This window comes from Tsukamurella asaccharolytica (assembly GCF_007858435.1).
In the GTDB taxonomy this organism is placed as follows: Bacteria; Actinomycetota; Actinomycetes; order Mycobacteriales; family Mycobacteriaceae; genus Tsukamurella; species Tsukamurella asaccharolytica.
Genome location: NZ_VIGW01000007.1, coordinates 1 through 114440, shown reverse-complemented (window position 1 = coordinate 114440; position 114440 = coordinate 1). Strand labels below are relative to the sequence as shown.

General features: G+C 69.0%; 109 protein-coding genes, 1 tRNA gene and 1 pseudogene (1 of these 111 running past the window's edge). 72 read left to right on the top strand and 39 right to left on the bottom strand.

Annotated features, from left to right (window positions below):
* Positions 1-39: the beginning of an acyltransferase gene (locus FK529_RS14265; RefSeq protein ID WP_146562304.1), read on the bottom strand. It extends 1155 nt beyond the left edge of the window; only the first 39 of its 1194 coding nucleotides appear in the window; its start codon is at positions 37-39; the stop codon falls past the left edge of the window.
* Positions 40-154: 115 nt separating this feature from the next.
* The gene (locus FK529_RS14260) at positions 155-1285 is read right to left on the bottom strand and encodes an alkaline phosphatase family protein (protein WP_146562302.1); all 1131 of its coding nucleotides are present in this window, start codon (positions 1283-1285) and stop codon (positions 155-157) included.
* Positions 1286-1392: 107 nt separating this feature from the next.
* Between FK529_RS14260 and FK529_RS14255 the strand changes: the two genes are divergently transcribed.
* Genes FK529_RS14255 through FK529_RS14245 form a run of 3 tightly spaced genes read left to right on the top strand, consistent with a single transcriptional unit; the run spans position 1393 to position 4102 of the window.
* Entirely contained in the window at positions 1393-2226 is an 834-nt protein-coding gene (locus tag FK529_RS14255; protein ID WP_146562300.1) for an ABC transporter permease, read from the top strand.
* A gap of 9 nt (positions 2227-2235) precedes the next feature.
* Positions 2236-2988 (top strand): ABC transporter ATP-binding protein, encoded by a 753-nt coding sequence (locus FK529_RS14250; RefSeq protein ID WP_146562298.1) that lies wholly within the window; start codon positions 2236-2238, stop codon positions 2986-2988.
* Between the two features lie 55 nt (positions 2989-3043).
* Positions 3044-4102 (top strand): ABC transporter substrate-binding protein, encoded by a 1059-nt coding sequence (locus FK529_RS14245; protein ID WP_146562403.1) that lies wholly within the window; start codon positions 3044-3046, stop codon positions 4100-4102.
* Between the two features lie 9 nt (positions 4103-4111).
* Here the strand turns inward: FK529_RS14245 and FK529_RS14240 are convergent, their stop codons facing one another.
* Positions 4112-4768 (bottom strand): Type 1 glutamine amidotransferase-like domain-containing protein, encoded by a 657-nt coding sequence (locus FK529_RS14240; RefSeq protein WP_231703086.1) that lies wholly within the window; start codon positions 4766-4768, stop codon positions 4112-4114.
* Between the two features lie 36 nt (positions 4769-4804).
* On the opposite strand from FK529_RS14240, the gene FK529_RS14235 reads away from it, so the two are divergent.
* The 4 genes from FK529_RS14235 to FK529_RS20060 all read left to right on the top strand — a co-directional run bounded on the left by FK529_RS14235 (position 4805) and on the right by FK529_RS20060 (position 8280).
* Complete coding sequence (locus tag FK529_RS14235) at positions 4805-5734, top strand: ABC transporter substrate-binding protein (protein WP_146562296.1); 930 nt, start codon at positions 4805-4807, stop codon at positions 5732-5734.
* 62 nt (positions 5735-5796) lie between these two features.
* On the top strand, positions 5797-6795 hold the full coding sequence (locus tag FK529_RS14230) for a FecCD family ABC transporter permease (RefSeq protein ID WP_146562400.1): 999 nt from the start codon (positions 5797-5799) through the stop codon (positions 6793-6795).
* Positions 6792-7559, top strand: a complete 768-nt coding sequence (locus FK529_RS14225) for an ABC transporter ATP-binding protein (protein WP_146562294.1) — start codon at positions 6792-6794, stop codon at positions 7557-7559. Before FK529_RS14230 ends, FK529_RS14225 begins: the two co-directional genes overlap by 4 nt.
* Before the next feature lie 127 nt (positions 7560-7686).
* Positions 7687-8280: a hypothetical protein gene (locus tag FK529_RS20060; RefSeq protein ID WP_158635122.1), complete on the top strand. Its 594-nt coding sequence runs from the start codon at positions 7687-7689 to the stop codon at positions 8278-8280.
* Here the strand turns inward: FK529_RS20060 and FK529_RS14215 are convergent.
* On the bottom strand, positions 8277-8789 hold the full coding sequence (locus FK529_RS14215; protein ID WP_146562292.1) for a helix-turn-helix domain-containing protein: 513 nt from the start codon (positions 8787-8789) through the stop codon (positions 8277-8279). The two genes, FK529_RS20060 and FK529_RS14215, sit on opposite strands and share 4 nt — an antisense overlap.
* Positions 8790-8811: 22 nt before the next feature.
* Here FK529_RS14215 and FK529_RS14210 point away from each other — a divergent pair, with 22 nt between their 5' ends.
* From FK529_RS14210 to FK529_RS14200, 3 genes are all read left to right on the top strand, one after another.
* A complete protein-coding gene (locus FK529_RS14210) occupies positions 8812-9996 on the top strand; it encodes a benzoate/H(+) symporter BenE family transporter (RefSeq protein WP_231703085.1) in 1185 nt (394 codons plus the stop codon).
* 151 nt (positions 9997-10147) lie between these two features.
* Complete coding sequence (locus FK529_RS14205; protein ID WP_146562398.1) at positions 10148-10639, top strand: Hsp20/alpha crystallin family protein; 492 nt, start codon at positions 10148-10150, stop codon at positions 10637-10639.
* A 140-nt stretch (positions 10640-10779) separates the two neighbouring features.
* Positions 10780-11118 carry a hypothetical protein gene (locus tag FK529_RS14200; RefSeq protein WP_146562288.1) on the top strand — a complete coding sequence of 113 codons (339 nt, stop codon included), beginning with the start codon at positions 10780-10782 and terminating at the stop codon, positions 11116-11118.
* 97 nt (positions 11119-11215) lie between these two features.
* Here the strand turns inward: FK529_RS14200 and FK529_RS14195 are convergent.
* A tRNA-Pro gene (locus tag FK529_RS14195) sits at positions 11216-11289 on the bottom strand.
* 155 nt (positions 11290-11444) lie between these two features.
* Between FK529_RS14195 and FK529_RS14190 the strand changes: the two genes are divergently transcribed.
* On the top strand, positions 11445-11981 hold the full coding sequence (locus FK529_RS14190) for a GNAT family N-acetyltransferase (protein WP_146562286.1): 537 nt from the start codon (positions 11445-11447) through the stop codon (positions 11979-11981).
* A gap of 194 nt (positions 11982-12175) precedes the next feature.
* Here the strand turns inward: FK529_RS14190 and FK529_RS14185 are convergent, their stop codons facing one another.
* The 3 genes from FK529_RS14185 to speG all read right to left on the bottom strand — a co-directional run bounded on the left by FK529_RS14185 (position 12176) and on the right by speG (position 14990).
* Entirely contained in the window at positions 12176-13531 is a 1356-nt protein-coding gene (locus tag FK529_RS14185) for an MFS transporter (protein ID WP_146562284.1), read from the bottom strand.
* 79 nt (positions 13532-13610) lie between these two features.
* Positions 13611-14366: a YoaK family protein gene (locus tag FK529_RS14180; RefSeq protein ID WP_146562282.1), complete on the bottom strand. Its 756-nt coding sequence runs from the start codon at positions 14364-14366 to the stop codon at positions 13611-13613.
* Between the two features lie 102 nt (positions 14367-14468).
* On the bottom strand, positions 14469-14990 hold the full coding sequence (gene speG / locus FK529_RS14175; RefSeq protein ID WP_146562280.1) for a spermidine N1-acetyltransferase: 522 nt from the start codon (positions 14988-14990) through the stop codon (positions 14469-14471).
* 187 nt (positions 14991-15177) lie between these two features.
* On the opposite strand from speG, the gene tig reads away from it, so the two are divergent.
* The 13 genes from tig (at position 15178) to proB (ending at position 31420) form a co-directional block, all read left to right on the top strand.
* On the top strand, positions 15178-16590 hold the full coding sequence (gene tig, locus FK529_RS14170) for a trigger factor (protein WP_146562278.1): 1413 nt from the start codon (positions 15178-15180) through the stop codon (positions 16588-16590).
* Positions 16591-16726: 136 nt separating this feature from the next.
* A complete protein-coding gene (locus FK529_RS14165) occupies positions 16727-17320 on the top strand; it encodes an ATP-dependent Clp protease proteolytic subunit (protein ID WP_146562276.1) in 594 nt (197 codons plus the stop codon).
* A gap of 43 nt (positions 17321-17363) precedes the next feature.
* Entirely contained in the window at positions 17364-18005 is a 642-nt protein-coding gene (locus tag FK529_RS14160; RefSeq protein ID WP_068525836.1) for an ATP-dependent Clp protease proteolytic subunit, read from the top strand.
* Positions 18006-18187: 182 nt separating this feature from the next.
* The gene (clpX, locus tag FK529_RS14155; RefSeq protein ID WP_146562274.1) at positions 18188-19462 is read left to right on the top strand and encodes an ATP-dependent Clp protease ATP-binding subunit ClpX; all 1275 of its coding nucleotides are present in this window, start codon (positions 18188-18190) and stop codon (positions 19460-19462) included.
* 144 nt (positions 19463-19606) lie between these two features.
* Positions 19607-22294, top strand: a complete 2688-nt coding sequence (locus tag FK529_RS14150; RefSeq protein ID WP_146562273.1) for a valine--tRNA ligase — start codon at positions 19607-19609, stop codon at positions 22292-22294.
* Positions 22291-23709: a bifunctional tetrahydrofolate synthase/dihydrofolate synthase gene (gene folC, locus FK529_RS14145; RefSeq protein WP_146562271.1), complete on the top strand. Its 1419-nt coding sequence runs from the start codon at positions 22291-22293 to the stop codon at positions 23707-23709. Before FK529_RS14150 ends, folC begins: the two co-directional genes overlap by 4 nt.
* Complete coding sequence (locus tag FK529_RS14140) at positions 23706-24119, top strand: DUF4233 domain-containing protein (protein WP_146562269.1); 414 nt, start codon at positions 23706-23708, stop codon at positions 24117-24119. Before folC ends, FK529_RS14140 begins: the two co-directional genes overlap by 4 nt.
* Positions 24120-24138: 19 nt before the next feature.
* On the top strand, positions 24139-24552 hold the full coding sequence (ndk, locus tag FK529_RS14135) for a nucleoside-diphosphate kinase (protein ID WP_146562266.1): 414 nt from the start codon (positions 24139-24141) through the stop codon (positions 24550-24552).
* A 320-nt stretch (positions 24553-24872) separates the two neighbouring features.
* Entirely contained in the window at positions 24873-27932 is a 3060-nt protein-coding gene (locus FK529_RS14130) for a translation initiation factor IF-2 N-terminal domain-containing protein (protein WP_146562264.1), read from the top strand.
* A 147-nt stretch (positions 27933-28079) separates the two neighbouring features.
* Complete coding sequence (gene rplU, locus FK529_RS14125; protein ID WP_146562262.1) at positions 28080-28391, top strand: 50S ribosomal protein L21; 312 nt, start codon at positions 28080-28082, stop codon at positions 28389-28391.
* A gap of 44 nt (positions 28392-28435) precedes the next feature.
* A complete protein-coding gene (gene rpmA, locus FK529_RS14120) occupies positions 28436-28699 on the top strand; it encodes a 50S ribosomal protein L27 (RefSeq protein WP_146562259.1) in 264 nt (87 codons plus the stop codon).
* A 127-nt stretch (positions 28700-28826) separates the two neighbouring features.
* Complete coding sequence (gene obgE / locus FK529_RS14115) at positions 28827-30287, top strand: GTPase ObgE (protein WP_146562257.1); 1461 nt, start codon at positions 28827-28829, stop codon at positions 30285-30287.
* Positions 30284-31420 (top strand): glutamate 5-kinase, encoded by a 1137-nt coding sequence (gene proB, locus FK529_RS14110; RefSeq protein ID WP_146562255.1) that lies wholly within the window; start codon positions 30284-30286, stop codon positions 31418-31420. Before obgE ends, proB begins: the two co-directional genes overlap by 4 nt.
* A gap of 21 nt (positions 31421-31441) precedes the next feature.
* On the opposite strand, the gene FK529_RS14105 is transcribed toward proB, so the two are convergent.
* A complete protein-coding gene (locus FK529_RS14105) occupies positions 31442-31888 on the bottom strand; it encodes an SRPBCC family protein (protein ID WP_146562253.1) in 447 nt (148 codons plus the stop codon).
* A gap of 169 nt (positions 31889-32057) precedes the next feature.
* On the opposite strand from FK529_RS14105, the gene FK529_RS14100 reads away from it, so the two are divergent.
* Positions 32058-33065: an AurF N-oxygenase family protein gene (locus FK529_RS14100; RefSeq protein WP_146562251.1), complete on the top strand. Its 1008-nt coding sequence runs from the start codon at positions 32058-32060 to the stop codon at positions 33063-33065.
* Here the strand turns inward: FK529_RS14100 and FK529_RS21045 are convergent.
* From FK529_RS21045 to FK529_RS14090, 3 genes are all read right to left on the bottom strand, one after another.
* Positions 33050-33181: a hypothetical protein gene (locus FK529_RS21045; protein WP_438947203.1), complete on the bottom strand. Its 132-nt coding sequence runs from the start codon at positions 33179-33181 to the stop codon at positions 33050-33052. The two genes, FK529_RS14100 and FK529_RS21045, sit on opposite strands and share 16 nt — an antisense overlap.
* 98 nt (positions 33182-33279) lie before the next feature.
* A complete protein-coding gene (locus FK529_RS14095; protein WP_438947202.1) occupies positions 33280-34146 on the bottom strand; it encodes a Sir2 family NAD-dependent protein deacetylase in 867 nt (288 codons plus the stop codon).
* Between the two features lie 23 nt (positions 34147-34169).
* Positions 34170-35186: a magnesium and cobalt transport protein CorA gene (locus FK529_RS14090; protein WP_146562249.1), complete on the bottom strand. Its 1017-nt coding sequence runs from the start codon at positions 35184-35186 to the stop codon at positions 34170-34172.
* Between the two features lie 114 nt (positions 35187-35300).
* Here FK529_RS14090 and FK529_RS14085 point away from each other — a divergent pair, with 114 nt between their 5' ends.
* A complete protein-coding gene (locus FK529_RS14085; protein ID WP_146562247.1) occupies positions 35301-36671 on the top strand; it encodes an MFS transporter in 1371 nt (456 codons plus the stop codon).
* Positions 36672-36700: 29 nt separating this feature from the next.
* Here FK529_RS14085 and FK529_RS14080 read toward each other — a convergent pair whose 3' ends face one another.
* The 6 genes from FK529_RS14080 to FK529_RS14055 form a co-directional block, all read right to left on the bottom strand.
* The gene (locus tag FK529_RS14080) at positions 36701-37423 is read right to left on the bottom strand and encodes an SIMPL domain-containing protein (RefSeq protein ID WP_146562245.1); all 723 of its coding nucleotides are present in this window, start codon (positions 37421-37423) and stop codon (positions 36701-36703) included.
* Between the two features lie 54 nt (positions 37424-37477).
* Complete coding sequence (locus tag FK529_RS14075; RefSeq protein WP_146562243.1) at positions 37478-38230, bottom strand: isocitrate lyase/PEP mutase family protein; 753 nt, start codon at positions 38228-38230, stop codon at positions 37478-37480.
* Positions 38231-38277: 47 nt separating this feature from the next.
* Positions 38278-38667 (bottom strand): ectoine synthase, encoded by a 390-nt coding sequence (locus tag FK529_RS14070; RefSeq protein WP_146562241.1) that lies wholly within the window; start codon positions 38665-38667, stop codon positions 38278-38280.
* 3 nt (positions 38668-38670) lie between these two features.
* Positions 38671-39963: a diaminobutyrate--2-oxoglutarate transaminase gene (ectB, locus tag FK529_RS14065; RefSeq protein ID WP_146562239.1), complete on the bottom strand. Its 1293-nt coding sequence runs from the start codon at positions 39961-39963 to the stop codon at positions 38671-38673.
* Positions 39964-39999: 36 nt separating this feature from the next.
* Positions 40000-40530, bottom strand: a complete 531-nt coding sequence (gene ectA / locus FK529_RS14060) for a diaminobutyrate acetyltransferase (RefSeq protein WP_146562237.1) — start codon at positions 40528-40530, stop codon at positions 40000-40002.
* 178 nt (positions 40531-40708) lie between these two features.
* Positions 40709-41572, bottom strand: coding sequence for a ribokinase (locus tag FK529_RS14055; protein WP_146562236.1), 864 nt, complete (start codon positions 41570-41572; stop codon positions 40709-40711).
* 40 nt (positions 41573-41612) lie between these two features.
* Here FK529_RS14055 and FK529_RS14050 point away from each other — a divergent pair, with 40 nt between their 5' ends.
* Both FK529_RS14050 and FK529_RS14045 read left to right on the top strand, forming a co-directional pair.
* A complete protein-coding gene (locus tag FK529_RS14050; protein WP_146562233.1) occupies positions 41613-41993 on the top strand; it encodes a VOC family protein in 381 nt (126 codons plus the stop codon).
* A gap of 100 nt (positions 41994-42093) precedes the next feature.
* Positions 42094-43515 carry an LLM class flavin-dependent oxidoreductase gene (locus FK529_RS14045; RefSeq protein WP_146562231.1) on the top strand — a complete coding sequence of 474 codons (1422 nt, stop codon included), beginning with the start codon at positions 42094-42096 and terminating at the stop codon, positions 43513-43515.
* On the opposite strand, the gene FK529_RS14040 is transcribed toward FK529_RS14045, so the two are convergent.
* Positions 43488-45092: an alkaline phosphatase D family protein gene (locus tag FK529_RS14040; protein WP_146562230.1), complete on the bottom strand. Its 1605-nt coding sequence runs from the start codon at positions 45090-45092 to the stop codon at positions 43488-43490. The two genes, FK529_RS14045 and FK529_RS14040, sit on opposite strands and share 28 nt — an antisense overlap.
* A gap of 217 nt (positions 45093-45309) precedes the next feature.
* Here FK529_RS14040 and FK529_RS14035 point away from each other — a divergent pair, with 217 nt between their 5' ends.
* The 7 genes from FK529_RS14035 to mutM all read left to right on the top strand — a co-directional run bounded on the left by FK529_RS14035 (position 45310) and on the right by mutM (position 50992).
* Entirely contained in the window at positions 45310-46719 is a 1410-nt protein-coding gene (locus FK529_RS14035; protein WP_146562228.1) for an MFS transporter, read from the top strand.
* A gap of 23 nt (positions 46720-46742) precedes the next feature.
* Positions 46743-47303 carry a 16S rRNA (guanine(966)-N(2))-methyltransferase RsmD gene (gene rsmD / locus FK529_RS14030; RefSeq protein ID WP_146562225.1) on the top strand — a complete coding sequence of 187 codons (561 nt, stop codon included), beginning with the start codon at positions 46743-46745 and terminating at the stop codon, positions 47301-47303.
* Complete coding sequence (gene coaD / locus FK529_RS14025; protein ID WP_146562223.1) at positions 47300-47773, top strand: pantetheine-phosphate adenylyltransferase; 474 nt, start codon at positions 47300-47302, stop codon at positions 47771-47773. Before rsmD ends, coaD begins: the two co-directional genes overlap by 4 nt.
* A gap of 131 nt (positions 47774-47904) precedes the next feature.
* The gene (locus tag FK529_RS14020; protein ID WP_146562221.1) at positions 47905-48696 is read left to right on the top strand and encodes a DivIVA domain-containing protein; all 792 of its coding nucleotides are present in this window, start codon (positions 47905-47907) and stop codon (positions 48694-48696) included.
* Between the two features lie 57 nt (positions 48697-48753).
* The gene (locus FK529_RS14015) at positions 48754-49332 is read left to right on the top strand and encodes a YceD family protein (RefSeq protein ID WP_146562219.1); all 579 of its coding nucleotides are present in this window, start codon (positions 48754-48756) and stop codon (positions 49330-49332) included.
* Positions 49329-50105 carry a ribonuclease III gene (gene rnc / locus FK529_RS14010; protein ID WP_146562217.1) on the top strand — a complete coding sequence of 259 codons (777 nt, stop codon included), beginning with the start codon at positions 49329-49331 and terminating at the stop codon, positions 50103-50105. Before FK529_RS14015 ends, rnc begins: the two co-directional genes overlap by 4 nt.
* Positions 50105-50992 (top strand): bifunctional DNA-formamidopyrimidine glycosylase/DNA-(apurinic or apyrimidinic site) lyase, encoded by an 888-nt coding sequence (gene mutM / locus FK529_RS14005; protein WP_146562215.1) that lies wholly within the window; start codon positions 50105-50107, stop codon positions 50990-50992. The genes rnc and mutM overlap by 1 nt, the downstream gene beginning before the upstream one ends.
* A 98-nt stretch (positions 50993-51090) precedes the next feature.
* Here mutM and FK529_RS14000 read toward each other — a convergent pair whose 3' ends face one another.
* The 7 genes from FK529_RS14000 to FK529_RS13970 all read right to left on the bottom strand — a co-directional run bounded on the left by FK529_RS14000 (position 51091) and on the right by FK529_RS13970 (position 57283).
* On the bottom strand, positions 51091-51840 hold the full coding sequence (locus FK529_RS14000) for an ABC transporter permease (protein WP_146562213.1): 750 nt from the start codon (positions 51838-51840) through the stop codon (positions 51091-51093).
* A 1-nt stretch (position 51841) separates the two neighbouring features.
* The gene (locus FK529_RS13995; protein WP_146562211.1) at positions 51842-52591 is read right to left on the bottom strand and encodes an ABC transporter permease; all 750 of its coding nucleotides are present in this window, start codon (positions 52589-52591) and stop codon (positions 51842-51844) included.
* A complete protein-coding gene (locus FK529_RS13990; RefSeq protein ID WP_146562209.1) occupies positions 52588-53496 on the bottom strand; it encodes an ABC transporter ATP-binding protein in 909 nt (302 codons plus the stop codon). The genes FK529_RS13995 and FK529_RS13990 overlap by 4 nt, the downstream gene beginning before the upstream one ends.
* Before the next feature lie 104 nt (positions 53497-53600).
* The gene (locus FK529_RS13985; protein ID WP_146562207.1) at positions 53601-54269 is read right to left on the bottom strand and encodes a response regulator; all 669 of its coding nucleotides are present in this window, start codon (positions 54267-54269) and stop codon (positions 53601-53603) included.
* Positions 54266-55498 carry a sensor histidine kinase gene (locus FK529_RS13980; RefSeq protein ID WP_205124395.1) on the bottom strand — a complete coding sequence of 411 codons (1233 nt, stop codon included), beginning with the start codon at positions 55496-55498 and terminating at the stop codon, positions 54266-54268. The genes FK529_RS13985 and FK529_RS13980 overlap by 4 nt, the downstream gene beginning before the upstream one ends.
* A gap of 812 nt (positions 55499-56310) precedes the next feature.
* Positions 56311-56733 (bottom strand): NAD(+)--rifampin ADP-ribosyltransferase, encoded by a 423-nt coding sequence (gene arr, locus FK529_RS13975; protein WP_146562205.1) that lies wholly within the window; start codon positions 56731-56733, stop codon positions 56311-56313.
* A 10-nt stretch (positions 56734-56743) separates the two neighbouring features.
* Positions 56744-57283 (bottom strand): DUF1648 domain-containing protein, encoded by a 540-nt coding sequence (locus FK529_RS13970; protein ID WP_158635121.1) that lies wholly within the window; start codon positions 57281-57283, stop codon positions 56744-56746.
* A gap of 91 nt (positions 57284-57374) precedes the next feature.
* On the opposite strand from FK529_RS13970, the gene FK529_RS13965 reads away from it, so the two are divergent.
* The 7 genes from FK529_RS13965 to FK529_RS13935 all read left to right on the top strand — a co-directional run bounded on the left by FK529_RS13965 (position 57375) and on the right by FK529_RS13935 (position 65246).
* Positions 57375-57812, top strand: coding sequence for an OsmC family protein (locus FK529_RS13965; RefSeq protein ID WP_146562201.1), 438 nt, complete (start codon positions 57375-57377; stop codon positions 57810-57812).
* 2 nt (positions 57813-57814) lie between these two features.
* Positions 57815-58096 (top strand): acylphosphatase, encoded by a 282-nt coding sequence (locus FK529_RS13960; RefSeq protein WP_269432095.1) that lies wholly within the window; start codon positions 57815-57817, stop codon positions 58094-58096.
* A gap of 3 nt (positions 58097-58099) precedes the next feature.
* Positions 58100-58924: a hypothetical protein gene (locus FK529_RS20295; RefSeq protein ID WP_193559706.1), complete on the top strand. Its 825-nt coding sequence runs from the start codon at positions 58100-58102 to the stop codon at positions 58922-58924.
* A complete protein-coding gene (locus tag FK529_RS13950) occupies positions 58924-60129 on the top strand; it encodes a glutathionylspermidine synthase family protein (RefSeq protein ID WP_146562199.1) in 1206 nt (401 codons plus the stop codon). The genes FK529_RS20295 and FK529_RS13950 overlap by 1 nt, the downstream gene beginning before the upstream one ends.
* Positions 60126-60584: a DUF350 domain-containing protein gene (locus tag FK529_RS13945; RefSeq protein WP_146562197.1), complete on the top strand. Its 459-nt coding sequence runs from the start codon at positions 60126-60128 to the stop codon at positions 60582-60584. Before FK529_RS13950 ends, FK529_RS13945 begins: the two co-directional genes overlap by 4 nt.
* Before the next feature lie 25 nt (positions 60585-60609).
* A complete protein-coding gene (smc, locus tag FK529_RS13940) occupies positions 60610-64194 on the top strand; it encodes a chromosome segregation protein SMC (RefSeq protein WP_146562195.1) in 3585 nt (1194 codons plus the stop codon).
* A gap of 302 nt (positions 64195-64496) precedes the next feature.
* Entirely contained in the window at positions 64497-65246 is a 750-nt protein-coding gene (locus FK529_RS13935) for a hypothetical protein (protein WP_146562193.1), read from the top strand.
* 257 nt (positions 65247-65503) lie between these two features.
* Here the strand turns inward: FK529_RS13935 and FK529_RS13930 are convergent, their stop codons facing one another.
* The gene (locus FK529_RS13930) at positions 65504-65935 is read right to left on the bottom strand and encodes a (deoxy)nucleoside triphosphate pyrophosphohydrolase (RefSeq protein WP_146562191.1); all 432 of its coding nucleotides are present in this window, start codon (positions 65933-65935) and stop codon (positions 65504-65506) included.
* 59 nt (positions 65936-65994) lie between these two features.
* On the opposite strand from FK529_RS13930, the gene FK529_RS13925 reads away from it, so the two are divergent.
* The 4 genes from FK529_RS13925 to FK529_RS13910 all read left to right on the top strand — a co-directional run bounded on the left by FK529_RS13925 (position 65995) and on the right by FK529_RS13910 (position 71788).
* Positions 65995-69078 carry a DEAD/DEAH box helicase gene (locus FK529_RS13925; RefSeq protein WP_146562189.1) on the top strand — a complete coding sequence of 1028 codons (3084 nt, stop codon included), beginning with the start codon at positions 65995-65997 and terminating at the stop codon, positions 69076-69078.
* 165 nt (positions 69079-69243) lie between these two features.
* On the top strand, positions 69244-70686 hold the full coding sequence (gene gnd / locus FK529_RS13920; protein WP_146562187.1) for an NADP-dependent phosphogluconate dehydrogenase: 1443 nt from the start codon (positions 69244-69246) through the stop codon (positions 70684-70686).
* 140 nt (positions 70687-70826) lie between these two features.
* The gene (locus FK529_RS13915; protein ID WP_146562185.1) at positions 70827-71204 is read left to right on the top strand and encodes a hypothetical protein; all 378 of its coding nucleotides are present in this window, start codon (positions 70827-70829) and stop codon (positions 71202-71204) included.
* Positions 71204-71788 (top strand): DUF3558 family protein, encoded by a 585-nt coding sequence (locus FK529_RS13910; RefSeq protein ID WP_146562183.1) that lies wholly within the window; start codon positions 71204-71206, stop codon positions 71786-71788. Before FK529_RS13915 ends, FK529_RS13910 begins: the two co-directional genes overlap by 1 nt.
* Positions 71789-71792: 4 nt before the next feature.
* On the opposite strand, the gene FK529_RS13905 is transcribed toward FK529_RS13910, so the two are convergent.
* A complete protein-coding gene (locus tag FK529_RS13905) occupies positions 71793-72455 on the bottom strand; it encodes a TetR/AcrR family transcriptional regulator (RefSeq protein WP_146562181.1) in 663 nt (220 codons plus the stop codon).
* A gap of 134 nt (positions 72456-72589) precedes the next feature.
* Between FK529_RS13905 and FK529_RS13900 the strand changes: the two genes are divergently transcribed.
* From FK529_RS13900 to nicT, 17 genes are all read left to right on the top strand, one after another.
* Positions 72590-74134 (top strand): amino acid permease, encoded by a 1545-nt coding sequence (locus FK529_RS13900; protein ID WP_146562180.1) that lies wholly within the window; start codon positions 72590-72592, stop codon positions 74132-74134.
* 1 nt (position 74135) lies between these two features.
* Entirely contained in the window at positions 74136-74978 is an 843-nt protein-coding gene (locus FK529_RS13895; protein WP_146562177.1) for an urea amidolyase associated protein UAAP1, read from the top strand.
* A 28-nt stretch (positions 74979-75006) separates the two neighbouring features.
* Positions 75007-75606 (top strand): urea amidolyase associated protein UAAP2, encoded by a 600-nt coding sequence (locus tag FK529_RS13890; protein WP_146562175.1) that lies wholly within the window; start codon positions 75007-75009, stop codon positions 75604-75606.
* A complete protein-coding gene (locus tag FK529_RS13885) occupies positions 75603-77594 on the top strand; it encodes a 5-oxoprolinase/urea amidolyase family protein (protein ID WP_146562173.1) in 1992 nt (663 codons plus the stop codon). The genes FK529_RS13890 and FK529_RS13885 overlap by 4 nt, the downstream gene beginning before the upstream one ends.
* Positions 77591-79237 carry an allophanate hydrolase gene (atzF, locus tag FK529_RS13880; protein ID WP_146562169.1) on the top strand — a complete coding sequence of 549 codons (1647 nt, stop codon included), beginning with the start codon at positions 77591-77593 and terminating at the stop codon, positions 79235-79237. The genes FK529_RS13885 and atzF overlap by 4 nt, the downstream gene beginning before the upstream one ends.
* 153 nt (positions 79238-79390) lie before the next feature.
* The gene (locus tag FK529_RS13875; RefSeq protein WP_205124394.1) at positions 79391-80416 is read left to right on the top strand and encodes a Bug family tripartite tricarboxylate transporter substrate binding protein; all 1026 of its coding nucleotides are present in this window, start codon (positions 79391-79393) and stop codon (positions 80414-80416) included.
* Entirely contained in the window at positions 80413-80925 is a 513-nt protein-coding gene (locus FK529_RS13870; protein WP_146562165.1) for a tripartite tricarboxylate transporter TctB family protein, read from the top strand. The genes FK529_RS13875 and FK529_RS13870 overlap by 4 nt, the downstream gene beginning before the upstream one ends.
* 2 nt (positions 80926-80927) lie before the next feature.
* Positions 80928-82436: a tripartite tricarboxylate transporter permease gene (locus FK529_RS13865; protein ID WP_146562160.1), complete on the top strand. Its 1509-nt coding sequence runs from the start codon at positions 80928-80930 to the stop codon at positions 82434-82436.
* A gap of 1 nt (position 82437) precedes the next feature.
* The gene (locus FK529_RS13860) at positions 82438-82800 is read left to right on the top strand and encodes a universal stress protein (protein WP_146562156.1); all 363 of its coding nucleotides are present in this window, start codon (positions 82438-82440) and stop codon (positions 82798-82800) included.
* A 93-nt stretch (positions 82801-82893) separates the two neighbouring features.
* The gene (locus FK529_RS13855) at positions 82894-83196 is read left to right on the top strand and encodes an urease subunit gamma (protein WP_146562152.1); all 303 of its coding nucleotides are present in this window, start codon (positions 82894-82896) and stop codon (positions 83194-83196) included.
* Positions 83197-83205: 9 nt separating this feature from the next.
* Positions 83206-83547: an urease subunit beta gene (locus FK529_RS13850; RefSeq protein ID WP_146562149.1), complete on the top strand. Its 342-nt coding sequence runs from the start codon at positions 83206-83208 to the stop codon at positions 83545-83547.
* The gene (gene ureC, locus FK529_RS13845) at positions 83544-85256 is read left to right on the top strand and encodes an urease subunit alpha (RefSeq protein WP_146562147.1); all 1713 of its coding nucleotides are present in this window, start codon (positions 83544-83546) and stop codon (positions 85254-85256) included. The genes FK529_RS13850 and ureC overlap by 4 nt, the downstream gene beginning before the upstream one ends.
* Before the next feature lie 10 nt (positions 85257-85266).
* The gene (gene ureE / locus FK529_RS13840; protein ID WP_146562145.1) at positions 85267-85752 is read left to right on the top strand and encodes an urease accessory protein UreE; all 486 of its coding nucleotides are present in this window, start codon (positions 85267-85269) and stop codon (positions 85750-85752) included.
* A gap of 146 nt (positions 85753-85898) precedes the next feature.
* Positions 85899-86507 (top strand): urease accessory protein UreF, encoded by a 609-nt coding sequence (locus FK529_RS13835; protein WP_146562143.1) that lies wholly within the window; start codon positions 85899-85901, stop codon positions 86505-86507.
* A gap of 11 nt (positions 86508-86518) precedes the next feature.
* Positions 86519-87130, top strand: coding sequence for an urease accessory protein UreG (gene ureG, locus FK529_RS13830; RefSeq protein ID WP_146562141.1), 612 nt, complete (start codon positions 86519-86521; stop codon positions 87128-87130).
* Positions 87127-87963 (top strand): urease accessory protein UreD, encoded by an 837-nt coding sequence (locus FK529_RS13825; protein ID WP_231703084.1) that lies wholly within the window; start codon positions 87127-87129, stop codon positions 87961-87963. The genes ureG and FK529_RS13825 overlap by 4 nt, the downstream gene beginning before the upstream one ends.
* Positions 87964-87980: 17 nt before the next feature.
* Positions 87981-89111: a Nickel transporter NicT gene (nicT, locus tag FK529_RS13820; protein WP_146562138.1), complete on the top strand. Its 1131-nt coding sequence runs from the start codon at positions 87981-87983 to the stop codon at positions 89109-89111.
* Positions 89112-89163: 52 nt separating this feature from the next.
* Here nicT and FK529_RS13815 read toward each other — a convergent pair whose 3' ends face one another.
* From FK529_RS13815 to FK529_RS13775, 9 genes and pseudogenes are all read right to left on the bottom strand, one after another.
* Positions 89164-89640, bottom strand: coding sequence for an RpiB/LacA/LacB family sugar-phosphate isomerase (locus FK529_RS13815; protein ID WP_231703083.1), 477 nt, complete (start codon positions 89638-89640; stop codon positions 89164-89166).
* The gene (locus tag FK529_RS13810) at positions 89637-91379 is read right to left on the bottom strand and encodes a dihydroxyacetone kinase family protein (RefSeq protein ID WP_146562135.1); all 1743 of its coding nucleotides are present in this window, start codon (positions 91377-91379) and stop codon (positions 89637-89639) included. Before FK529_RS13810 ends, FK529_RS13815 begins: the two co-directional genes overlap by 4 nt.
* Positions 91380-91382: 3 nt before the next feature.
* Positions 91383-92243 (bottom strand): DeoR/GlpR family DNA-binding transcription regulator, encoded by an 861-nt coding sequence (locus FK529_RS13805; protein ID WP_146562133.1) that lies wholly within the window; start codon positions 92241-92243, stop codon positions 91383-91385.
* A gap of 56 nt (positions 92244-92299) precedes the next feature.
* Positions 92300-93298, bottom strand: coding sequence for a substrate-binding domain-containing protein (locus tag FK529_RS13800; protein ID WP_146562128.1), 999 nt, complete (start codon positions 93296-93298; stop codon positions 92300-92302).
* A gap of 70 nt (positions 93299-93368) precedes the next feature.
* Positions 93369-94484 (bottom strand): ABC transporter permease, encoded by a 1116-nt coding sequence (locus tag FK529_RS13795; protein ID WP_146562126.1) that lies wholly within the window; start codon positions 94482-94484, stop codon positions 93369-93371.
* Positions 94481-96028 carry a sugar ABC transporter ATP-binding protein gene (locus FK529_RS13790; RefSeq protein ID WP_146562123.1) on the bottom strand — a complete coding sequence of 516 codons (1548 nt, stop codon included), beginning with the start codon at positions 96026-96028 and terminating at the stop codon, positions 94481-94483. Before FK529_RS13790 ends, FK529_RS13795 begins: the two co-directional genes overlap by 4 nt.
* Positions 96025-96633: a DUF2291 family protein gene (locus tag FK529_RS13785; RefSeq protein WP_158635120.1), complete on the bottom strand. Its 609-nt coding sequence runs from the start codon at positions 96631-96633 to the stop codon at positions 96025-96027. Before FK529_RS13785 ends, FK529_RS13790 begins: the two co-directional genes overlap by 4 nt.
* 99 nt (positions 96634-96732) lie before the next feature.
* Positions 96733-97524 carry a triose-phosphate isomerase gene (locus FK529_RS13780; protein ID WP_205124393.1) on the bottom strand — a complete coding sequence of 264 codons (792 nt, stop codon included), beginning with the start codon at positions 97522-97524 and terminating at the stop codon, positions 96733-96735.
* Positions 97521-98345: pseudogene (locus FK529_RS13775) on the bottom strand (zinc-binding dehydrogenase); the annotation flags it as partial. The gene FK529_RS13780 and the pseudogene FK529_RS13775, both read right to left, overlap by 4 nt.
* On the opposite strand from FK529_RS13775, the gene FK529_RS13770 reads away from it, so the two are divergent.
* The 4 genes from FK529_RS13770 (at position 98323) to FK529_RS13755 (ending at position 101344) form a co-directional block, all read left to right on the top strand.
* Positions 98323-98817, top strand: a complete 495-nt coding sequence (locus tag FK529_RS13770) for an LGFP repeat-containing protein (RefSeq protein ID WP_231703090.1) — start codon at positions 98323-98325, stop codon at positions 98815-98817. The pseudogene FK529_RS13775 and the gene FK529_RS13770 sit on opposite strands and share 23 nt — an antisense overlap.
* 80 nt (positions 98818-98897) lie before the next feature.
* Positions 98898-99356, top strand: a complete 459-nt coding sequence (locus FK529_RS13765; RefSeq protein WP_146562117.1) for a DUF732 domain-containing protein — start codon at positions 98898-98900, stop codon at positions 99354-99356.
* Between the two features lie 4 nt (positions 99357-99360).
* Positions 99361-100371 (top strand): cutinase family protein, encoded by a 1011-nt coding sequence (locus tag FK529_RS13760; protein WP_146562113.1) that lies wholly within the window; start codon positions 99361-99363, stop codon positions 100369-100371.
* Positions 100372-100390: 19 nt separating this feature from the next.
* A complete protein-coding gene (locus tag FK529_RS13755; RefSeq protein WP_146562110.1) occupies positions 100391-101344 on the top strand; it encodes a cutinase family protein in 954 nt (317 codons plus the stop codon).
* Positions 101345-101359: 15 nt separating this feature from the next.
* Here the strand turns inward: FK529_RS13755 and FK529_RS13750 are convergent, their stop codons facing one another.
* Entirely contained in the window at positions 101360-102475 is a 1116-nt protein-coding gene (locus FK529_RS13750; protein ID WP_146562106.1) for an agmatine deiminase family protein, read from the bottom strand.
* Positions 102476-102946: 471 nt separating this feature from the next.
* On the opposite strand from FK529_RS13750, the gene FK529_RS13745 reads away from it, so the two are divergent.
* From FK529_RS13745 to FK529_RS13725, 5 genes are all read left to right on the top strand, one after another.
* Positions 102947-103927, top strand: coding sequence for a TIGR03621 family F420-dependent LLM class oxidoreductase (locus FK529_RS13745; protein WP_146562103.1), 981 nt, complete (start codon positions 102947-102949; stop codon positions 103925-103927).
* A 225-nt stretch (positions 103928-104152) separates the two neighbouring features.
* Positions 104153-106063 carry a long-chain-fatty-acid--AMP ligase FadD32 gene (gene fadD32 / locus FK529_RS13740; RefSeq protein WP_146562099.1) on the top strand — a complete coding sequence of 637 codons (1911 nt, stop codon included), beginning with the start codon at positions 104153-104155 and terminating at the stop codon, positions 106061-106063.
* A 105-nt stretch (positions 106064-106168) separates the two neighbouring features.
* A complete protein-coding gene (gene pks13 / locus FK529_RS13735) occupies positions 106169-111331 on the top strand; it encodes a polyketide synthase Pks13 (protein ID WP_146562096.1) in 5163 nt (1720 codons plus the stop codon).
* A gap of 19 nt (positions 111332-111350) precedes the next feature.
* Complete coding sequence (locus FK529_RS13730) at positions 111351-112934, top strand: acyl-CoA carboxylase subunit beta (RefSeq protein ID WP_231703082.1); 1584 nt, start codon at positions 111351-111353, stop codon at positions 112932-112934.
* Complete coding sequence (locus tag FK529_RS13725) at positions 112935-114284, top strand: FAD-binding oxidoreductase (protein ID WP_231703081.1); 1350 nt, start codon at positions 112935-112937, stop codon at positions 114282-114284.
* A 24-nt stretch (positions 114285-114308) separates the two neighbouring features.
* On the opposite strand, the gene FK529_RS13720 is transcribed toward FK529_RS13725, so the two are convergent.
* Positions 114309-114440: integrase core domain-containing protein (locus tag FK529_RS13720; RefSeq protein ID WP_146562094.1), on the bottom strand; the 132-nt coding region annotated here is incomplete at its 5' end.

Below are 114440 nucleotides of genomic sequence, written 5' to 3'. Positions count from 1 at the left end.
CGTCTTTTCGATCGTGGGCACCACCCTGGAATCGGGCAAGGGCTGAGCGTCTTCACCCCGGGCTGTCGTCGTGTTCGTTCGATATCCTACGCGGCACCGCTGCAAAAATCGGACAAGGCACGCACTCGGCCGTGTCCGGCCGCGGCGCCGGGAGTCAGCCGGCGGTGATGAGCGGGACCGCCTGCTCGTCGACGGTCCACGCTCCGTGATGGCCGAGCATCCGCGACTCCATCGGTTCCTGGCTCGGCGTCACGAGCACCGAGCCGCCCCGAGCGACCGCGAGCACGTGGCCGATGCGATGCGCGACGACCGGGTTCGGAGGTGTGGGGCCGAACCAGTGTTCGTCGAGCGCCTGCTCCCGGCTCACGACGTGGGCGTGCGTGCCGAGCGTCTCCGACCACCGCGCCAGGACATCGTCGACGCGGTGCCCGCGCGCGAGGTAGACGTGCCGCACCCGCGCCTCGCCGCCGATGATCCGGACGCCGCGGTGCAGCGCGGGCACCACGTCGAGGTTCACCAGGGATTCGGCCTGGATCATCCCGTGGTCGCCGGTCGTGAGCACGGTGCAGGTGTCGGGTAGGTCCGCCAGCAGATCCGCGAACATCGCGTCGACGGCGCGCAGCACGCCCAGCCACTCCTGCGAGCCGGGGCCGTGCACGTGCCCGGCCGCGTCCAGCAGGCCCGTGTAGGCGTAGGCGAACCGTCGGGTCGCGGAGTCGTGCCGGGCGACGGCGAGCACGCCCTCGCGCACAGCATCGAGGTCCGATGCGGGGTGCAGGACGCCGGCGGCGCGGAACGAGGCCCGGGTCAGGCCCGACGTCTCCTGGTACGCGGGCACCACGTAGTGGATCTCGGCGCCCGCGTCCGCGAGGTCTTCGAGGCGGCTGCGCCGGCGCTGCAGTTCCCGCGGCGGGTGCGATTGCCGGGCGTCGGGCCCGCTGGCCCCGTCGATGGTCCATCGGAGCGCGTTGAACAGGCGCCGGCCGTGTTCGTCGGGCACCCCGAAGCTGTAGCCGACGATGCCGTGCGCCGCGCATGGTGCGCCCAGGGCGAGGCTCGACAGGCTGCTGGCCGTCGTCGCGGGGAAACCCGCGGTGAGCGTCGACCGCACGTGGGCCGCGAGCGTCGGCGCGTCGGCAGCGTGGCGGCGAAGGAGTTCCGCACCGAGTCCGTCGATGAGCAGCAGGACCACGTCGCGCTCGACCGTGAGGCCCAGCGGATTCTCTCCCTCGATCCCGAAGGCGGTGCAGACCGAGGGCAAGACATCGGAGAGCGTCCCGGTCATCCGTCGATCGTAGCGCTCATCGGGTGCCGCATCGCCGACGACGGGTTCCCGTCACCCTGCGCACAATGATTCCGTCGGGCGCAGTCCGACGCCAGGATTGTGGCCTTATGAGCAGATCGTCGACGACGCGCGACCACGGCGTGGCAGGCCCTCGGATCCCGCCGACAGGCGTGCGCCGTGCGGAGCGGAGGCGGCGGGCGCTGACCGCGGTGCGGATCGCCTCCCCGTTCGCCGTCCTGATCCTGTGGCAGGTGGGGAGCGCGCTCGGGTTGATCCCCCAGGACAAACTGCCCGCGCCGTCGCTCATCGCCGAAGCCGGGTGGGGGACGGTGACCAGCGGTGAGCTGGGGGATGCGATCGTCGCCTCTGCGCAGCGGGTCGCCGTCGGTCTCACGCTCGGCATCGTCATCGGAGTCGGCCTCGGGCTCGTGGTGGGACTGAGCAGGATCGCGGATGCGGTGATCGACCCCAACATGCAGGCGATTCGGGCCCTGCCGCTGTTCGGTCTGATCCCGCTGTTCATCCTGTGGTTCGGGATCGGGGAGTCGCCGAAGATCCTGTTGGTCACGCTCGGCGCCGTGTTCCCGTTGTATCTCAACACCTCCGCCGCGATTCGGCAGATCGATCCGAAGCTGGTCGAGAACGCCTCAGTGCTCGGATTCAGCCGGATCCAGACGATCAAGGAACTGATCATCCCCGGGGCGACGCCGCAGATACTGGTCGGTCTCCGCCAGTCCTTCGCGATCGCCTGGCTGAGCCTGATCGTCGCCGAGCAGATCGCCGCGACCTCGGGGCTCGGCTACCTGATCAACAACGCTCGTGAGTTCCTGCGCACCGACGTCGTCTTCTTCGGACTCATCGTCTACGCGGTGCTGGGGATCGTCACGGATGCGATCGTCCGCGCCCTCGAGCGCTACACCACCCGCTATCAGGCCCGTTAGGAGTCGACCATGACTACAGCAGAGAAGGCGCGCGCGGAGGTGCGGACCTCGGAGGACGCGGCGCCCGCCGCCGAGGTCGTCGACGTCACCGTCGCGTACGGCGATAACGTCGTCCTCCGCGGGACCCACCTGCGCGTCGGCGCCGGTGAAGTAGTGGCGATCATCGGGCGCAGCGGATGCGGTAAGTCGACTCTCCTGCGACTCTTCGCCGGACTCACGGAGCCGTCGTCGGGCACCGTCCGGACCGCGGGAGCCCCCGCCGTCGCCTTTCAGGAGCCCCGGCTGTTTCCGTGGCGGACGGTGCGGGAGAACGTCGCCTTCGGGCTGACCCGCGCTCGGCTACGGAAGTCGCGTGTGCTGGCGAGTGCGGACGAGACCCTCGCCGAGGTCGGCCTCGCCGACAAGCGGGATGCCTGGCCGGCGCAGTTGTCGGGCGGACAGGCGCAGCGCGTCTCCCTGGCTCGCGCGCTGGTCGCGGAGCCGGAGCTGCTGCTCCTCGACGAGCCCTTCGGGGCGCTCGACGCGCTGACCCGCGCGAGCATGCACGACCTCCTGATAACGCTGTGGCAGCGGCACGGATTCGGGGTGGTGGTCGTGACCCACGACGTGGACGAGGCGCTGGCGCTGGCCGACCGCGTGGTGGTTCTCGCCGACGGCACGATCACTACCGAGATCGTGGTGGAGAACCCGAGGCAACGTGCCAGGGATGGTGCCCTGATCGAGCACCGCACCCGGCTCCTGGCCGCCCTGGGCGAGCAATGACCGCGCACTCCCTCTACTCGGGTCGGATCTCCGGCCACCAACGGAAGGCCCCGTGATGAACAGCACTCCCGGATCCCGGCGTCGCCGGATTCGTTCCGTCGTGGCGAGCATCGCGACGATCGTCATGCTCACCGGTTCCCTGGGCGCGTGCGTGAGCCGCGACGAGTCGAACCAGAAGGTGAGCAGCGGCACCGTCGACCTGGCGGAGATCAAGGATCTGACGCTGAAGGTGGGCGACCAGAGGGGCGGCACCGAATCCCTGTTGACCGCCGCGGGACAGCTCACGGACCTCCCGTTCAAGATCGAGTTCTCCACGTTCACGTCCGGGCCTCCGCAGGTCGAGGCCGCGACGGCCGGGAAGATCGACTTCGCCGTCACGGGGAACACCCCGCCGATCTTCGGGGCGGCATCGAACGCGAAGGTGCGCTTCGTGTCCGCCTACACGAATCCGGCCAGCGGTGACGTCATCGTGGCCCGCGGCGCGAACGCGCCCGCGTCGGTCGCCGACCTCCGCGGCAAGAAGGTCGCCGTGGCCAAGGGGAGCTCGGCGCACGGGAACCTGCTCCGGCAGCTCGAGAAGGCCGGGCTGAAGCTGGGGCAGGACGTGGAACCCGTCTTCCTGCAGCCCGCGGACGCCCAGTCCGCCTTCGTGAACGGCTCCGTCGATGCCTGGGCGATCTGGGACCCCTACACCGCGCTGATCCAACTCGATCCGACGGTGAAGACGATCGCCACCGGCGAGGGAGTGGTCAACGGCTTCGGCTTCGGCATCGCCTCGAACGAAGCGCTCGCCGATGCGCGGCGGAACACCGCGCTCCGGGAGCTGGTGGTGCGCATCGCCAAGGCGAGCCAATGGGCGAAGCAGAACCCCGTGGAGTGGGCCGCCCGGTACGGCGAGGCCATCAAGATCGACCCGCGGGCGGCGCGCGCCGCGCAGGACCGGAGTCTGCGTCCGGCGATCGAGATCACCGATGCGGTCGTGGCTTCGGAGCAGGAACTCGCGGATGCCTTCGACGCAGCCGGACAGCTCCAGGGCAAGGTCACCATCGCCGACTTCTTCGACGATCGATTCAACGAGGCCGTGAAGCCGTACGCGATCACACCGGAGAAGTGACGGCAGCGGTCAGCTGATGGTCGAGGGGATCAGCGTCGAGACGCCGTTCTCCACGAGGAGCGCCTGATCGTCGTTGACGCGCGTCAGTGGAAACCGGTCGCCGTAGGTGCGGACCACGTCGTCGATCAGCGCCCGTGGATAGGGCGGGAGGGCGCCGTCGGCGTGCGGGACGACGACGGTGTCGACCAGGCCCAGCCCGGTGTAGTCGGTGACACCGGGGGCGTCGGCGGGATCGTCGAGCGGCGCGACCGGCTCGACGTTCGGCCCGGCCACCACGGAGCCGGCGCTGAGCCCGATGTAGGGGAGGCCCGCACGGACCCGGGTCTTGAGCACCTCGCCGGTGCCGTTGCCCTGCAGGGCGCCGAGAAGGACGAAGGTGTGGCCGCCGGCGACGTAGACGGCGTCGACGGTGTTCAGGTCGGAATCGAAATCGCCCGCGGCCGTGTACGTCGCGAGGGTCATCCGGGTCAGCCGGAAGCCGAGATCGGTGAGCTGGTTCCACTCGAACGAGGCGAACGGCTGGTCGGCGTGCGGTGCTGCGGCATCGTCGATGTAGCCGAGCCGTAGCGCGCCCGGATCCCGGCCGGTGTGCCGGCGGAGGAAGCCGGGGAGGGCTCCGGCGTTGAGCGAGAGCAGCAGCAGGTTCACGATCGCGACGATACCCACTCTGGGAGACTGAGCCGACGAACCGGAGGAGGAACGATGCGCGCCCGGATCCGAGGACCGCTCGCACTGCTGACGATCGCCCTGCTCGCCGCGGGCTGCGGTGCGGCCCAGCAGGCGGAACCCCAGGGGAGAACGGTCACCATCGACGCCGCGAACGGCGCGGTCACGATCCCCGCGGCGCCGCAGCGGATCGTCTCGCTCGCGCCCACGCACACGGAGACCCTCTTCGCGATCGGCGCCGGAGGGCAGGTGGTCGCCGTCGACGACCAGTCGACGTACCCGGCGCAGGCGCCGCGGACCGCGTTGTCGGGCTTCACGCCGAACGCCGAGGCGATCATCGGCTACGCACCGGATCTGGTGATCGTCTCGAACGATCAGGGCGGCATCGTCGCGGCCCTGCAGAAGGTGCGGATCCCGGTGCTCGTGGAACCCGCGGCGAAGAACCTCGACGAGGTCTACGGCCAGATCACCGACCTCGGCACCGCCACGGGGCGGGCGGACCAGGCGAAGGTGGTCGTCGACCGGATGCGATCCGCGATCGACGAGGTCGTCCGCACCACCCCGCGTCCCGCTGTGCCGCTCACCTACTTCCACGAGCTCGATCCGCAGCTGTTCACGGTGACGTCCTCGACGTTCATCGGCACGGTGTACGGCGCCTTCGGTTTGCAGAACGTCGCCGACGCCGCGGATCGGTCGGGATCCGGGTACCCCCAGCTCTCCCGCGAGGCCCTGCTGCAGGCGGATCCCGCGCTCGTCTTCCTCGCGGATGCGCAGTGCTGCGGCCAGAGTGCGGGCGTGGTGGCCGAACGCCCGGGGTGGCGCGATCTCCGGGCCGTCCGGGACGGCACCGTCGTCGAGTTGCCCGCCGATGTCACGTCGCGCTGGGGCCCCCGGCTCCCGGACTTCTACCGCGCGGTCGGTGCCGCCGTCGCCGTGGCGGCGCAGAAGGTGCCGGCGGGCGGGTGAGCGCCCCCGTCATCGAGAGGGTGCGGCCGGCGCAGCACGCGAGCGGACTGCGGCCGGTGCCGATGCTCCTCGCCGTCGTCGCTGTACTGGGCGCGATGACCGCCGGGTTGCTGGTGGGCGCGGCCGACCTCCCCGGGCGCGCGATACTGCTGGAGCTGCTCGATCGACTGCCGGGCATCCACGTCGATTCGGGGCTCACGCCGCTGCAGGTGAACGTGCTGCTGCAGATCCGGCTACCCCGGGTGCTGGCCGCCGCGCTGGTGGGCGGCCTGCTCGCGGTCGCCGGCGCGGGCTACCAGGGCGTGTTCCGCAATCCGCTGGCCGACCCGTACCTCCTCGGCGCCGCCGCGGGCGCCGGAGTCGGCGCGACCGCGACCATCGTGCTGCTCCCGGGCGACGCCGCGGCGACGGTGCCGGTCGCCGCGTTCGTCGGCGCGCTCGCGGGTGTCGCGCTGGCGTACGGGCTCGGCAGCGTCGCCGGCGGACACGGCACGGCCACGCTGCTCCTCGCGGGCGTGGCGGTCTCGGCGTTCCTCGGCGCCGTGCAGACCTTCCTCATGCAGCGCGACGCGCAGGAACTGCAGCGGATCTACTCGTGGGTGTTGGGCGGTGTCGCGGCCGCCGATGGTCCGCGGTTGTGGACGGTGCTGCCCTACGCCGCGGTCTCGGTGGTGGTGCTCCTGCTGCACGGCCGATTGCTCGACGTTCTCGGCGTCGGTGACGAAGAGGCCACGGCGCTCGGCGTCTCCGCCCGCCGGGTCCGGATCCTGGTGTTGGCCGCGGCGTCGCTGGCCACCGCCGTCGCGGTCGCGGTCGGCGGGCTCATCGGGTTCGTGGGCATCGTGGTGCCGCACGTGGTGCGGCGGCTGGCCGGGGTGTCGTATCGCGCGGTACTGCCGCTGTCCCTGCTGGCGGGCGCCGCTTTCCTGGTGCTCGCCGACGTGCTCGCCCGCACCGCCGTCGCGCCGGGCGAGCTGCCGCTCGGCGTGGTCACGGCGTTCGTGGGCGGGCCCTTCTTCGTTCTCGTGTTGCGATCGATGCGCGGCCGGGGCGGCGTATGAGGGTGGAGCTCTCCGGTGTGGAGGTGTCGCTCGACGGCCGGCGGGTGCTGCACAACGTGACGCTGGCGGCACCGTCGGGCACCTGGACGGCGATCGTCGGGCCGAACGGAGCCGGGAAGTCGACGCTGCTGCGGGCCGTCCTGGGACTGGTGCGGAGCGGGGGAGCGATCGCGATCGACGGTGCCGACCCGCGGCGGCGCTCGCCCCGCGAGCGCGCACGGTCGATGGCCTACGCGCCGCAGTCGCCGCTCCTGCCGGAGGGGATGACGGTCTTCGAGTACGCGCTGCTCGGCCGGTCGCCCTACATCCCGTACCTCGGTCGCGAGAGCGGCACGGACCGCCGGATCGTGCGGGACGTGCTCGGCCGCCTGGGGCTCGAGGAGTTCGCCGCGCGCGACATCACGCACTTGTCCGGCGGCGAGCGACAACGTGCGGTGCTCGCCCGGGCTCTGGCCCAGCAGGCGCCGCTCCTCCTGCTCGACGAGCCGACGACGGCCCTCGATATCGGGCACCAGCAGCAGGTCATGGACCTGATCGACGAGCTGCGCCGCGCCGACGGTCTCACGGTGGTAACCACGATCCACGACCTCACCCTGGCGGGGCAGTACGCGGATCGTCTGGTGCTCCTGGCCGACGGGCGGGTCGCCGCTGCCGGCGCTCCGCGGGAGGTCCTCACTGCGGACCTCATCGGCGAGCATTTCGGCGCGCGGGTGCACGTGCACGTCGGACCCGACGGACGGCCGCTGCTGGGGTTGCTGCGGTGAACCTCGCGACGGTCCGCCGCCACGAGGACGGTGCGGTGGGGCTCGCGCCCGGGGAGCGACCATGCGTGCGTCGAGAGGGATTGAAGTCTACTGTTGTGGCAGAAGTGACGACGAAGCGGAGGCCCGGATGCGCGCACGGTACGTGCCGGCGGTGGTGTGTGGCTGCGCGCTCCTCGCGGGATGCTCGGCCACGGTGTCGGGGAACGGCGCCGGCGTCACGGTGATCCGCGGCGGCGCCGGCCCGGGTATCGCGACTCCCGCGCCCGCCACGCCCGCGCCGGTGACCACGACGAGCACCGCGACCACGACGAGCACCGCGACGACGACGGCACCGGCGTCCAGTAGCGCACCGGCGTCCGGTGCGGCGGCCACGGCGATCGCCCTGCCCGACAACGGGAACGGCTTCACCTTCATCCAGACCCGGAGTGGCCGGGCCCGGTGCCAGATCAGTGAGATCAGCGCGGGCTGCCAACTCGTCTTCGACCAGCCCCGCCCCCGGACGGAGTCCGGTGACGAGGCCAACGGCGTCAACGTCACCAGGGACGGCGAGCTCTCCTACGTGCTGGGCAACCTCGGCGCGATCGACCCGGTGACGCTCGATTACGCGACGTACACGGCGCGCGGCTGGTTCATCGTCGCCAACGAGTACGGCACCGCGTTCACGAACCGCACGACCGGGCACGGCATGGTGGTCAGCTCGCGGGGCGCGGAGACCTTCTAGCGCGGGGTGGTGATCACCACGACCGCTTCGGCGCCGCCGACGGTGGCGAACCGGTGCGGGCCATCGCTGGTCCACGAGCGTGTATCACCCTGGTGCACCGTCGATTCGGCCCCTACTGGGCCGACAGTCAGGGCACCGTCGACCACCGTGAGGTGCTCCCGGACGGCCGGGCCGTGCCCGGGGGAGACGTGATCGGAACCGGCGGGGAACTCGAGCCGGAAGACCTCGACTGTGACGTGCGGTAGGTGGCGGACGGACAGGAGGACGGTGCGCATGCCCCCGTCGGCCACGCTGTGTGCGCCCGGAGACTCGCCGACCAGGGCCGTGAGCGGCACGTCGAGCGGCCCGCAGAGCGCGTAGAGCGTCTCGACCGTCGGGTTGCGCCCGCCCGCCTCGATCTCCGAGAGCGAGCCCTTGCCCACGCCGGCGCGGCGGGCGAGCTCGGACAGGCTGAGTCCGCGCTCGCTGCGCAGCTCGCGGAGTCGGGCGCCGATGTCAGGGGAGGGCATGGCCCCATGCTACGTTCTGTTCATGGAACGTTCTGAGAACGGAACGATGGTTCCGGTCGGCGCCGGCGTCGTCACCGCCCTGGTGGGGTACACCTCCGCCTTCGCGGTCGTGCTCGCCGGGTTGCGGGCGATGGGCGCGAGCCCGGGGCAGGCGGCGTCGGGCCTCCTGGCCGTCACGGTCACGATGGGTGCGGCGTCCGCGCTGCTGTCGTGGCGGTACCGGATGCCGATCATCAGCGCCTGGTCGACGCCCGGCGCGGCGCTGCTCGCCACGACCGGCGCCGTCGCGGGCGGCTGGCCCGCCGCCGTCGGCGCGTTCGTCGTGTGCGGCGTGCTGTTCGTGCTCACCGGACTCTGGCCGACCCTCGCGCGCTGGGTGCAGAAGATCCCGACCCCGATCGCCCAGGCCATGCTCGCCGGTGTGCTGCTGCCGCTGTGCATCGCGCCGGTCACGGCGCTCGGGAAGCATCCGTGGGCGGTGGCACCCGTGCTGGTGGTGTGGCTGGTGCTGCTCAAGCTCCGCCCGCGGTGGGCGGTGCCGCTGGCCTTCGTGACGGCGCTCGCCGTGATCGCGGTGGCCCTCGTGCGCGACGACGCCGTCCCCGCGGCGGCGGAGCTGGTCCCGCACGTCGAGTGGACCACCCCGTCGATCACCCTGCAGGCGCTCACCGGGGTGGTGCTGCCGCTGTACATCGTGACGATGGCCTCGCAGAACATCCCCGGGGTCGCGGTGCTCGCGAGCTACGGGTACTCGGTGCCGTGGCGGCCCTCGCTCGCGATGACGGGCGTCGGCAGCGTCGTCGGTGCACCCTTCGGCGGGCACGCGATCAACCTCGCCGCGATCAGCGCGGCGCTCGCCGCGGGACCCGATGCGGGGGAGGACACCTCTCGGCGATGGATCGCCGGAGTCTCGTCGGGTGCCGCGAATCTCGTTCTGGGCGTGCTGAGCACGGGCCTGACCGCCGTGGTGCTGGCCGCGCCCGAGGGGGTGATCCAGGCCGTCGCGGGCGTTGCCCTCGTCGGTGCTTTCGCCGCCGCGTGCGCCGGCGCGATGGCGGACGAATCCGCCCGCGTCCCCGCCGCGGTGACGTTCATCGTCGCAGCCTCGGGGACGACGGTGGCGGGCGTCGGCGCCGCCTTCTGGGCGCTGGTCGCGGGGATCGCCGTTCGCGGACTCCTGCAGCCTCGGCGCCCGCGCGACCAGTGAGTGCAGCACTCCAAAACCCCGTCACAATATGATCCAGATCACATAGTTCTTCTAGCACTCGGGGTCGGAGAGTGCTAAATATGGAAGTGCACAGTTGATTGAGTTGCCCGTCAGGGTGGCGGGCAGCCTGGTACTACGGGAGGTGTTTGCTGTGCTTCGGTTTGATCCTTTTTCTGACTTCGACGACCTGGCTCAGGGGCTTCTCGCCGCCGGTCGACAAACGGGATCGGCGCGGTCGCCGCGGTTCATGCCGATGGATCTCTACCAGGTGGATGATCACTACGTCCTCACTGCCGATCTGCCGGGCGCGGACCCCGGTTCGATTGAGGTGAACGTCGAGAACGGCGTCCTCACCCTGACCGGCCGTCGGACCACGATGTCTGATGCCGGCGTTCGATGGCTGACCAGTGAGCGGTTCTCCGGCGTCTACCGTCGGCAGCTCACTCTTGGCGAGAGCATCGACACCGCGGGCATCGCAGCGCGCTACGACAACGGCGTCCTTACGGTGACCATCCCGATCGCTGAACGGGCCAAGCCGCGCCAGATCGTCGTCGAGCACGGAGCCGATGAGTCGCCGTGCGAGCAACTCGCCGTTGAGCCCGGGGGCGTGACCGGGGAACCAGGGCGCGCGGTCGTCGAATAGACAGGAACGGCGGTGCGGACCACGCGCCATTGCGCTGGTCCGCGCCGCCACGTTCTGCTCGGGGCCCGTGACGGGCTGGTCGGGGTCCCGAGCTCGACCCCACCTGAGGCCGGCCCTTGGGTTCATGAGGAAAGCCAATCATGAGAGCTCTGCATCGACTCACCGCCACCGTCGACACCGAGAGATCGCTACCCACTGAGGACGGCGTCCGCGTCAGCGGTGTCGTCGAAGTGGTCACCGAGTGTGACCGCTCGGGGCGCGCGAGCATGCGCTGCCGCGCTGTCGGCGACGACACGTGGCATCCCGTGACCGGCGGAAGCGTCACCTTGCCGGATCCTGCGGACCTTCCGTTTCATCACTCGGTGACGCTGTCCCGGCTGTTGTCGGAGCAGTTGCCACCGCCCGAATCTCCGACCTTCCCCCGCGCGGCGTTCTACTTCTGCGACGACCTCGACGCGCCACCATCACACGCCGCCTAGTCGCTCTCGGAACCGTTGCGTCCATTGGGATCCGGTGGATTCCGTTAGTCGTCCCGGTCTCGGGATGGAGCGTCCGTGCTTCACCGTGCAGACTCAGTCGGGATGACAGGATTCGAACCTGCGACCCTTCGCTCCCAAAGCGAATGCGCTACCAAGCTGCGCCACATCCCGTGATCGCGTGTGCGACCAGGTAAAGAGTACCCGTGGCGAGGATGCGAACCGCGCCCGCGTCGAGGTGAGCCCTCCGGCTCCCGTCAGGCTCGGCCGGCGGCCACCATCGCCTCGGGGCGGGCAGCACGGTGGGAGTCGGAACTACTGTTCACGGCATGGCGGTGAGCAGAGACACGGCAACCGGATACCTGATCCGGCGGCCAGAGGACGGCGACGCCGTCGCGCTGGCGCAGGTCCACGTCCACGTCTGGAGGGTGACGTACCCGGGCCTGGTGGACAGAGCGAAGCTCGACGCCCTCACCGTGCCGGCCGGGACGGATCGGTGGCGACGGATCGTCGCCGGCCTGGATCGCCAGGAGGCCGAAGGCATCCGTACTCGGTGCGCCGTGCACCCGGCGACGGGGAGGATCATCGGTTTCGCGACGGGTGGGCCCGCGCGCGACGTCGGCGCACCGTCGAAGACGCAGCTCTGGTCCCTCAACGTTCTCCCCGAGCATCACGGCGCCGGCGTTGCGGCGGCGCTGATGGACGAGGTGATCGGGGAGCACGGGGCGTACCTGTGGCTGGCGACGGGTAATGCCAGGGCGCTCGCCTTCTATCGCAAGCACCGGTTCGAGCTCGACGGTGCCGTGCAGATCGACGAGGAGTGGTCGTGCCACGAGTCGCGGATGGTCAGACCCGACCTTGGGTGACCTCGCCCCGTGCACGGCGCGTGAGCAAGCGATGTGCTCCAGATATGGGCGAGGCCGGTGGCACCTGTAACGCGCCCCGGCCTCTGTTTCACTGAGCGGTTTACAGCCACGCTCACGAACTTGTTCGAAACTGTATCACAGGGCGCTCCTGTGTTCCAATCAGAGACGGGGCGGAGCCGTGCACCGTTGACCGATCAGGGCAACCGGGTGACGCGCCGGATCCACACGGTCGCGGCGAACGAGATCAGCGCGGTCGCCACCAGGTAGCCCGCCGCGGTCCACGGCGCACCGTCGGCGTTGTGGATCAGGGCGGTCAGGATGAGCGGCGTCAGCCCCGAGGCGTAGATCCCCGAGAACTGGTAGACGACGGACAGGCCCGTGTACCGGACCTCGGTGGGGAACATGCTCGCGAAGAACGTGCCCTGCGCGGCGTAGAAGACGCCGTGGATCAGGCCGAAGACGATGACGAGCCCGACGGTGAACCACAGTATCGACGCGGTGCCGAAGAGCGCGAAGACGGGGAACACCGCAAGTCCGTAGAGCAGCACCCCCGTCCCGTACACGCGCCCGGGACCGAACCGATCCGCGAGGACGCCCGCGAACGGGATCACCGCGGCCATGACCAGTGCGGCCACGGTCACCGCGACGAGGACGTCCACCCTGTTCATCGCGAGCGTCGCGGTGGCGTAGGTGATGGTGAAGACGCCCCACGTGTTGAACGCGCTGCCCTCCGCCCACCGGGCGAGGCACCCCGCGATCGTGTTGCGGCGCAGAATCGGATCGCCGAGCAACTGCCGTAGGGGAGTGCGGGTCGTGTCCAGAGTGGCCCTCGCCGCGACGAAGGCCGGGGTCTCGTCGACCGCCAGCCGCACGAGGACGCCGATCACCACCAGCACGATCGACACCCCGAAGGCGATGCGCCACCCGAACTGGAGGAACTGCTCTTCGTCGAAAACCGTCTGCAGGAGGGCGAAGACCGCCGTTCCGAGCCCCAGCCCCAGCGCCAGTCCGACCTGTGGGACTGCGCCGTAACGGCCCTTGCGCCCCTCGGGAGCGTGCTCGATGGCGAGCAGGACGGCGCCCGCCCACTCGCCGCCCAGTGCGAAGCCCTGCACGATCCGCAGAACCAGCAACAGGATCGGGGCCAGGATGCCGACCTGCTCGGCGGTGGGGAGCGCGCCCATGAGTGCTGTCGCCACGCCCATCAGCAACATCGTCAGCGCGAGCGTCTGCCGCCGGCCGATCCGATCGCCGATGTGGCCGAAAACGAGACCGCCGACGGGCCGCATCACGAAGCCGACCGCGAAGGTCACGAAGCTGAGCATCGTGCCCACGAAGGAGCTGGTGTCCGGGAAGAAGAGCCTGTTGAAGACCATGGACGCCGCGGTCGAGTAGAGGAAGAAGTCGTACCACTCGACAGTGGTGCCCAGCAGGGACGCGGCGATCACGCGCCGCAGCTGGGAACTGTCGGGGGCCGACGGGGCGGGGGCCCCGTCGGCGGTGGTGGTACTCACCGGCCGGAAGATATCGGCGGACGAGCGAGCTGTCATCGGTTGCGATCGCGCTGAACCCAATCCGGTCAGTGCGCGGCGGTCCGTGGCGGCCCGGTCTCGCTCCGGCGATCGTCGGTCAGCCGAGCAGCTTCCGACGGTCCGAGTGCAGGAACGTCACGAGCGTGATCGCGCCGCAGAGCAGGCCCGCGGCCAGGATCACCTGCGGGCCAGTGACGAAGGAGCCGATGATGCCGCCGACGGCCGCCCCGAGGACGAACCCCGCGTACACCAGGGCGTAGCCGAGCCAGTCGAAGACGGTGCCGTTGCCCGTCGCGTGCCGCTCGATGCCCTGACCGAGCTTGACCAGCGTGCCCGTGACGTAGGAGAGAGGGACCGAGACCTCGCCGTTCTTCGTGAACGAGGTGTTCAGGGCCCCCAGCGAGAACGTGATGATGAGGATGGGTACGAACCGCACCTCCGGCCCTTCGAAGCCGTCGAGGACGAAGTCCGTCGCCGACGCGACCAGCAGTCCGGCGGTGGTGAGAACGGTGGGCCCGTGCGCGTGGTTCTGCCAGAAGTAGCGGCGGCAGATCGACGCCGTGACGACACCGGTCACGAAGGCGAAGATCAGTGCCATCGCGGCGAGCGCGCCCGCCCCGGCCACCTGCTGCGCGTCGGACGCCTTGAACCACGTGAGGACAGCGCGCTCGGTGTTGCCCGTCATGAAGGTGACGAAGTATCCCGCCGAGTGCAGGAAGGCGACCGCGCCGACCATGCCCGCCATGCCGGCGAGAAGCCAGGACAGCCGTGCATCGGGCCCGATGGCGGCGTCCCGGGAGACGACCGGGCGGGGCTGTTGCTTCGTGTGCTCTTGCTCCGTCGAGGTGGTCATTCCCCATGGTTACCGACAGGAAGCTCGCTTCGCCGTGCGGCCGCACCGAGTCATATTCGGACCCCGATGGGAGGGACATCACACTGGACGGTGCGGTTGTGATCAGGCGGTCGGCGGGTCCGTGGCGAGGAAGTCGCGCTGGAACATCCCCATGAGCCGCGCGTCGCGGTAGCCGCCGTTCGAGAAGTACTGCTCGCGCAGCAGCCCCTCCTCGGTGAACCCGAGCTTCTCGTAGACGTGCGCCGCCTTCTCGTTGGCCACGTCGACGGAGAGGTACACCTTGTGCAGGTTGAGGATCCGGAACGCGTAGTCGAGCGCCCTGCGGGTGGCGGGCACTGCGTACCCCCTGCCCTGCGCCGACGGAGCGACGATGATCTGGAACTCGCAATTCCGGTGGATCACGTTGATCTCGACGAGCTCGACCAGTCCGACCGGCAGCCCGTCGTCCTCGATGATGAAACGCCGCTCGCGCTCGTCGTGGATGTGCCGCTCGTAGATGTTCTCGAGCTCGGCCAGCGCGTCGAAGGGTTCCTCGAACCAGTACGACATCACCGCCCTGTCGTTGAACAGGCCGTGCACGAACGGGAGATCCGTGCGCTCCAGGGCGCGCAACGTGAGTTCCATGACGTCAGACTAGGACGATCGCGGCGCCCCGTGCGCCCACCGTGTCGGCGCCCCGCCCGGGCTGTCGTTGGCCGGGCGCCGTCGCGTACGCTGGCCCGAGTGCCGTGGGCCCGACGGGGCCCCGTGCTGCCCGCAGGAAACCGCACATCACGCGGCCTTCCCGCTGATACCAACCCGAGGAGAACGAGTGAAGAGCACCGTCGAGCAGCTGAGCCCGACTCGCGTCCGCCTGAGCGTCGAGGTTCCTTTCGACGAGCTCGCGCCGGATTTCGATCGCGCCTACGAGACGCTCGCGCAGCAGGTCAACATCCCCGGCTTCCGTAAGGGCAAGGCCCCCGCGAAGCTGATCGAGGCGCGCGTCGGCCGCGACGCCGTGCTCTCGCAGGTGATCAACGACGCGCTGCCCGGCAAGTACAGCCAGGCCGTCCTGGAAGCCGACGTCAAGGCCCTGGGCCAGCCCGAGATCGACATCGAGAAGCTGGAGTACGGCGAGACCTTCTCGTTCACCGCGGAGGTCGACGTCCGTCCCGAGATCACGCTGCCCGACTACTCGGCCATCGCGGTCGAGGTCCCGTCGCTCGAGGTCACCGACGCCGACATCGACGAGCAGATCGAGGGCCTGCGCGCCCGCTTCGGCACCCTCAAGGGTGTGGACCGCGCCGTCGAGACCGGCGACTTCGTCACCATCGACCTGTCGGCCACCGTCGACGGCAAGGACGTCGAGGACGCCAAAACCACCGGCCTCTCGCACGAGGTCGGCTCGGGCAACCTCATCGACGGGCTGGACGAGGCCATCGTCGGCCTGAAGTCCGGCGAGTCCAAGCAGTTCGCCACCACCCTCGTGGCCGGCGAGTTCGCGGGCCAGGAGGCCGACGTCACCGTGGTCGTCGACTCGGTGAAGGAGCGCGAGCTGCCCGAGCTGGACGACGAGTTCGCCCAGCTCGCGAGCGAGTTCGACACCGTCGACGAGCTGCGCGCCGACCTGCGCGAGCGGGTCGAGCAGAACAAGAAGCTCGGCCAGGCCGCCGACATCCGTGACGCCGTGCTCGACAAGCTGCTCGAGACCGTCGAGGTGCCGCTGCCCGAGGCCGTCGTCAAGGAGCAGACCGACGCCAACGTGCACGACGTGCTGCACCAGGTGGGCCACAACGAGGAGCTCCTCGAGACCGCCCTCAAGGCGCAGGGCACCACCCGCGAGGAGTTCGAGACCCAGGCGCGCGAGTCGGCCGAGAAGCAGGTCAAGGTGCAGCTGCTGCTCGACGCGATCGCCGACGCGCAGGACGTGCAGGTCGACCAGCAGGAGCTGCAGGAGCACATCCTGTTCCAGTCGCAGCGCTACGGCATGCAGCCGCAGGAGTTCATCCAGCAGATCCAGCAGGCCGGCCAGCTGCCCGCCCTCTTCCAGGAGGTCCGTCGCGGTAAGGGCCTCGCGGACGTCGTGCTCGAGGTGACGGTCAAGGACGCCGACGGCAACACCGTCGACACCAAGGCGCTGTTCGACCGCGAGGACGCCGGCGAGGAGCTCGCCGAGGAGGCCGCGGCCGAGGAGGACGTGGTCACCGAGGCGGAGGAGATCACCGCCGAGGCCGACAAGAAGTAGCACCCCGCGGAGCGCCCCGCAGCCTGACCGGCTGCGGGGCGTTTCTGCCCTCAGCGGAGCCGGGCGTGCCGGGGGACGTACCCGCCCTGCCCGTTCGTTAGTGTCGATGACAGCAAAGAAAGGCAGGGAGCAGCGGATGACCTCCAACCCCACCATGCGGGCCGGAATGGCCGGCCTGAACCTGAACGATTCGGTGTACAGCCGCCTCCTGGAGTCGCGGATCATCTTCCTCGGCAGCGAGGTGAACGACGACATCGCCAACCAGCTCTGCGCGCAGATGCTGCTGCTGTCGGCGGAGGATCCGACCAAGGACATCAACCTCTACATCAACTCGCCCGGCGGCAGCATCTCCGCCGGTATGGCGATCTTCGACACGATGGAGTTCGTCGAGTGCGACGTCGCGACCTACGCGATGGGCATGGCCGCCTCGATGGGTGAGTTCCTGCTCGCCGCAGGCGCCAGGGGCAAGCGCTACGCCCTGCCGCACGCGCGCATCATGATGCACCAGCCGTCCGCCGGCATCGGTGGCACCGCGGCCGACATCGCCATCCAGGCCGAGCTGTTCCGCAAGACCAAGGTGGAGATGAACCGGCTCAACGCCCAGTTCACCGGCCAGTCGATCGAGCGGATCGAGTTGGACGCAGACCGCGACAAGTGGTTCACGGCCGAGGAGGCCCGGGACTACGGTTTCGTCGATCACGTCGTCAGCCGCGCGAGCTCCGTCAAGTAGCGAGAGGACACTTGAAATGACCGAGGGTTACTACCCCACCACGATGTCGGCCCAGGGCCTGCACGTCCCCGCGACCAACCGCTACGACGTCCCGTCGTTCATCGAGCGCGCGGCCAACGGCAACGAGCGGGTCACGAACCCGTACTCGAAGCTCTTCGACGAGCGCATCATCTTCCTCAAGAACCAGATCGACGAGGTCTCGGCGAACGATGTGATGGCTCAGATCCTGGTGCTCGAGTCGCAGGACCCGGACCGCGACATCACGATCTACATCAACTCGCCCGGCGGCAGCCTCTACGACGCGCTCGGCATCTACGACACGATGCAGTACGTGCACTGCGATGTGGCGACCGTGGTGCTGGGCACCGCTGCCTCGGCCGCGGCGATCCTGCTGGCGGGCGGCACCCCGGGCAAGCGCGCCGCGCTGCCCAACTCGACGGTGCTCATCCACCAGCCCCGCACAGGCGGGTCGATGCGCGGCCAGGTCTCCGACCTGGAGATCCAGGCCGCCGAGATGGAGCGCGCCCGCAACCGCCTCGACGAGATCCTGGCGAGCCACACCGGCCAGACCGTCGAGCAGATCCGCAAGGACACGGACCGCGACAACATCCTCACGGCCGACCAGGCCAAGGAGTACGGCATCGTCGACACGGTGTTCCCGTACCGCAAGGCGTCCGCGAAGTAATCGCAGCAGGAAACCGGGGGTCGCGACACGCCGCGTGAGCGGGTTCCGCGACCCCCGGTGCCACCTCTAGCAAGCTGTTCATATCGGTCGCCGGGACGGAAGTTCGCGGGTACCGTCGACAATAGACGTCACCTGCTGAGCAACGCGGCGGGCGAGTCATCGGCAAGGGAAGTAGGCACGGCATGGCACGGATAGGGGACGGCGCAGACCTGTTGAAGTGCTCCTTCTGCGGAAAGAGCCAGAAGCAGGTCAAGAAGCTGATCGCGGGCCCCGGCGTGTACATCTGCGATGAGTGCATCGACCTCTGCAACGAGATCATCGAAGAGGAACTCGCCGAGACCAGCGACGTGAAGCTGGACGAGCTGCCCAAGCCCGTCGAGATCCGCGATTTCCTCGACAACTACGTCATCGGCCAGGACTCCGCGAAGCGGAACCTCGCCGTGGCCGTGTACAACCATTACAAGCGCATCCAGGCCGGCGAGCGCAAGGACGCCCGCGGCGAGAACGTGGAGCTGGCGAAGTCCAACATCCTCATGCTCGGACCCACCGGCTGCGGTAAGACCTACCTTGCGCAGACGCTGGCGAAGATGCTCAACGTGCCCTTCGCCATCGCCGACGCCACCGCGCTCACGGAGGCGGGCTACGTCGGCGAGGACGTGGAGAACATCCTCCTCAAGCTGATCCAGGCCGCCGACTACGACGTCAAGCGCGCCGAGACCGGCATCATCTACATCGACGAGGTCGACAAGATCGCCCGCAAGAGCGAGAACCCGTCGATTACGCGCGACGTGTCGGGCGAGGGCGTGCAGCAGGCGCTGCTGAAGATCCTCGAGGGCACGCAGGCGTCGGTGCCGCCCCAAGGCGGACGCAAGCACCCGCACCAGGAGTTCATCCAGATCGACACGACGAACGTGCTGTTCATCGTGGCCGGCGCGTTCGCGGGGCTGGAGAAGGTCGTGGGCGACCGGATCGGCAAGCGCGGCCTCGGCTTCGGCAACGAGGTGCGCACCAAGGCGGAGGTCGACACCGTCGACCACTTCGCCGACGTGCTGCCCGAGGACCTCATCAAGTTCGGCTTGATCCCCGAGTTCATCGGCCGCCTGCCCGTCATCGCCTCCGTCTCGAACCTCGACAAGGAGTCGCTGGTCTCGATCCTCTCGGAGCCCAAGAACGCGCTCGTCAAGCAGTACCAGCGCCTCTTCGAGATGGACGGCGTGGAGCTCGAGTTCGATGAGGACGCCCTCGGCGCCATCGCCGATCAGGCGATCCACCGCGGCACCGGTGCCCGCGGCCTGCGCGCCATCATGGAAGAGGTCCTCAACCCCGTGATGTTCGACATCCCGTCGCGCGACGACGTGGCGAAGGTCGTCGTCACGGGCGAGACGGTGCGCGACAACGTGCTGCCGACCATCGTGCCCCGCAAGCGCTCCCACGCGCGCCAGGAGAAGAGCGCGTAGACCCACGATTTGACTGCGCCCCCGACCGAACCGGTCGGGGGCGCAGTCGTATCCGTTCGACGGTGCGCCACCCGTTCTCCGGGACGACGCGGACCGGCAAACGCCCCGCGGAAACCGCTCGCGTGCGCTGACTAGAATCGTGGGGTGACTACTGATCCGCAGAACGCCGCAGACCGACTTCCCGCCGCCTGGGAGCCCGGTGCGGTAGAGGCGGACATCTACCGCGGCTGGGTCGACGCGGGGTACTTCACGGCCGACAACACCTCGCCCAAGCCGGCATTCTCCGTGGTCCTGCCGCCCCCGAACGTCACGGGCAGCCTGCATCTCGGTCACGCGCTCGACCAGACCATCACGGACGCGCTGTGCCGCCGCAAGCGGATGCAGGGCTACGAGGTGCTGTGGCTGCCGGGCACCGACCACGCCGGCATCGCCACCCAGTCGCTCGTCGAGAAGCAGCTCGCCGCCGAGGGCACCAGCCGCCGCGAGATCGGCCGCGAGGCCTTCCTCGAGCGCGCCTGGGCCTTCAAGGAGGCCAGCCACGGCAACATCACCGGCCAGATGCGCCGCATCGGCGTGGGCGTCGACTGGTCCCGCGAGCGCTTCACCATGGACGAGGGCCTCTCCCGCGCGGTGCAGACCATCTTCAAGCAGCTCTTCGACGCGGGCCTGATCTACCGCGCCGAGCGCCTGGTCAACTGGTCGCCCGTGCTGCAGACCGGCATCTCCGATCTCGAGGTCGACCACAAGGAGGTCGACGGCGAGCTCGTCTCCTTCCGCTACGGATCTCTGAACGACGACGAGCCGCACATCGTCTGTGCCACCACCCGGCTGGAGACGATGCTCGGCGACACCGCGATCGCCGTCCACCCCGACGACGAGCGCTACCGCGCCCTCGTCGGGACCACGCTTGAGCATCCGTTCCTGGATCGCCGAATCCCGGTCGTGGCCGACGACTACGTCGACCCCGAGTTCGGCTCTGGCGCCGTGAAGATCACCCCCGCGCACGACCCGAACGACTTCGCGCTCGGCCAGCGGCACGACCTGCCGATGCCCACGATCATGGACGAGACCGGCCACATCGCCGGCACCGGAACGCAGTTCGACGGTCTCGACCGCTTCGTCGCCCGCAGGGCGATCCGCGACGCCCTCGCCGAGCAGGGCCGGATCGTCAAAGAGGTGCGGCCGTACCGGCACAGCGTCGGCCACAGCGAGCGCTCCGGCGAGCCGATCGAGCCGCGCCTGTCGATGCAGTGGTGGGTCAAGGTCGACCGGCTGGCCACGGCCGCGGGCGACGCCGTGCGCAACGGTGACACGGCCATCGTCCCCGAGTCGCTCGCGCCCAGGTTCTTCGACTGGGTCGACGAGATGCACGACTGGAACATCTCCCGCCAGCTGTGGTGGGGCCACCGCATCCCCGTCTGGTACGGCCCCGCCGACGCTGAGGGGAACCGGGATGTCGTCTGCTGCGGCCCCGACGACGTGCCGCCCGCCGGCTACGAGCAGGATCCCGACGTCCTGGACACCTGGTTCAGCTCCGGACTCTTCCCCTTCTCGACCATGGGCTGGCCCGAGGAGACGGCGGATCTGGCGAAGTTCTATCCCACCTCGACGCTGGTCACCGGCTACGACATCATCTTCTTCTGGGTCGCCCGGATGATGATGTTCGGCACCTTCGTCGGCGAGGAGCCGACCGCCCCCGGCAAGGTGCCCTTCCACGAGGTGCTGCTGCACGGCCTGGTGCGCGACGAGTTCGGCCGCAAGATGAGCAAGTCGAAGGGCAACGGCATCGACCCCCTCGACTGGGTCGACGAGTACGGCGCCGACGCACTGCGCTTCACCCTCGCGCGCGGCACCATCCCCGGCGCCGACCTCAACGTGGGCGCGGACGCGGCCGCGAGCAGCAGGAAGTTCGCCACCAAGTTGTTCAACGCCACCAAGCTGGCCCTGATGAACGACGCCCGCGTCGGGGAGCTGCCGGATCGCGCCGACCTGACCGACGCCGACCGCTGGATCCTCGACCGCGTCGCCGCCGTGCAGGCGGAGGCCGACGCCGCGTTCGACGACAACGAGCTCGGTAAGGCCTGCGAGGCGCTGTACCACTTCGCGTGGGACGAGCTGTGCGACTGGTACCTCGAGGTCGCCAAGCTGCAGCTGCAGGGCGACGACGCCGCGGTCGCGGAGAACACCCGCCTGGTGCTTGGCAAGGCCCTCGACGTCGTCCTGCGCATGCTGCACCCGACGATGCCCTTCGTCACCGAGGTGCTGTGGAAGGCGCTCACGGGCGGAACGTCCCTGGTGATCGCCGACTGGCCGTCGCCGGAGCGGGCCCCGGCGGAGATCCCCGCCGATGGCGTCGAGTCCGCCCGCCGCTTCGCCGACCTGCAGCGCCTGGTCACCGAGATCCGCCGCTTCCGCAGCGACCAGCTGCTCAAGCCCGGGCAGCGGGTCGCCGCCCGGCTCAGCGGGCTCGACGAGGCGGGCCTCACCTCGCTCGCCGCCGCCGCAGCAAACCTGTGCCGGCTCACTCCGCCGGAGGACGGCTTCGCCGCCACCGCGTCGCTGGAGGTCCGCCTCGTGGGCGGCACCGTCACCGTCGAGTTGGACACGTCCGGCACCGTCGACCTGGGGGCCGAGCGGGCACGGCTGGAGAAGGATCTCAAGGCGGCGCAGAAGGAGCTCGACGGGACCACCGCCAAGCTGGGCAACGACGCCTTTCTTGCGAAGGCGCCCGACGCGGTCGTCGACAAGATCCGCGGGCGGCGGGCCGTCGCGCAGGAAGAGGTCGAGCGCCTCACCGCCCGGATCGCGCAGCTCGGCGGGGGAGCGGCGTGACGGTTCCCGCCTTCGCCGCCGACCCCGACGATCTCGCCGAACTGGCGCAGGTCGAGGCGGAACTGGACCAGCGCTGGCCGGAGACGAAGATCGAGCCCTCGCTCACGCGCATCGCCGCTCTGATGCAACTGCTCGGCTCACCGCAGGACGCGTACCCGTCGATCCAGGTCGCCGGAACCAACGGCAAGTCGTCGACGGCGCGGATGATCGACGCACTGCTGCTGGCCTTCTCGCGCCGCACCGGCCGGATCACCAGCCCGCACCTGCAGCTCGCCACCGAGCGCATCGCCATCGACGGCGCGCCGCTCACCGCGCGGCAGTACGTGGAGACCTACCGGGAGCTCGAGCCCTTCATCGAACTCGTCGATGCGCAGTCCGAGGCCGCCGACGGGCCGCGGATGAGCAAGTTCGAGGTGCTCACCGCCATGGCCTTCGCGGCCTTCGCCGAGGCCCCCGTCGACGTGGCCGTCGTGGAGGTCGGGCTCGGTGGCACCTGGGACGCCACGAACGTGGTGACGGCGGAGGTCGCCGTGATCACCCCGATCGGCCTCGACCACGTCGAGCTCCTCGGCCCCGACCTCGCGTCGATCGCAGGAGAGAAGGCCGGCATCGTCAAGCGCGCGCCCGAGCGGCTGATCCCCAAGGACACCGTGATGATCGTGGGCAAGCAGGAGCCCGCGGCGATGGACGTTCTGCTGCGCAAGGCGGTCGAGACCGACGCCGCGGTCGCGCGCGAGGGCTCCGAGTTCGCGGTGGTGGAGCGTCGCGTCGCGGTCGGCGGTCAGCAGCTCACCCTGCAGGGCCTCGGCGGGGTCTACGACGACGTCTTCCTGCCGCTGCACGGCGAGCACCAGGCCAACAACGCCGCCGTGGCCCTCGCCGCCGTCGAGGCCTTCTTCGGCGCCGGCGCCGACCAGCAGCTCGACCTCGACACGGTGCGCGAGGGTTTCGCGAACTCCGCCTCGCCCGGCCGGCTGGAGCGCGTGCGCAGCGCCCCGACGGTGCTCCTCGACGCGGCGCACAACCCGCACGGCGCGCAGGCGCTGGCGCGCACCATCGAGACCGAGTTCGGCTTCCGCACCTTGATCGGCGTCGTCTCCGTGCTCGCGGACAAGGACGCCGTCGGCGTGCTGACGGCGCTCGAGCCCGCGCTCGACACCGTCGTCGTCACCCACAACGGCTCGCCCCGCGCGCTGGAGGTCGAGCGGCTCGCGGCGATCGCCGAGGAGATCTTCGGCGAGGACCGCGTGGTCACCTCGCCCACCATGGTCGACGCGGTCGAGACCGCCGTCGCGCTCGCCGACCAGGAATCCGACGACGAGGACGGCCCCGCCTCCGGCGTGGGCGTCCTCATCACCGGTTCCGTGGTCACCGCCGGTGTCGCGCGCTCGCTGTTCGGAAAGGAACCCCAGTGACGGGAACCCCCGCATCCAACCCCAGGTTCACCCCGCCCCCCAAGGATCCGTGGAAGAGCTTCCGGGGCATCCTCTCCGGCACCCTGATCCTCGAGATGATCGTCGTCCTGCTGGCCCTCCCCGTGGTGGTCCGGCTCTCGCCCGGGCTCTCCGGTCTGAAGATCGCGTACGTGCTCATCCTCGCGGCGCTCATGTTCGGCGGGTGCATGGTCGTGAAGAAGCCGTGGGCCATTCCCGCCTTCCTCGCGCTGCAGGTCGCCGTCATCGCGGGCTTCGTCGTGCACTGGGGGATCGGCGCCGTGGGCGTCGTCTTCGCCATCGTCTGGGTGTACATCGCCTACATCGAGCGCGACGTGAAGCAGCGCATGGCGGAGGGCCGGCTGCCGGGGCAGGAACCGATCGCCGAATGAGGCCCGTTAGGCTGAGGTCGTGACTGAGCGGACTCTGATTCTGATCAAGCCCGACGGCGTGCGGCGCGGCCTCTCCGGGGAGATTCTGGCGCGCATCGAGCGGAAGGGCCTCACCATCGCGGCCCTCGAGCTCAAGCACGTCTCGACCGAGGTGGCCGAGGGCCACTACGCCGAGCACAAGGAGAAGCCCTTCTTCGGCTCCCTGCTCGAATTCATCACCTCCGGGCCCGTCGTGGCCGCCGTTCTGGAGGGGCCGCGCGCGATCGCCGCGTTCCGCCAGCTCGCGGGCGGCACCGACCCGGTCGAGAAGGCCGTGCCGGGCACCATCCGCGGCGACTTCGGCCTCGAGACCCAGGAGAACCTGGTGCACGGCTCCGATTCGCCCGAGTCCGCCGCGCGCGAGATCGCCCTCTGGTTCCCGGGCATTGCCTGACCTGCGGAAACCTGTTCCGCATCCCTGATCCCACGGGCCCGCCCGCGCGACATCGCGCGGCGCGGGCCCGATACTTTTCCGTACTGCCCGGGGCGTGTGGGATACTGACTCCGGACGCACGTCGGCGCGCGCAACCGTGCAGCGCCGACCGGCCCGGCTGGCTCGCAGAACGTCGAGCCAGCGTGCGCCACGCACGAGACACGTGCAGACCTTGACAAACGTGGGGCGGTAGGAGAACTCCTTCGCCCGCACCACATGACACGCCCCCGCGTGGCCGCGACCAGCAGTGATCGCGCCCGGGGGTCGGTAGGAGACAGTAAGTGGCCGACAACACGTCGCCGGAAGAACAGAACAACGAAGCTCGGGACGAGTTCCCGCAGAAGCTGCGGGTGCACGCGCTGGCGCGTCTGCTGGGGCTGACCAGCAGGGAGGTGCTCGCGCACCTGAGCGAGCTGGGTTTCGTCGCACGCAGCGCGCACTCGAGCATCGACCGCAGCGCCGCTGAGCGTGTGCGGGATCGCCTCGCGGAGGCGAGCGCCGGGTCGACGGACGCCGAGGCGCCCGTGTCCGAGCGCGCCGCCGCGGCAGCGGCCGAGGCGCCGTCCGCGGAGCAGCCCACCCCAGCCGAGGAGCCCGCCGCGGTGGAGCAGCCGGCCCCGGAGAGCGCCCCGTCGCTGTTCTCGGCGGTTCCCGTCGCCGAGCCGGTCGTGGAGCAGGGGCCGTCGAACTTCGACGCGAACGTGCCGCTGTTCCTCCAGCCCGAGCAGGTCGAGCAGGCGCCGCGCAAGGCGCGCGCCGCGAAGAAGGACTCCGAGCCGGCCCCCGAAACCGGCCCGGCCCGGCAGTCCGGCCCGGCTCCCGAGGACGCTGCGGCGCCCGCCGCCCCGGCCGATGAGGCGGTCGAGTCCGCGACGGAGGTGGCCGACGCGGCACCGTCGACCGACCAGAACGGCGACGACGAGGCGGGCGGCAACCGGCGCCGTCGCCGCGGACGTCGTGGCCGTGGCCGCGGCCGCGGCGAGACCGCCGACGAGCAGGACGGCCAGGAGCCGACCGAGGGCGATACGTCCGGCGAGGCCGACTCGTCCGCCCCGCGTGCGGACGGCGAGAAGACCGACGGGGACAAGGCCGACGAGGCCTCCTCCGACGATGCGGACGGGGACGACGTCGAGGACGTCACCGACGGCGGCTCCCGCCGTCGCCGCCGCCGTCGCCGTCGTCGCGGCACCGGGGAGGACGGGGCCGAGGCCACCCCGTCCGACGACCCGCCGAACACCGTGGTGCACGAGCGCGAGCCGCGGCAGCGGACGCGCCGTGACGAGGTGCGCGGCATCAGTGGTTCGACCCGCCTGGAGGCCAAGCGCCAGCGCCGCCGCGACGGTCGCGACACCGTGCGTCGCCGCCCGCCGATCCTCACCGAGTCGGAGTTCCTCGCCCGCCGCGAGGCCGTCGACCGCGTGATGGTGGTGCGCGAGCGCACCGGCGTCGGCCCGTCGGAGGGCCAGGACGGCCACACCGTGCCCCATCCGCAGGACTACACGCAGGTCGCGGTCCTCGAGGACGGCGTGCTGGTGGAGCACTTCGTCACGTCGTCGAGCTCGGCGTCGATGGTCGGCAACATCTACCTGGGCCGCGTGCAGAACGTGCTGCCCTCGATGGAGGCGGCCTTCGTCGACATCGGCCGCGGCCGCAACGGCGTGCTGTACGCGGGCGAGGTCAACTGGGACGCCGCCGGTCTGGACGGCAACGCCCGCAAGATCGAGCAGGCGCTCAAGCCCGGCGATCAGGTGCTGGTGCAGGTGTCGAAGGACCCGGTCGGCCACAAGGGCGCCCGGCTGACCACGCAGATCTCGCTCGCGGGCCGCTTCCTGGTCTACGTGCCCGGCGGCGGCTCGGCCGGCATCTCGCGCAAGCTGCCCGACACCGAACGCAAGCGCCTCAAGGAGATCCTCAAGGAGATCGTCCCCGCCGACGCCGGGGTCATCATCCGCACGGCCTCCGAGGGCGTCAGCGCCGAGGAGCTCGCGGGCGACGTGGCGCGCCTGCAGGCCCAGTGGGCCGAGATCGAGGAGGCCTCGTCGCAGAAGGGCGTCAAGGCGCTCTACGAGGAGCCCGACCTCCTGGTCAAGGTCGTGCGCGATCTCTTCAACGAAGACTTCAGCAAGCTCGTCATCGAGGGCGGCCGGGCCTGGGGCACGGTCGAGAAGTACGTCTCCACCGTCGCGCCCGACCTGCTGCCCCGCGTGGAGAAGTTCGACAAGGCCCACGCCGATGCACCGGACGTCTTCGCCGCCTATCGCATCGACGAGCAGCTCGCGAAGGCGATGGACCGCAAGGTCTGGCTGCCCTCCGGCGGCACCCTGGTCATCGACCGGACCGAGGCCATGACGGTCGTCGACGTCAACACCGGCAAGTTCACCGGAGCCGGCGGCAACCTCGAGGAGACCGTCACCCGGAACAACCTCGAGGCGGCCGAGGAGATCGTGCGCCAGATGCGGCTGCGCGACATCGGCGGCATGATCGTCGTCGACTTCATCGACATGGTGCTCGAGTCCAACCGCGATCTCGTGCTGCGCCGCCTCACCGAGGCGCTCGGCCGCGACCGCACCCGCCACCAGGTGTCCGAGGTGACCTCGCTCGGCCTGGTCCAGATGACCCGCAAGCGGATCGGCACCGGCCTCGTCGAGGCCTTCTCCACGCCGTGCCAGGCCTGCGCGGGCCGCGGCGTCATCGTCCACGACGCGCCTGTCGAGTCGTCGGGCGGCAGTGAGGACACGGGTCGTTCCGGCGAGAAGTCGGACGGCTCGGGCCGCAAGAAGCGCAAGCGCGCCAAGTCCGACGGTGCTGCGCAGGCCCCGGCGGCGGCGCCCGCCAAGGAGCCCGCCGCGCACAAGGGTGAGCACCCGATGTTCCGGGCGATGGCCTCGCACCACGACGATGAGCACCCTCAGGGCCCCACGGCCGGCGGGGAGAACGGCGCCGAGGCGGCGACCGAGGGCGCGACCGTCGAGCGGGCCGCCGTCGAGCAGGTCGTCGAGACCATCGCCGATGCGCCCGCGGCTGAGGCGCCCGCGGCTGAGGCGCCCGCGGTCGAGGCGACCCAGGCCGAGAAGCCCGCGGGTACCGCGTCGCGACGGCGGCGGGTGGCGCGCAAGGCGCCCACCACCACGTCCGCAGCGCCGCAGACGATCGTCGTCGACCTCGCGGCCCCCGCGCCCGACGCGCCATCGGCCACGGACTCCGTGGGCGACGGTGGCGGGGCCTCGGTGGCGGAGCCCGCACGCAAGCGGGCCCGCCGACGGGCCGCCGCCCGCCCCGCGGGTCCCGCCGCGGGCGGATCCGTGAGTGACGGTGCCGACAAGGCGGACCAGCCGGTTTGACCGTGTCGCCGGCCTTCCCGTAACCTGGGAAGGTCGCTTTTCCGGCGGCGCGCTCGTGCGTGCGTGTTCCGGAGTACCCGCGTGATACGAGCCGCGCACCTGGCGCGCGCTGAACTACGAGAAGTGTAAGAAGAGGTAAGTCCGAAGATGGCCACGTATGCGATCGTCAAGACCGGCGGCAAGCAGTACAAGGTCGCCGTCGGCGACCTGGTGAAGGTCGAGAAGATCGACGGTGAGGTCGGTAGCAGCGTCACGCTGCCCGTCGCTCTGGTCGTCGATGGCGCCAACCTCACCACCGACGCCGCGGCGCTGGAGAAGATCTCCGTGACCGGCGAGGTCGTGGATCAGGTCAAGGGCCCGAAGATCCGGATCCACAAGTTCAAGAACAAGACCGGCTACCACAAGCGTCAGGGTCACCGGCAGAAGCTGACGGTCGTCAAGGTGACCGCGATCGCCTGACCGGCGAACCAGACAACGAACACCTTTAGTACAGGAGTAGCCAGATGGCACACAAGAAGGGCGCGTCCAGCTCGCGCAACGGTCGTGATTCCAACGCCCAGCGACTGGGCGTGAAGCGGTTCGGTGGCCAGACGGTCAGCGCCGGCGAGATCCTGGTCCGCCAGCGCGGCACCCACTTCCACCCCGGCGTGGGCGTCGGCCGTGGCGGCGACGACACCCTCTTCGCCCTCGCGGCGGGTGCGGTGGAGTTCGGTACGAAGCGTGGCCGCAAGACGGTCAACATCGTGCCGGTCGCTGTGGAGGCGTAGTCCCGCAGCAACACACACGAGTTCTCGAAGGCGGGCGCGGTCTCTACGAATCTGAGACCCGCCCGCCTTCGGCTTTTCCGCCCTGCGCCCTGATCGGCGCCGGGCACACAGGGAGAAAGAGGTCCCCATGTCCAGGTTCGTCGACCGGGTGACGGTGCATGTCACGGCCGGTAACGGTGGCCACGGCTGCGCCTCGATCCACCGGGAGAAGTTCAAGCCGCTCGGCGGCCCCGACGGCGGCAACGGCGGGCGCGGCGGTTCCGTGATCCTCGAGGTCGATCCGCAGGTGCACACCCTGCTCGACTTCCACTTCCGCCCCCACCTCAAGGCCACCAACGGCAAGCCCGGCGAGGGCGGCAACCGCGAAGGCAAGTCCGGCCAGGACATGGTGCTCAAGGTGCCGGACGGCACCGTCGTGCTCGACACCGACGGCAAGATGCTCGCCGACCTCGTGGGCGCCGGGACCCGCTTCGACGCGGCCCAGGGCGGCCGCGGCGGCCGCGGTAACGCGGCCCTCGTCTCCAAGGCGCGCAAGGCCCCCGGTTTCGCCCTCCTCGGCGAGGACGGCCAGGCCCGCGACCTGGTGCTCGAGCTCAAGTCCGTGGCCGACGTGGGCCTCGTGGGCTTCCCGTCCGCGGGCAAGTCGTCGCTCGTCTCCGTGCTCTCGGCCGCGAAGCCGAAGATCGCCGACTACCCGTTCACGACGCTCGCGCCGAACCTCGGCGTCGTCTCGGCGGGGGAGACCACCTTCACCGTCGCCGACGTGCCCGGGCTCATCCCCGGAGCGTCGACGGGCCGCGGTCTGGGCCTGGACTTCCTGCGTCACCTCGAGCGCTGCGCAGTGCTCGCGCACGTCGTGGACTGCGCGACCCTCGAGCCGGGCCGTGACCCGGTGAGCGACGTCGACGCGCTGGAGGCCGAACTGGCCGCCTATCAGCCCGCGCTGGCCGCCGACACCGGCCTCGGAGAGCTCTCCGAGCGCCCCCGCATCGTCGTGCTCAACAAGGCCGACGTGCCCGACGCTGCAGAGCTCGCCGAGATGGTGCGCCCCGAGTTCGAGTCGCGCGGCTGGCCCGTCTTCGTGATCTCCGCGGTCGCCCACACCGGTCTGCGCGAGCTCACCTTCGCGCTCGCGGACCTGGTGCAGAAGTACCGCGCCGAGCGGGGGACCCCCGTGGCGCGCCGCCCCGTCATCCGGCCGATCGCCATCGACGAGTCCGGCTTCGAGGTCATCTCCGACCCCGATCAGCCGGGCGGCTTCGTCGTGCGCGGTCCCCGGCCGGAGCGGTGGATCAAGCAGACGCCGTTCGACAACGACGAGGCCGTGGGCTACCTGGCCGACCGCCTCAACCGGCTCGGCGTCGAGAAGGAACTGATCAAGCTCGGCGCGGAGCCCGGAGCCCCGGTCACGATCGGCGACGTGTGCTTCAACTGGGAGCCCTCGCTGGGCACCATCGACGACGTGCCGGTCACCGGCCGCGGCACGGACATCCGTCTGGAGCAGAACGAGCGGGTCGGCGCGGCCGAGCGCCGCCGTCAGCACGACGTGCGGCGCGGCCTCGCGAGTGACGACGAGGACGACGAATGACGGCAGCACCCGCGACCGGCGATCTCCTCGCCGGCGATATGCGCGCCGCGGTCGCGGGTGCCCGCAAAGTCGTCGTGAAGATCGGCAGCTCCGCGCTGACCGATCTGGAGCACGGGCTCGCGTCGGACCGGCTCGACGCCCTGACCGACGCCATCGTCGCCCGGCTGGATCGGGGTACCGAGGTCATCGTGGTCTCCTCGGGAGCGATCGGCGCCGGCATGGCGCCGCTGGGCCTCAAGCGCCGCCCGACGGACCTGGCCACCAAGCAGGCCGTCGCGTCCGTGGGGCAGTTGCAGCTCGCCAACGCTTGGGGGGCGTCGTTCCGGCGCTACGACCGCATCGTCTCGCTGGTGCTGCTGACCGCGCACGACATCGGCCTGCGGGTGCACGCCGCGAACGCGCAGCGCACGCTGGACCGGCTGCGCACGCTGGGTGCCGTCCCGATCATCAACGAGAACGACGTGGTGGCCTCCAACGAGGTCCGCTTCGGCGACAACGACCGGCTCGCCGCTCTCGTCGCGCACCTCACCGGCGCCGACGCGCTGGTCCTGCTCTCGGACGTCGACGGCCTCTACGACGGTGACCCCCGCAAGGGCGATGCCGCGCTCATCGCGGCGGTCGACGGGCCGGAGGACCTCGACGGAGTCGTGGCGGGTTCCGGCGGCGCGCTCGGCACGGGCGGCATGGCGTCGAAGCTCTCGGCGGCGCGGCTGGCGGCCGACGCCGGGGTGCCGGTCCTGCTCACCGCGGCGGCGCTCGCCGACAGGGCGCTCGACAGCGCCGATGTGGGGACCGTCTTCCGGCCGCGGGCCGTGCGCCTGTCCGCCCGGCGGTTCTGGGTGCGGCACGCGGCCGACGTGCACGGCGACCTGACGCTGGACGACGGTGCCGTCGCTGCGGTCGTGGACCGCCGGCGCTCCCTGCTCCCGGCCGGGGTCACCCGCGTGAGCGGCACCTTCTCCGGCGGCGACGTCGTGAACCTGCGCGATCTGCGCGGCACCGTCCGGGCGCGCGGTGTGGCCGCCTACGACCACACCGAGCTGGAGACGATGCTCGGCCGCGACACGACGGACCTCCCGGAGGGCCTGCGCCGCCCCGTCGTCCACGCGGACGACCTGGTACCCGTCCGCTAACCCCGAGGACGGAGCGCGGCGTCAGGCCCGCGCGGCCTCGAGGTCGCGGCGGAGGGCGGACTCCGAGGCTTTGACGGCCTGTATGGCGAAGGGCTCGATGATCATGCCGAGGGCCCTGCCGGCCAGGCCGCCGGGCAGCTCGTAGGTGAACTCCACGGCGAGCTCGGTGGTCGCGTCGTCCAGCGCGGTGAACGTCCAGCGTGACGCTGTCGTGAAGCCCGCGATCGAGGTCAGCGTGATGAGGCGGTCCTCCTCGAACTCGGTGACGCGCACGACTGAGCCGATCTCCTTGGGGCCGATCTTGACCGCGGCGTCGTACGTGGCGCCGAGGCCGTAGTCCTGCTCGCCCTGCGGGACGAACCGGCTGATCCCGAAGAACCACTTCGGCACGGTCCGGTAGTCCGCGACGTGGGCGAAGACGGTGCTCAGCGGTACCGACGCGCTCGCGGTGTGGTGGATGGTGGTCATGCGGCCTCCGGTCTCGACGATCAGGGACGACGTACGAATGGGCCCGATGTCACGGAGCCACCGGCGACACTACATCGTTGACCAGCGCATTCATACAGATCAGGGAGAAATGTCCATCCACGTGATACATTTTCAGTAGAACTGTGTCAGCCTGCAGGAGGAGTCCGTCATGGCATTGCACATCACCCACATGGGTCGTACCCGAGGCCGCTCGTTTCCCGGGCAGGCCGAGTACGAGCAGACCCTGCAGGACCTCTCCGAGGCCTCCGTCGAGCGCAACTTCGACCCTTACGTCGACATCGATTGGGACTCGCCCGAGCTGGCCGTGGTCCCGGACGATCCGCGCTGGATCCTCGACGCCCGTTTCGACCCGATCGGCCGGACGGACTGGTACCAGTCGCAGCCGCGCGCCAAGCAGATCGAGATGGGGATGTGGCGCCAGGCCAACGTGGCCAAGGTGGGGCTGCAGTTCGAGTCCGTGCTGATCCGCGGCATCATGCAGTACACGGCCCTGCAGCCGAACAACTCGCCGGAGTTCCGCTACGCCACCCACGAGGCGAAGGAGGAGTGTCAGCACACGCTGATGTTCCAGGAGTTTGTCAACCGGATCGGGATGGACGTCCCCGGCGGCCCGCTGTGGTTCCGTCGCCTGTCGCCGATCATCCCGTTGGCGGCCACCACCTTCCCGATGATCTTCTACATGGGCGTCCTCGGCGGCGAGGAGCCGATCGACCACGTGCAGAAGCAGTTCCTGCGGTCCGGTATCGAGCAGCACCCCACGATGACCGCAGTCATGCAGCTGCACGTGGCGGAGGAGGCACGGCACATCTCCTTCGCCCACCAGTTGCTGGAGCACCGCATCCCCACGCGCGGCGCCTTCCCGCGGTTCCTGCTCTCGCTGGCGCTGCCGATCGTGATGCGGTCGCTGCTCACCGCGATCGCGGTGCCTCCGCGGCAGTTCCGCAAGCGCTTCGACATCCCCCGCGAGGTGTGGAAACAGATGTACTGGCGCTCGCCCGAATCCCAGGCGATGAAGCGCGAGGTCTTCGGCGACGTCCGGCTCCTGGCGGAGAAGACGAAGCTGATGAACCCGGTCTCGCGCATGCTGTGGCGCGTCCTCGGCATCGACGGCCGCGTCTCCCGCTTCCGCAGCGAGCCCGCCTACTCCGCCGGCTGACCGGATTCACGGGTGCGGCGGCCCGGGCGCGGCTGGACCGGACACGACGACGGGGCGTTGATGTGGCTGGAGCCGCCGCCCTGGTAGCGCGGGGTGCGGGCGAGCTCGCCGATCACGGCTACGGTGCCCGCGCCCGCGTCGAGGGGGAGCGCGGCGTTCTCGTTGCGCAGCAGGCCCCCGGCGCCGCGGCGGTGGTCCAGAAGTCGGCGCCGGCTCAGGGCGCGGCGAGGTGGCGCAGCGCCGTCGCCACGTCCACGTCGACGGTGACGTCGGCCAGCCCGTCGCCCCGCGTGCGCCCGCGGTTGACGATGACGACGGGCTTGCCCTGCTTGTGCGCGTGGCGCACGAACCGCAGGCCCGACATCACGGTCAGCGAGCTGCCCAGCACCAGGAGGGCCTCGGCGCCGTCGACCACGGAGAACGCGCGTTCCACGCGCGGTTTGGGCACGGACTCCCCGAAGTAGACGATGTCGGGCTTGAGGATGCCGCCGCACTCGCCGCAGTCGACCATGGTGAAGTCGGTGGTGTCCTCGACCACGACGTCGGCGTCCGGTGCCACTTCGAGCGCGCCGCGGCCCGCGATCCGGGCGACGAAGCCGGCGTTGAGCGGCTCGAGGTGCGTGTGCAGCCGATGGCGGCTGATGCGGTTCTCGCAGCTCAGGCACCGCACCTGGGCGTAGTTGCCGTGCAGATCGATCACGCCCCGCGTGCCGGCCTTCAGATGCAGCAGGTCGACGTTCTGCGTGATCACCCCGGCCACGCCGGGCAGGGCCGCCAGCGTGCGGTGCGCGGCGTTGGGGAGAGCGGCGTCCATGTGCCGCCAGCCCAGATGGTTGCGCGCCCAGTACCGCCGCCGGAACTCGGCGGAGCTCAGGAACTGCTGAAGCGTCATCGGTGTCCGACGGGGCGCCCCCGGGCTGCGGTAGTCGGGAATGCCCGACGCGGTGGAGACACCCGCGCCGGTGAGCGCGACGATGCGGCGGCCGCGGAGCAGGGCGCGGGCGCGATCGAGCCGATCGGCGTAATCGAGGTCCGGCGCGGTCGCTTCCGCGGGCTCCCAGGCAGGCATCGCAGTGCGCACGTGCCCAGGCTACGTCGCCCGGGTCAGTCGGCGGCGCCCAGCGGATTCGCGGGCATCGATTCCTTGCGGCGCAGCCACAGGCGCAGCGCGATGAGCGGCACGAACAGTCCGCACACGCCGAAGATCAGGAACTTCCAGGGGCCCCCGATGTTGTCGACGAGCCAGCTGAAGTTCTGCCCGAAGAAGCCGGTGACGAAGGTCAGCGGCAGGAAGATGGTGGACAGCACGGTGAGCCGTTCGATGGTGCTGCTCTGCCGTGCGGCCGAGTGCGCCTGCTGTACCGAGACCACCGCGATGTTCGCCTGCAGGATGGTGCCGAGCAGGTCGCGCTGCGCGGAGACCTCCTCGTTGACCAGTTGGAGGCGGTCGTAGACGTCGCGCAGGTAGGGGGCGAGGCGCTCCTCGCCGAGGCTCTTACCCACGGAGGTCACCACCGCGAGCAGCGGGTGCGCGGCGCGGTAGAAGTTCGTCACCTCCCGGCGCAGGAGGTAGATCCGCTCGGTGGGGGCGACGGCACCGGAGAAGACCGTCCCCTCGATCTGTTCTATGTCGTGCTCGAGGCCGGCGACGACGGGCTCGTAGCCGTCCACCACCTGGTCGAGGATCGCCCACAGGACGGCGTCGGTGCCGAGCTCGAGGAGCTCGGGCTTCTGCTCGAGCCGGGTCCGGGCCTGGTGCAGTTCGCTCGCGACGCCCTGCCGCACGGTGATGACGAAGTTCTTCGCGACGAAGACGCTGATCTCGCCGAAGTCGACCTCCTCGCGGGCGTCGTCGTACCGAGCGGTCCTCAGGATGACCAGCTTCACGGACGCGTCGAAATCCTCGACCTTGGGCCGTAGGTGGTAGTCCTGAGCGTCCTCCACGGCGAGTTCGTGCAGGTCGAAGGCCTCACGGACGGATTCCATCTCCTCGGGCGTCGGCTCGAACAGTCCTAGCCAGACGAAACCGTTCTCGGTGCACAGGCGTGCGGCATCCAGCGGTGCGAGGGTCTCCTCGGCCTGCCGGGCACCATCCAGATAGTGGGCGCAATCGACGATCACTCCTGTGATTCAACTCCATGGCGGGCGCTGGCGCGAGGTCTCGCACCACCCATTCGCTCGCTGGTCACCGCCCGGATAGCCACTGTATTCGTTTATCGAAGTATATTACTTTAGATGACTATCGAGACCTCGCAGGCGCCGTCGATCGCGGCGCGGCTCGACCGGTTGCCGATGACCCGGTCGCACTTCGCCGCGGTGGGCGTGATCGGGCTGGGCCTGTTCTTCGACCAGTACGAGAACTTCCTCGCCGCGACCATCGCGACAGTGCTGAAGCGGGACTTCGCGCTGGGACCCGACGAGCTCAAGCTCCTGTTGGCGTCCGCGTTCATCGGTCAGTTCATCGGCGCACTGTTCATGGGCCGCATTGCGGACCGCTACGGCAGGCGCGCCGCGTTCATGATCAACCTGGCGCTCTACTCGGCCATGTCGCTCGCGGGCGCGTTCAGCCCGAACGCCGCGTTCCTGGTGCTCACGCGGTTCCTCGCCGGGATCGGTATCGGCGGCGAATTCGCCCTCGCCGACTCCTACCTCTCGGACATCCTGCCGAAGAACGTGCGTGGGAAGTACATCTCGCTCGCATACGTCGTGTCCTTCCTCGGCGTCCCGGTCGTCGGCTTCGCCGCACGCTGGCTCACGCCGCAGGTCTTCGATCTCGGCTGGGGAGAGGTGCAGGGCTGGCGTGTGTTGTTCGTCTTCGGGGCCCTCGGTTCGCTGCTCGTCTGGCTCGTGCGCCGGGGCCTACCGGAGTCGCCGCGCTGGCTCGAGGCGCAGGGGCGCTACGACGAGGCGGACGCCATCGCCTCCAGGATGGAGGCGCAGGCGGTCGCGAAGCGGAAGACGTTGGTGGAACCCGATGCGGCGTTCCGGCCGATGCCATCCCGGTCCATCACGATCCGCGCGCTCTTCCGTCCGCCGTACCGCCGACGCACCGTGATGCTGTGGATCGTCTCGGCCCTGGAGGTGTTCGGCTACTACGGCTTCGGCACCATCGCGCCGCTGGTCCTCCTGGCCAAGGGCTACTCGGTCCAGACCTCCCTGCTGTTCGTGGCGCTCTCCTACATCGGCTATCCGCTCGGCGCGGCGCTCGCGGTCCCGATCGTCGAGCGGATCGAGCGCCGCTACCTCGTGATCGGCTCGGCCGGCCTGATGGCGGCCTTCGGCCTGTGGTTCGGTTTCGCCACGAGCCCCGTGCAGATCGTGCTCGCCGGATTCCTCTACACCCTCGCGTCGAACCTGTTCTCCAACGCCTACCACGTGTACCTGGCGGACTCCTATCCCACGGCGATCCGCGGGACCGCCGCCGGCGCTGCGTACTCGCTGTCGAAGCTGGTGACGGCGTTTCTTCCGTTCGTTCTGCTTCCGATTCTGGACGAGCGTGGCAGCGTGTGGGTGTTCGCGGTGGTCGCGGCGGCGATGCTCGCCCTGATGATCACGGTGGCCGCCCTCGGTCACCGGAGCACGGGCCGTTCCGCCGACGAGGTCTAGCGACGGCGCCGGCTATCGATCAGGCCGGCTCAATCGCTCGGGTCCGCGACGAATCGCGCCTCGACCGAGGCCGCGACCGTGATGTCCTCGGGCGTCTGCGCGATGGAGGGGCGGGGCGGAGGTGCCCCGGTAACCGAGGAATCCGGGTCGGGAGCGAAGGCAGCCGCATCGCCGTCCGGAGCGCCGTGTGGCGCTCCGAGGGGTGACCTCGGCGACGCTGCCTGCAGCAGTCCGGGCTCGGCGACGGACACGGCGCGGACGGAGCCGAGCCCGAGTGCGTCGGCGTACACCTGGGCCCGGTCACGAGCGTCGCGTGCGGCGCCGGCCCGGACCTCCTGCTCTGCGGCGTCTCGGCTCGCGTCCGTGATGCTCCAGTGAGTGTGGTCGATCGCACCGCCGTCGAGCGCCGCGACCGCTCCGGTGAACCGGTTGAGCTCCTCGAAGTCGGAGAACTCGGCGGCGATCCGGATTCTCGCGTAGTGCTCGTCGTCGAGCCGCTCACCGTCCTTCGTCCAGCGCGCATGCGCGCCGAGCTCGAGGTCCGACGCGGTCCAGTCGGTCACGGGCCCCGTTTCGGGGTGGTGAAGGTACCGCAGTTCCGTGGTCAGCTGCTCCGTGTCGGCGGCGGTGGCCTCGAAGATCTCCCTCTTCTCGGGGCCGATGTGCCGGATGATGATGTGGATGGTCGCGCGTTCCGCCGGAACCGCAACCTCGTGTCGCCCGCGTACCGTGAAATCGACTGTCGTGGTCATACCGCCAGAGACTAGAACGACCCTCCGACAGGTTTCGACCGCGCGAAGTGACGATCAGCGCCAGCGGGCGAGCAGTTCGTCCGACCGCTCGGTGAGCACCTTCTGCCAGATCGGGCCGAAGCTGATCCGGCCCGCGCCGGCGGCGGCGAGCGCGGCCAGATCGTCGGTCGCGGGATTCGCGATCGCGTTGACGGGGAGCGGCAGGGCGTCCGCGAGGCGACGGAGCGTGGCCGCGTCGTGGAAGGCGACCGGGTAGAGCGAATCGGCACCCGCGTCGGCGCACAACTGCATCCGTTCGATGGCCCGGTCGACCCGGTCCTCCGCCTCACCCACCTGGTTCTTGAAGATGTCGGTGCGCGCGTTGATCACCACATGCACCCCTGCGGCGTCGGACGCCGCGCGCAGGGCCGCGACCAGGTCGGCGTGTTCCTGCGCGTCGCGGAACCGGCCGCCCTCGGAGTGGACGGTGTCCTCGATGTTCAGTCCCACCGCGCCGGCGCCCAGGAGACCCTCGATGATCCGCTCGGCGGACAGCCCGTAGCCGGACTCGATGTCGACCGACACGGGAACGTCGACGGCTGCCGTGATCTGCGCGACGCGGGTCGTCGCCTCGTCGAAGGACATCCCCTCGCCGTCGGGCTTACCGATCGAATCGGCCATCGGATGGGAGCCGACGGTGATCGCGGCGAAGCCGGCGTCGACGGCGGTGTTCGCGGACCACGCGTCCCAGGTGGTGGGTAGGACGACGGGATCCCCCTTGCGATGCAGGGACTTGAGTGTGACGGCGAGATCGGCGAGCGAGGTCATGCTTCCAGTCTGGCCCATCTGCTCACTCGGCGCTCGGATTCGGCGTGTCAGTCGACGGTGACCAGCGGGTAGACGCCGTTCTCGTCGTGCACCTCGGTGCCCACGACCGGCGGGTTGAAGACGCACAGCATCCGCATGCGGGTCCTCGTCGTCACGGTGTGCCGCTCGTGGCCGTCGAGCAGGTACATCGTGCCGGGGGCGAGCGGGTACTCGACGCCGGTCTCCCGGTCGAGCAGGGTGCCCTCGCCCTCGACGAGCCACACCGCCTCCACGTGGTTGGCGTAGTGGAACTCGTTGACGGTGCCGGGCTCGATCACGGTCTCATGGAAGGAGAATCCGACCCTGTCGCCGCCGAGCACGATGCGCTTGCTGCGCCAATTCCCGGCGGCGACGTCGCGCTCGGTGCCGGTGATTTCGTCGGTGGTACGGACGATCATGCTTCAGAGCACCTTTCGTGTGGCGGCGGCGAGGATGTCCAGTCCCTGGTCGAGCTCGGCGTCGGTGATGGTGAGCGCCGGCAGGAGCTTGACCACCTCGTCCGACGGGCCGGAGGTCTCCGCGAGGAGGCCCTGCTGGTAGGCGGCGGCGCACACCTCGCCCGCCTTGTCGGCGTCGGCGAAGACCAGCCCCCGCACCAGGCCGCGGCCGCGGTGACTCAGCTGCTCCGGGAACTCAGCGCACAGCTCGTCGAAGCGCTTGGCGATGTGCTCGCCCTTGCGGATCGTCTCCTTCTCGAGGACGTCGTCCGACCAGAACTCGTCGATCGCGTGCTTGGCGGTCACGAACGCGGGGTTGTTACCCCGGAAAGTGCCGTTGTGCTCGCCGGGGCCCCACACGTCGAGCTCGGGCTTCATCAGCGTGAGCGCCATGGGGAGGCCGTAGCCGCCGATCGACTTGGAGAGGGTCACGATGTCCGGGGTGATGCCGGCGACCTCGAAGGAGAAGAACGGACCCGTACGGCCGCAACCCATCTGGACGTCGTCGACGATGAGCAGCATGTCGTGCCGCTCGCACAGCTCGGCGAGCGCGCGCAGCCACTCCGGGCGCGCGACGTTGACGCCACCCTCGCCCTGGACGGTCTCGACGATGACGCCGGCGGGCTTGTTCAGCCCCGACCCGGAGTCGGCGAGCACCGCCTCGAACCACTGGAAATCCGGTGCGACGCCGTCGAAGTAGTTGTCGAAGGGCATCGGCGTGGCGTGCACCAGCGGGATGCCGGCGCCGCCGCGCTTCATCGAGTTGCCGGTCACCGAGAGCGCGCCCAGCGTCATGCCGTGGAAGGCGTTGGTGAAGTTGATGATCGACTCGCGGCCCTTGACCTTGCGGGCCAGCTTCAGCGCCGCCTCCACGGTGTTGGTACCGGTGGGGCCGGGGAACTGGACCTTGTAGTCGAGACCGCGGGGCTTGAGGATCTTGTCCTCGAAGGTCTGCAGGAACTCGCCCTTCGCCACGGTCGACATGTCGAGCGAGTGCGTGATGTGCCCCTCGGAGATGTACTCCACCAGAGCCTGCTTCAGCTTGGGGTGGTTGTGCCCGTAGTTGAGGGCTCCGGCGCCGGCGAAGAAGTCCAGGTAACGGTTGCCGTCGCGGTCGATGAGCCATGAGCCCTCGGCCCGATCGAAGACGGCAGGCCAACCGCGCGAGTAGCTACGAACCTCCGACTCGCGGGTGCTGAAGATCGAGGGCTGCTCGAAATCGGTAGTGCTGGTGTTCTCGTCGGTCAGGGTGGACATGGTGATCCTCCTAGTGGGCCGGCAGTGGCCCCGCGATCAGGCGGGGTCGATGATGTACAGCTGCTCGGGCTCGTGGGGGTCGGATTCGATGGGGGAGATGTGGTGCGAGGCGAACAGGTCGCGCACCGTGAGGGTGGAACGGCGCTTCTTCGCCACGGAGCCGAAGAGCTCCTGGGACGCCGTGTTGGATGCGGTGATCGTGGTCTCCAGGCGTGAAACGCCCTGCACTGCAAGATGGTCCAACAGGTCGATGAGCATACGCGAGGCTATGCCGTGGCCGCGATGGGCGGCGTCCACCGCCACCTGCCACACGAACAGGGTGTCCGGGCGGTCGGGACGGCGGTAACCCGTGACGAAACCGGCGATCGCGCCATCGTGTTCGGCGACGATCGACGATGCCGCGAAGTCACGGCACCACAGGGTGTACGCGTACGCGGAGTTGAGATCGAGAACCTCGGTGTCCCGGGCGATCTCCCACAATCGGATTCCGTCGTCGATCGACGGCCGTCGGGTGGTGACCCCCGTTCTCGCAGGGGTGGTGGGATCGCTCCGGTGAGGTGGACTCATCGCTTTCGACGCTAACAACCGGCATTGTGGAAGTCACCCGCGTCCGCTGATCGGTCGTCGGAACGCGGGGGTAACCCCAGCGAGACGGGTCAATGTGAGATGGATCACATATCGGCAGAGGTGCTCCCGTTCCCAGGACGTCCGGGTCGTCCGCCGAGGACATCGTGGTCGGCCATCGTCAGGGGGAGATCCCCCGGGCGGCGAGGAAGTCATCGACCTCGGCGGCCGTCGGCGCGGCGGCCGCGCCGGACGCGGTGGCGGTGAGTGCTCCGGCCGCGTTCGCGCGGCGCAACCGCTCGGCCGTGGGCAGGTCCCAGTGGGCTGCGAGCGCCCCGGCGAAGGCGTCGCCGGCGCCGGTGGTGTCCACCACCGCGACCGCGAATCCGGGGGTGTCGACGCTGCCGTCGGGCCCGGTCGCGCGGGCACCGTCGCCCCCGAGGGTGGTGATGACGTGCGGCACGCGCTCCACCGCCTCTGCGAGCGCCTTCTCCTCGTGCCGGTTGACGATGACGGCGTCGAGCAGGTCGACGAGCTCGTCGGGCAGCGCCTGCACGGGCGAGGGATTGAGTAGCACGACGGTGCCCGCCTCGCGCGCGGCGCGCGCGGAGTCGATGACGGCCGGCAGGGGGATCTCGAGCTGGAGCAGGAGGACGTCCGCGTCGGCGATCGCGCGGCGGGCGGCCTCGTCCACACGCACCGCCGCGTTCGCGCCCGGGACCACCACGATGTGGTTCTCGCCCGAGGCGTCCACCGTGACGTTCGCGAACCCGGTGCCGTCTTCTACCCGCGCGACGCGGGTGACGTCCACGTCCGCTGCGGCCAACGCGTCGAGGACCGTGTCGGCGGCGGCGTCCTCGCCGACCGCGCCGATGAACACCGTCGAGGCCCCGGCGCGCGCCGCGGACCGGGCCTGGTTCGCCCCCTTGCCGCCCTGCCCGAAGGAGACGGACACGCCGGTCACGGTCTCGCCCGGCTGCGGGAACCGTTCGCACACCGTGACCGCGTCCAGATTCACGCTGCCCACCACGACCACCGACGTCATGCCCGCACCTTACGGCCCGCGCCGGACGTAGGCTCGGCCCATGACCATGATTCGTCCGTTCCTCATGTTCCAGGGCGCCGTCGCAGCGCAGGCGATCGACCTGTACGTCACGGCGTTCGACGGGGCCGTGCTCCGCTCCGTTCCGCATGCGGACCCGAAGCAGGGCATCCAACTCGCCGAACTGGCGATCAAGAGCCAGCACGTGCTGATCAGCGACAGCGCGGTCGATCACGACTTCGACTTCACCCCGTCCACCTCCCTCTTCGTGGACTGCGACGATCGTGAGGAACTGGAGCGCCTCACCGCGGTGCTCGGCGCCGGCGGAAGGACGTACATGCCGTTGGGCGACTACGGCTTCTCCAGTGCGTTCGCCTGGGTGGGGGACAGGTTCGGTGTTTCCTGGCAGCTGAACTTGGCCTGACGGTCCGCCGTGCCCGCGCGGGCCTCGACGGGGGAAGGCTCTCGCGTCACGCTGAGCGCAAGCCTGGGCGGGCGCTGGCGGGCCGCCTAGCGTCGGCCCCATGAGCCGTCAGATCCGTTTCAACGCCTTCGACATGAACTGCGTCGCCCACCAGTCCCCGGGGCTGTGGCGGCACCCGAAGGACCAGTCGCACCGCTACAAGGAGCTCGGCTACTGGACGGACCTGGCGAAACTGTTGGAGCGCGGCACCTTCGACGGCATCTTCATCGCCGACGTGCTCGGCATCTACGACTCGTACAACGGCAACGGCGACGCGGCGATCAAGCACGCGGCGCAGGTGCCCGTGTCCGATCCGATCCTGCTGGCCTCGGCCATCGCGGGCGCGACGGAGCACCTCGGCATCGGCATCACCGCCGGCACCGGCTTCGAGCACCCCTTTCCGTTCGCCCGCCGCCTGACCACGCTCGACCACCTCACGAACGGCCGGATCGGCTGGAACGTGGTGACCGGGTACCTGCCGTCGGCGGCCAAGAACATGGGACAGCTCGATCAGCTGCAGCACGACGAGCGCTACGACCACGCCGACGAGTACCTCGAGGTGCTCTACAAACTGTGGGAGGGGTCGTGGGAGGACGACGCGGTGATCCGCGACCGAGAGACCGGCGTGTTCACCGACCCGTCCAAGGTTCATCCGATCAATCACCACGGCAAGTACTTCGACGTGCCCGGCATTCACGTGGGCGAGCCCTCGCCGCAGCGCTCGCCGGTCATCTACCAGGCCGGCGCGTCGCCGCGCGGGCTGGCCTTCGCGACGGGCAACGCGGAGGCGATCTTCGTCGCGGCGCCCACCAAGGCGATCCTGAAGAACGTCGTGCGCACGATTCGCGAGGGCCTCGTCGCCAACGGCCGTGATCCGTATTCGGCCAAGGTGTACACGCTGCTCACCATCGTCACGGACGAGACGGAGGCGAAGGCGCAGGCGAAGCTCGAGGACTACCACCGCTACGCGAGCATCGAGGGCTCGCTGGTCTTCATGTCCGGGTGGATGGGCGTGGACCTCGGCGCCTACGACCCCAGCGATCCGGTGGGCGATGTGCAGTCCAACGCGATCATCTCTGCCGTCGCCAACTTCCAGCAGGCCGACCCGTCCGGGAAGGACTGGACGGTCGAGGACATCGGCAAGTGGGGCCGGATCGGCGGCATGGGCCCCGTGCTCGTCGGCTCGGCGGAGCGCGTGGCCGACGAGCTGCAGGAGTGGGTCGAGGAGACCGACGTCGACGGCTTCAACCTCGCCTACGCGATCACCCCCGGCACCTTCGAGGACGTCGTCGAGTTCATCGTCCCCGAGCTGCGCCGACGGGGCGTGTACCCCTCCGAGTACGTGCCGGGAACGTTGCGTCACAAGTTGTTCGGGCAGGGTGACCGGCTCGCCGCCGATCACCCCGCCCAGCGCTTCCGCTACCCGGGCGCGGATTCCGCTGCCGCCGCGCAGGATTACGCGGGCGCCAGCTCCTTGGTGTAGAGCGGGGCGCCCTTCGCGTCGCGGAGGTGCACGGTGAGGGTGCGACTGCCGCCGTCGATGGTGACGTGGCCGAAATGCTGGAAGCCCTCGGCGGGGGAGACATTCGCCTTGTCGGGGGCGTGCACGAACTCGTACTGCGCGCCGAAGGTCCCGTCGAGCGGGCTCTGGGGGAAGGCGCCGGCGTTGAGCGGGCCCGAGACGAACTCCCAGAACGGCGAGAAGTCCTGGAAGGCGGCCTTGTCCGGGTGGTACGAGATCGCCGCCGTGTAGTGCACGTCCGCGGTCAGGTACACGACGTTCTTCACGTCCTTGGTGCGGGAGAAGATGCGGGAGAAGGCGATCTCGCGGCCCAGGGGAGCACCGTTGTCGCCCTGAGCGACGGCCTCCATCGACTTCGGGCCGCCGTCCTTCGGGTCGGTGGAGGCGTCCGGGACCACGATGCTCAGCGGCAGGTCGTTCGCGACCACCTTCCACACCGCCTTCGACGAGGTCAGGCCGTCGATGAGCCATTGGGTCTGCTTGTCACCGAGGATCCCGGCGTCGTTGGACGTGGCCCACGCGTTGGGGTTCGGGTCCTTGTAGCTGCGCATGTCCAGCACGAAGACGTCGAGCAGCGGGCCGTAGGAGATCTTCCGGTAGAGGCGCCCGTCGGCGGCCTCGGTCGGCTGCACCGGCTGCCACTCGCGCCAGGCCTGGTACGCGAGGTCCGCCAGCTTGTTCACGTCGGTCTCGGTGTAGCCCTTGCGGTTCTGGCCGGCCAGGTTCTCACCGGGGAACCAGTTGTTGATCACCTCGTGGTCGTCCCACTGGATCAGCTGCGGCACAGTGGCGGCGAACCGCCGGTAGTGCTCGTCGGTGAGATTGTAGGCGTAGTTGCCGCGGAACTGGTCGAGCGTCTGCGCGACCTGGTTCTTCGCCTCGGCCGTGACGTTGCGGTAAGTGTTGCCGTCGTTCTGCTTCTGTGTTTCGGGCACGGGGTTGTCGGCGTAGATCGCATCGCCCGAGTGGATGAAGAAGTCGGGCCGCACGTCGGCGATGGCGCCCATGATCGCCATGCCGCCGTCGCGGTTGATGCCCCAGCCCTGCCCCACCACGTCGCCCGACCAGGTGAAGCTCACGTTGCTGTTCGCCGACGGTGCCGTCCGGAACGTGCCGGCCACGGGCTCGGATTTCGCCCCGTTCTCGCCCTCGAGGGTCACGCGATAGTGCACCGTCTGGCCGGGCTCGAGCCCCGCGACGCGGAACCGTCCGGCCCCGTCGGACGACGGATCGAGCTGCGGCCCCTCGAAGCGGCGCGGGTTGTTGAAGGACTCCGACGAGGCGGTCTCGACGATCATCCGGGCGGGCGCGTCCGATCGTGCCCAGACCAGCGCACCGTCGGGGCGGGGATCGCCGGTAGCGATGCCGTGCGTGAGCGACGGGCGGCCTCGCACGACACCGGGTGACGAGGACGCAGCCGCGCCGTCCGACGCGGTGCCGCAGGCCGAGAGCAGGGAGCCGGCCGGGATCAGAAGGGCGCCGGCGGTACCGGCCTTGAGGAGCGAGCGGCGCGAGAACTGCGAATCACTGAGGGGCATTGGCGAAACGATGCCGCAACCCGGTTCCCGGTCGGCGAACACCCGGTTACCAGCGAGGACGCGGATCGGTGGACACCAGGTGAACCATCCGCCGAGAATCGATCGTTGACTGGTGTTAACGTCGGACGCGCGGTAATCACACGTCCGGTGGGCCCAGCAGTGTCTAGTAGCAGGCAAGCCCGGTCCGCACGGTGACCAACGCCAGGGGCTGATCTGCATGCCTGATAACTCAACAACGCCCGGAGGTTCTCCGCTCTCGCGCGCGGAACTCCAGGAGGCCGAGAAGCAGCGGAAGAAGTCGCTGCACAAAGCCATCGGCGCATCTGCGATGGGCAACTTCACCGAATGGTTCGACTACGGCGTCTACGCCTCGACGGCCGTCTACATAGCGAAGGCCCTGTTCCCCGATCACGGCACGATCGGCACGTTGCTCGGTTTCGCGGTCTCGTTCATCCTGCGGCCGCTCGGCGGATTCGTCTGGGGCCCACTCGGCGACAAGATCGGCAGAAAGGCCGTGCTCGCCGCCACGATCCTCCTGATGGCCGGGTCGACCACCCTGATCGCGTTCCTCCCGACGTATGACGTCGCGCCGTGGGTCGGTGCCGCATTGCTGGTCGTTCTGCGTATGGTGCAGGGCTTCTCGACGGGCGGCGAGTACGGCGGTGCCGCGACCTTCATGGCCGAGTACTCGCCGGATCGTCACCGGGGCAAATACGGCAGCTTCCTCGAGTTCGGCACCATGTGCGGCTTCGCAGGGGGCACCGCGGTCGTGCTGCTCCTGCAGGTCCTCCTCTCCGAGGAGCAGATGCAGGATTTCGGCTGGCGCATCCCGTTCCTGATGGCGCTGCCGATGGGCCTCATCGGTTGGTACCTCCGCAACCAGATCCACGACAGCCCGGTGTTCGTCGAGGTCAAGGCCGAGAAGAAGAACCAGGATTCGGCGGTCGGCGGGCTCAAGCAGCTGCTCAGGGAGCAGTGGCGTCCCATCCTCATCCTGTTCGGCCTCGTCATCGCTCTCAACGTTTCGAACTACACGCTGATCGCGTACATGCCTACCTATCTGCACGGCGCCATCGGCATGGATCCCGAAACCGGGTCCAAGGTGCTGCTGGTCGCCCAGGTGATCATGGCGGCTCTGATTCCGTTCTTCGGCGCGCTGTCCGACCGCACGGGGCGAAAACCGATGTGGTGGATCTCGCTCATCGGCCTGCTCGTACTCGCCTGGCCACTGTTCCAACTGATGAAGCAGGGGACCGTACCGGCGATGCTGGCACTCATCGTGCTGGGAGTGCTGTACATCCCGCAGCTCGCCACGATCACCGCGACGTTCCCCGCCATGTTCCCCACGCCGGTGCGATTCGCCGGGTTCGCCATCTCCTACAACGTCGCCACGGCGGCGTTCGGTGGCACCGCCCCGTACGTCAACCAGGCCATGATCGACGCGAGCGGTCGGGACTTGTCCCCCGCCTGGTACATGATGGCCGCCTGCGTGGTCGGCCTGATCGCGCTGCCCTTCCTGCGGGAGACGAATGGTTGTTCGCTCCGCGGCACCGAGGTGCCGGGTCCGGATACGGAAGCCACGCGCCTAGCCCGGAAGGAGGAGGCGGAACTCGCTTCAGCCAGCTGACAGGGCGTGTTTACAGTGGTGCGGTGACCAGGATCATCGCGGGGGCGGCCCGCGGGCGCAGGCTCGCGGTGCCGCCCCGCGGCACTCGGCCCACTTCGGATCGCGTCCGTGAGGCGCTGTTCAGCGCGCTGCAATCGCGCCTCGGATTCGACGAACTGGCCGTCCTCGACCTCTACGCGGGGTCGGGGGCGCTCGGCCTTGAGGCGATCTCTCGCGGCGCCGCCCGCGCCGTCCTCGTGGATGCGGACGCCAAGGCCGTCGCGGTGATCAACCAAAACGCGCGTGCGGTCGGGCTGCCGGGGGCGATGGCGCACCGTCGGTCCGTGCGGACCTTCCTCGACGTCCCTGCAGAGCCGTACGACCTCGTCTTCCTGGACCCGCCCTACGACCTGCCGGCCGAGACCGTCGACGGCGACCTGGCCGCGCTGACGTCCGGTTGGCTGGCGCCCGGCGCCCATGTCGTCGTGGAGCGCTCGGCGCGGACGCCCGCAGCTACGTGGCCCGAGGGCTTCGAGCTCGACCTGACGCGCGACTACGGGGAGACGCGCGTGGAGATCGCCGTCTGGCAGGATGACAGGGCATGAGCAAGGCGTGCTGCCCCGGATCGTTCGACCCCATGACCAACGGTCACCTGGACATCTTCCGCCGCGCCGCGCGGATCTTCGACGAGCTGGTGATCACCGTCGTCGTGAACCCCAGCAAGCAGGGCATGTTCACGATCGACGAGCGGATCGCGCTGATCGAGGAGAACGTAGCGGATCTGCCCGGCGTCACCGTCGACCGGTGGACGGGCCTGCTCGTGGATTACGCGAAGGAGAAGGGTGTCGGGTGCATTCTCAAGGGCCTGCGCAATGCGACGGACTTCGACTACGAACTGCCGATGGCCGGCATGAACATGCACCTCACCGGTGTCGAGACCGCGTTCCTCACTACCGCGCCGCAGTACTCGTACGTGTCGAGCTCGCTGGTCAAGGAGGTCGCGAAGCTGGGCGGCGACGTCTCCGCCCTGATCCCGCCCAACGTGCAGACCGCCCTGAGCGCCAAGCTGTCGTGAAACCGGGCGAATTCTGCGGTACGAGGCCGGATCCGGCTTCGTAGGTCAGGAATCGGCTGAATTCACGACCGACTCGACACGCGGCGGCGCCGTTACGGCGAAACACCGGTCCCACCCGTCACAATGGGTGTATGTACCGCGTATTCGAAGCACTGGACGAGCTGGGCGCCATCCTGGAGGAGGCGCGCAGCGTCCCCATGACCGCCGGGTGCCTCGTGCCCCGCGGTGATGTGCTCGAGCTCCTCGACGACATCCGCGACGCCTTCCCGGCCGACCTCGACGACGCGCAGGACGTGCTCGATCAGAAAGATCGCCTGATCAGCGAGGCGCGCACCCACTACGACACCACGGTGACCCAGGCCAACTCCGAGGCCGACGCCACCCTGAGCCGCTCCCGCGCCGAGGCCGACCGCCTCCTTGCGGACGCGAAGGCCCAGGCCGACCGCATGGTCGCGGAGGCCCACCAGCACGCCACCGGCCTGGTCGCCGAGGCCCGCGCCGAGGACGAGCGGATCCGCCGCGGCGCGCAACGCGAGTACGAGGCCGTCACAGGGCGCGCCCGCGCCGAGGCCGAGCGCCTCGTCGCCGACGGCAACGCCGCGTACCAGCGTTCCGTGGCCGAGGGCATCACGGAGCAGGAGCGCCTCGTCTCCGAGACCGAGGTCGTGGCCGCCGCCAAGGGCGAGTCGGATCGGATCATCGACGCCGCGCACGCCGAATCGGATCGCCTGCGGGGGGAGTGCGACGTCTACGTCGACACCAAACTCTCGCAGTTCGAGGAGGTGCTGGGGGCCACCATGCGGTCGGTGAACCGGGGCCGCCAGCAGCTGCGCACCGCCGCGGGCGTGCACGACTACAGCGACCACGGCGCCACGGACGGCTACCTCGAGGAGTTCGCCGAGTCGCGGGTCGACGCGCGGTAGGCGGCTTGACGTACAATCGGGTGTTTGGCTTGACCTGACGAGTTCCCGAGGATTGTTGTGAACGAACCCCATGCCGCCGTGCGCCAGCCGGCCGGTAAGCCGTACGTACTCGACGTCCGCGCTTTCGGACGCCGACCGGGCACCTCCGCGCAGGTGCACCGCACCGTGGCCGCACCCGAGCGCATCGGCGTCGATCTGATCGGCATCGAGAACGGCGAGGAGGTCGACCTCGACCTCCAGGTGCAGGCGGTGTCCGAGGGCGTCCTCGTCACCGGCACCGTGAGCGCCGACACCGCCGGCCAGTGCGCCCGCTGCCTCGACCCGCTGTCGGGAGCGCTCAACGTCTTCCTGACGGAGCTGTACGCCTATCCGGACAGCGAGACCGCGGCCACCACCGACGACGACGAGATGTACCGCATCGAGGACGACATGATCGACCTCGAGCAGGCGATCATCGACGCCGTCGGCATGGAGCTGGCGCTCGACCCGACGTGCTCCGTCGACTGCAAGGGCCTGTGCCAGGGCTGCGGCGAGAAGGTGGCGGACCTTCCGGCCGACCACCACCACGAGCAGATCGACCCCCGCTGGGCCGGACTCGCGAAGTTCGCCGCCGAGGGCGAGGCCGACGGAAAGTGAGCAAGCGCCTCCCCGCGCCGCCCGCCACGGACCGCGCCCCGCTCTTGGAAGCCCTGGGCGTCGGCCTCGACGACGAGCTGCTCACCCTGGCGCTCACGCACCGCTCCTACGCCTACGAGGCCGGCGGGTTGCCCACCAACGAGCGGCTCGAGTTCCTCGGCGACAGCGTGCTCGGCATCTCCGTGACCGAGTGGCTCTACACGACCCATCCGGACAAGCCCGAGGGCGAGCTCGCGAAGATCCGCGCCAGCGTGGTCAACATGCACGCGCTCGCGCGTGTCGCTCGCGGGCTCGGGGAGGGCGGCCTCGGCGCGCACCTGTACCTCGGTCGCGGCGAGGAGCTCACCGGCGGCCGCGACAAGGATTCGATCCTCGCCGACGGTACCGAGGCGCTGCTGGGTGCCGTGCACGTCGAACACGGCATCGACACCGCCCGCGAGGTGGTGCTGCGGCTCTTCCTGCCCCTGCTGACGGCCTCGTCGTCCATGGGTGCGGGCCTGGACTGGAAGACCTCGCTGCAGGAGCTCACCGCGGAGCGGGACCTCGGCGCGCCGGCGTATCGCATCACGTCGACGGGGCCGGACCACGACAAGGAGTTCACCGCCGTGGTGGTGGTGGACTCCAGCGACCTCGGCGAGGGAGTGGGCCGCACCAAGAAGGAGGCCGAGCAGAAGGCCGCCGCGGCCGCCTGGAAGTCGCTGGACGACGGTGCCCCCGGGCCCGTCGTCGAGGCCGCCGAGTCCGATACCGTGCAGGCCCCCGAGTCGGCCTGATGCCCGAGCTGCCCGAGGTCGAGGTGGTCCGGCGCGGCCTGGCCGATCACCTGGTGGGCCGCGGCGTCACCTCCGTCGAGGTGCTGCACCCGCGCGCCGCCCGGCGCCACGTCGCCGGCGAGGCCGATCTGATCGGCCAGATCACCGGCGCCGACGTGGAATCCGCGCAGCGACGCGGCAAGTACCTGTGGCTGCCCCTCGCGCGGGGCGGTGCCCCCGCCGATGCCGCGATCGTCGTGCACCTCGGCATGAGCGGGCAGATGCTCGTCGACGGCGGTGCCGTCAGTGGTCGGAGCCCCGGCGACGACCGGCACCTGCGCATCCGGGCAGGGCTGTCCGACGGTGCCGTGCTCCGGTTCGTCGACCAGCGCACCTTCGGCGGCTGGGCCGTCGACCCGCTGGAGGAGGTCGCCGGCACGCTCGTGCCCGCGTCCGTCGCGCACATCGCGCGCGACCCGCTGGATCCGCTGTTCGACCGCGACGCGGTGGTCGCGCGGATGAAGCGCAAGGACACCGAGGTCAAGCGGGTGCTGCTCGACCAGACCGTGGTTTCCGGCATCGGCAACATCTACGCCGACGAGGCCCTCTGGCGCTCCGGCGTGCACGGCCGCCGTCGCGCGTCCGCCCTGACCAAGCCCGCTCTTGGCCGCCTCATCGATGACGCCACCGACGTGATGCGGCAGGCCCTCGACCAGGGCGGCACCAGCTTCGACTCCCTGTACGTGAACGTCAACGGCCAGTCGGGTTACTTCTCCCGGTCGCTGGACGCCTACGGGCGCGACGGTGAACCCTGCCGCCGCTGCGGCACCATCATGCGCCGCGAGTCGTTCATGAACCGCAGCTCCCACTTCTGCCCGACGTGCCAGAAGGCGCCGCTCCGGTCCTGAGGGCGGGGTCTCGGCGGTGGGCGGTACTCACCACGTCGACAGATGCGGAGACTGGGTGGGCCGGGCCGTCACCCGACTTCGGAGGTCGCCAGCACGATTCAGGCACGGGTATCCGTGCGATGGAGGACGGCGCTCGTGAGCGCCAGGGTAGCGACGGTGAGAGCGGTCGCTGCCGCGAGGATCACGGTTCCGTCGGTCGCCGTGAGGCGACCCGAGTCGACGAGCGATCCTGTTCCGAGTAGAGAGGCTCTGGTCGCCACTCCGTACGGAGACACGACAGCGACGTTCCCGACCGTCATGAGTCCCGCGGTGGAGATCCCGGAGCCGACCAACGCGACGGCGATGGGAGCGGCGAAGGATCGCGAGAGCATCGACACGGCGGACTGGATCGCTGCGACGGGCACCGTGGCTGCGATCAGGAGACCGGTCACCACGAAATACTCCCCGGGGAGCATTCCAGGGAGACCGAATGCGGCTTTACCCACGGCGATGACGGCGGCGAGGAGGACGACTTGCATGATCGCGGCCAGTCCGGCGACCACCGAGCCCTTGGCGATGACGATCCGTGCAGCCCCCGAAGGACCGGTGACGAGAGCGTTCCAGTTGCCGCCCTGATGCTCGACCCGCCACACCAGCGACGCCAGGATCCCGATTCCGATCGCGAGCGGGAAGAGGCCGTAGAAGCCCACGGATTGCAGCCAGACGGTGTGCCATCCGTCTCGCGGCGGCTCCCCTCCGGCGAGCCGGGGCGCAGCGCCGGCGAGTACCAGGAGAACCGGGAGCAGTACGACCATCGGCCACGCCAGGGAACGCCGCAGCTTGACGGATTCCGCGTACAAGGTGCTCATCTCATGCCTCCCGGCGGTCGTATCGGGTGGTGACGACGGCGAACACGACGGTGGTGACGAGGCCGAGTGCTGCGATGCTCGAGTAGTCGATCGGCAGCGACCGGATCACGTCGTCCTCGTAGCCCGCTGCCCGCGCGAGCGAGTAGTAGCCCCAGGGAGTCATGTGCGCGGCGACAGCCGGAAGGCCCTGGGAGAAGACGGCGACCACGCAACCGAGGACTCCGATCCCGAGGACGACGAGCTGGTTCTCCACCCGCGCTGCGAGCAGGACATGCACAGCGAGGACCGCGAGGTTGACGACGGCCATGCAGAGGGTGAATCCCACCCAGTGCCTGAGTGGGGCGCAGGCGTCGATGCCCACGACCATTCGTCCGCAGGCCAGGATCCCGAGGGAGACTCCGACTGTCGCGGCCACGACGACGGTGCCGACCGCGACCAACTTCGCGCGGCACATCGTCCCGGGGGTGATCCCGGACGCGGCTCCGAGGAGCCATCCGTTGCCGCGGTGCTCGATGTCGGTCTGCCGGGACGCGAGCACTGCGAGGAGCAGCGGACACAGCAGCGGGACGCCCAGCGACGCACCGGCCAGAAGAGCGTCCCACGAGGCGGGCGACCGGGTGTCGCGGTCGGGACTCGACGCGAGGGCGAACAACGCCAGTGCGAGGACACCGACGATCATGACTCCGGCGATGATGCCGGTTCTGAGGCGACGCATCTTCGCGAACTCGCACAGGACGGGCCGGGCGATCACAACGCACCCCCGGCGGTGAGTCGGAGGAAGACGTCCTCAAGGCTCTGTTCCTCCCGTCGTACCCCGTGGATCCCGATGCCCTCTCCGACCAATCGGGCGACGACGCGTGCGGTCGCATGATCGTCGATGCCGGGTACCGAGACCTCCCCGTTCGCGATCGCGTGCGCGCCATGAGCTGCCAGCGCTGCCGTGGCGGCGCGCGGGTCCGTGCATGCGATGACCACGTCCGGAGTGGACGCGGCCAGCAGCTGGGCGCGGGTGCCCTGGAAGATCAGCCGGCCCTCCGAGAGGATTCCGAGTGCGTCCGCGGTCCGGTCCACTTCACCGAGCAGGTGGGACGAGACAAGTACGGTCACTCCGCCGTTCGCCAGCCGGCGCAGCAGGATCCTCATCTCCTCGATCCCGGCGGGGTCGAGGCCGTTGGTGGGCTCGTCGAGGATGAGGAGCGCCGGCCGCCGAGCGAGCGCCATCGCGATACCGAGTCGCTGCTTCATGCCGAGGGAGTACTCGCGGAGTTTCCTGTCCAGGTGATCCCGCAGCCGCACCGCGTCGATCGCCCAGTCGACCTGTGGGCGATCCAGGTCGAGCATCCGCTGCACCACACGCATGTTCTCGGCACCGGTGAGGTGGGCGTATCCGGGCGGTGACTCGATGAGCGATCCGATCGAGCCCAGGAGTTCGGTGCGCGTCCGGCGGGTCATCGCGCGCCCCATGATCCGCACCTCACCCCCGGTGGGGCGGACGAGGGAGAGCAGCATCTTCATCGTCGTGGACTTGCCGGATCCGTTGGGGCCCAGGAATCCGTAGACGCACCCGGCTGGGACACACAGGTTGACGTCATCGACGACCGTGCGCTCGCCGTACCGTTTGGTCAGGTTCTCCGTGGTGACTGCAGCGGGGGACATGCATCAACTCTCACCGGCGGGCCCTCGTCGATCGTCTCGCTGCGGGCATATCTTTCGCCTATGCCTCGCGGCATAGGTGGCACGGCAAGCCGCGCGATGCGCCGTCAGCGCCCGCGTGCGTCCACGAACCCGCTCTCGTACGCGAGAACTACGGCCTGCACGCGATCACGGAGGTTCAACTTCGCCAGGATCCGCCCGACATGCACCTTCACGGTCCCTTCGGCGACGACGAGTTCCGCAGCGATCTCGGCGTTCGAGAGTCCCCGTGCGACGAGCCCGAGGACTTCGTGCTCCCGCCGCGTCAGGTCGCCGATCCGCACCTGCGCGTCGGACACGGCGTTCCTCGGCCGCGATCGAGTGAAATGGTCGAGTAGCCGTCGGGTCGTGCTGGGTGCGACGACGGCGTCGCCTGCGTCGATGTGTCTGATGGCCGCTGCCACTTCCGCGACCGGCGTGTCCTTGAGCAGGAATCCCGAGGCGCCGGCCTGAAGCGCGTCGTACGCGTATTCGTCCAGGTCGAAAGTGGTCAGGATCAGCACTTTCGGTGCGCCTTCGCGGGCGCGGAGTCGGCGTGTGGTCTCGACACCGCTCATGTGCGGCATCCGGACATCCATCACCACCACGTCGGTCTCGATGCGCGTCAGCAGGTCCAGTGCCGTGGTGCCGTCGTCGGCCTCGCCCACGACGGCGATGCCGGGTTGGCCTTCCAACACCATCGTCATGCCCTTCCGGACCAGCTCCTGGTCATCGACCAGCACCACCCGCACCGTCACTGTGCATCTCCGCTCCGCGGCAACACCACGATCACTTCGAACCCACCGGATCCGCGAGGACCCGCGCGCAACGCACCGCCATGGGCGGCCACCCGCTCTCGCATGCCGTCCAGGCCGTGTCCGCGGCTGAAGGGTTCCGGATGCGCGGACGGCCCTCGTCCGTCGTCGGTGATGCGAATCTCGACGTCGTCCGAGCCGACGACGAGCTGGACGTCGACGCGCGTCACGTCGGGCCCGGCGTGTTTGTGGGCGTTCGTCAGAGATTCCTGCACCAGTCGATACGTGGTGAGGCCGAGCCCGTCCGAGAGGGTAGCCGGGTCGCCGTGCACCGTGAGCCTTGCCGGCAAGCCGGCGACCCGGGAGTGCTCGATCAGCGCATCGAGATGTGCGATCCCCGGCTGCGGCGCCCGGGAACCCGGTTCGTCCTGCCGGAGCACCCCGAGCATCCTTCGCATGTCGGCCAGTGCGGTTCGGCCGGTGTCGCGAACGTGCAGCATCGCCGTCTTCGCCCGGGCGGGCTCGGTATCGACTTTCGCGGCGGCGCCGTCGGACATCAGCACGACGACGCTCAGTCCGTGCGATACGACGTCGTGTATCTCGCGGGCGATCCGCGCCCGCTCGTCCGCGACGGCGATCCTCGCCTCGGCGTCGCGGCGGCGTTCGGCCTGCTCCGCCCGCTCCCGCAGGGCGTCGAGGTTCTGCTGCCGGGTGCGGACGAGTACGCCCCAGGTCCACGCCCACAGGGTGATGACCACGAGCACTCCGAGCTGTCCGACATCCAGAACGTCTCTACCGAGTTGGGGGACCGTCGCCACCAGGAGCCAGGCGAGAGCGAGAGCGGCGCCGGCGATCGATGTTGTCCAACTCCGGCGTGCAGCGAGATTGCCGACGCCGAACAGCAGCATGACGTCCGCCACCAGGAGCGGCGTTCCCAGGAGCACCTGGATGGAAGCCGCGAGGAGCATGACGGCGAGTACCGCAGTTGGATGGCGGTGTCGGAGGAGATACGAACCGCAGAGCGCTCCGGACACCACCAGGAGCGCAGCGACATTCGATGCGCCGTCGGCGTACGCCGGCACGATAGGGGCGTTGTACAAGAACACACCGGCGGCGAGGGCCGTATCGACCAGCACTCGGCGGTGCCGCAGCCACGAGTCGGACCCCAGGACGGTACGGACCGCGGCGCCGGCAGGCCGGTCCCGGGTGACGCCCGCAGTCGTGACGTTCATACTTTCCTACGGTACCGATACCGAGGCGTGCTGACTCGCGTGACGCTCAACCCCCGGTCTCGGTCGGACTGCTCTCGGGCGTGGAGGCGCACTTCATGCGCTGTCCCGCTGGACATCCCAGCGCCGACCGATGCGTTTCGGAGAATACCCGGTGATCAGGGGCGCGGAGGCCACGCGCCGTTCGCAGGCTCCGACGCACCGCTAGGTGGGGGAGCCGCGTTCGCTCGCTGTTCTCGTGTGAGCCGCAGCGGCCACACTCCGCGGAAGATCTCCACGAACAGCGCCACGACGATCACCCATGTGAGAACGGTGCGTCCGACCGTCGAAGAAGGAAGTACGACGGCTGCGAGATACGCGAGCCCGACTCCGATCGCGCAGATGGAGGCGGCACGCAGCCACATCCTCGTCCTGATGCGTCGGTATTCCGGCAGGTGGGCCGACCAGTAAGCGCGGTACTCCCGCCTTCGGAACGATGGTCGCCACAGGGACAAGGGAACGAATCATGCCGAACCCGAGTGCGATCGCGGCCGACACGAGTTGATTCTCGACGAACGCGCTGCGCGACATCCACGTCGAGACGCGGCCTCCCGAGTACGTCCGCGGATACGGATCAGGCCCGGCCACGTAGGTCAACCCGAGCGTCGCTACGTAGAACCCCACCGCGCCGATGAACAGCCCCACTGTTTCTGCATGCGGTCACGCTACGAACCGACCGCGGTGATCGTGTGTCCCCCACACCGACTAGAGGGATGTTCACAATCACCCGGCGAGCGGAACCGAACCGGGGTCTGGTGCGTCGCCCTGCCGGGGGATCAGTTGATGATCTCGCCGCGGTCGGTCGGGGCCTTCGAGATCAGGGTGTCGCGCCACATCTGCAGCGCCTCGGGCGTGAGCCGGGTCCAATCGGTCACCTCGGCGACGACGCGCAGCGGCTCGGTGCTGCGGTACGAGCGGGTGGGGTTGCCGGGGAACTTCTTATCGGTCACGTTGGGGTCGTCCTCGAAAGCGCCGGTGGGCTCGACCTCGTAGACGCGCGGGGCGGCACCGTCGGACTTGAGCTCGGAGGCGAGCTCCGCAGCGAGCCCGGCACCGTCGCGCAGAGCGGTGAAGTAGATGTGGTTCATCACCACGTCGGGTCGGTAGTTCGAGACGAACCCCGCGCTGAGCAGGTCGCCGGGCTGCAGGTCTGCGGTGGTGCCGTGGAAGAAGGGGCCGGTTTCCGTGGAGGCGCTCATGCGGGCGACACTACCGCCGCGAACGATTCCCTGATCGCTTCGGACGGACGCCCCGCGCCGTCGTCGTGGACCGCTTCGGCGGATGGGTGAGCAGCCAGATCAGGTAGCCGATCGAGCCCACCAGCGAGACGACGAAGAGGAACGTGATCGTCGACTTGGCGGCGGTCTCCGCGGGGTCGATGATCGTGACCACGATGGTCGCGGCCTGCAGGACCAGGATCAGACCGCCGATCCAGAGCAGGAAGCCGGAGACGATCGCGTCGAAGGCGGGCCGGTGCTCCGGCGCGAGCCAATAGTCGCGCCGCGGGGTGTTGACGATCCGCGCCGGGATCCGCGGCGCCGCGAGCGCAAGGCCGGCGAACAGGACGGCGATGCCGGCCGTGATCGCCGCGTGGAGCGGCACGGCCTCCGCGCGCGGGGTCCACGAGTCCGGCTGGCCGGACAGGCCGAAGTGCGTGGGGAACGGGTCGGGCCCCGAGATCGCCGCCCACGCCGCGGCGGCCGCATAGGCGAGGACGGTGCCGAGGAACGACCACCACCGCGCACGCATGCGCCCAACGCTACCGGTCGTCCGCCGGGAGCGACGGCCCGCCCGCGCCGCCGGACGCAGGTCGCAGACGGTTCTGACGTAGATTGGGGGCATGGCCGACGACACGAACGCGCAGGCACCGTCCACCGAACTCTGGGTCGAGCGCACGGGCGTACGCCGCTACACCGGGCGCAGCTCGCGTGGCGCGGAGGTGCTGGTGGGCTCGGTGGACGTCGAGGGCGTGTTCACGCCGGGTGAACTCCTCAAGATCGCCCTCGCAGCGTGCAGCGGCATGTCCACCGACCACGTGCTGGCCCGCCGCCTCGGCGACGACTACGACGCAACGGTCCGTGTCTCCGGCGACGCCGACCGGGAGAGCGAGACCTACCCCGAGCTCAACGAGATCCTCGAGCTGGACCTCTCCGAGCTCGACGAGGCGGGTCGGGAACGGCTGATCACGGTGGCGCGTCGCGCCGTCGACCAGGTGTGCACCGTCGGCCGCACGCTCAAGGCCGGCACCACGGTCAATCTCGACATCACGTCGGAGTAGCCGTGCCCGACGAACAGGCCCGGATGACGGCGTGGGTGCACGGTCGCGTGCAGGGCGTCGGCTTCCGGTACTGGACGAAGACGCAGGCCCTGGAACTCGGCCTGCCCGGTTACGCCGCCAATCAGCCGGACGGGCGTGTGCGGGTCGTGGTCGAGGGGGACCGCGCCACATGCGAGACTTTGCTGCAACGACTGTGGTCGGGTCGCACTCCGGGCCGGGTCGATCTGGTCGTGGAACTGTTCGGGCCCGCACGAGGCGGGCTCCCGTCGTTCGAGGAGAGGTGAGGCATGCAGCCGCCCATCCCTGAGAACCGCCCGGTGGGCGACATCCCCGGGCCGGAGTCGAACTACCTGCCGTCCGTGCCCGGCCTCCCTCCCCAGGTCAACCTGCCCGACACCGCCGAGGAGCCTCCTCGGCGGCCGGGGCGAATGCGACGGCAGGACGAGAACACGCAGGCCCGCCCGGAGACGGTGGCGGAGGCTCGCGCCCGGCAGCGGGCGCAACGTCAGCGCGCCGAGGACGAGGAGCGCGAGGCGGCCGAAGCCGCGGCCGCAGCCGCGAAGAAGAGCCGCCGCCGGAAGCAGATGATCGGCGCCGGCGTCGGCGTCGGCGTGGTGGGCGCGATCGCGCTGCTCTACGTCGCGATCCCCAACAACAACAACGCGCAGAACGTGAACACGCAGACGGCGTACTGTACCGTCGACGGCGATCAGGTCGTGTCCGACGACTACTGCTCGCGCGGCACCTACAACCCGGTGACCGGGTTCATCTTCCTCAACGGCATGAGTTACCGGTACAACTACGGCGGCGCGTACAACAATGGCCGCGTCACCGGCGGCAGCTACGACCGGCCACCGAACACCGCGTTCCGCACCTCCTCGGGCGGCGACGTGGACCCGGCGAAGGCCACCTCCTTCGGCTCCAACGGCCAGACCAACGCGGCGAGCAAGCCGGCGCCGCCCGCCGCGGGATCGCGGTCGGGAGGGTCCGGCGGCGGGACCAATGCCGGCAGCAACAGCGGCTCCAGCGGCAAGAACATCGACCGTGGCGGCCTCGGCACCGGCAGCAAGGGCGGCAGCTCCAAGGGCGGCTCCGGATCGAGCGGCTCCTGATGCGCCGCATGCGGGGCACGCCCCGCGAGGGGTGGCAGCGGACCGTCGAATCGCAGGGCCTGGTGTTCGGCACCCCCGCGCGCGACGGTGCCGGCGGCAGCCGGAACTACTGGGACGAGTCCGTGTTCTACGAGTTCGACATGGACGAGGTTCTCGCCCTGGAGGCCCAGGTCGAGGTGCTGCACTCGATGTGTCTCAAGGCCGTCGAGAACGTGATCCTCACGGAGCGGTACGCCGACTTCGGCATCCCCGAGTGGGCGTGGGGCGCGATCGAGGAGTCGTGGAAGCGGCAGGACCCGCACGTCTACGGCCGCTTCGACCTGCGCTACGACGGCCGGCGGCCCGCGAAGCTCCTGGAGTACAACGCCGATACGCCCACCTCGCTGCTGGAAGCCGCTGTGGTGCAGTGGTACTGGTTCCAAGACACGGCGCCGGACAAGCGCTCCTGGGACGAGGGCGGCTACGACCAGTGGAACTCGCTGCACGAGTCGCTCGTCGCCCGCTGGGGCGAGGTTCGGGGCGTCATCCCGCCGTCGGAGCTGCACTTCGCCTGGTCCGGCGCCGACGCGACCGGCGAGGACCACGTGACCACCGGCTACCTGCAGGAGACGGCCGCCGAGGCCGGGTTCGACACCGTCGGCCTGCCCATCGAGGACATCGGCTGGGACCACGACCTCAAGACCTTCGTCGATCTCGAGGACGCTCCGATCAATGCGGTGTTCAAGCTCTACCCGTGGGAGTGGATCCTCGAGGACGACTTCGGTAAGCGGGTCGTCGAATCGATCCCCGCCACCACGTGGATCGAGCCGTTGTGGAAGGCGATCCTCTCCAACAAGGCGATCCTCGCGGTGCTGTGGGAGATGTACCCCGACCATCCGAACCTGTTGCCCGCCTTCATCGACAGCCCCGGCTTCCTCACCGAGTACGTGAAGAAGCCCAAGCTCGGGCGGGAGGGCGCGAACCTCACGATCGTCGACGAGGGCCGCGAGACCTCCACCGGCGGCGTCTACGGCGCCGAGGGCTACGTGTACCAGTTGTTCGACCCGCTTCCCGAATTCGACGGCTACCGTCCCGTGATCGGCGCCTGGGTCGTCGGCGACGAGGCCGCCGGCATCGGCATCCGCGAGACCTCCGGCCTCATCACCGACGACGGTGCCGCCTTCATCCCGCACCGCATCACCCCGAAAGGCACGACCGCATCATGAATACGACCCTCCTCGCCGCCGCGGACCTGGGCACTCTGGGCAAGGGCATCGGCGCGATCTGCTTGTACGCCCTCGTCGGCCTGCTGCTCATGGTGGTCGGCTTCTACGCCGTGGATCTCTCCACCCCCGGCAAGCTGCGCGACCTGGTGAAGGCCGGCAAGCCCAACGCCACCTACATCACCGCCGCGGGCATGATCTCGATGGCGTTCATCATCGTCGTCGCGATCTACGCCAACTACACCGGCGGCGGCAATCTGCTGGACGGCGTCATCTACTCGCTGGTCTACGGCGTGGTCGGCATCGTCGCGCAGATCGTCTCGGTGCGGGTGCTCGACCTGGTCACCGGCGTCGACATGGAGGAGCTCATGTACTCCGATGTCTTCCTACCGCAGGCCCGCGTGATCGCCGCGTCGCACGTTGCGCTCGGTCTGATCGTGGCGATGGCGGTCCTCTGAGGGGCACCGCCTAAACTGGCGTTTCGTGTATCTCAAGTCGCTGACACTGAAGGGCTTCAAGTCCTTCGCTTCGGCGACGACTCTGCGCCTCGAACCGGGCATCACCTGTGTCGTCGGGCCCAACGGCTCGGGTAAGTCGAACATCCTCGACGCGCTGCGCTGGGTGATGGGGGAGCAGGGCGCCAAGGGCCTGCGCGGCGGCAAGATGGAGGACGTCATTTTCGCCGGCACCTCCGGCCGCGCACCGCTGGGCCGCGCCGAGGTCACGCTCACCATCGACAACTCCGACGGTGCGCTGCCCATCGACTACTCCGAAGTCTCCATCACGCGCCGCATGTTCCGCGACGGCGCCGGCGAGTACGAGATCAACGGCACCAAGGCGCGCCTCATGGACGTGCAGGAGTTGCTCTCGGACTCCGGCATCGGCCGCGAGATGCACGTCATCGTCGGCCAAGGGCAGCTCGCTGCGATCCTCGAGTCCAAGCCCGAGGAACGTCGCGCCTTCATCGAGGAGGCGGCCGGCGTGCTCAAGCACCGCCGCCGCAAGGAGAAGGCGGTCCGCAAGCTCGACTCGATGCAGGCCAACCTGGCGCGCCTCACCGACCTCACGACGGAGCTGCGCCGCCAGCTCAAGCCGCTGGGGCGGCAGGCCGAGGTGGCCCGTCGCGCGCAGACCATTCAGGCCGACCTTCGTGACGCCCGCCTGCGGCTGGCTGCCGACGACCTGGTGCGGCGGCGCGCCGAGCTGGCCGATCAGAGCGGTAACGAGGCGGCGGTGCGAGCCGAGCAGAATCTCGTGGCGGAGCAGTTGGACGAGGCGAACGCGCTGGTCGCCTCGCACTCCGAGGCCGTTGCTGAGCTCGATCCGGCGGTGAAGGCCGCGGGCGAGGGCTGGTTCTCGCTCTCCGCGCTCGCCGAGCGCGTCTCGTCGACGGAGCGCATCGCCTCCGAGCGTGCTCGCCTGCTCTCCGAGCCCGTCCAGCACGCTCCGGGCCGCGATCCCGACGAGCTGGACGCCGAGGCCGAGCGCGTCGCCGAGGAGGAGGCCGAGCTCATGGAGGCCCTCGAGGAGGCGGCCATGATCCTCGAGGAGGCCACCGAGGAGCTCGCGTCGCGCGAGGAGGCGGCCCGGGACGCCGAGAAGGCGCACATGGCCGCGGTGGCGGCGATCGCGGACCGTCGGGAAGGGCTCGCGCGCCTCGCGGGCCAGGTGGAGACCCTGCGCACCCGGGCGGAGTCCGTGGAGTCCGAGTCCGGCCGGCTGACGGCGGCTATTGCCGAGGCCGTGGAGCGCGCCGAGGCCGCCGAAGCCGAGTTCGAGCAGGTCCAGGGGCAGATCGCCGAGCTCGACTCCTCTGAGGCCTCGCTCGACGAGCACCACGAGCGCAGTTCCGCGGCCCTGCACGCCGCCCAGGCGCGGGTGGAGGAGTTGCGGGCGTCGGAGCGCGAGGCGGAGCAGAAGGTCGCGTCGCTGGTGGCGCGCATCGAGGCGTTGTCGATGAACCTGGACCGGGGCGACGGTGCCGCCTGGGTCGTCGAGCACGTCGACGGGGTGACCGCCGCGGTGGCCTCGCGGCTGTCGATCCGGGCCGGCTACGAGAAGGCCGTGGCGGTGGCGCTGGGCCCGGTGGCGGAGGCCGTCGCGGCGGGCTCTCGGAATCTGGCCGTTTCGGCCATCGACAAGCTGCGGGACGCCGACGGCGGGCGGGCGTCCGTCGTCGTCGAGGGCGTCGCGCCCGGCACCGTGCCCTCGGGCCCCCTGCCCGACGGTGCCGTCTGGGCCGTGTCGTGCGTGGAGGCACCGTCGGAGCTGGAGGGGGCGGTCTCCGCGGCGCTGGCGGGGTACGTGCTCGTGCGCTCCGTGCCGGAGGCGATGGACGTGGTCGCCGAGCGGCCCGAGCTGCGGGCCGTCACGTCCGACGGTGACGTGATCTCCCACGGGGTGTTGACCGGCGGTTCCGCGGCGCGGCAGTCGACGCTGGAGGTGCAGAAGTCGATCGACGCGGCCGAGGCGACGCTGGGGGAAACCCGGCGATCGGTGGAGTCGATCTCCGCTGCCTTGGCCGGAGCGGTCGCGGAGGCGGAGTCGCGACGCGAGGTGACGGAGTCGGCGCTGGCGGCGCTGCACGAGTCGGATGCGCAGCTCGGTGCGATCTACGAGCAGTTGGCCCGGCTCGGGCAGGCGGCGCGAAGCGCCCGCGACGAGGCCGAGCGCCTGGTGGCGCAGCGTACGCGGATCGAATCGTCGCGCGACGAGACTCGCGCCGCGCTGGTGGAGCACGAGGAGCGCCTGCGGCTTGCCGAATCGTTGCCCGAGGACTCGGTGTCCGTGGGGACCGACGAGCGAGACGCTGCCGCGGCCGCCCTGGCTGCGGCGCGGTCGGTGGAGATGGAGGCCCGGCTCGCGCGCCGGACCGCCGAGGAGCGTGCGGCCGGTGTGCGGGGCAAGGCCGAGGGGCTTCGACGGGCCGCCGCTGCCGAGCGGGCCGCACGGGAGCGTGCGGAGGCAGCGGCTGCGGCGCGGCTGGCTGCCGCCGCGGTGGCTTCGTCGGTGGCGGAGGGCGCCGCACTGGTGTCCTCGCGACTGGGGCGCGCGGTGACGCGTGCCGCCGCGCATCGTGACGCGCTGGAGGCATCACGTGCCCAGCGCGCCGGCGCGCTGGATGTGGCGCGACAGGAATCGACCGCGCTCGCTGCTCGGCTGGCGCAGCTGACGGATGCTGTGCACCGCGACGAGGTGGCGCGCGCGCAGGCGGCGCTGCGGATCGAGCAGCTCGAGGAGCAGGTGGTGGCGTCGTTCGCGATGTCGCCGGACGATCTGGTGGCCGAGTACGGGCCGGACGTTCCGCTGCCTCCGTCGGCTTTGGAGTTGGAGGAGTACGAGGCTGCGCGGGAGCGCGGCGAGACGGTGGTGAAGCCCCAGGGCCTGCCGTTCGACCGGGCGGTGCAGGAGCGACGTTTGAAGCTCGCGGAGAAGGACCTCGCGACGCTGGGGCGGGTGAACCCGCTGGCGCTGGAGGAGTTCGCGGCGTTGGAGGAGCGCTACAACTTCCTCTCCACGCAGCTCGAGGACGTGAAGTCGGCCCGGGAGGACCTGCTGAGCGTGGTCGAGGAGGTGGACGCCAAGATCCTGCAGGTGTTCACCGAGGCCTGGGTGGACGTGGAGCGCGAATTCGTCGAGGTGTTCAAGACCCTGTTCCCCGGCGGCGAGGGACGCCTGATCCTGACGGAGCCTTCGGACATGCTCACCACCGGCATCGACGTCGAGGCCCGGCCGCCGGGCAAGAAGGTCAAGCGCCTGTCCCTGCTGTCCGGCGGCGAGAAGTCCCTGACCGCCGTGGCGATGCTGGTCGCCATCTTCCGTGCGCGGCCGTCTCCGTTCTACGTGATGGACGAGGTCGAGGCGGCTTTGGACGACACCAACCTGCGTCGACTGATCTCGCTGTTCGAGCAGCTGCGCGACAAGTCGCAGCTCATCGTCATCACGCACCAGAAGCCGACGATGGAGGTAGCCGACGCGCTCTACGGCGTGTCGATGCGCGGCGACGGCATCACCCAAGTCATCTCCCAGCGGATTCGTGGGCAGGAGCTGGGCGCACTGCCAGTATAGGCGAATGGCGCGCGGCGATGCCGTCGCGTCTGGCGGTCCTTCTCAAAGTTGTGGATAACGAGTTCCCTCCAAGTCAGCCGACCCAAACTCGCAGCTGAGTGACGCGATGATGGATAACAATGGCCCAGCCTGATGAAGGGCTGCTCGTCGCCAATCAGGCCGCACCTGTGCACGTTTGAAGATTGCGCTGTATGCGAAAAAAGTCGACTGAGACGGAGTCATCCCGAGCGTTCGAACCAATAGGCGGCCCTGATCGAGTCATCATCGAACGATGAGATTGGATCGATGGTATCGTTCGCACTGTGGATGCGAGCAATGACGAAGGTGGACCTGACAACGCTGACGAAAGCATCAAGCCGAAAGTTTTTGGTTGGCTAAGAAAGCCAATGGGAGCTTTTGTTGCAGTCATGATTGGAGCGCTCGTGGCATATTCATCGACTGCCTACACCAACTCAAACGAGACTAGACTCAAGGCCTACTCGGAGTTCTACGCTTCATTTACCTCAGCGAAGTCCGCGGCAGCGTTCGTGACAGCCGACAGTAAGTTCGTCGACCCGTATCGAGTTGCCGAGACATGGAACTCGGCAGCCGCCGATAAGCTTCACGGTGCGACGTTGTTGTTGACTGAGAAGTGGCGAGCTATTGAGCTCTTCGGATCCAGTGGAAGCGCAGACAAGATCGCACACGAACTCTGGATATACATTGCGCACATCGACAATTCATCGCAGAATGTATCGTTCTATGTTGGACGCAAGATTCCACCACAAACACAGGAAGCGCTTAACAAGCCGTATGACCAAAAATCGCCTGAAGAGAGGGTTTTAGCTGAATCGCACTACTCACTGCTGGAGAATCTCAAGATTGTTTCTACTGGGTCCAGGGTAGTTGGCGAGTGCGGGCTAGACGATGAATCCTCAGTCTGCATATCTGACGCCGCCGGTAATCTAGAAAAACGGCCTAATCGCGAGCTGGCGAAAGTGGAGTCGGCGTATGCGAGTGAGGCGCGCGAGCAGGTGCGTTCGCGGGATTGGATTGGACGCCTGCTAAATTGATATGCTTGGGTCGACAAGAGAACGATAATTGGATACGCGAGGCTGTCCCCGGCATGTGATCACTTGTTTTCGCATAGTCGGTCGCGCTGCGCCCCGAACATCCTCGTGATGGCGATAGGCGGGCTGCTTGATGCTTCGAGCATGACGAGGTCGACCGGCACCTCTCGATGTACGCGAGCAACATCCACGACGCGAAATACTTCGCAGCTCACCGCCGTTCGCGGTATCCAGGTCCACAGGCACCTTGCCCGGCGGGGCTAAGCAGTCCAGGCCGAAATGAGTTCTTGGATAGTTTCGATCGCGCCTGCATCTGAGGGCAACCATGTGATGGATCCCAGATCGCTGGGAGCTATCCAGCACAACTTGTCGTGGGAGTCGCCTGACACGAGCTCGCCATACGCGACGGCAGCGAAGTACAGCCTCATCTCGTAATTCTCGGAGATCGGCCATGCGCCCGATATGTGGGGCAGTTCGGGACCGACAGAGATAGTCGCACCCAGCTCCTCGTGGATCTCGCGGACGAGGGCAGCCTCCGGTGTCTCTCCTTCTTCGGTCTTGCCGCCGGGGAACTCCCAGAGGCCGGCGAGCGCCGCTGGGCCTGTGCGCCGCGCTGCGAAAACCCTCGTTGGCTGTTCCAGGTCGTCCACGATGATCGCACCAACGACTAGCCGCGGAGCGTCAGAGTGCATGACGGCGATTCTGGCACCTTTGCCCGTTCTTGTCAGACGGAGGTGCCAGACTGACGGCCATGGAAGAGGGGATCTACGAGTCGCTCCACACAGCGGACCTTCGGGATCGGATCAAAGCGACGGGCTTGCAGAGTGATATGCGAGCCGTCGAGAAGGCCGACCAGCCTCACGTCCTCGCGCGCCACGTGGCGGGCATCGTGGAGCGAGCGGTCGCGGGGCAGAGGGACGAGGCGGAGCGGATCAAGCTCGCAAACAGTTTGCTGGCTGTGGCAGGCGATCTGGACAGCCCGATCCTCGATCCGGCCACCCAGCTTGAGCGTCTGTACCAACCGCCTGCCCCCGGCGTTGTCGACCGGACTTCAACTCGGCCCGAGACCCCGCTCTCCGAGGTTGCCCTGTTGACGAACAGCGGCAGGGGGGAGCCTTCGATCGGGCACGAACTGAAAGCTGAGATTGCCTCTGCTGACCGTGTCGATCTGCTGTGCGCGTTCATTAAGTGGAGCGGGGTCAGGCTACTCGAGACCGAGCTGCAGGCGCTCGCCGACGCCGGCAAACCGTTCCGCGTGATTACGACGACGTACCTCGGATCTACTGAGCGCAAGACCCTGGATCGACTGGCGAAGCAGTACGGCGCTGAGGTGCGAGTGCAGTACGACGCTTTGCGTACGCGACTGCACGCGAAGGCGTGGATGTTCCATCGCGACTCTGGATTCGACACCGCCTACATTGGCTCCTCAAACCTCTCCAACGTCGCCTTGATTGACGGCGTCGAGTGGAACGTGCGCTTGTCGACGGTCGCGACTCCCAGTCTCCTGAACAAGTTCCGCGCGACGTTCGAGACCTATTGGAGCGAAGACCCCGGATTCGAGGAGTACATCCCTGATCGCGACGGCGAGCGGCTCGATCGCGCTCTTCGCGAGGCCGCCGGCCTCACTTCCTCGGGCAACGTCACGATCAACGTGTCTGGCTTGGAGGTCCGGCCGTATCCCTACCAGCAGACGATGCTGGACGAGTTGCAGGCCGAGCGCGAAGTACACGACAGACATCGGAACCTCGTGGTGGCAGCGACGGGAACCGGAAAGACCGTCCTCGCGGCACTGGACTACAGACGTCTGATTCCGGCGGGTGGCAAGCGTCCGCGCCTGTTGTTTGTGGCGCACACTCGCGAAATTCTGGTTCAGGCACAGCGCACGTTCCGCGAGGTCCTCGCGGACGGAGCGTTCGGCGAGCTCTTCGTCAACGGCCAGCGGCCGCAGCGGTGGGAGCACGTGTTCGCGAGCGTTCAATCTCTGAAGGAGGATACCCTCGACACGCTCGGAGCTGATCACTTCGACGTAATCGTGGTCGACGAGTTTCACCACGGAGCGGCGCCGACCTACCGACGACTGGTCGACCACTTCGCACCCCGGGAGCTGGTCGGCCTGACTGCGACCCCGGAGCGCGCCGACGGACTCGATGTGCGCGAGTACTTCGGGGGCCGTATCGCTACTGAGCTTCGCCTCTGGGATGCACTCGGAGCCGAGCTTCTGTGCCCCTTCCACTACTTTGGCATCGCTGACGGTACGGACCTGACCGCGATCGCGTGGAAGGCCGGAAAGTACGACCAGACCGCACTCGGGCAGCTGTACACCGGCAACGACGCCCGCGTGCGGATGGTCCTGAAGGCAATCCAGGACAAGCTGGCTGATCCGGCTCAGATGCGTGCGCTGGGCTTCTGCGTTTCCATCGAGCATGCCCAGTACATGGCCGACAAGTTCACTGAGGCAGGCATCCCGTCCGTGATGGTGTCAGGGAAGACTGGTGACGATGCGCGGAGGCAGGCGCTGTCCGACCTGCGTGATCGCCGCATTAACACGATCTTCTCCGTCGACGTCTTCAACGAAGGGCTCGACATCAAGGAGGTCGACACCGTCCTTATGCTCCGCCCGACCGAGAGTGCGACGATCTTCCTTCAGCAGCTCGGCCGTGGACTGCGTAGGACACCTGACAAGTCTGTTCTCACGGTTCTCGACTTCGTGGGGCACCAGCGCGAGGAGTTCCGGTGGGACAAGCGCCTCCGGGCTCTAACCGGTACTCCTCGCGGCAAACTGGTAAAGGAAATAGAGAACGACTTTCCGTACCTGCCGTCGGGCTGTCGCATCGAGCTCGATCGCCAGACGCAGGCGTTTGTCCTCGAGAACGTGAAGCGCCAGCTCAACTTGCGCCGACCGCAGCTCGTTGCTGAGGTGCGGTCAGCGAGCGAGGGGACTCTCAAGGGCTTCCTCGAGAGGACCGGGATCGACCTCCCATCGGTGATCCGTGGTGATCGCTCATGGACAAGTCTCCGCCGCGAGGCGGGCATCGATCTGGCTTTTCCGCCAGGGCCACGCGAGTCGGAGGTGCTCAGAAGAAATCATCTCTTCGCTCACATCGACGACGAGATTCGGGTAGAGGGATACAAGCGGATCCTTTTGGAGGATACGCGACTCGAGAATATGTCCGAGACGGACCGAATCCTTGCATCGATGCTGTTTTTCTCGATCTGGCCGGATGGAGGAAAGCCGATGTTCGAAAGCATCGATGAAGGGCTGGATGCTCTGCGGCGCGAGACGGTCGCAGTCGGCGAGCTTATTGAAATCATGGAGCTCGGGTTCGGGCGTACCCGCAGACAGACATATTCCCTCTGGGGAGGCCGCGGGGGTTTTCCCTTGCGAATCCACGCCCGATACTCGCGAGAAGAGATCCTCGCTGGTCTCGATCACGCTTCTCTGAAAGCAGTGCCCGCCACATTCCGGGAAGGTGTCAAGTACGTTGCGTCGCGAAACATTGATGCCCTGTTCGTGACCCTCGTGAAGACGGAGGGCTCGTTCTCGCCTACGACGATGTACCGCGACTACCCGATCAGTCGAACTGAATTTCACTGGGAGTCTCAGTCAATGACCTCAGAGTCCTCTGAGACTGGACAACGGTACATTCTCGGCGACAGCTACGTGCTGTTGTTCGTCCGTGTTGCAAAGAACGGTGAGTTTGGGACGTCTCCCTACGAGTTCCTAGGACCGGCGGAGTACGTCGGTCACTCCGGTGAGCGGCCGATGGCGATCACTTGGCAACTAGAACATCCGATGGCTGCTGACTTCTTTGGCGTCGCGACGGCGGCACTGTGATCGTGGGCTCACGACGTTAGGAGTGACTGACAAACCTCGACGCGATTCCGGGCGCATGCGTCGATACGCAACTTCTGAGTGGGTGAGGTGGGGGCACCGTCGGGCATGGGGACGTAACGTAGGGGCCGAGTGTGAACCACCACGAGGAAGAGGGACGAACGAGCGATGAGCAGCAACGACGCCAAGGCGAACATCGGAGTGGTGGGGATGGCGGTGATGGGCTCGAACCTGGCCCGCAACCTGGCGTCCCGTGAGGGCAACACCGTCGCGATCTACAACCGCTCGCCGGAGAAGACGCACGAGGTCGTCAAGAACCACCCCGAGGCGAACTTCGTTGCTAGCGACACCATCGACGAGTTCGTTGCCAGCCTCGCGAAGCCGCGCACCGCGATCATCATGGTCCAGGCTGGCGCGGGCACGGACGCGGTGATCGAGCAGCTCAAGGAGCGGTTCGAGCCGGGCGACATCATCGTCGACGGCGGCAACGCGAACTTCCACGACACCATCGAGCGCGAGGCGAAGATCGCCCCGTCGGGCATCCACTTCGTCGGCGCCGGCATCTCCGGCGGCGAGGAGGGCGCACTCAAGGGACCGTCGATCATGCCCGGCGGCACGGCGGAGTCCTACGAGACCCTCGGCCCGATCCTCGCGTCGATCGCCGCGGTCGCCGAGGGGGAGCCGTGCGTGACCCACGTCGGCACCGACGGCGCCGGGCACTTCGTCAAAATGATCCACAACGGCATCGAGTACGCCGATATGGAGCTCATCGGCGAGGCCTACGACCTGCTGCGCAACGTCGCCGGCTACACGCCAGCCCAGATCTCGGGCCTGTTCGCCACGTGGAACGAGGGGCCGCTCAACAGCTACCTCATCGAGATCACCATCGACATCCTCAAGCACGTCGACGCGGAGACGGGCAAGCCCTTCGTCGACATCGTCACCGATCAGGCGGGCAGCAAGGGCACCGGCGTCTGGACCGTGCAGACCGCCCTCGACCTGGGCGTGCCGGTCGGCGGCGTCGCCGAGGCCGTCTTCGCCCGTGCCGTCTCGTCCAAGCGCAACCAGCGTGACGCGGTCCGCGCGCTCGGCATCGAGCGCCCCACGGCGCCGCGGGTCGACGATTCCTTCGTCGACGACGTCGCCAAGGCCCTCTACGCCTCCAAGATCGTCGCCTACGCCCAGGGCTTCGACGCGATCATCGCCGGTGCGGAGAAGTACGGCTGGAACATCGACAAGGGCGCCGTCGCCAAGATCTGGCGCGGAGGCTGCATCATCCGGGCACAGTTCCTCAACGTCCTCGCCGACGCCTACGCGGAGAACCCGAACCTCAACACCCTCCTCGAGGCACCGTACTTCGCGCAGGCCATCCGCGACGGCGAGGACGCCTGGCGCCGCGTCGTCATCACCGCCACCCAGGCCGCAGTCCCGATTCCGGGCTTCGCGACGGCGCTGAGCTACTTCGACTCCCTCAACGTCGACCGCCTACCTGCCGCGCTCGTCCAGGGCCAGCGCGACTTCTTCGGCGCGCACACCTACAAGCGCGTCGACAAGCCCGGCACCTTCCACACGCTGTGGTCGGGCGACCGCAGCGAGGTCCAGACGGACTGAGCAGCACGGGGGAAGGGGGCGCGGCCGCATCGGCCGCGCCCCCTTCCTCGTTCGGTGGACGAGGTGGGAACCGATCGACGAGCTGGTGCGTCCAATTCATGAGGGCGAGTGCTCGCCCGCCGGCGACGATCGGAGGAATCGTGGGTTACCCCGACGCGGACAGGATTCGCGACGAGGCGCGGCAGCGCATCGCCGACCGTCCGAACATGGTGCTCGACGGTGACCCGATCGTGGAGTTGGCCCTTGCCCACGAGAGACATGCGTCGCGGTTGGTGGAAGTCATCGATACGCTTCGCGAGGTCGGGCGAACCAATTACCTTGGCGACACGGTGGAGGGGCGAGGGGCGACCTACAACATCGGAGTTGCTGTACATGACCACGAGCATTCGGTAGTTCGGAACTACCTCCGCGAGGCCGATGAAGCGCGGACCATCGCGACAGCGTTGAGGCAGATTTCCAAGGACATTGGCGACACCGAGTTGGAGAACGCCGAGGGAATCGGCATGGTGCGCTTGTAATGAGGGCTTGGCTCGGAGGTGTGGCTCTCGCGTTGCTGCTGTCCGGATGTGCGATGTCAGTTGGGGGGCACGCTGTCCCCGAGCCCTCGAGCGTTCGTGTGGCGAACGCGCGACCATTGCCATTCACTCCCCAGTACGAGGGGCGTACTAATGAGCGAAACGACGGAACGAGCTTCGAGCCCTGTACCGCGTATACGGAGGGCGAAATGCGCGCGTTGGGTGCCGATCCACGCACCCTCAAAGACGTGATGGTCTCTGTCTCGCCGAACTATCGCGGGTGCCGGTGGCGATCGGCAGACGGCGTTGCGTCGTTCAGTCAAACTCTCGGCAACGAGCAGTCTCTCGACGTGTACAAGGCGAAGCAGAGCCGCCGTCCGTGGCGACCCGATCGCATGATCAAGGGACGCCGAGTGATAGTGACTACCGAGGGCAGCGACGGATGCTTTGCGTCGTTCATGTCTGAGAAGGCGATTGTCCATTCCGCCTACTCAGTAGCTGTCTTAGGCAAGCCGTCGCCGGGCCTCGTGACTGAATGCAACAAGGCGATCGAGTGGGCGACGTTGGCGATCTCGAAAGCGCCGTGACCAGCTACGCCAACACCCGCTGAATCGCCCGGCAGATCGCGTCCACCACGTCGCCACCGCCGCCACCAGCGCCGACGGCACTGCCGCCACCTGCGCCGACGGCCCCGTCGGACCGCAGGCCGATCACGGACTCCACCAGCCGGAACGGCAGGAGCACGCGCGGGTCGCCGTTGTCGCCAATAACAGCAGCGGCCAGGGAACGGTAGTGCGAGGCCAGCTCCGCCCGGTCGGCGCGGAACTCGGCGAACTCGTCGGCCGCGAGCTCGGGCAGGTGATAGAGAGCCCCGAGGTTGTACTGCGCCGCCAGCAGCTGCCCGGCGTCGGACCGGGCCAACGTCAGCAGCCGGTCCAGCGGCGCACCGTCGGCCGACACCACGGAGCGCGCGACCGCGAGCGGCGCCTGCACCGTCGCCTCCAGAAGCACGGTCAGGATCTCGCCCTTGGTGGGGAAGTAGTGGTACAGCGACGCCTGCCGGATGCCCACGGCCTCGGCGATCTGCCGCGTCGAGGTCGCCGCGTACCCGCGCTGGGTGAACAGCTCCGCCGCGGCGTCCAGGATCTCGTCGACGGTCGTCGCTCCGGGGCGACGAGGATCGTTCACTCGCGGGCGACCGCGCCTACCTGCGGTTTCCGTGCCACCGCTCGCCTCGCCGTCCGCCTCCGTCACAGTGGCCAGGCTACCTGCCACGAAACATGTTCGTAGCGCCGGTTTTCCTGTTCCTTACAGCGGGGCAATCCGGGTGACCCCGGAGAAGAGTTTTCTATCAACTGACAGATAGAGCTCCTACCGGGAAGCCGCCCATGACTACCACCCAACCCCGACACCATGATTCGGATGATCTGGCTCAGCTCGGCTACCAGCCGCAGCTGCGCCGCTCGCTCGGGACGTTCGCGTCGTTCGCCGCCGGGTTCTCGTTCGTGTCCATTCTCACCACCATCTTCCAGCTGTTCGGCCTGGGCTACTCGCTCGGCGGGGCCGCCTTCTTCTGGACCTGGCCGCTCGTCTACTTCGGTCAGTTCCTCGTGGCACTGTGCTTCGCCGAGATGGCCGCCCGCTACCCGATCTCCGGCGCGATCTACCAGTGGTCGCGGCGCCTCGGCGGCGAGGTGGTCGGCTGGTTCGGCGGCTGGTTCATGATCCTGGCGCAGATCGTCACCGCCGCTGCGGCCGCGATCGCGCTGCAGGTGGTGCTGCCCACCGTGTGGTCGGGTTTCCAGATCATCGGCGACGATCCGTCCCTCACCAGTTCCAGTGGCGCGGCCAACGCCGTCCTCCTCGGCACGGTCCTGCTGATCGTCACCACCACGATCAACTGCATCGGCGTGCACTGGATGAGCCGCATCAACGCCATCGGCGTCACGTGCGAGATCGTCGGCGTGGTCGCCGTCATCGGCGCCCTCGCGATGCACGCACAGCGCGGACCCCAGGTCGTCTTCGACACCTCCCACGTCACCTCCACGGGCACGGGCGGCTACCTCGGCGCGTTCATCGTCTCCGGCCTCATGGCCGCGTACGTCATGGTCGGCTTCGGCTCGGCGGGCGAGCTCGCCGAGGAGACCGTCAACCCCCGCCGCGTCGCGCCGCGCACCATCCGATTCGCCCTCACCGCCTCGGCGGTCGGCGGCGGCCTCATGCTGATCACCGCGCTCATGGCAGCGCCGACGCTGGGGGAGGAGCTCGCCGCCGGCGGCCTGCCCTACGTGCTCCAGTCGGTCCTCGGCTCGTTCTGGGGCAAGGTCCTGCTGGTCGACGTGGCCGTGGCCGTCTTCATCTGCACGCTCGCCATCCAGACCGCGTGCAGCCGGCTCATCTTCTCCATGGCCCGCGATCACCGGCTCCCGTTCTCGGAGCAGCTCTCCCGCGTCAACCCGCGCACCCAGGCGCCCATCGCGCCGGCCGTGCTCATCGGCGTCCTCTGCGTCGCGGTCCTGCTGGTGAACGTGGGCAACCCGGCGATCTTCGCGACCCTCGCCAGCGTGTGCATCGTGCTCATCTACCTCGCCTACCTGTCGGTGACGGTGCCGATGCTCTACCAGCGGCTGCGCGGATGGCCGCACGGCGCCACCGTGCGCGACTCCGAGGGGAAGCCGGTCTTCACCCTGGGCCGCTGGGGCGTGCCGATCAACGCCGCCGCCGTCCTCTACGGCGGAGCGATGGTGATCAATCTCGCCTGGCCACGCCCCGAGATCTACGACCCCACAGGCCAAGCCCCGCTGCTGCAGTGGGCCGGACCGATCACCATCGCGGTCGTCGTCATCGCGGGCATCGCCTGCTTCCCGCGTCGCCCGCACCCGCGCCCCGTCACCGCCGTCCTCCCGTCCCTCCCCGCCACGAAAGGTATCTGACGTGACCGCCATCGCCGAGACCACCGCCACCACCCAGGGCGCCCGTGAACACGCCCGCGCCCAGGCCGACACCCGCGTCGAAGGCATGCCGACGGTGCCCGCCACCGCCTGGCCCGAGCCGCCCGGGGGCGTGCCCGCCGACGCCCTCACCTGGGCGGAGACCGTCCCCGGCGGCCGCTACACGTCGAAGGTGCTGGCGCGCGGCACCCGAATCCGCCTGACCGACATCGTCGGCACCGCCTGCGCCTCCATCCTCCTCTGGCGCGCCGACGCGCCCTGGGAGCGTCTGACCGTGGCCGACACGGTCAAGGTGCCGTGGCAGGCCTACCTGGGCCCCGGGCACCCGCTGCTCTCCGACCAGGGGCGCGTGCTCGCCACCGTCGTCACCGACGACTCCGGCCACCACGACGCCCTCTGCGGCACCACCACGCTCGCCACGAACACCGCCAAGTACGGCGCGGGGGAGGCGCATTCGGCCAGCCCCGCAGGACGCGAGCTGCTCGTGCTCGCCGCCGCCAAGCACGGCCTCACGCCCACCGACGTCGCCCCGTCCGTCTCGTTCTTCCACGGCGTCACCGTGGGGGCCGACGGTGCCCTCGCCTCCACCGGTAGCGCGGGCCCGGGCAAGGCGGTGGAGCTGGTGCTGCACCTGCCGTGCATCGTCGCCGTCGCGAACACCGCCCACCCGCTCGACCCGTCGCCGACCTTCGACACGGGCCTGCTCGAGGTGCTGGCCTGGCGCGCCGACGACGATCTGGCCGCGCTCGTCGCCGCGACCGACACCGACCCCGAATACCAGCGCGCCGTGGCGAACTCCGAAGACGCCCACCGCGCCGCGCGCTGAACGCCGACCACCGACCGAAGGACCAACCATGATCGCCACCGTCACCCCGCGGGCGCCCTGGTCGGGCATCGTCCCCGCCGGCCACACCCTCACCATGACCGATCTCCACGGCAACCAAGCCGTCGACACCCTCTTCTACGGGGCGCACGACCACACCGTCCGCTACAGCGCCCAGCAGACGATCCTCGGCCAGGGCAGCATCTTCCTCGGCGCTGGAACCGTGATCCGCGACCAGGAGTCGCGCCCGATGATGACCATCATCGACGACGAGGTCGGCCACCACGACACCCTCGGCGGCGCCTGCTCCCAGGAGTCCAACACACTGCGCTACGGCCACCACACCAAGCATCAGCACGCCTGCGTCGAGAACTTCCTCATCGAGGGCAGCCGGCACGGCCTCGGCAAGCGCGACCTGGTAGGGAACGTCAACTTCTACATGTACGTCCCCGTCGACCCCGACGGCACGCTCGGCATCGTCGACGGCCTCTCCGCCCCGGGGAAGAAGCTGGTGCTGCGCGCCGAGATCGACACGCTCGTCCTGATCTCCAACTGCCCGCAGATCAACAACCCCTGCAACGGCTTCGATCCCACCGCCGTCGAACTCGAGATCTCGGAGGCCGCCGCATGAGCACGCTCACCGTCGTCCGCCCCGGCCCGATGACCACCGTGCAGGACTGGCCCGGCCGGGCGGGCTACTGGTCGATCGGGGTGCCGCCGTCCGGACCGATGGACGATCTCTCCTTCCGCCTCGCCAACCTTGCCGTCGGCAACGACGAGGGTGCGGCGGGGTTCGAGTGCACCCTCGGTGGCCTCGCCATCACCGTCGACGAGGCCACCACGGTCGCGGTCGCCGGCGCCCCAGTCATCCTCACTGTCGACGGGACGCCCGTCCCCACCTGGGCACCCGTCGAGCTGCTCCCCGGGCAGCAGCTCGCCGTCGGCGCGACCGGATCGCTCGGCATGCGGGTGTACCTCGCGGTCCGCGGCGGGGTCGTGGTGCCCGACTACCTGGGCAGCGCCGCGACGTTCACGCTGGGGAAGTTCGGCGGCCACGACGGACGGATCCTCGCGGCCGGCGACGAACTGCCCATCGGCACAGACGTCGCCGCCGCCCCGCGTCGCATCCTCGACGACGAGGTGCCCGCGTTCACCAGCCAGTGGCATCTCGCCGTCACCGTGGGACCGCATTCCGCCCCCGAGTACTTCACCGATGCCGATATCGCGACCCTCTACGACACGGCCTACGAGGTGCACTTCAACTCGGATCGCACCGGCGTCCGGCTCATCGGCCCCAAGCCCGAATGGGCGCGTCCCGACGGTGGCGAGGCCGGCCTGCACCCGTCGAACATCCACGACAACGCCTACTCCGTGGGCGCGCTCGACTTCACCGGCGACACCCCGATCCTGCTCGGTCCCGACGGCCCCAGCCTGGGCGGCTTCGTCTGCCCGGTCACGGTGACGACCGCCGACCGCTGGAAGCTGGGGCAGCTCCGGCCCGGCGACTCCGTGCGCTTCGTCCCCGTCCGCGCCTCGGCGGCCGCCTCGCCCGGCGCCATCGGTACGGCACGGCGCGCGAACCTGCCCGTCGTGCTGTCCGCCGGCGGCGACGGCGACGACGGCGTTCTCGCCCGGTCCATGACGGCCGACGCCGAGACCACCATCACCTACCGCCGCTCGGGCGATGACAACATCCTCGTCGAGTACGGCGCCATGACGCTGGACCTGGAGTCGCGGGCCCGCGTCCACGCGCTCGAGCAGCGCCTGCGCGCCGAATCCCCGCGGGGGCTGATCGATCTCACCGCCGGTGTGCGCAGTCTGCAGGTGAAGTTCGACCCGACCGCACTGGGGCAGCCCGCGGCCCTCGACTGGATCCGCGAGGCGGAGTCGCAGCTCCCCGCCGCCGACGACATGATCGTGCCCAGCCGCACCGTCTCCCTCCCGCTGTCCTGGGACGACCCGAGCACCCGCGAAGCGATCGAGCGGTACGTCCTCGGCGTCCGCGGCGACGCCCCGTGGTGCCCTTGGAACATCGAGTTCATCCGGCGGATGAACGGTCTCGGCTCGGTCGAGGACGTGCAGCGGATCGTCTTCGACGCCTCGTACCTCGTACTGGGCCTCGGCGACGTGTACCTCGGTGCGCCCGTGGCCGTCCCGCTCGATCCGCGCCACCGCCTGGTGACCACCAAGTACAACCCCGCCCGCACCTGGACTCCGGAGAACGCCGTCGGCATCGGCGGCGCGTACCTGTGCATCTACGGCATGGAGGGCCCCGGCGGCTACCAGTTCGTCGGCCGCACCACCCAGGTGTGGAACCACCGGCACCCGCACGCCGCCGGGGGCTTCGAACCCGAACACCCCTGGCTGCTGCGGCACTTCGACCGGATCAGCTGGTACCCGGTCAGCACCGAGGAACTCGCGGACCTGCGCGCCGACACGGCCGCCGGCCGTGGCTCGGTGGACATCACAGCCGGGTCCTTCTCCCTGTCCGCGCACCGCGCGTTCCTGGCCCGTGAGGCCGACGACATCGTGCGCGTGCAGTCCGCGATGGAGATCGCCCGCGACGAGGAACGCGGCCGCTGGGCGGCCGCCGGCGAGTTCACCAGGAGAGCAGCATGACCCGCATCGCCGACATCTACCGGCGCATCGAGGCGGATGACCGCCCCGAGGTCTTCCTCGTGCTGCGGCCGGAGGCGGAGGTCACCGCCGAGTACGCCGCATCGCTCGCTGCGGGCGGCCCGCTCGCCGGCGTCGTCCTCGCCGTGAAGGACAACGTCGATGTGGCGGGACTCCCGACCACCGCCGCCTGCCCCGGCTACGCCTATCGCCCCGAGGCCGACGCCGCAGCCGTGGCCGCTCTCCGCGCCGCCGGCGCGGTGGTGATCGGCAAGACCAACCTCGACCAGTTCGCCACCGGCCTCGTCGGCACCCGCAGCCCCTACGGCGCCGTGCGCGACTCCCGTCGCCCCGACCACATCTCCGGCGGGTCGAGCTCCGGCTCCGCCGTCGCCGTGGCCCTCGACTACGCCGACATCGCGATCGGCACCGACACCGCGGGATCGGGCCGCGTGCCCGCCGGGCTGCAGGGCATCGTCGGCATCAAGCCCACGATCGGCGCCGTCAGCACCGACGGGGTCGTGCCCGCATGCGCGTCGTACGACTGCGTCACGGTCTTCGCCCGCGATATCGCCACGGCGAGCCGCGCCATGGCGGTCATGGGCACCACAGGTACCCGCCGGTGGGCCGCCGACACCCCCTTCGCCGCCGCGCCCGACGCGGCGCTGGCGATCCCCGCCGAGCTCCCCGCCCTGCCGGCCGCGTGGCGCGACGCCTTCGACCGTGCCGTCGCCCGCGCCGAAGCGGCCGGGCTGCGGGTCGAAGCCGTCGACATCTCCGAGCTCCTCGCCGCCGCGAAGCTCCTCTACGATGGTGCCCTCGTCGCCGAGCGGTACAGCGCGGTGGGCGATTTCGTGGCAGTGGCGGGCGACGAGGCGGGGCTCGATCCGACGGTGGCTGGCATCGTGCGGGCCGCGGGGGAGCTGCCTGCGCACCGCCTGGCCTCGGATCAGGCGGACCTGCGCGCCATCGCCGTGCGGGCCGCCTCGCTCTTCGAGCGCTTCGCCGGGCTCCTGGTTCCCACCGCGCCGCGGCACCCGACGATCGCCGACGTGGCCGCCGACCCGGTGGGGGTGAACGCGGAGCTGGGGACCTACACCAACTTCTGCAACCTCCTCGACCTCTGCGGCGTCGCCGTCCCGGCCGGGAACACCGCCGACGGCGCGCAGTTCGGGGTCACGGTGCTGGCTCCGGCCGGTCACGACGGGGTCGCGCTCGACCTCGCCGCTCGGATCGCCGGTGCGCCGCCCGCGGAGCCGTGGAACCTCGGCCTCGCCGGCGCGCTCGACCTCGCGGTGTTCGGCGCGCACCTGCGCGGTCAACCGCTCGAGCACGAGCTGACCTCGCTCGGGGCCCACTGGGCGGGGGAGATCCGGACCGCCGACGACTACCGGCTGGTCGAGCTGGCGACGACGCCGCCCAAGCCGGGCTTGGTCCACGACGGCGCACGAGGGCGCGCTATCCGCGGTGAACTCTGGCGACTCGCACCGGCGGCGCTGGGACTGTTCCTCACCCGCCTGCCGGCCCCCATGACCCTGGGCTCGGTGGTACTCGACGACGGCCGCAGCGTGGTCGGCTTCAGCTGCCAGGCCTCCGCACTGAGCGATGCTCGCGACCTCGCCGTGGACCACTGGCTCGACCGCTGATCGGAAACACCTGAGCGGCAGTCGGTTCGCCGGATCCGACCTTCCGCGCATTTTGCGCGTTCTGCTCTTTACTAAAAATTTGCGTTTCGATCAGGGGACGTTTGTCCGGCGATAATCTGGCGACCTCATCAGCTCCACGAGGAGGTCAGGGTCGTGACAGGTAGCTCGGGCGAACACGAGAAGGCGAAAGCGCCACCGCGACAACGGAAAGTGGTCGCGCTCGCGATCTACGCGATCATCGTCGTCGCGGTCGTCTCCACCGCGGTCTCCTACTCGTTCCAACGTGGTGGGCTCTCGGCCGACATTCGGAACAAGGCCACGCTGATCGCGCCGGCCGGGGCAGGTGGCGGCTGGGACCTCGTCATGCGAGAGGCGCAGGCGATCATGCGAGAGCAGAAGATCGCCACCAACATCCAGGTCGTCAACGTGCCGGGCGCCGCCGGCACCATCGGACTGTCCCGGCTGCACTCGATGCCCGGCCGCGCGGATGTCGTCATGGTCGGCGGCACCGGCCTCGTCGCCGGTGTCCAGCAGACGAAGTCCGCCGTGACGATGACCGACGTGACCCCCATCGCGCGGATCTTCGAGGAGTACGACGTTCTCGCCGTCCCCGCGAACTCCCCGTACACGTCCGTCGACGAGCTCGTCGCCGCGTGGCGGAGCAATCCGCACTCGGTCCCGTTCACCGGCGGCGGCAGTTTCGACCAGCTGGTCATGGCCCAGTTCGCCAAGGCCGCCGGGATCGACCCGCGCAACACCACTTACATCCCGAAAGCCGGCGGCGGCGAGGTCGCCCAGGCCCTGGTCACGGGCACAGCGAAGGCCGCCTTCTCGGGATACGCCGACCTCATCGACCAGATCCAGTCCGGCCGCCTCAGGGGCCTCGCTATGGCGGCCAAGGAGCCCCTCGACGGCGTGGACTTCCCGACGCTGCGCGAGCTCGGCTACGACGTGACGCTGGCGAACTGGCGTGCGCTGTTCGGCCCGCCCGACATCTCCGCGGCCGACGTGAAGAACATCCGCGACGTCTTCGACGAGGTCATGCGCACGCCGGACTGGGCCGAGGCCGAGCGCATCAACAAGTGGACCCCGGCCTGGCTCGAGGGCCCCGAACTCACCACCTTCATCGCCGACGAGGACCGCGTCATCGCCGGCCTGTACCAGGAGCTGGGCAAATGACCGCACACACGGAAGAAGCGGCCGCCGCGGCCCCGGGCACGGGGACCGGACGCGGTGCGCTCATCGTCCCCGCGATCCTCGCGATCGCCAGCACTCTGGTGGTGATCGGCAACCTCACCATGGACGTGCAGTCCGACGACAGTCCCGGCCCGACCTTCTTCCCGTGGCTGCTGGCCATCGCGGGATACGCGCTGGCCGCTGCGCTCACCGTGCACTTCGTCCGGAACCCGGATGAGCTGGCGCGCTCGGAGAAGAGGTTCCGCACGTACACCGATTGGGTCGCCGCGGGCTGGCTCATCGGCGGCCTGGTGGCCTTCGCGGTGCTCCTCGACGTGCTCGGGTGGATCCTCGCCGCCGCACTTTTGTTCTGGTGCGCGACGCGGGCATTCAACAGCACGCGGCCGCTCTTCGACGCCTCGCTCGGGCTCCTGCTCTCCAGCGTCGTCTTCCTGATCTTCGGCGTTGTACTGGATGTCCCGCTCCCGTCCGGAATCCTGGGAGGGCTGTGACCATGGACCAGTTCGGACTCCTGCTCGACGGGTTCTCCGGCGCCCTGTCGCCCGAAAACCTCCTGTGGGTCGTCATCGGTTGCCTCATCGGCACCGCCGTGGGCGTGCTGCCCGGCCTCGGTTCCTCGATGGCGGTGGCGCTCCTGCTGCCGATGACCTTCGCGCTCAACCCGACCGCGGCCTTCATCCTGTTCGCCGGCGTCTACTTCGGCGGCCTCTTCGGCGACTCGACGATGGCCATCCTGATGAACACCCCCGGCCAGGCGTCAGCGATCGCCTCGACCTTCGAGGGGCATCAGATGGCGAAGAACGGCAAGGCGCCCCAAGCGCTGGCGATCGCCGCGATCGGCGCCTTCATCGGCGGCATGATCGCCTCGGTGCTCGTGGTCTTCCTCGCGCCGTTCATGGCGGAACTGTCCACCCAGTTCGGCCCGGCCGAGTACTTCGCGCTCGCGCTGCTGGCTTTCGGCGCGATCTCCTCGGTCGTCTCCGAATCGGTGGTCAAGGGCCTGTCCTCGCTGGTGATGGGCCTGATGTTCGCGACCGTCGGCATCGACGAGATCTCCGGCACCGAGCGCTTCACCTTCGGCTCGGCGAACCTCTTCGACGGGATCTCGCTGGTGATCGTCGCCGTCGGCATGCTGGCCCTCGGCGAGATCCTCATCGTCGCCTCGCGGATACGTCGCGATCCCGCCCCGAAGGCGATCGGCGCCAAGGCGGGCCGCGCCTGGCTCTCCAAGGCGGAGTTCAAGGAGGCGCTCCCGGCGTGGGGCCGTGGCACGGCGATCGGCCTGCCCTTCGGCGTCATCCCCGTCGGCGGCTCGGAGGTCCCCACCTTCCTCGCCTACGACGTCGAACGACGCCTCGACCGCCGCCGGAAGTTCCCCCTATTCGGCAAGGGTGCGCCCCGCGGCCTCGCGGCCCCGGAGGCGGCGGGTAACTCCACCACCGGCATGGCGATGGGCGCCCTGCTCTCGCTGGGCCTCCCGGTCTCGGCGACCGCCGCGATCATGCTCGCCGCGTTCCGGCAGTACGGCCTCCAGCCGGGACCGCTGCTGTTCGACAACTCACCGGACCTCGTGTGGGCGCTGCTCGCCAGCTTCTTCATCGCGATGGTGGTGCTGCTCATCATCAACCTGCCCTTCGCGCAGCTGTGGGCGAAGCTGTTGCTGATCCCGGCGCCGTACCTGTACGGCAGTATCGTGATGTTCTGTGGCCTCGGCATCTACGCGACCTCGCCGACGACCTTCGACCTGCTGCTCTTCCTCGCGATCGGCCTGCTGGCGTTCGTCTTCAAGCGCTACGACATCCCGATCGCGCCTCTGCTCATCGGCATGGTGCTTGGGCCGCTCGCCGAGACCAGCCTGCGGGACGCCCTGCTCTCCTCCGACGGCGACTACTCCGTCTTCGTCTCCTCGCCGATCTCGATCACCCTCTACGGCCTGCTGATCGCCGTGCTCCTCATCAAGGCACGCCAGGTCGTCACCGCCCGTACCGGAAAGGACATCTGACATGACGATCGTCGTCGCCCACTCGACCACCCCGGAGAGCGCCGCCGCACTCGAGGCCGCCTACGGCGAAGCGGAGCGCAGGCCCGGAGAGCCCGTCGTCGTCTTCGTGCTCGACGGTGACGCTCCCGACGTCTCCGGGGCTACCGCGCGCGGCATCACCGTCACCTTCGAGCACCCGAAGGAGTTCGAGAAGGACCCGGTGGGCGGCGTCGTCGACGCTGCTACAGCGCTGGACGCCTCCGTCCTCGTGATCGGGATCAAGCACCGCACCGCGACCGGCAAGCTCCTGTTCGGCTCGTCGGCGCAGCGGATCCTGCTCGACGCGACCTGTCCGGTCCTGGCAGTGAAGGTCGCACAGGGCTAGCGCCCGGTCACGCGTTAACTTCGTGTTTCCAGCCTGTTGCGCCTGACGATCCGGCTTGACGGGCCGCCGGGGCGAAGGATTGAGTGAATTCTCATGCACCTCTTGCCCCGCGAGCAGGACAAACTGCTCATCGTCGTCGCCGCGGACCTGGCGCGCCGTCGCCAGGCCCGCGGGCTCAAGCTGAACCACCCCGAGGCGGTCGCCATCATCACGTACGAGCTGGTCGAGGGCGCGCGCGACGGGCGCAGCGTCGCCGATCTCATGGCGCACGGCGCGACCGTCCTCACCCGCGACGACGTGATGGAGGGCGTGCCCGAGATGATCCACGACGTACAGGTGGAGGCCACCTTCCCGGATGGTACGAAGCTCGTCACCGTCCACCACCCGATCCGGTAGTCGCGGGCCATGATCCCCGGAGAGTTCCGCCTCGCTTCCGTACCGATCCGGTGCAACCCCGACCGGTCCACCCGCACCGTCCGCGTCGTCAACACCGGCGACCGCCCCATCCAGGTCGGCTCGCACTTCCACTTCGCCGAGGTCAACCGCGCCCTCGACTTCGACCGAACCGAGGCCTACGGGCACCGTCTGGACATCCCGTCCGGGACCGCCGTCCGGTTCGAGCCCGGCGACGGAAAGACGGTGCGGCTCGTCGCCCTCGCCGGAACCCGCGAGGTCCACGGGCTCGCCAACCGCGTCAACGGCCCGCTCGACGGTGCCGACCGTCCGGAGAACGAGGGAGAGCAGTGAGCTTCGAACTGAGCCGTCGCGAGTACTCCGACCTCTACGGTCCGACGGTCGGTGATGCCGTGCGCCTCGCCGATACCGAGCTCTTCGCGGTCGTCGAGAAGGATCTCACCGTGTACGGCGAGGAGGTGGTCTTCGGCGGTGGCAAGGTGATCCGCGACGGCATGGGCGAGAACGGGGTGCTCACCCGCGAGCACGACATCCCCGACACCGTGATCACCAACGCGCTGATCGTCGACCACACGGGCATCGTCAAAGCAGACGTCGCGCTGCGCGACGGCCACATCTTCCGGATAGGCAAGGCCGGCAACCCTCAGATCAGCGACGGCATCACCATCACGATCGGTGCCGCCACGGAGATCATCGCGGGGGAGGGGCGGATCCTCACCGCGGGCGGGATCGACACACATATCCACTTCATCAGTGCCCAGCAGATCGACACGGCGCTCAACTCCGGCGTCACCACGATGATCGGCGGCGGCACCGGGCCGGCAGCGGGCACGAACGCCACCACGGTGACGCCGGGGCCCTGGCACATCGCCCGCATGCTGCAGGCCCTCGACGGCGTGCCCATGAACATCGGGCTGCTCGGCAAGGGGCACGCCGGCGCGACGGAGCCCCTCGCGGAACAGATCCGGGCCGGCGCGATCGGTCTCAAGGTGCACGAGGACTGGGGTTCGACCACGGCCTCCATCGACAACTCGCTCCGAGTGGCCGACGAGTACGACGTGCAGGTCGCGATCCATACCGACACCCTCAACGAGTGCGGCTTCCTCGAGGACACCGTGGCCGCGATCGACGGCCGCGTGATCCACACCTTCCACACCGAGGGCGCGGGTGGCGGTCATGCGCCGGACATCATCGCGATCGCGGGACACCCGAACGTGCTTCCCGCGTCCACGAACCCGACCCTCCCGTTCACCGAGAACACCATCGTCGAGCACCTCGACATGCTCATGGTGTGCCACCACCTCAACGCCGACATCCCCGAGGACGTGGCCTTCGCCGACTCGCGCATCCGGCCTGAAACCATTGCGGCCGAGGGGGTGCTGCACGACCTGGGGATCATCTCGATCACCTCGTCCGACTCCCAGGCGATGGGCCGTGTGGGCGAGGTGATCACGCGCACCTGGCAGCTCGCCGACTCCATGAAGCGCCAGCGGGGCCCGATCGACGGGGACCCGGACGGCGGCGATAACGCCCGGATCAAGCGGTACATCGCGAAGTACACGATCAACCCGGCGCTCGCGCAGGGCATCGCGGAGTACGTCGGCAGCGTAGAGGAGGGTAAGTTCGCCGACCTCGTGCTCTGGAACCCGGCCTTCTTCGGGGTGAAGCCCGACCTGGTGATCAAGGGCGGCCAGATCGCGACCGCCCTCATGGGTGACGCGAACGCGTCGATCCCGACGCCGCAGCCGCGCACCATGCGGCCGCAGTTCGGGTCGATGGGTTCGGCCGTGCACGACGCCGCGATCACGTTCCTGTCCACCGCAGCGGCGGAATCCGGCGTCGCGCGCGAGCTCGGGCTGCGCAAGCGCACGCTGCCCGTCCGGGGCATCCGCACTCTCCGCAAGCAGGACCTGCCGCACAACGGTGCGACGCCCGACATCACCGTCGACCCCGAGACCTACGTCGTCGCCGTCGACGGGACGCCCGTGCGCTCCGAGCCCGCGTCGTCCCTGCCCATGACCCAGCGCTACTTCCTGTTCTGAGAGGCGAGAAGTGATCATCGAGACCGTCGCCGGCAACCTCGCCGACCTCGACCCCGCCGAACTAGGCGCGGTGCACGTCGAGCGGGTTCCGCTCGCCGGCGCCGACCTGGTGAAGCGGATCCAGCGCGTGCGCACCGACCACGACCGGGAGATCGGGCTGCGCCTGGCCGCGCCTGCCGGCCCCGACGGTGACCTGCGCGACGGCGACATCCTGCACCGCGATGAGCGCACCATCATCGCCGTGCAGGTGCTCGCCACGGACGTGCTGGTGATCGCCCCGCGCACGATCACCGAGATGGGCCGCACCGCGCATGGACTCGGCAACCGGCACCTGCAGGCGCAGTTCTTCGACGCCGATTCCGAGTACGGCGCCGAGGTGATGGTGGTGCAGTACGACCACACCGTCGAGGACTACCTCACCCACCACGGCGTGCCCTTCGCGCGGCAGGACCGCGTCCTTCCCACGCCCTTCCGCCACGCGGAGCACACGCATTGAACACTGTTTCGGTCGGAAAAAGCGCAGTTCGCGGCGGACAGGAACAGTGTTCAATCGGGGCCGGGGCGTCGCCGGGGTATCTGCTGCCGCTGCTGCAGCTCAGCGACTCCGCTCTGCCGACGGGAGCGTTCAGCCACTCCTTCGGGATGGAGGCGTACCTCGCCGACGGCACGATCGACGATGAGGCCACCTTCGCGGCGTGGCTGCGCGCGTACGTCTCTCGGCAGCTCGCGTACACGGACGGCCTCGCGATCCGCATGGTCTTCGACGCCCTGCAGGCCGGCGATCTCGACGCCGTGTGGCGCCTCGACCGCCTCATCGCCGCCCTCACCCTGCCCGAGCAGGTGCGCACCGCGGCGGCCACGATCGGCCGGCGGACCGCCGAGGTCGGCGCCGTCGTCGCGCCGGAATCCCTTCTGGGCGACTATCTCGCCGAGCTGGATGCGGGTCGCTGCCACGGACATCCTGCTGTCGCCTTCGCACTGCTCGCGCACGCGATCGACGCTCCGCCCGCCGCCGCGATCGAGGCACACCTGTTCGCCGCCGTCACTTCGCTGACCCAGAACGCCGTGCGCGCCATCCCCATCGGGCAGACCGCGGGGCAGCGGGTGCAGCGCTCGATGTACGACGTGGTGGCCGACGCCGTCGCCACTGCGTTGATCCTGACCGAAGACGACCTGGGCGCCGCATCGCCCGGGCTCGAGATCGCACAGATGCGGCATCGGCGCCAGCGGGCGCGGATGTTCATGAGCTAGGAGGAGATTGCATGACGACGATCCGCATCGGTGTCGGAGGCCCCGTGGGCGCGGGCAAGACCCAGCTCGTGGAGCGCATCACCCGGCACCTCGCCGACGAGGTGTCGATGGCGGCCATCACCAACGACATCTACACGACAGAGGACGCGAAGATCCTGGCGCGCAACAGCGTCCTGCCCGGCGACCGCATCGTCGGCATCGAGACCGGGGGCTGTCCGCACACCGCGATCCGAGAGGACACGTCGATGAACGAGGCCGCGGTGTCGCGGCTCGTGGCTGCGCATCCCGACCTGCAGGTGGTCTTCATCGAGAGCGGCGGTGACAACCTCTCCGCCACCTTCAGCCCCGAGCTGGTGGACTTCTCGATCTACCTCATCGATGTCGCGCAGGGCGAGGAGATCCCGCGCAAGGCCGGGCAGGGCATGATCAAGTCGGACTTGTTCGTGATCAACAAGACCGACCTCGCGCCGTACGTCGGCGCGGACCTGTCCGTCATGGCCGCCGACTCCAAGGTCTTCCGCGGCGACCGCCCGTTCTGCATGACCAATCTCAAGACCGACGAGGGCCTGGACGGCGTGCTGGAGTGGATCCGCCGGGACGTCCTCATGCTCGACCTCGCGTGACCGGTGCTCCCGTGCCCGCGCTCACGGGCGAGCTCGCGCTGACCCTCGCCCCGCGGGGGCGGCGCACCGTCGCCGTGGCGCAGCGGCACGCGGGAACGCTGCAGACCCTGCGGCCCATGTACCTCGACGATTCCGGTCAGGTCACCTACCACGTGGTCAACCCCGGGGGCGGGTGCCTGCGCGGCGACACCTACGCGATCGACATCGACCTCGAGGCCGGGGCGCACGCCGTGCTCACCACGCAGTCGGCGACCAAGGTCTACCGCACGCCGGGCGGCGGTGCGATGCAGGACATGCGGATCCGGCTCGGCCCCGGCGCCGTCCTCGAGTACGTTCCCGACCCGCTGATCCTCTACCGCGAGGCCAGCTTCCGGCAGACCTGCCTCGTCGAGCTGGACGAGACCGCCTCACTCGTCCTGGCCGAGATCGTCACGCCCGGATGGTCGCCCGACGGTGCGCGGTTCCGGTACGACGAACTCCGCATGCGCACCGAGATCCGACGGGGCGGCACGCTCCTCGCGGTCGACAACCTGCTCATCGAGCCCGGCCGATCGGATCCCTCCGGCATCGGCCTCCTCGACGGACGCACCCACGTCGGATCGCTCACGGCGGTCGACGCCCGCATCGACGAGTACCTGCTCGACGAGGTCCACGCGCTCACCCAGGGCGTCGGCGCCGTCCGGAGCGGGCTCACCGCGCTGGCCGGTCCCGGATTCGTGCTGCGCTGCCTCGGTGACGACACCGCCGAGCTGGCGGGCCTGTTCGACGCGGTCATCGCTCTGCTCCGGAGCCGATGGACCGGACAGGCGCCCATGAACCTGCGAAAGTATTGAAGGTGGGGAACACCGGCATGAGCACATCGAGCACCGTCGCGCGGCTCCGGACGGGGTGGGCCGCACTCGGCCCCGGCGACCGGCGGTCGCTGCTCGGGATGACCGCGACCGTGATCGCGCTACACGTCGTCGGCTTCGGCGCGCTGATCCTGCTCATCGTGCCCGGCCACTACCGGATCGGCGACGGCGGCGAGTTCACGCTCGGCATCGGCCTGCTGGCCTACACGTTCGGCCTGCGCCACGCCTTCGACGCCGACCACATCGCCGCGATCGACAACACCACGCGCAAGCTGCTGGCCGACCGCGAGGGGCGGATCGCCGCGGGGGAGACCAACCCGCGCCGGCCGCTCTCGGTGGGCTTCTGGTTCTCGCTCGGGCACTCGACCGTCGTCTTCGGCCTCGCTGCGCTGCTCGCGCTGGGCGTGCGCGCCCTCGCCGGCCCTGTCCAGGACGAGAACTCCACGATGCAGACGATGCTCGGCCTCATCGGCACCTCGGTGTCCGGGGTGTTCCTGTGGATCCTCGGCATCATCAACCTGGTGGTGCTCGTCGGGATCGTCAAGGTGTTCCGGGACATGCGCACCGGCCGCTACGACGAAGCGGAACTCGAGGACCGGCTGAACAAGCGCGGCCTCATGAACCGCCTATTGCGCGGCGTGTCCGGATCGGTCCGCAAGCCATGGCACATCTACCCGATCGGCGTGCTCTTCGGCCTCGGCTTCGACACCGCGACCGAGGTGGGCCTGCTCGTGCTCGCCGGCGGGATGGCCGCGTTCACCCTGCCGTTCTACTGCATCCTGATACTGCCGGTGCTCTTCGCGGCCGGAATGTCGCTGCTGGACACCATCGACGGCGTGTTCATGAACGCCGCCTACGGCTGGGCCTTCGCCAAGCCGGTGCGGAAGGTGTACTACAACATCACGATCACTTCGCTCTCCGTCGCCGTCGCGCTGGCGATCGGCACCGTCGAACTGCTCGGCGTGCTGGCCGAACGGGCGCATGTCGAGTCCGGGCCGCTGGGCTGGATCGCGTCGATCAACCTGGACTACGCGGGCTTCGTGATCGTCGGCCTGTTCGTCGCGGTGTGGGCCGTCGCGTTGCTGGTCTGGCGCTACGGACGGATCGAGGACCGCTGGTCGACGCGCTGACCCCCCGAGGCGGCCCCGGAAGGGCCACCTCGAGGGGACATCAGGTCAGCGCTCAGCGGTTCTCGTAGTCCACGATCTCGCAGACATTGGCATAGGAGTGGCTGCTCGGATCAAACCGATAGCCCAACCATTCCTGAGCCAGACGGCGTGCCAGCTGCAGACCGATCACCCGTTCCCCGAAGGTGAGGATCTGGCAGTCGTTGGACAGGATGGAACGCTCCACCGAGAAGCTGTCGTGGGCGACCGTCGCCCGGATCCCAGGCACCTTGTTCGCCGCAATGGCAACGCCGATGCCGGTTCCGCAGACCAGGATGGCCCGGTCGATCTCACCGGCGACGATCAGTTCACCGGCCCGGACCGCGACCGAGGTGTAGGTGTTGGCTTTCGGCTCACCCTCCGGCGGGCCGAGATCGAGCACGCTGCGAACTCGGGAATCGAGCCGCAGGTCCTCTGCGATGACCTGCTTGTAGCCAAGGCCGGCTCCATCGCTGCCGATGGCCAGCCTCAGGTTCTGCTCGGCAGCACTCACTGCTCCGTCTCCTTCTGTGCGACACCGTCTTGGGAGACTGCGGCAGCGACTGCCGTCACGATCAGCGCGAACGAAACCGCCCCTGGGTCAGGGTGGCCGATGCTGCGCTCAGCCAGTGGTCGGGCCCGACCAACCCGGGGGCTGAGCTCAGCCGTCGCATAGGCGGCTCGGGTGGACTCCGATGCCGCCGCAGCCCAGGCCTCGGCGAGTGACTCACCGGAGCTGATGCCGCTGTCCAGCCTCTCGGCGAACGGCAGCATCGCATCCAGCATGGTCTTGTCACCGGGCTCCGCCTTGCCGAGCGTGCGAACAGCGATCACGGCTGAATCGACAGCATTGCCCACCGCCGCGTCATCTGGCCGATCAGCGTTACCGAGTTCGCGACCCAGCGTGGTCAGCAGGTGTCCCCACAAGATGCCACTGGTGCCACCGGCCTTGTCACCGAAAGCTCCGCCAGCGGCCTCGAGGACCTGCCCGACGCCTCCCTCGGTCTGATCGGCAGCTTCGACCGCTGCGGCAGCGCCACGGGCCATGCCGATGCCGTGATCGCCGTCCCCGGCGACGGCGTCGAGCTGACCCAGGTCGGCCCTGTTCTCCTCGATGGTCGACAGCATCGTCTGCAGCAGCTGGCGTACCCGCACCGCCGCCTCGATCGAACCCTGCCCGGCCTGCTCGCGGGAGACCGGACCGGTCTGCTCCACGGCATTGTCACGCGGCTGGAACCGCGACACCGCCTCGCCGACTCCACTTCGAAACGCCGGGGTATCGGCGGGTGCCTGCCAGAGCTCTGCCAACTCATCGTCGAGCCAGGTGATGCTGAGCGAGCAACCGGCCATGTCCAAGCTGGTCACCAGTTCACCGACTTCGGGGGCAATCAGCTCGACCCCGGCCTTGCCGAGTTCCTCGGCGATGGTGCCGAAGAGGACATAGAGCTCCTCGTATTTGGTGGAACCCAGACCGTTGACCAACACAGCCGCTCGCCCGTCGGCATCGGCGGGGCGCTCGGCCAGCACCCGCTCGACGAGCGTACGCGCCAGTTCTGCGGCAGGCTGCACGGGCAACGAGGAGATTCCCGGCTCACCGTGGATGCCGAGCCCGAGGTCCATCTTTCCCGCGTCGACCCGGAACAGCGGTTCGTCGGCACCGGGCAGGGTGCAGCCGTTGAAGGCGACACCGAAGGAGTAGGTGGCGTCGTTGGCGCGCCGCATCACGCGCTCGACACCATCAAGGTCATCACCACGCTCGGCCGCAGCGCCTGCGATCTTGTAGACGGTGAACGTTCCGGCAATTCCGCGGCGCTTCGCCTTGGATTCCGGCGCGGCCGAGGCGATGTCGTCGGTGACGTAGACGATCCGGGAGTCAACGCCCTCGGCGATCAGTCGCTCGGCAGCAGCAGCGAAGTTGAGGCGGTCACCGGCGTAATTCCCGAAGCCGAGCACCACACCGGCGCCCCCGTCAGCCGCGCGGGCGATCCGGTACACCTGCTCGGCCGACGGCGAGGCGAACACCTCACCCAGCACCGCCCCGTCCGCGAATCCGGTGCCGACCACGCCGCTGTAGGAAGGGTAATGCCCAGACCCCCCGCCGATGACCAGGGCGACCTTGCCCTCGAGCGGGCCAGCTGAGCGGACGAAACCGGCCGCTCCTTCGACCCGGCGGACGTGCCGCTTGTGGGCCGCAGTGAAACCGGTCAGTACCTCGGTCTTGAAGTCGTCGGGGTCATTGAACAAATACGTCATAGATCAGCTTTCTAACGATTGGTCGGACCCAGTCTCGGTGACCGGGACCTGCCGGTAGGGAATCTCGGCCTCCCGCCAGCTCGCCAGCACAGCGGGGTCGGCATCGGAGTCAGTGAGGACCAGGGTCATTTCCGATAGTGAGGCAACTTTGAGCAGTGCCACACGGTCGAGTTTGGAGTGGTCGACAAGTAGGTACTTCTCCGTCGCGGAGCCGAGCATCGAGCGCTTCAGGGAGGCTACCTGCTCCTCCTGGTGGAACAGGTCGGTCCGCGAGACCGCGGAGGTCGACATGAAGACGGCATCGACGTGCAGACCCTCGACCTGCTGGCGGGTGGTGACACCGGCGAACGAGTCATAGGAAGGATCGAATCGCCCGCCGAGGCCGATCACTGTCAAGTCGTGGCTGCGGCTGAGCTCGCCGAGGCGATGCAGTCCGGTGAGAAAGGTCGTCGCCACATGCAGCGGCGTTCGCTGGGCCAGACCGTCGAGCATGGCGAGCACCGTGGTGCTGTCATCGAGCAGGATCGACATCCCGGGTTGCACATAGTCCAGCGCTGCATTGGCGATGGCCTTCTTGTGCGCCACCCGGTTGGCCATCCGGTACGACATCTGGGATTCGAAGACGCCGGAGGGCTGCGCAGTGACCCCGCCGCGGAATTTGCGGACCACGCCGCGACGTTCCAACTCGGCGAGGTCACGGTGCATCGTGACGATGCTCACCCCGAACTGGGCCGCCAATTCCTGCGGGCTCGCCGACCCCGCCGCCAGCACCGTCTCAGCGATGAGCTGGCGGCGGGACTCCGCGCGGTCGATTCCGCCGGAATGCCGTCCGCGATTGGTAGGGGATGCACCGGTGCCTTGCATGTCTGTCGCCCGTCTGTCGAAGTGCCTGGTCGCACCTTACGACCCGAGCCGTTCGATCAGGGACGCACCTCGAAGTTGTTGACCTTGTCGGCATTCTCCTTGGTCACGAGTACGCACTCCAGGGCCTGCTTCTCCTGAGCCGGAGCGCTTCCGGTGTTGGTGATCGCCCTGTTCAGCTCCTCGATCGCCAAGGTGGTGCCCTTGACGATCGGCTGGACGACGGTGGCGACCATCTCGTCCTTCTTCACCGCTTCGACCGCATCCTGGTTCCCGTCGAACCCGAGGACCTTGACCTGGGCCAGCTTGCCCGCGCTCTTCAGCGCATTGATCGCACCCAGTGCCATCTCGTCGTTGCCCGCGATGACTCCGTTGAGGTCTGGATTCTTGGCCAGCAGGGCTTCCATCTTCGCCTGGCCTTCCTGGCGATCCCAGTTGGCGATCTCGGCCCCGAGCTTCTTGAGATCCGGATACTGGCTGAGGACTGCTGCGTACGCATCAGAGCGGACCTGGGCGTTCTTGTCGCTGGGCTTGCCCAGCAGTTCGACGTAGCTTCCCTTGTAGCCCATCTTCTCTGCCCAGGCCTCAGCACCCGCAGTGGCTCCCTGAGCGTTGTTGGACACGATCTGGGCGCGCGCCAGTCCCTGTTGGGAGATCTCGGCATTGACCAGGACCACCGGAATCTTGGCGTCGACGATCTTCTGCACGATCGCGACCGACTCATCGGCGCCGGCCGGATCAAGGATGATGCCCGCGACCTTGTCATTGATCGCTGTCTCGACCTGCTGGGTCTGCAGATCAGGCTTGTTGTTGTGGGCCGAGGTCGTGGTCTTGTAGCCCAGCCTGGTTGCCTCGCGGACCGCGGTATCGACCTCGGCCTTCCAATACGGGTTGGATGGGTTGACGGTGATGATGGCGATGGTTCCGCCGGCGGCCCTGCTGGCACCGCCGGAGGACGTCCCGGGGGTCGCGCTCTGGTCGCTGCACGCGGCAACTGCCGCTACCAGAGAGCCCGCAGTGGCGATCAACATGGTACGTCGGGAGAGGAGTCCGGTCATGACATTGTCCTTAGCTCTAGATGGTTGTTTTGTTCCTTTTCGCTGTGTGCGATTTCTTGCGGCGACTCGATCATGGTTGAGCGGCCGATTCTGATTGCCGCCCCGACTGCTCGGCCAAGGTGCGCTGGGTCGCGCGCCGAGCGGCGCGGCGCTGCTGCAGGATGTGCTGGATCTGGTCGAGGGCGACAGCCAGGATGATGACTGCACCGGTGACCACCTTCTGCCAGAACGGTGACACCCCCACGATGACCAGGCCGTTGGTCAAGAAGCCGATCACGAAGGCACCGATGATGGTGCCGCGCACGGTGCCCCGCCCGCCGGAGAGGGCAGCTCCGCCGATCACCACTGCGGCGATCGCATTGAGTTCATAGAACTGACCGAGGTCGGCCGTCGAGGATGAGATATTGGCGATCTGCAGGATGCCGACCAGGCTGGCGCAGAACCCGGAGAGCACGTACACCCAGATCTTGACCTTGGCGACGGGGACACCGGAGAGCTGACCGGCGCGCTCGTTGCTGCCGATGGCGTAGAGCCAACGTCCGAACGGAGTCTTGGTCAGCAAGAACGCGAACGCGATGGTGACCGCGATCAGAACCCAGGTGGCAATGGGGATTCCGAGCGGAGCGGACGCGAACACCGCGAAGAAGCCAGTGTTTCCGAGTTCGGGCTGCCCCCGCAGCTCGCGGGTGATGTTCTCGCCGTTCAGCAACACTTCGGTCAGACCGCGGGCGACATAGAGCATGCCCAAGGTGACGATGAACGGCGCCAGATTCAGTTTGGCGATCAGCATGCCGTTGACCCATCCGACCAGGCAGCCGATCGCAACCGCCAGGACGACGATCACCCACACCTTGGGGTAGAGCACCAGACCATTCAGGCCGATGTCGAGGCCCTGGAACAGGTTTCCCGCCACTGCGCCGGTCAGGCCAACAGTTGAGCCGACCGACAGGTCGATCCCGCTGTGGAGTATGACCAGCAACATGCCCAGGGCCACCAGTGCGTTGAACGCGACCTGCTTGATGATCGTGACCAGGTTGCCGGTCGAAAGATAGTTGTCGCTGAGCAGCGAGAAGATCACGATGATCAACACCAGGGCGACCAGGGCCCGGCCCTGGGTGGCGATCTGCTCGAGGGTGACTCTGCCGAACAGCTTTCTCGGTTCTGCGTTCGAGGTGACCGCACTCATTGCGGGGCTCCCATCGGTTCTGTGGTGCTGACCTGCTCATCGGAGGAGGCCATGACCTCTTCACGAGTACAGGTCCTCGGATCGAATTCCGCGACCAGTCGGCCGCGGCTCATGGTGATTACGCGGTGCGCTGCACTCAGCGCCTCGCTGATCTCGGAGGTGGCGTAGAGAACGCCGAGCCCACCTTGGGCACGCTCGAAGAGAAGTCGGAAGATCTCGCCCTTGGCCCCCACGTCGACGCCGCGGGTCGGCTCGTCCAGCATCAGCAGCTTGGGATCGGTCATCAGCATTTTGGCGATGACGACCTTTTGCTGATTGCCGCCGGACAGGGACGTGATCGGGGCCTGCGCGCTCGCGGTCTTGACCCGGACATCCTGGATCGCCTCGGAGGTGAGGCGGCGTTCTCGACCGGAGTCGATGGTCAGCCAGCGCATCAATCTGGGAAGCGTGGACAAGGTCGCGTTACGGCCCACGCTCATCAGCTGGATCAACCCATCGCGCTGCCGGTCCTCAGGCACCAGTCCCAAGCCCGCTGCGATGCGCTCACGGGTCGGCAGCTTGCCGACGTCGCGCCCGTCCAGAAGCACCGAACCCGCGGCCAGATCGGTCTTACCCGCCAGGGCCTCGAGCAACTCGGTCCGTCCGGCCCCCATCAGTCCGTAGATGCAGACGATCTCACCGGCACGAACATCCAAAGAGACGCTGTCGACGGCGAGCCGTCCGGTGGCGGGATCCACCACACTGACGTCCTCGAGTCGAAGCACGACCTCACCGAACTCCCTCGGAGCGTCGCGGAAGTCGTACTCGGCATCACGACCGACCATCTGCCGCACGATCCACCCGAGGTCGATCTCGCTGGCTTCGGCGGTGGCAACCAGATCGCCGTCACGGAAGACGACGGCCTGGTCGGCGATCTCCAGCGCTTCTTCAAGATGGTGGGAGATGTAGACGATCGCCACGCCCTGATCAGTGAGCTCGCGAATCACCTTGAACAACACCTCGACCTCGGTGGCGCTGAGCGCCGAGGTCGGCTCGTCCATGATCAGCACTCGCGCCTCGGTAGACAGTGCCTTCGCGATCTCCACCACCTGCTGCTGTCCCACTCGCAGGTCCTGCACCAGGGTCGTCGGGCTGATCTGCTCTTCGAGACGCTCCATCAGCTCTTCGGTGATCTTGGCCTCTTTGGCGTAGTCGACGGTGCCGGTGACGGTGTGCAACTCCCGACCGAGGAAGACGTTGTCACGCACGTTTAGGTTGGCGCACAGATTGAGTTCCTGGTGGATCATCGAGATCCCGTTGGCAACGGCGTCGGAGGAATCGGCGAAGGCCACCGCAACCCCGTCCATTTCCAGATGCCCAGCGGTCGGTTGCTCGATACCGGCCAGGATCTTCATCAGGGTGGACTTTCCGGCCCCGTTCTCGCCGAACAGGACGGTCACCTGACCGCTGCGGACCTCGAAGTTCACTCCCTTCAACGCCCGGGTGACCCCATAGGTCTTGGCGATGTCGACCGCGCGCAACACCACCTCATGGGCCGAGGTCATCGCACGACCTCCAGGGCCACGACCTGCACGATCAATGGCTTGGCGACCGGCACAGTGTTGCTCGCTCCAGGCACCGAAAGCATTCCGCGGACGCGGATGGTCTTGCCCTGCAACTGGCCCGGGTCGGTGGCCGCCTGAGACAGTCGCTGCTGGACCAGCTTCTTGATCTCATCACTGACGTACTGGTACTCGGTCTGCCCCGGTGCATCAGAGAACTTGTACCCCAGGGCATCGCGTGCCGGCGCTCCGTTGACCGCGGTGCCGGTGGCCACCTGCACTCGGGTCTGGGGCGGGACCTGGGCAACAGTCACGGTTGCACTGGTCGGGGCCACCTCGCTGACCTGTCCTTCGAAGCTGACCGGGAAGATGTAGGTGGTGTCGAAGGGCTTGATCGCGCCCATCCGACCCGCGGTTCCGGCCACATCGGAATGGATCCCGGCAACGACCTCAGCCAACGGCCGGTAGGTCAAATCCGTCTCGGCCCGCTTCAGCAGATCTGCGCCGGTCTTGGCCGGATCGAAGGGGGTCGGTGCCATAGCCGCAGCCTCCTCGCGGGTCATCACTGTGGTGTTCAGCGCCATCGCCACCAGCAAGATGATCGCCAAGCCGGCGATGACAGCCCCCCGGACGAGCCGGGTTCGATGTGTAGGCAGGTGCATGTGTGTTACTCCTCCTCGGACTAACGCGGTGGGTTCAGGTCTGGATCAGATGGGGGGGGTACGGCTAGCCGCCCGCGCCGCCAGGCTGACCAGCCCGCGGAAGCCATCGGCGTCCCAAGCGGCACGGCCGATGAACAATCCGCCGACGCCACTGCAAGCGAGCAGGTCGGCAGCATTGTCAGGTCTGACGCTGCCGCCGTAGAGCACCACGCGCTCGGCATCGGCAGTGCCGGAAGAGTGCTCCACAAGGGTTTCGCGCAACGCTCCGGTGACCTGGGAAACTTCTTCCGGCAATGCCGGGCGCCCGCTGGAGCCGATGGCCCAGATCGGTTCGTAGGCAACGAGGATGGTCGTCTCTTCGCTGCTGCTGACCCCTGCCAGCGCCGCCCGCAACTGCCCCACCGCATAGTCCACCGCCGCACCGCTGCGACGCACTACGGCCGACTCGCCGACGCAAATGAGGGGGATCAGCCCGTGCTGCAGCGCGGCGGTCACCTTGGCTGCAACCACCTCGTCGGTCTCACCGAAGGCGGCCCGCCGTTCGGCGTGACCGACCTCGACGATCTGCGCCCCGGCATCAGCCACCATCCCCATGGAGACCTCTCCGGTCCGCGGTCCCTCCTCAGCCCAGTCGGCGTTCTGCGCACCGATCAGGTATTTGGTGTTGGGTCCCAACCAGAAATCGACCGCGGCCAGGCTGGTATGGGCCGGCAGGAAGAAGGCGCGGACCGACTCCGGCGGATCGTCGAACTGCTGCAGCCGTTCGACGAACTGGCGTGCCTCGGCCAGGGTCTTCGTCATCTTCCAACTGGTGCCGATCCAGATCGGTGAGTTCACGGCAGCAGGCTGACCTTGATCGAGTCACTCCCGCTGGCAACCAGGTCGAGCCCGGTCTGGAACTCGCTCAACGGCAACTGGTGGGTGACGATCCGGTCCATCGGCAACGCGCCGTTCTCCAGCAGCTTGATGGCAGCGGGCCAGCAGTTGGGGCCGAGATGGGCTCCGAGCACGTCGAGCTCCTTGTCATCGGAGATGATCGACCAGTCGACCGACACATCGCTGCCGAAGACGCTGTACTCCACGAATCGACCCATTTTGCGCAGCACGTTGAGGCCTTGACCCACAGCCGAGGGATGCCCGGTGCCTTCGAGGTAGACATCGGCGCCGTAACCGCCGGTCAGGTCGGCGATGATCCCGACCGGGTCCTCCTCGGCGATGTTGATGGTTAGATCGGCGCCGGAAAGCTTGGCCAGCTCGAGCTTGGTAGGCATCACGTCGAGAGCAATGATCCGGGCCGGGTTCTTGGCGCGGGCACCGGCGATCATGCCGAGCCCGATCGGTCCGCAACCGGCAACCACCACGGTGTCGTCGAAGGTGAGCTGACCTCGTTCGACCGCGTGCAGTGCGCAGGAGAGGGGTTCGGCGAAGGCGGCGTGGGCCGGCGGCAGGCTGCTCGAGACGCGGTGCACCTTGGCGTTGCGCTTGTAGACCATGTATTCGGCCATCGCTCCGGGGGTGGCCCGCTTGAAGCCGTACATGTCGTGAGGGGCGCACATGTGGTAGTTGCCGGTCATACAGAAGCGGCACTTCCAGCAGGGCACGATCTGCTCGCTGGTGACACGGTCTCCGACGCTGATGCCCCACCGCTCCGCAGCCTCCGCGATCGGTGGCGCCTACCTCGGCACGGGCGGCCCCGGCGGCCCGCTCGGCCACCCGACCGGGCCCGAGCAGGCTCTGCCCGATAAGAAGGGCCGCTACCAGCAGTTCCAGCGCGGCACCGTGTACTGGAGTCCGCAGACCGGCGCCCGCGCGGTGCGCGGCGCGATCCGCGACAAGTACGCCGCGCTGAACTACGAGCGCTCGCCGCTCGGCCTGCCGGTGGGAGACGAGACGAAACTCCCCGCGGGCGCCTTCCAGCGGTTCCAGGGCGGCCAGATCTACTGGTCGCCGAAGACCCCCGCGACGGTGGTGAACAACGGGCCGATCTTCGCCGAGTGGGGGCGCCAGGGCTACGAGGGCGGGCGCCTCGGCTACCCGGTCGCCGAGTCCACGCCCATTCCCGGCGGCTTCGAGCAGCGATTCGAGCGCGGCGTGATCGCACTGGTCAACGGGGTTGCGACCGCACGCTGACGCCCGACCGGGGGTTGCGGTTCGCCGCTGCCGGTAGCCTTGGCAGCGCCCAGTGCCGACGTACTTCAAGGAGAGAAGACATGGCTGGACTTCGGGGAGCCCTCGCGGCCGCAGTGCTGACGGGCGGCGTGCTGCTCGGTGCCGTCGCGTGCGGCGGCAGTTCGACGGTCGAGGCGCCCACCACGGCTGTGGAGGGCGGGCCCACCTCGCTGCCCGCGACCGCTCCCGGCTCCGCCACGGCACCGTCGGGCTACCCGGGCACGTCGGGCTCCGCGGGCGCGAGCTCCACCGCGAACGCGGCGACCCCGCAGAAGGACAAGGAGTTCATCGCCAAGGTCCGCGCGGACGGCGTGAAGGCCCCCGACGACGTGGTGATCAACGCCGCCCAGTTCGCGTGCGAGTACGACAAGTCTGGCCGCGACGCCAAGAACCTGGAGCCCTTCGTGGTCGGCATCCTCGGCCCGTACGACGGTGACGCCGCCTCCGCGAACGCGAAGAAGTTCATCGCCGAGGCGCGGTCCTCCTACTGCAAGAAGTGATCCCGTGACGCATCAGGAACCCGAAAAGCAGAGCGGCGGGCGCAGGTTCTCGCCGGTGACGATCGTCGTCGGCGTGGTCGTGATCATCGCGCTCGTCCTGTTGGCGATCCTGGTGGGCACCTGGCTCCGGCCGGGGCCGTCGCTCCCGCCCGTCGGTCCCGACGGTTCCTCGTCGAGCCCGTCGGCCACTGCGGCGCGGCCGACCTCGCAGCCCGCGGACTGCCCGGACGTGCAGGTGATCTCGGTGCCCGGCACGCTGGAGTCGTCGTCGCGGGACGATCCGTACCGGCCCACGTTCAACCCGAACTCGCTGATGCTCAAGGTCACCGCGCCGCTCGCCGCGGCGCTGCCCGATTCCCGCGCCGACGTGTGGACCACCCCGTACGTCGCGCAGCTGTCGAACCCCGTCGCGATCCCGCCGGACGGGCAGGCCTCCTACGAGAAGTCCCGCACCGAGGGCTACGACAAGTCGGTCGCCCAGATGAAGAAGGTCTACGACAGGTGCAAGCTCACCGGTTTCGTGCTGATGGGCTTCTCGCAGGGCGCAGTGATCGCGGGCGACATCGCCGGCGAGATCGGCGCGGGCAAGGGCGTGGTCCCGGCGGAGAACGTCCTGGGCGTGGGCCTGATCTCGGACGGACGCCGCGAGCCCGGTGACGCCCGCACCGCCGGCCCGAATCCGCCCGGCGTGGGCGTCGAGGTGGCCTACGGCGGCTTCAGCTTCGGCAGCCTGTCGCTGCGCGGCAAGCGCGAGGGCGGCTTCGGCGCGGTCAAGGACCGCACCGTCTCCCTGTGCGGCAACCGGGACCCGATCTGCAACCAGCCGAAGGACATCTTCCAGGCGGGGAACATCGCGACCACGCTGCCCGAGTTGGAGAAGGTGCTCACCGGGAACTCGCACGCGCTGTACGCGACGACCTCCGATTGGTCGGCGAACGGGCAGACCGCCACGCAGTGGCTGCAGGCCTGGGCGCGCGGCGTGATCGACAAGGCGCCTAAGCCTCCCCACAGCTAGTCCTGGTATTCACATAGGAATGGCAGGTACGAAGAGTCAGGGAGCGCGGAAGGCCGGTCGCGTGTTCGGCATCGCCGTCATCATCGCCGCGATCATCGCGATCATCGTCGTGGTCACGCTCATCATCACGATGATCCGGAAGCCGGAGCCGTCACCGCCCGGTCCGCCGACGGGGACGCAGGCCGCGGACTGCCCGGACGTTCAGCTGATCTCCTTCCCGGGCACCTGGGAGTCCTCGGCCACCGACTCGCCCGAGGCGCCGAAGTTCAACCCGCGCTCGCTGATGCTGCAGGTGACGAACCCGCTGGACCAGCGCTACGCCGATGCCCGAGCCGATATCTGGACCCTGAATTACGCGGCCCAGTTCCACAATCCGGTCGCGGTGCCACCGGACGGCCAGATGACGTATCAGGCGTCGCGGCAGCAGGGCACCGACCGCGCGATCGCCAAGATCACCGCGGTCACGGACAAGTGCCCGCGCACCGGCTTCGTCCTCGTCGGGTTCTCGCAGGGCGCGACGATCGCCGGCAACATCGCCGCGCGGATCGGCGCCGGCAACGGACCGATCACCGCCGAGCGACTGCTCGGCGTGGGCCTGATCTCCGACAGCCGCCGGGTCCAGGGGCAGGGCCGCGCCATCGGCCCCGACCCCGAGGGTGAGGGCGTCGAGGTCACCTTCGCGGGCTTCAGCTTCTCCGGCGTCGACCTGCAGGGTAAGCGCGACGGTGGCTTCGGCTCGGTCAACGACCGCGTCGTCACGATCTGCGGCTCGAACGACCCCATCTGCAATCAGCCCAAGGGCGGGCTGTTGGGGCTGGCCACAGGCCTGCCGCAGGTGATCTCCACCGTCACCCAGAACTCGCACGCCGCGTACGGCACCACCGCGAACTGGTCGCTCGAGGGCAAGACGGCCACGCAGTGGCTCACCGGCTGGGCCACCGGCGTCATCGACCGGGCGCCCAAGACGAAGTAGCCGCGGGCTCTCCGCTCATCGGGCCGGTTGCTGCTGGGTGGCGCAGTGGATCCCGCCGCCGCCCGCAGCGACCGGGTCGATGTCGAGCTGAACCACCTCGCGGCCGGGAAACAGCCGCTGCAGCGTCGCGCGCGCCGCGCCGTCGGTGTCCGTATCGCCGAACTGCGGGCAGATCACGGCGCCGTTGCACAGGTAGAAGTTGATGTAGCCCGCGGCGAAGTCGTCGTCGATCGCGTGCCGCTCGCGGACCGTCGACGGCGCGCGCAGCGCCTCCACCTGTAGTTTCCGACCCTTCGCGTCGGTGGCGCCGCGGAGGATCTCCAGGTGACGTCTCGTGACATCGTGGTCGAAGGAGTCGGGGTCGTCGTCCTGGGCGGCCACCACCACCCCGGGCGAAGTGAACCGCGCGTAGAAATCGGTGTGCCCGTCGGTGATGTCCTTGCCCTTGATGCCGGGCAGCCAGATCACCTTGTCGATTCCCAGGAGATCGCTCAGCTCCGCCTCCACCTGCTGCTTCGTCCAACCGGGGTTCCGGTTGTCGTTGAGCACGCAGCTTTCGGTGATGATCGCGGTGCCCTCGCCGTCGACCTCCAGCGCGCCGCCCTCGATCACCAGGTCCGTCCCCACAGCCTCGGCTCTCACCTGCGCGGTGACGAAGCCGGCGACCTTCGCGTCGGCGTCGTGGATCTGCTTGTTCCCCCAGCCGTTGAAGTTGAAGTCGACGCCCGCGAGGCCCTGTTCGCCGGTGACGAACGTCGGGCCGGTGTCGCGGATCCACAGATCGTCGAGTTCTGCGGGCACCAGGGTGACGCCGGTTGCGGCGCCGAGCAGCGCGCGGGCGCCGTCCAGCTGGTCGGGTCGCACCAGCATCGAGACGGGCTCGAAGCGGCCGATCGTCGTCGCGATGAGCATGAGCGTCCGCTGCACGTCGGGCAGCAGGGTGCGCCCCCACACGTCCTCGCGCGCGGCCAGCGCCATCCACGTGCGCTCGTGGCGGTCGCCCTCGTCGGGCATGCGCCACCGTCGTCCGCCCCGGTCCACGGGCGACCTCTCCGCCGGCGGGTTCGACGGTGCGCCGCACGCCGCCAGTAGCGCCGCCCCCGCCGCCACTAGGAAGTTCCGTCGCTGCACCGCGCCACCTCTTTCGGCGAGCCGGTCTCTCCAGCCGCCCGCCCATTGTCGCCGGTCGCGGCGTTGGGTGGGGGATCGGGCGGTGAGCGGGGGAGGACAGGCCTCGCGGTGGCGTCTGGTGGGGGATTCGGCGGCGAGTGGGGGACGTTCGGGCCCCCGCGAAACGCCGGGCGTGCGGTGGGGGAGAGCCGGCGTCTGGTGGGGGATTCGGCGGCGAGTGGGGGACGTTCGGTCCCCCACCTGTGGAGCGGCGTCTGGTGGGGGACCGAACGCCGCGGTGGGGAATCGGCGCCGAGCGGGGGACGACGGCGCCGAGGCCGGCACAGGGGAACCCGGCGGCGGACTTCCCCCGGCTGGTCGCGCGCTGGTCACCGGCACCGGGAATCACAGGGCGGCCGAGGCACCGTCGGGCAACCGTTAGGCTGAGCGCAACGTTTCACGACCCGCACCGTCGACCAGGAGTACCCACACGTGACCACTGAGCCCCGCAAGTTCCGGTTCGCGGCCGGCGGCGCCGGCAACGCCGACGAGGGCGGCGCGCGCAAGTTCGTCAAGCTCGCGCAGGAGGCCGAGGAGCTGGGGTTCGACACCTTCGCCATCCCGGACCGGCTGGACGCGCAAGTGGGACCGCTGGCCGCGCTGGGGGCGCTGGCCGTGAGCACGGAGAAGATCCGCCTGGCGACGTCGATGCTCGCGATGCCCTTCCGGCACCCGGCGGTGCTGGCGAAGGAGCTCACCACCATCGACGTGCTGTCCAAGGGGCGCCTCGAGGTCGGCCTGGGCCTCGGCGCCTTCAAGGAGGACTTCGACCAGGCGGGCATCGAGTTCGAGTCGCCCGACCGCCGCTTCCAGCGCCTCGACGAGGGCCTGACGGTGCTCGACGCGCTGCTCCGCGGCCAGGAGGCCGAGTTCGAGGGCGAGGTCTTCCGGGTCTCCGAGCTCAAGGGCTACCCGCGGCCGCGGCAGGGTCCGCGCCCGCCGATCGCGATCGGCGCCGGCGCCCGGCGCACGCTGGAGCTGGCCGCGCGCCGCGCCGACGTGGTCTCGATCAACCCCCGCAGCTCCTCCGAGGGCAAGCTCAAGATCTCCGACATGTCGATGGACGCCGTGAAGAACAAGGTCGAGATCGTGAAGGCCGCCGCGGGCGAGCGCTTCGCCGACCTCGAGCTCTCCTGGTCGATCGCCACCATCGTCATCACCGACGACCGCGAGCAGGTCGCCGACTTCGCGCTCAAAGCCATCGAGCGCGGCCTCTCGGCGAGCATCGAGATCGACAAGGAGGTGACGATCGACGACGTCCTCGGCTCGCCCTACCTCGCCATCGGTACGTTCGACGAGATCGCCGACCAGGTGCGCGCCACCCGCGCCGCGACGGGCATGTCCTACGTCGGCGTGATCCCCACCCAGATGGAGGCGTTCGCGCCCGTCCTGGAGCAGCTCAAGGGCGAGTGAGTCCCGTCGTGGCCCGACCTCTGGGTTTTCGTCCTGCTCGACGAGGCGCGGTATGATAACCGGGTTTGCGGATTTTCACAGCGTGCGACCGCCCCGAGCGGGTAGACATGTTGCGGATGTCAAGCACTATGAGGTGGCGCACAGGCCCGCAACGGGACGTGACCGCCACGCGATGTACCACTGTATGACCGTCCGCCGCCGGGCGACGGTTACAAGGAGCGATGCATGAACAACGAGTTTGACCAGTTTCTGGACGAGGACGGCAACATCTTCTTCCGCCCAGGAACCACACTGGTCGACTTCGTCGAGCGCAACGCACGAGAGCGCGCCGACACCCTCGCGTACCGCTTCATCGACTACAGCCGCGAGCGCGACGGCGTCGTCCATGAGCTGACCTGGTCGCAGTTCGGCGCCCGCCTGCGCGCCATCGGCGCCCGGCTGCAGCACATCACCAAGCGCGAGGACCGCGTCGCGATCCTAGCCCCGCAGGGGCTCGATTACGTGACCGCGTTCTTCGGCGCCCTCTACGCCGGCAACATCGCCGTGCCGCTGTTCAGCCCGGACGAGCCGGGCCACACGGACCGCCTGCGCATCGTCCTCGAGGACTGCAAGCCGACGGCGATCCTCACCTCGTCGGGCTCCGCCGAGGCCTGCCGCAACTTCTTCCGCCACCTCCCGGCGAAGGAGCGCCCGCGGATCATCGCCGTGGACGCCATCCCCGACTCGGTCGGCTCGACGCTCAAGCCCTTCCCGATCTACCGCGACACCATCGCGTACCTGCAGTACACCTCCGGCTCCACCCGGAACCCGGCCGGCGTGCAGATCACCTACGAGGCCGTCGGCACGAACGTGATCCAGATGATCCACGCGCTGGACCTCAACGACAACTCCCGCGGCGTCACCTGGCTGCCGATGTTCCACGACATGGGCCTGCTCACGGTGATCCTCCCCGCGCTCGGCGGCAAGTTCATCACCATCATGAGCCCGTCGGCGTTCGTGCGCCGCCCCGGCCGCTGGATCAACGAGCTGGCCGCCGTGGAGGACGGCGCGGAGACCTTCGCCGCCGCCCCGAACTTCGCCTACGAGCACGCCGCCGCCCGCGGCCTGCCCAAGGAGGGCGAGACCCTCGACCTGTCGAACGTCAAGGGCCTGATCAACGGCTCCGAGCCGGTCACCGTCTCGTCGATGAAGAAGTTCAACGAGGCCTTCGCCCCCTACGGCCTCTCGCCGAAGACGATCAAGCCCTGCTTCGGCATGGCCGAGGCCACGCTGTTCGTGAGCTCGACGCCCGTCGAGAACGAGGCCCGCGTGGTCTACGTCGACCGCGATCAGCTGGCGGCCGGCACGTTCGTCGTCTCCGAGGAGGGTGCCGAGGGCGCGGTCCCGCAGGTCTCCTGCGGCACCGTGGCGCTGAGCCAGTGGGCCTGCATCGTCGACCCGGAGACCGGCAAGGAGGTGCCCGACGATTCCGTGGGCGAGGTCTGGCTCCACGGCATGAACATCGGCTCGGGTTACTGGCAGCGCGACGAGGAGTCCCGCGACACCTTCCAGAACTATCTGACCCCGCTCTCCGAGGGCAGCCACTCCGAGGGCGTCAAGAACCTCGAGCGGGCGAAGTGGATGCGCACCGGCGACTTCGGCGTCTACCACGACGGCGAGCTGTACATCACCGGCCGCGTCAAGGACCTGGTGATCGTGGACGGCCGCAACCACTACCCGCAGGACCTCGAGTTCACGGCGCAGGAGTCCAATACCAAGTACATCCGTACGGGCTACGTCGCGGCGTTCTCGGTGCCGGCCAACGAGCTGCCGGCGGCCGTCTTCGAGTCCACCACGTCGGGCCTGACCTTCGACGCGGACGACCAGAGCGAGCAGCTGGTCATCGTGGCCGAACTCGGCGCCGGTGGCGCCAAGCAGGACCAGCAGGCCCTCGCCGACGGGATCCGTTCGGCCGTGGGCGCCGCCCACGGCGTGCTGGCCCGCGACGTCCTGCTGGTGCCCGGCGGATCGCTGCCCCGCACCAGCTCGGGCAAGATCGCCCGTCGTGCGGGCCGCGCCGCCTACATCGACGGCACGCTCCGCGGCGGCTACACGCAGACGGCGTTCCCGGACGCCGACGCGAACAACGTCCAGTAGTGCCGGCAACCCGCTGCGCTGGGCATCACCCGGCGCACGGGAGCACAACAACTTCATCACCCGCGACTGGGTAATCCACGGTCTCGACGCGAAGGGTAGATACACATGGCTGAGAACGAGTACACCCCCCATGAAGGCCCGACCGGCAAGGCCCGCGAGGATCTGAGCCTCGAGGAACTGCGCGCGTGGATGCGGCAGTGGATCGCCGATGCGACCAAGCAGCCGCTCGAGAACATCACCGACGACAAGTCGCTCGACGAATTCGGCCTGGGTTCGCGCGACGCGGTCTCGATGGCCAGTGACATCGAGGACTTCACCGGCGTGCAGTTGACGGCCACCGTCGCCTTCCAGCACCCGACGATCGCCCTGCTCAGCCAGCGCATCATCGACGGTGACCCGGTGGTCTCGGACGACGACCTCGCGGCCGAGGCGGCGCAGTACGACCGCGGCGAGGACTTCGAGGCGGCCCGCGGCACGCACGACGTGGCCGTCGTCGGCCTGGCGACCCGCTTCCCCAAGGCGGGCGAGACCCCGGAGTCGACGTGGGAGTTCCTCATCGGGAACGGCGACGCCACCACCGATCTGCCCGAGGACCGCTGGCTCGAGTTCAAGCAGGACCCGCGCCTGAAGGCCGTGCTCGACGAGGCCAACGTCCGCGGCGGCTACCTCGACGACGTGGCCTCCTTCGACGCCGAGTTCTTCCAGATGACCCCGCGCGAGGTCGAGATGGTGGACCCGCAGCAGCGGCTCGCGCTCGAGCTCACGTGGGAGGCACTGGAGCAGGCCAACATCCCCGCCAGCTCCGTCAAGGGCACCCGCACCGGCGTGTGGCTGGGCAGCTCGGCCAACGACTACCAGATGCTGGCCGTCGCCGACCCGACGAAGGCGAACCCGTACGCGCTGATCGGCACGTCGACCTCCATCGTCGCCAACCGGGTCTCGTACTTCTACGACTTCCACGGCCCGTCGGTCGCGGTCGACACGGCGTGCTCGTCGTCGCTCGTCGCGATCCACCAGGCCGTCCGGAGCCTGCGTGCCGGCGAGACCGACATGGCCGTCGCCGGCGGCGTGAACATGCTCATCGTGCCCGCCGCGACGCTGGGCTTCGACAGCCTCGGCGCGCAGGCACCCGACGGTAAGATCAAGGCCTTCAGCTCCGACGCCAACGGCATGATCCGCGCCGAGGGCGGCGGCGTGGTGCTGCTCAAGCGCCTCGCCGACGCCGAGCGCGACGGCGACGACATCCTCGGCGTCATCGCCGGGTCCGCGGTGACCTCGGACGGCAAGTCCAACGGCATCTTCGCGCCGAACCCGGAGGCGCAGGTGACGAACCTGCGCGACGCCTACATCGACGCCGGCATCGACCCGCGCACCGTCGACTACCTCGAGGCGCACGGCACCGGCACGATCCTGGGCGACCCGCTCGAGGCCGACGCCATCGGCCGCGTCCTCGGCCGCGGCCGCGAGGCGGAGAAGCCGCTACTCCTCGGCTCGGCGAAGACCAATTTCGGCCACCTGGAGGCCGCCGCGGGCATCGCCGGGGTCGCGAAGGTGCTGCTCGCCATGCGGCACGGGCAGATCCCCGCGTCGCTGAACTTCGCGGGCCCCAACCCGTACATCCAGTTCGAGGCGAACCGCCTGCTCATGGCGACGCGGAACACGGAGTGGCCCAAGTACTCCGGCAGCCGCCTCGCGGGCGTCACCGGCAACGGCTTCGGTGGCACCAATGCGCACGTCGTGATCAAGGAGTACGTCGCTCCCGAGATCGTGGAAGGCGCTGTGGGCGCCTCTGATTCCGACGACGCCCCCGCGAACGCTGTGCCCGAGTTCTACGCAGCCACCGCCGACGGGGCCGCGGTCCCGCTGGTGCTCAGCGCCTACGTCCCGTCGCGCCGACGGGCCGCCGCCGCCGAGCTGGTCGCGTGGCTCGAAAGCGACGAGGCGAAGGAGTACACGCTCGCCGAGATCGGCCGCACGCTCGCGAGCCGCAACCACGGCCGCGTCCGCTCCGTCGTCATGGCGAAGGACCTGGACGAGGCGATCAAGGGCTTCCGCGCCATCGCCGAGGGCAAGAACGCCCCGAACGTGATCTCCGCCAACCAGCCCGACGCGGCCGGCGCGGCGTTCATCTTCTCCGGCTTCGGTAGCCATCACCGCAAGATGGCCAAGCAGCTCTACCTCGAGAACCCCGTCTTCAAGCACTACTTCGACGAGGTCAATGAGCTCATCATCGACGAGTCGGGTGACGACTACGCCGACATGATCACGGACGACGAGCAGACCTTCCACATCGAGACCGGCCAGGTGGGCATCTTCGCCATCCAGGTCGCCCTGGTCGGCCTGTTCCGCCACCACGGCATCGAACCCGGTGTGGTGCTGCCCCATTCGATGGGCGAGGCCACTGCGGCGTGGGTCACCGGCGGCCTCTCGCTGGAGGACGCGGTGCGCGTGATCTGCAACCGCTCGCGCCTCATGGGCGAGGGCGAGGCGATGCTGCCCGAGGAGATGGAGCGCTTCATGGCGCTCGTCGAGTACAGCGCCGACGACATCGATACCGTGCTCGGCGAGTACGAGGGCCTGGAGATCTGCGTCTACGCGGCGCCCACCCACACCGTGCTCGGCGGCCCCGGCAAGGTGATCGACAAGATCGTCGAGGAGACCGAGGCCAAGGGCCTCATGGCGCGCAAGCTCGTGACCCGCGGCGCCTCCCATACATCGCAGATGGACCCGCTGCTCGGCGAGCTGCAGGCCGAGCTCATGGGCATCGAGCCGCATCCGCTGCGGTACCCCATGTACTCCACCGTGAACAAGGAGGAGTTCTACAAGGCGGGCCACGCGCCGGTGCACGACGTGGACTACTGGATCAAGGGCCTGCGCCACAGCGTGTGGTTCACCCAGGCCGTGGAGAAGGCCGTCGAAGCCGGATACCGCACCTTCATCGAGTTCTCCCCGAACCCGATCACGCTGATCTCCGTCGCCGCGGTCACCTTCGGTTCCGGCATCCAGGACGCCGCTCTGGTGCAGACGCTCAAGCGGAAGGAGGACGAGCCGGGCACCGTCATGACCGCCCTGGCCACCGTCTTCGCGCGCGGCCACCACGTGGACGTCGCGTCGCTGTTCGGCCCCGGCCGGTACGCGCCGGTGCCGCGGACGAAGTTCCAGCGCAAGCACATCTGGATCCAGACCAAGCTGCCCGACGGCGGCTCGGGCGTGGTCCCCGGCAGCCACGTCGCGCTGCCCGACGGCCGGCACGTCTGGCAGCTCGACGCCGGCGCGCTCACTCTGGGCGACCAGACGAAGGTCTCGCTGGTCGACCTCGCCAAGCATGCGGCGGTGCAGGTGCTCGACGGTGCCGCGGTCACCGCGGCTGTCGAGCACGGCGAGCCCAGGGACGGGCTCACCCTCACCACGACCCTGACCCCGCACCCCGGCGGCGCGTCGATCCAGGTGCACGAGAACCTCGGCGCCGGGAGCGGGGCGAATGGTGCTGCTGCGGGGCGCTTCCGTCTCCTGCTGGACGCCGTCGTCGTGGGCGGCGAGGCCTCCGGCACCGCCGCGGCGCCGCTCATCACCAAGGCCGCCGCACCCGCCGTGGACGAGCTCTCCGGGTCCGAGGCTGATCTGGACGGGCTCGACGCCGAGCCCGCGATCACCGTCTCCGAGGAGACCGCTGCCCCCGCTCCCGAGGGCAGCGGCGAGCGCTGGTCGCCGGACACGGGCGAGACGGTGGAACACCGCCTGGGCCTGATCATCTCGGAGATCATGGGCTTCGAGATCGAGGACCTGCCCAAGGAGATTCCGCTCATCGATCTGGGCATGGACTCGCTCATCGCGATGCGCATCAAGAACCGCGCCGAGTACGAGTTCGACATCCCGCCGATCCAGATCCAGGCGGTGCGCGACGCCTCCTTCAACGACGTCGTGCAGTTCGTCGAGTACGCGGTCGAGCACCGTGACCAGGTGGATGCTCTCGCCGAGCACCAGTCCGGCAGTGGCGAGCTCGCCGACGCCGGCCAGCTGGCCGAGATGATGAAGGCCGCCAAGGCGGAGGCCGCTGCGAAGGCCGAAGCCCCTGCGCCCGCTCCTGAGGCGCCCGTTGCTGAGGCCGCGCCCGCGGCACCGTCGGACGAGAAGACCGAGACCCCCGACCTGCTCGACGGTGCGGCCGTCGCGGAAGCCATCGGCGACGGCGTGCCCCCGCGCGACGCCGCGGAGCGCCTGACCTTCGCCACGTACGCGATCGTCGTGGGTAAGTCGCCCGGCGGCGTCTTCAATGAGCTGGACGTGCTCGCCGAGGACGTGGCGGAGAAGCTCACCGCGCGCCTTTCGGAGCGTGCCGGCGGCGAGATCGACATCGAGGACGTCATCGACTCGAAGAACATCGAGGAGATGGCGACCTACGTCGGCGCCGTCATGAACGAGGCGACCCCGGTCGAGGGCTTCGTCCGCACGCTCCGTAAGCCGGAGAACCCGGACCGCCCGCCGCTCTTCCTCTTCCACCCCGCGGGCGGGAACACCACCGCCTACGAGGCGCTGCTGCGCAAGCTGCCGGAGGACCTGCCGGTCTACGGTTTCGAGCGCGTCGAGGGCGAGATCGAGGAGCGGGTCGCCGAGTACCTGCCCAGGCTCAAGGAGATCCAGCCGGAGGGGCCGTACCGGCTCGCGGGCTGGAGCCTCGGTGGCGCCTTCGCCTACGGCGTGGCGCGCGCGCTCGAGGACGAGGGCAAGGACGTCGCGTTCGTCGGCCTGCTCGACGTGGTGGCGCCGAAGGTCCCGCTCACCGACGAGCCCGACGAGAAGAAGGCCCGCCTGGAGCGCTGGGAGAAGTTCGCGCGCAAGAACTACGACATCGGCGACGAGATCGAGCTGCCCATGGACCGCCTCAACGCGGCCGACGACGAGGGCCAGTTCCGGATCATCATGGAGCTGGTGCAGCTGTCCGACAAGAAGATCCCGACGTCCATGATCGAGCACCAGCGCACGTCCTTCGTGGACAACCGCATGCTGATCAAGGTGAACCCGGCCGACTACGGGAAGTTTGGCAGCACGGTCACGCTGTACCGCGCGGACCGCATGCACGACGGTGCCGTCGAGCTGGAGCCGAACTTCGCCGACATCGCGCCGGACGGCGGCTGGGGTCCCGTCGTCGAGGACCTGCGGATCGTCAAGATCGGCGGCGACCACCTGCAGATCATCGACGAGCCGTACATCGGCAAGATCGCGGCGCACATGGCGGACGAGCTGAACCGGGCCGACGGCGGCCGGTGAGCTCCGGGCAGGGGATAGGGTGGCAGACGTGACGGACGTATCGGATGGGGTCGGCACCGCCGACCTGAGCACCACCGCCGGCAAGCTCGAGGATCTGTACCGCCGCCTCGAGGCGGCCAAGGATCCCGGCAGCGAGCGGGCGCGGGCCCGGCGCGACGCGAAGGGCCTGCCCAGCGCGCGCGCCCGCATGCACATGCTGTTCGACGCGGGCACCTTCGTCGAGCTGGATCAGCTCGCGAAGTCGCCCGGCGACGACAAGATCAAGGACGGCGTGGTCATCGGGTACGGCCTGGTCAACGGCCGGAAGGTCGCGGCCTTCAGCCACGACCAGACCGTGGGCGCGGGCACCGTCGGCGAGATGTTCGGCCGGAAGATGGTCAAGCTGTACGACTTCGCGGCGGCCGCCGGCCTGCCCGTGGTCGGTATCAACGACTCGGGCGGCGCCCGGATCCAGGACGCGGCCACGTCGATCGCCTGGTACGCCGAGCTCGGACGGCACCAGGACGGCCTGTGCGGCCAGGTCCCGCAGATCTCCATGATCCTCGGCACCTGCGTGGGCGGCGCGGTCTACGCGCCGGCCAACACCGACGTCCTCATCGGCGTGCAGGACAACACCTACATGTTCGTCACCGGCCCCGAGGTGATCCGCCCGACCACGGGTGAGACCACCTCCGCGGAGGACCTGGGCGGCGCGGTCAAGCAGGCCCAGTGGGGCAACCTGCACCACGTCGCGGTCGACGAGGCGGCGGCGTTCGACTGGGTCAAGCGCTACCTCGGGTTCATGCCGGACTCGAGTCACCAGCGCGCGCCGCTGGTCAACCCGGGCCTGGAGCCGGAGATCACCGACTCCGACCTCTCGCTCGAGTCGATCATCCCGGACGCCGACACCGCCGGTTACGACATCCACGACGTGATCCTGCGGGTGTTCGACGACGGTGACTTCCTCGAGTACGCCGAGCTGTGGGCGCCGAACATCGTGACCGGCTTCGCCCGGGTCGACGGTCAGCCCGTCGGCGTCGTCGCCAACCAGCCGATGCACATGGCCGGCACCCTGGACACGCAGGCCTCGGAGAAGGCGGCGCGGTTCGTGCGCCTGTGCAACGCCTTCAACATCCCGCTCGTGTTCCTCGTCGACGTGCCCGGCATCCTGCCCGGCGTCGAGGAGGAGAAGATCGGCACCATCCGCCGGTCGGGCAAGTTCATCTTCAGCTACGTCGAGGCGGCCGTCCCCAAGGTCACCATCATCCTGCGCAAGTCCTACGGCGGCGCGTGGGCCGTGATGGGCTCCAAGCAGCTGGGTGCCGACTTCGTCTTCGCGTGGCCGACGGCGCGCCTGGCCGTGATGGGCGCCGAGGGCGCCGCCGCGATCATCAAGCGCCGCGAGATCGAGGAGGCCGGCGAGAACGGCCCGGCGATCCGGCAGGCCTTCATCGACTTCTACAACCAGTTCATGGCGACGCCGTGGCTGGCGGCGGAGCGCGGCTACATCGACGGCGTGATCGAGCCGAAGGAGACCCGGCTGCTGATCCGCAAGTCGATCGCGCAGCTGCGCGACAAGGAGCTGCAGCGCGTGCCGCGCCGCACCTACCTCATGCCGATGTAAGTGGCGTCTCTGGAGGGCTTTCCGCAGCTCACCGGGTCGGTGCTCACCGATCCGGACGTGATGGCGGCCTACGCCGTCGACCACTGCTCGCCGGTGCACGGCGCCGTGCCGCTCGCGGTGGTGCTCGCCGAGACCACCGAGGACGTCGCCGCGGCGGCGGCCTGGTGCTACGCCAACGACGTGGTCATCGTGCCGCGCGGCGCGGGCAGCGGCCTCGCCGGCGGCGCGAGCGCCATCGAGGGCTGCGTGATCATCGCGCTGTCGAAGATGAACGCGATGCTCGAGATCAATGTCGCCGATCAGTACGCCCGCGCGGAGGCCGGGGTGCTGAACGCCGACCTCGATCGCGCGGTCCGCGAGCACGGGCTGATGTACCCGCCGGATCCGTCGTCGTACGAGATCTGCTCCATCGGCGGCAACGTCGCCACCAACGCGGGCGGCCTGCGCTGCGTCATGTACGGCGTCACCCGCGAGTACGTGCTCGGGCTGACGGTCGTGCTACCCGACGGCCGGATCATCCGGACGGGGCGGCGCACCGTCAAGGGCGTCACCGGCTACGACCTGACCCAGCTGTTGGTCGGCAGCGAGGGCACGCTCGGCATCGTCACCGAGGTCACCGTCAAACTCCGCCCCGCGCCGGTGATCCCGCCGACGACCGTCGCCGCGTCCTTCCCGGACGTGGTCAGCGCCGCGGCCGCCGTCGCCGCAGTGGTCGGCACGGGCGTCGTACCCGCGTTGATGGAGCTCATGGACCGCCGCACGCTGGAATGCGTCGAGGCGCTGCGCCCCTTCGGGCTCGAGGACGAGACGCGGGCGATGCTCATCGGCCAGGGCGCGACGCCCGCCGATGCCGCGGTGCTGGCGCGCGAGTTCGAGGCCGCCGGGGCGCACTACACCGTGGTCTCCGAGGATCCCGTCGAGGCCGCCGAGCTGCTCGCCGTGCGCCGCGCCGCGTTCCACGCCTACGAGCACGCGGGCAACATCTTCTCCGAGGACGTGGGCGTGCCCCGCTCGAAGCTGCCGGAGATGTTCGCCCGCATCGAGGAGATCTCCGCGAAGTATCACGTCGACATCCCCACGTGCGCGCACGCGGGCGACGGCAATCTGCACCCCACGCTGATCTATCCGAAGGATCAGCGGGAGGTGCCCCAGGCCATCTGGGACGCCGCCGACGAGGTCTTCCAGGCGGCACTGTCGCTGGGCGGCACGCTCACGGGCGAGCACGGCGTCGGGGTTCTCAAGGCCCGCTGGGTCGGCGAGGAACTCTCCGAGGACGTCCTCGACCTGCACCGCGGCATCAAAGCCGTCTGGGACCCGAAGAACCTCCTCAACCCCGGCCGCGGCTTCTAGCGCTCGCTGCGCTCGTGCCGCTCCCTAGCTGTGATGTCCAGGGAGGTTGGTCAGCCTGGTGATGGGTGGGCGGCCTCCGATGGCGGAGTGGGGTCGGTGGTGATTGTAGAAGTGCAGCCATCCGGGTAGTTCGTTTCGGCGTTCGGTTTCGGATTG

Bases quoted from the DNA above. Each gene is read 5' to 3' on its own strand.
- FK529_RS14260 (WP_146562302.1), bottom strand. From the start codon at position 1,285: ATGACCGGGACGCTCTCCGATGTCTTGCCCTCGGTCTGCACCGCCTTC.
- FK529_RS14255 (WP_146562300.1), top strand. From the start codon at position 1,393: ATGAGCAGATCGTCGACGACGCGCGACCACGGCGTGGCAGGCCCTCGG.
- FK529_RS14250 (WP_146562298.1), top strand. From the start codon at position 2,236: ATGACTACAGCAGAGAAGGCGCGCGCGGAGGTGCGGACCTCGGAGGAC.
- FK529_RS14245 (WP_146562403.1), top strand. From the start codon at position 3,044: ATGAACAGCACTCCCGGATCCCGGCGTCGCCGGATTCGTTCCGTCGTG.
- FK529_RS14235 (WP_146562296.1), top strand. From the start codon at position 4,805: ATGCGCGCCCGGATCCGAGGACCGCTCGCACTGCTGACGATCGCCCTG.
- FK529_RS14230 (WP_146562400.1), top strand. From the start codon at position 5,797: ATGCTCCTCGCCGTCGTCGCTGTACTGGGCGCGATGACCGCCGGGTTG.
- FK529_RS14225 (WP_146562294.1), top strand. From the start codon at position 6,792: ATGAGGGTGGAGCTCTCCGGTGTGGAGGTGTCGCTCGACGGCCGGCGG.
- FK529_RS20060 (WP_158635122.1), top strand. From the start codon at position 7,687: ATGCGCGCACGGTACGTGCCGGCGGTGGTGTGTGGCTGCGCGCTCCTC.
- FK529_RS14215 (WP_146562292.1), bottom strand. From the start codon at position 8,789: ATGCCCTCCCCTGACATCGGCGCCCGACTCCGCGAGCTGCGCAGCGAG.
- FK529_RS14210 (WP_231703085.1), top strand. From the start codon at position 8,812: ATGGAACGTTCTGAGAACGGAACGATGGTTCCGGTCGGCGCCGGCGTC.
- FK529_RS14200 (WP_146562288.1), top strand. From the start codon at position 10,780: ATGAGAGCTCTGCATCGACTCACCGCCACCGTCGACACCGAGAGATCG.
- FK529_RS14190 (WP_146562286.1), top strand. From the start codon at position 11,445: ATGGCGGTGAGCAGAGACACGGCAACCGGATACCTGATCCGGCGGCCA.
- FK529_RS14185 (WP_146562284.1), bottom strand. From the start codon at position 13,531: ATGACAGCTCGCTCGTCCGCCGATATCTTCCGGCCGGTGAGTACCACC.
- FK529_RS14180 (WP_146562282.1), bottom strand. From the start codon at position 14,366: ATGACCACCTCGACGGAGCAAGAGCACACGAAGCAACAGCCCCGCCCG.
- speG (WP_146562280.1), bottom strand. From the start codon at position 14,990: ATGGAACTCACGTTGCGCGCCCTGGAGCGCACGGATCTCCCGTTCGTG.
- FK529_RS14165 (WP_146562276.1), top strand. From the start codon at position 16,727: ATGACCTCCAACCCCACCATGCGGGCCGGAATGGCCGGCCTGAACCTG.
- FK529_RS14160 (WP_068525836.1), top strand. From the start codon at position 17,364: ATGTCGGCCCAGGGCCTGCACGTCCCCGCGACCAACCGCTACGACGTC.
- clpX (WP_146562274.1), top strand. From the start codon at position 18,188: ATGGCACGGATAGGGGACGGCGCAGACCTGTTGAAGTGCTCCTTCTGC.
- rplU (WP_146562262.1), top strand. From the start codon at position 28,080: ATGGCCACGTATGCGATCGTCAAGACCGGCGGCAAGCAGTACAAGGTC.
- rpmA (WP_146562259.1), top strand. From the start codon at position 28,436: ATGGCACACAAGAAGGGCGCGTCCAGCTCGCGCAACGGTCGTGATTCC.
- obgE (WP_146562257.1), top strand. From the start codon at position 28,827: ATGTCCAGGTTCGTCGACCGGGTGACGGTGCATGTCACGGCCGGTAAC.
- proB (WP_146562255.1), top strand. From the start codon at position 30,284: ATGACGGCAGCACCCGCGACCGGCGATCTCCTCGCCGGCGATATGCGC.
- FK529_RS14105 (WP_146562253.1), bottom strand. From the start codon at position 31,888: ATGACCACCATCCACCACACCGCGAGCGCGTCGGTACCGCTGAGCACC.
- FK529_RS14100 (WP_146562251.1), top strand. From the start codon at position 32,058: ATGGCATTGCACATCACCCACATGGGTCGTACCCGAGGCCGCTCGTTT.
- FK529_RS14085 (WP_146562247.1), top strand. From the start codon at position 35,301: ATGACTATCGAGACCTCGCAGGCGCCGTCGATCGCGGCGCGGCTCGAC.
- FK529_RS14080 (WP_146562245.1), bottom strand. From the start codon at position 37,423: ATGACCACGACAGTCGATTTCACGGTACGCGGGCGACACGAGGTTGCG.
- FK529_RS14075 (WP_146562243.1), bottom strand. From the start codon at position 38,230: ATGACCTCGCTCGCCGATCTCGCCGTCACACTCAAGTCCCTGCATCGC.
- FK529_RS14070 (WP_146562241.1), bottom strand. From the start codon at position 38,667: ATGATCGTCCGTACCACCGACGAAATCACCGGCACCGAGCGCGACGTC.
- ectB (WP_146562239.1), bottom strand. From the start codon at position 39,963: ATGTCCACCCTGACCGACGAGAACACCAGCACTACCGATTTCGAGCAG.
- ectA (WP_146562237.1), bottom strand. From the start codon at position 40,530: ATGAGTCCACCTCACCGGAGCGATCCCACCACCCCTGCGAGAACGGGG.
- FK529_RS14055 (WP_146562236.1), bottom strand. From the start codon at position 41,572: ATGACGTCGGTGGTCGTGGTGGGCAGCGTGAATCTGGACGCGGTCACG.
- FK529_RS14050 (WP_146562233.1), top strand. From the start codon at position 41,613: ATGACCATGATTCGTCCGTTCCTCATGTTCCAGGGCGCCGTCGCAGCG.
- FK529_RS14045 (WP_146562231.1), top strand. From the start codon at position 42,094: ATGAGCCGTCAGATCCGTTTCAACGCCTTCGACATGAACTGCGTCGCC.
- FK529_RS14040 (WP_146562230.1), bottom strand. From the start codon at position 45,092: ATGCCCCTCAGTGATTCGCAGTTCTCGCGCCGCTCGCTCCTCAAGGCC.
- FK529_RS14035 (WP_146562228.1), top strand. From the start codon at position 45,310: ATGCCTGATAACTCAACAACGCCCGGAGGTTCTCCGCTCTCGCGCGCG.
- coaD (WP_146562223.1), top strand. From the start codon at position 47,300: ATGAGCAAGGCGTGCTGCCCCGGATCGTTCGACCCCATGACCAACGGT.
- FK529_RS14020 (WP_146562221.1), top strand. From the start codon at position 47,905: ATGTACCGCGTATTCGAAGCACTGGACGAGCTGGGCGCCATCCTGGAG.
- mutM (WP_146562215.1), top strand. From the start codon at position 50,105: ATGCCCGAGCTGCCCGAGGTCGAGGTGGTCCGGCGCGGCCTGGCCGAT.
- FK529_RS14000 (WP_146562213.1), bottom strand. From the start codon at position 51,840: ATGAGCACCTTGTACGCGGAATCCGTCAAGCTGCGGCGTTCCCTGGCG.
- FK529_RS13990 (WP_146562209.1), bottom strand. From the start codon at position 53,496: ATGTCCCCCGCTGCAGTCACCACGGAGAACCTGACCAAACGGTACGGC.
- FK529_RS13980 (WP_205124395.1), bottom strand. From the start codon at position 55,498: ATGAACGTCACGACTGCGGGCGTCACCCGGGACCGGCCTGCCGGCGCC.
- arr (WP_146562205.1), bottom strand. From the start codon at position 56,733: ATGAGCGCCTCCACGGAAACCGGCCCCTTCTTCCACGGCACCACCGCA.
- FK529_RS13970 (WP_158635121.1), bottom strand. From the start codon at position 57,283: ATGCGTGCGCGGTGGTGGTCGTTCCTCGGCACCGTCCTCGCCTATGCG.
- FK529_RS13965 (WP_146562201.1), top strand. From the start codon at position 57,375: ATGGCCGACGACACGAACGCGCAGGCACCGTCCACCGAACTCTGGGTC.
- FK529_RS20295 (WP_193559706.1), top strand. From the start codon at position 58,100: ATGCAGCCGCCCATCCCTGAGAACCGCCCGGTGGGCGACATCCCCGGG.
- FK529_RS13950 (WP_146562199.1), top strand. From the start codon at position 58,924: ATGCGCCGCATGCGGGGCACGCCCCGCGAGGGGTGGCAGCGGACCGTC.
- FK529_RS13945 (WP_146562197.1), top strand. From the start codon at position 60,126: ATGAATACGACCCTCCTCGCCGCCGCGGACCTGGGCACTCTGGGCAAG.
- FK529_RS13930 (WP_146562191.1), bottom strand. From the start codon at position 65,935: ATGCACTCTGACGCTCCGCGGCTAGTCGTTGGTGCGATCATCGTGGAC.
- FK529_RS13925 (WP_146562189.1), top strand. From the start codon at position 65,995: ATGGAAGAGGGGATCTACGAGTCGCTCCACACAGCGGACCTTCGGGAT.
- gnd (WP_146562187.1), top strand. From the start codon at position 69,244: ATGAGCAGCAACGACGCCAAGGCGAACATCGGAGTGGTGGGGATGGCG.
- FK529_RS13910 (WP_146562183.1), top strand. From the start codon at position 71,204: ATGAGGGCTTGGCTCGGAGGTGTGGCTCTCGCGTTGCTGCTGTCCGGA.
- FK529_RS13900 (WP_146562180.1), top strand. From the start codon at position 72,590: ATGACTACCACCCAACCCCGACACCATGATTCGGATGATCTGGCTCAG.
- FK529_RS13890 (WP_146562175.1), top strand. From the start codon at position 75,007: ATGATCGCCACCGTCACCCCGCGGGCGCCCTGGTCGGGCATCGTCCCC.
- FK529_RS13885 (WP_146562173.1), top strand. From the start codon at position 75,603: ATGAGCACGCTCACCGTCGTCCGCCCCGGCCCGATGACCACCGTGCAG.
- atzF (WP_146562169.1), top strand. From the start codon at position 77,591: ATGACCCGCATCGCCGACATCTACCGGCGCATCGAGGCGGATGACCGC.
- FK529_RS13870 (WP_146562165.1), top strand. From the start codon at position 80,413: ATGACCGCACACACGGAAGAAGCGGCCGCCGCGGCCCCGGGCACGGGG.
- FK529_RS13865 (WP_146562160.1), top strand. From the start codon at position 80,928: ATGGACCAGTTCGGACTCCTGCTCGACGGGTTCTCCGGCGCCCTGTCG.
- FK529_RS13860 (WP_146562156.1), top strand. From the start codon at position 82,438: ATGACGATCGTCGTCGCCCACTCGACCACCCCGGAGAGCGCCGCCGCA.
- FK529_RS13855 (WP_146562152.1), top strand. From the start codon at position 82,894: ATGCACCTCTTGCCCCGCGAGCAGGACAAACTGCTCATCGTCGTCGCC.
- FK529_RS13850 (WP_146562149.1), top strand. From the start codon at position 83,206: ATGATCCCCGGAGAGTTCCGCCTCGCTTCCGTACCGATCCGGTGCAAC.
- FK529_RS13835 (WP_146562143.1), top strand. From the start codon at position 85,899: ATGGAGGCGTACCTCGCCGACGGCACGATCGACGATGAGGCCACCTTC.
- ureG (WP_146562141.1), top strand. From the start codon at position 86,519: ATGACGACGATCCGCATCGGTGTCGGAGGCCCCGTGGGCGCGGGCAAG.
- nicT (WP_146562138.1), top strand. From the start codon at position 87,981: ATGAGCACATCGAGCACCGTCGCGCGGCTCCGGACGGGGTGGGCCGCA.
- FK529_RS13810 (WP_146562135.1), bottom strand. From the start codon at position 91,379: ATGACGTATTTGTTCAATGACCCCGACGACTTCAAGACCGAGGTACTG.
- FK529_RS13805 (WP_146562133.1), bottom strand. From the start codon at position 92,243: ATGCAAGGCACCGGTGCATCCCCTACCAATCGCGGACGGCATTCCGGC.
- FK529_RS13800 (WP_146562128.1), bottom strand. From the start codon at position 93,298: ATGACCGGACTCCTCTCCCGACGTACCATGTTGATCGCCACTGCGGGC.
- FK529_RS13795 (WP_146562126.1), bottom strand. From the start codon at position 94,484: ATGAGTGCGGTCACCTCGAACGCAGAACCGAGAAAGCTGTTCGGCAGA.
- FK529_RS13790 (WP_146562123.1), bottom strand. From the start codon at position 96,028: ATGACCTCGGCCCATGAGGTGGTGTTGCGCGCGGTCGACATCGCCAAG.
- FK529_RS13770 (WP_231703090.1), top strand. From the start codon at position 98,323: ATGCCCCACCGCTCCGCAGCCTCCGCGATCGGTGGCGCCTACCTCGGC.
- FK529_RS13765 (WP_146562117.1), top strand. From the start codon at position 98,898: ATGGCTGGACTTCGGGGAGCCCTCGCGGCCGCAGTGCTGACGGGCGGC.
- FK529_RS13755 (WP_146562110.1), top strand. From the start codon at position 100,391: ATGGCAGGTACGAAGAGTCAGGGAGCGCGGAAGGCCGGTCGCGTGTTC.
- fadD32 (WP_146562099.1), top strand. From the start codon at position 104,153: ATGAACAACGAGTTTGACCAGTTTCTGGACGAGGACGGCAACATCTTC.
- pks13 (WP_146562096.1), top strand. From the start codon at position 106,169: ATGGCTGAGAACGAGTACACCCCCCATGAAGGCCCGACCGGCAAGGCC.